This is a genomic window from Actinoplanes sp. NPDC049316 (assembly GCF_040677315.1).
In the GTDB taxonomy this organism is placed as follows: domain Bacteria; phylum Actinomycetota; class Actinomycetes; order Mycobacteriales; family Micromonosporaceae; genus Actinoplanes.
Window position 1 is genome coordinate 1 of the sequence record NZ_JBFAQM010000006.1, and the last position, 111,497, is coordinate 111,497.

Below are 111,497 nucleotides of genomic sequence, written 5' to 3' on the forward strand. Positions count from 1 at the left end.
GGCGGGCAGGTCCGACGGCGCGGCGGCCTGGCCGGCGGCCGGGTCGGCGGCCGGGTCGGCGGCCGGGTCGGCGGCCGGGTCGGCGGCCGGGTCGGCGAAGACCGGGACGTCCGCGGGTATCGGCGCCGGCGCCGGGTTGACGGGACCGGCCGGGTTGGGACCGTCGGGTTCCGGTTCCCGCAGGCCCGGGTCGTCCAGGTCGGGCTCCGGGGGGCCGGGGTCGTCGGGGCCCGGTTCCGTAGGACCTGGGCCTGGGTCTGGGCCCGGGTCGCCGGGGCCGGGCGGCGGGTCGTCTCCGCCGCGGCGGTCGGGCATGGCGAGTTCGGTCAGGAAGCGGCTGGGCTGTTCCTCGCCGTCCGCGCCGCCCACGCTGGCCGACGCCACCGCCGTCACGACGAGCCGCTGCCGCGCCCGGGTCGTGGCCACGTAGAAGAGGCGGCGTTCCTCGTCGAGCAGCGCCGACGTCTGCCCGGCGATCGCCGCGGAGCCCGGCGCGGCCCGCCCGGCGAGAACGTCGACGAGCCGTTCCGAGCCGAGCAGGCTGCCGCGCAGCCGCAGGTCGGGCCAGATGCCCTCCTGTACGCCGGCCAGCACGACCACGTCCCACTCGAGGCCCTTGGCGGCGTGCGCGGTGAGCAGGCGTACGGCCTCGCCGCGGTCGGCGCTCGGGGCGATCGAGTCGGCGGGCAGGTCCTGGCCCAGCACGTGGTCGAGGAAGACTTCGGTACGCGCACCCGGCAGCCGGTCGACGAACCGGGCGGCCGCGTCGAAGAGCACCACCATCGCGTCGAGGTCCCGGTCGGCTGCCTCGGCGCGCCACTGGCGGGCCCGGCTGCCTTCGCCGCCGGGGTCGGCGGGGGCGCCGCGGGTGCTGAGGGCGTACCACTTGTCGGCGAGACCACCGGCCCGCCAGACCGACCAGAGCACCTGCTCGGCGGTCGCGCCCGGCGCGGCCGCCGCCTCCCGCGCGGTGGTGAGCAGCCGGGCGATGTTCTGCGCGGGGGCCGCCCAGCGCCGCTCGACCATGTCGAGGCCGGCGGGGTCGCGTACGGCGTCGACGAGCAGCTCACCGGAGGGCCTGCGGTCGCCGGCCGCCATCGCCAGGGCCCGCAACCCCTGCCGCAGCCGCCGCTCGGCCAGCGGGTCCGCCCCGCCCAGCGGTGAGTGCAGCAGCGCTACCGCCGCCTCCTCGTCCAGCACCGTGGGGTCGAGCGCGCAACGCAGAAGCAGCAGGAAGGGAGCGACCGCGGGCTGCAGGTGCAGCGGCAGGTCCTCGGCGTGGGTGACGGTCGGTACGCCGGCGGCCGCGAGCCCGCGCTGCAGCGAGGGCAGTTGCAGGCTGGTGGACCGCAGGACGACGGCCATGCGCGACCATGGCACGCCGTGCAGGAGGTGGGCCTCGCGCAGGGCGTGCGCGACGAACGCGGTCTCGCTGGTCGGCGAGCGGAATGTCCGCACGACCGCCCCGGCCGCCGGCCCATCCGCCGGAGAAGGCGCCACGGCCGAAGAGGGCGCCACGGCCGGGGAAGGCGCCACGGCCGAGGAAGGCGCCGCGGCCGGAGAAGACTGCGGGGCCGGAGAAGACTGCGGGGCCGGAGAAGACGGCGGGGACGGAGAAGACGGCGGGGATGGGGGCGGCGGGTGCATGGGGCGGTGGCGTACCCGGCCGCGCATCCGGCGTGCGACCCGGCTCGTCGCCTCCAGCAGGGCCGGCCGGGCGCGGTAGTTGGTGTGCAGCGTGACGACCTCCGCCAGCGCGCCCGAGGCGGTGCGGAAGCGGGTCGGGAAGGTGTCGATGACCTCCGGGTCGGCGCCGCGGAAGCCGTAGATGGACGAATCCGGGTCGCCGAACGCCACCAGGGGTTTGCCGCCCCCGGCGACCAGGGAGAGCAGCTCGACCTGGGCCGGGTCGGTGTCGGCGAGTTCGTCGACGTAGACGTACTCGAGGCGGCGGCGTTCCGTTTCGAGCAGGGCCGGGTCGTCGGTGAGCAGGCCGGAGGCGGCCCGGATGAGCTCGGCCGGGTCGTAGGCCGTCGAGCCTCGGGTGGTGACGTCGCGCAGGGCGAGGACGGCGACGTACTCGCGGAGGAAGCGGGCCGCGGCCGGCCAGTCGTCGCGGCCGAGCTTCTCGCCGAGGCGGGCGAGCTCGGCCGGGCCGACGCCGCGCTCCGCGGCGCGTTGCATGAGGTCGCGCAGCTGCTGGGCGAACGCCCGGGTGGGCAGGGCCGGGCGCAGCGCCTCGGGCCAGCCGACCGTGTCCAGCGCCTCGTCGTCGCCGACGACCTCGAGAAGCTCACGGATGACGAGGTCCTGCTCCGGGCCGGTGAGCAGCCGGGGGGACGGCTCGCCGCGCTCGGCGGCCGCCCGTCGGAGCAGGCCGAAGGCGTACGCGTGGAAGGTGCGTACCAATGGCTCGTGGTAGGTCGCGCCGCCGATGCGGGCCTCGATGCGGTCGCGCAGCGCCGTCGCGCCGCGGCGGCCGAAGGTCAGCACCAGGATGCGTTCCGGGTCGACGCCCGCGGCGATGCGCTCGGCGACGGCCTCGACCAGCACGGTGGTCTTGCCCGTGCCGGGGCCGCCGACGACCAGCAGCGGGCCGTCGGTGTGCCCGGCGACATACCGCTGCAGCGGGTCGTCCAGCAGCGGGACCGCGGCGGGCGCGGGGCGGCGCACCAGCCGGTACGCGGGCCGGCGCACGGCCGCGGGGGTCGAGGTCACGGCACCAATGACACCACGCAGCTACGACAAAAACCGCTTCAGGGCTTCCCGATCGAGGCGCGCAGGCGTACGGGCATGGGCACGCGGTGCACCTCGGGTTTGCCCGGCGAGCCGAGCAGCAGCTCCACGGCCTTCCATCCGAGCTGGTAGTGCGGCAGGGAGATGCTGGTCAGCTGGGGTCGCAGCCACGCGGCGAGGTCGGAGTCGTCGAAGGAGAGCACCGACACGTCGTCGGGGACGGCCCGCCCGGATTCGCGGAGCGCCTGGTACGCCCCCAGCGCGATCCGGTCGTTCAGGCAGATCAGCGTGCGCGGGTTGAGCCCGTTCGCCAGCGCGGCGCGCACCGCCTCGTACGCGGGCTCCGGCCACCAGTCGCAGTCGATGGTGCCGGCGAGCTTGACCCCCGCGGCGCCGAAACCCTCGCGGATGCCGGCGAGGCGTTCGCGGCCGGCGAAGACGTGCTGGGCGGGGTTGCCGACGAGGTGGATGCCGTCCCGGTGACCCGCCTCGATGATCGTCTTGGCGGCGCTCCAGCCGGCGCCGACCTCGTCGGGGATCACCGCGTGGTACGCCGGCTTCGCCGCCCGCGTCAGGCAGTTGAGCAGGACGACGGGGTGGCCCTTGAGCACCTTGGGGATGCGGACGTACCGGGTGAACATGCTCGCGTACACGAAGGCGTCGACCTGCCGGTCGAGGAAGTCGGAGATGAGCTTGTCCTCGACGACCGCGTCCCCCTCGGTCTCGCCGATGAAGAGCAGGTGGCCGTGGGCGACCGCCGCGGCGAGCGCGCCGTGGATGGCGCGGCCGGCGTACGGGTCGGACGCCAGGGTGTCGGAGACCAGAGCGACGGTCTTGGTGACCTTCGTCCGCAGGCTCCGCGCCATGAGGTTGGGCCGGTAGTCCAGCTCCTGGGCCGCCCGGAGCACCCGTTGCCGGGCGTCCTCCGAGATCCGCATGTCGACGTGGCGGCCGGCGAGGACGAAGGACGCCGTACTGCGGGACACGCCGGCCCGCTGTGCGACCTGCAGCAGGGTCGCCCGTTGCTGGGGCATGACGCAGAGTCTTCCACGCGGCGTCCACGTCGCCGAGGTCGTCGGAGCACCTTTCGTGAAACTTCACGGGGGTCTGACGCATCGACGGCTCTTGACGCTCGGCCCGGAAGGGAGGAGCGTCACCGCTAAACCCATCTAGCAGACCCCCTGTCGGGCCGGCAGCCGCAGTCGCACCGGTTCGGCAGGGCTGGGGACGCCCTGCGGACTCCCTGACCTGTCCCCGCGGGCCAGGGCGGGCCGGCGTCTCCTCGCCGCCGCGGGCCGCCGTGGGCGCGCGGCGACGGAGCCCGGCCCGGCAGCGTCCAAGCCGCCGGCGCCGCGGGAGTGTCGCGCACCGGGCGCGCGTCCGGTGAGAGCGTGCCCCGGCGCGCCCACCGCGTCGCCCGGCGGGCTGCCGAGGCCCCTGGTCACGCCGGGGACGGATGACTACCGTCCCCGGCGTGACACCCGCGCCGCAAGCAGAGCGGGAAGGCGCCGGAAAGCGACGAGACGCCGCAGGCGAAGCGGGAAGGCGACTACGCCGCGAGCGCCTGCTCGACCGCGTCCAGCGCGGCGTCGATCGAGGTCACCAGGGTGACCTGCGCGAGCGCGGGCCGGCGGACGAACGCCGTCTCGGTGATCTCGCCCAGCCAGGTCCACAGTCCGCCGTAGAAGCCGTCCGGGTCGAGCACGACGATCGGCTTGCGGTGCAGGTCGAGGGTGGCCGTCGTCCACACCTCGAACAGTTCGTCCAGGGTGCCCAGACCGCCGGGCAGCGTCACGAAGGCGTCGGAACGCTCGATCATGATGTTCTTGCGGGCGCCCATGTCCGTGGTGACGACCAGCTCGTCCGCGGCGGCGTCGGCGACCTCGAGGTCCACCAGGGACTGCGGGATCACGCCGAGGGTGTGCGCGCCGCCGATCCGGGCGCCGTCGGCGACCGCGCCCATCATGCCGACGCAGCCGCCACCCGAGACGAGGGTGTGCCCGCGCGGGCCGAGGGCCTTGCCGAACGCGGTGGCGAGGTCGAGGTGCTTGCGGTCGATCACGGACGAGGAGGCACAGAAGACGCAGATGGCCGCCACGTCACCGCTTCCCGGAGCCGTTGGCGGCGCGGTCGGCGTCCACGATCATCTTGACCGCCTCCCCGACGTCGTCGGTCAGCGTGATGAGGTCCAGGTCGTCGGGGCCGACCTTGCCGTCGGCGAGCAGCCGCTGCTTGATCCAGTCGAACAGGCCGCCCCAGTATTCGGAGCCCATGAGGATGACCGGGAACCGGGTGACTTTGCGGGTCTGGACGAGCGTGACCGCCTCGAACAGCTCGTCGAGGGTGCCGAAGCCGCCCGGCAGCACCACGAACGCCTGCGCGTACTTGACGAACATGGTCTTGCGGACGAAGAAGTAGCGGAAGTCGATGCCGATGTCGACCCAGTCGTTGAGTCCCTGCTCGAACGGCAGTTCGATGCCGAGCCCGACCGACATGCCGCCCGCCTCGGTGGCACCGCGGTTGGCCGCCTCCATCACACCCGGGCCGCCGCCGGTGATCACCGCGTACCCGGCCTCGGCGAGGGCCGCGCCGAGGTCGGCGGCGAGCTCGCACTCGGGGCTGTCCGGCAGGCTGCGGGCGGAGCCGAAGACGCTGACCGCCGGGGGCAGATCGGCGAGGGTGTCGAAGCCCTCGACGAACTCCGAGAGGATCCGCAGCGCCCGCCAGGCGTCCTTCGTCTTCCACTCGCCCCGGTGGTGCGAGTCGAGCAGTTTCTCGTCGGCCGTGCTCGGTGGAATCGACTCACGCCGCAGCGTGACGGCGCCGCGATGACGCTCATGGGGTACGCGACCACGGCCGTTGGTGCTGTCCGTCATGGCACCCACGGTAGTGCGGACGGTCCGTAACCGGTGAATAACCGGTTGGGTTTCGGCAAGAGGATTGCGGCCCCGCGGCGTTTTGCCAGATTGAAGCAACGGACGGTAGCTCCGCGACGTCTGTACAGTTACCGACCCGCGCAGTTACCGACGCGCACGGCAGGCACGGCGACCGGCTCCGGCCGGGCATCTGGGCGAAGGAGCCACCGTGATGACCCGTTACGAGCGCATGAAGATGCAGCGCCGCATGCAGCGGCGGATCCGGCAGGTCGTCGAGGAGCGGCGCCTGGCGCTGGCCCTGCGGCCGCCGTCGGACCCGGCTTTCGACCCCGAGGCCACGGTGGAGATACCGCGGCCGCAACAGAGCTGACGATCAGTACGCCGCCAGCCAGCGGTGCAGCGTGGCCGCGCCGTCCCTGATCTTCCCGATCTCCACGTGCTCGTCCGGGGCGTGGGCCAGCATCGGGTCCCCCGGCCCGTAGTTCAGCGCGGGCACGCCCAGCGCCGCGAACCGGGACACGTCGGTCCAGCCCAGCTTCGCGGCCGGCTCGGCGCCCACCGCGGTCACGAAGTCGCGGGCCGGGGCCGCGTCCAGCCCGGGCAGCGCGCCGGGCGCCGAGTCGGTCACCTCGAGGTCGAAGCCGGCGAAGACCTCGTGCAGGTGGTCGAGCGCCTGCCGCTCCGTACGGTCCGGGGCGAAGCGCAGGTCGACCTCGACGGCGCACTCGTCCGGGATCACGTTGCCGGCCACCCCGCCGGAGATCCGTACGGCGTTGAGCCCTTCACGGTACGTACACCCGTCGATGGTCACCGTGCGCGGACGGTAGTCGTCGAGGCATCGCAGCACCTCCCCCGCGGCATGGATCGCGTTCACTCCCCGCCACGCCCGAGCGGGGTGTGCCCGGCGCCCGTGGGTGCGTACGGTCACCTTCAAAGTGCCCTGGCAGCCGGCCTCGACCACCCCGTACGTGGGCTCCAGCAGGACCGCGAAGTCGGCGGCCAGCCACTCCGGACGGTGTTGCGAGAGCAGGTGCAGTCCGTTGAACCGGCTCTCGATCTCCTCGGCCTCGTAGAACAGGAACGTCAGGTCGTAGCGCGGGTCCGGCAGGGTGGCCGCGAGGTGCAGAGCCAGGGCCACGCCCGACTTCATGTCCGCGGTGCCGCATCCGTAGATGAGGTCGTCCACGACGGTCGAGGGCAGGTTGCCGTTGACCGGCACGGTGTCGAGGTGCCCGGCGAGCACGACACGTCGCTCCCGGCCGAGGTCCGTCCGGGCCATCACCGTGTTCTGGTGGCGCTCGGTGCTCAGGTGCGGCGCCTGCCGCAGGACGTCCTCCACGCAGTCGGCGATGACCTTCTCGGCGCCCGAGACGGACTCGACGTCGACCAGGGTGCGGGTGAGCACCACCGGATCGACGAGAACGTCCGGGGTCAGGGGGTTTCCCATGAGCCGCACACTACCGGCCGGACATGCCCTAGTAGGGTTCCGCGGTGTGAGTAGTGCGATCTCGACCTCGGCAGCCTGGGGCATCGGCCTCGCCACCGTCACCGCCGACGGGACGGTCCTCGACACCTGGTATCCCACCGGCTATCTGGGCCTCGGCGCCCTCCCGGAGGAGCCGCCGACGCTGCCCGCCGGGCTGGTCGGCCCGAAGGCGCTCGCCGGCCTCTCCACCGTCGAGGTGCGCACCGAGGTCGGCTCGCTCGCCGACCCGGTCAAGGACTCCGCGGACGCGTACCTGCGGCTGCACCTGTTGTCGCACTGCCTGGTGCGGCCCAACGAGCAGAACCTCGACGGCATCTTCGGCAAGCTGGCCAACGTGGCGTGGACCTCGGCCGGCCCGTGCCCGCCGGACCGGGTGGACGAGCTGCGCCTGATCGAGCGCGCGGCCGGCCGGCACCTCTCGGTGTACGGCGTCGACAAGTTCCCGCGGATGACGGACTACGTGGTGCCGTCGGGCGTACGCATCGCCGACGCGGACCGGGTGCGGCTCGGTGCGCACCTGGCGAGCGGGACCACCGTCATGCACGAGGGGTTCTGCAACTTCAACGCCGGCACGCTGGGCACGTCGATGGTCGAGGGCCGCATCGTGCAGGGCGTCGTGGTGGGCGACAGCTCCGACGTCGGCGCGGGTTCGTCGATCATGGGCACGCTCTCCGGCGGCGGCAAGGACAAGGTGTCGATCGGCGAGCGCAGCCTGCTCGGCGCGAACGCGGGCATCGGCATCTCGCTCGGCGACGACTGCGTGGTCGAGGCGGGCTGCTACATCACCGCCGGCTCGAAGATCACCCTGCCGGACGGCCGCGTGGTCAAGGCGCGCGAGCTGTCGGGCGTCGACAACCTGCTGTTCTGGCGCAACTCCGTCACCGGCGCGCTCGAAGCCCGCCCCCGCAAGGGAACGGGCATCGAGCTCAACGCGGCGCTGCACGCCAACGACTGACCGGGCTCACGGCGCCTTGATGGTGACCGGCTTGTTGAAGTCGTAGAAGTCGATGGTGGCGAGCGGGTCCTGCCCCTCGATCGTGCCGCCGATGCGACGGACGAGGTTGTCGGCCACCCAGATGTCGACCGTCACCGGGGAGCTGTAGGAGGCGAGGCCGTCGAGGCCGAACCAGCCGAGCTCGGTGTCCGGCAACTTCGCCAGCGCGACATCCGGGTCGGCCGCGCTCGTGCGTTCCGCGATGCTGAGGCGGTAGTGCGTGGCCTCCACGCCGCGGACGCTCTCCGTGCCGATCCTCTGCACGTTCCCGTCGCTGACGGCGGCGCGGACGACGTCACCCGCCGCCTTGGTGAACGGCACCATCTTCTCCTCGGCGGAGAGCTTCTTGCGCGTGGTCTTGCCGCCGGCCGGCGTGGTGTACCGCACGTCGCCCACGACGATCGTGGTCTCGGAGGTCCCCTCGCCCTTCGTGACGATGCGCCAGTCGTCGCCGTTCACCTCGCCCTCCGCGCTGAAACCGCCACCGCCGTGCACGGCCTCGCTGAACTTCAGCGACTTGACGTTCTGCGTCTTCTCGGCGGCGGCCAGCAGGATCGACGGGCCGGAGGCGGTCGGCGACACGCTCGGCTGCGAATTGCCGGTGACCGCGACGGTCACCGCGACGGCCGCGGCCGCAACGCCCATGACCAGGGCGGCGATGACCGCGCGCCGCTTGCCCCGGCGCGGGGCGGCCGGCGTCCGGTCGACTCGGATCGGTGTGCTGGTCTGCGTCATGGACTTCTCCAGAATGGCTCGGTAGCGGGCTGATCCCGGCGCCGGAGGGGCGTCACGGAGAACGGGATCCAGCGCGCCGAGCCGCTCGATTCCACGGTCGTCGTCGGCGGTCATCAGCGATCACTCCCCTTTCCGCGGGATTCGGTCCGTACCTGTGCGGCATCGGGAGGATCTCGCCGCTCGAGTTCGCGGGAAAGGCGGGCACGTGCTTTGTAGAGGCGCGACGACACATTCGCCGCCGTAATGCCGAGAACGGTGGCCATGTCCGAGACGCTCAATCCGTCCCAGGCGCGCATGAGCAGCAGATCCCGGTCTTCCTCGGACAGCTCTGCCAGCGCCTCCCAGACGAGCCCGTCCTGCTGGTACGCGACCGGTTCCCCCTGCAGGGTCGCCAGCCGCAGGTGCAGGTTGCGTTGCCGCCGGGCCGACCGCCGGTGGTTCGCCAGGACGTTGCGGGCCACGCCGAAAAGCCATAACCGGCCGTCGGTGGCGGGTATCTGCGTACGCCTGCGCCAGGCGACGGAGAACGTCTCGGCGGTGACGTCGTCGGCGTCGGAGCCGGAATCCGTACGCCGGCGCGCGAATCCCCACACGTCCGTGAAGTTCGCCGCGAAGAACCCGTTGAATTCTTCCTCGGTCATGCAGCTCCTCCGCCCTAGGTTGCCACCCTTCCTGTCCGGCAGGATCCGGATCTCGCCGGTCAGCGGAGAACTTCTCCGGCGGCGGCGCGGACGGCCGCGGTCAGCGTCGTGAGGACGGTGGATTCCAGGCGCCAGTACTGCCAGTACAGCGGCACGTCGAGAGGGCGTCCCGGGGTGAGCTGCGTCAGGCGGCCGGCGGCCAGGTCGGGGCCGGCGAGCTGCTCCGGCACCATGCCCCAGCCGAGGCCCAGGCGGATCGCGTCGACGAAGGCGGCGGCGGCCGGGACGTAGTGGATCGGTGGGTCGAGGTGGCGGCGCGTCACCGACGCGAGGAAGCGGTGCTGCAGCCGGTCCTTGCGGTTCAGCACGATCATCGGCGTCGTCGCGAAGTCGTCGAACACCCCGGGCGCCGCCACGGCGAGGTAACGCATCGCGCCCAGCCGTTCGACCCGGCAGCCCTGCACGGCGGTGTGCTGCGCGGTCACCGCGGCCATGGCCGTACCGGCCCGGAGCAGGTCGGCGGTGTAGTCCTGGTCGTCCTGGTGCAGGTCGAAGCTGAGCGCCGGTTCGGCGGGCAGGGCGGCGAGCGCCGGCAGGAACCAGGTGTGCAGCGAGTCGGCGTTGACGACCACCGCGATCCGGGTACGCCCACCGCCGCCGAGTGCACCGCGGGCCGCGTCGAGGGCCTCGCGTTCCAGCAGCGCGACCTGGCCGGCGAGGCGTACCAGGGCCTGGCCCGCCTCGGTCGGCTCGGCCGGTTTCGTGCGCCGGACGAGCACCTGCCCCACGGCCTGCTCCAGCGCCTTGACCCGCTGGCTGACGGCCGAGGGCGTCACGTGCAGCGCCCGGGCGGCCGCGTCGAAGCTGCCCTCGCCGATCACCGCCTGGAACGTGGCCAGCTGCACCGCGTCCATCAGTTCTCCTTAAGTTCCTGAAGAATCTTTAGCTGGAGCACAGCATGGCACCGCCCTAGCGTGAACGTCGTGCTCACCTCCGCCCTCGCCGGCTTCGCGGCGTCCGTCGTGCTCATCGTCGCCATCGGCGCGCAGAACGCCTTCGTGCTGCGCCAGGGCCTGCGGCGGGAACACGTACTCCCGGTGGTGGTCGTCTGCGCCGTCTCCGACCTCGCGCTGATCACGGCCGGCATCGCCGGCCTGGGCGCCGTCGTGGCCGCGCGCCCGGTGGCCGTCACGGTGATCCGGTGGGCCGGGGCCGCCTTCCTTCTGGCGTACGCCGTGACGGCAGCGAAGCGGGCACTCAGGCCGGCCACCCTCTCGCCCACCGGCCGCGGCCCCGCCACCCTGCGCGCGACGCTGCTCACCTGCCTCGCGCTGACGTACTTGAACCCGCACGTCTACCTGGACACGGTCCTGCTGCTCGGCGCGGTCGCACAGCAGCACCCGCACCGGTGGTTCTTCGGGCTGGGAGCCGCCGCGGCCAGCGCGGTGTGGTTCACCGGTCTCGGCCTCGGCGCACGGCGGCTGGCACCGGTCCTCGCGCGGCCCGCGGCGTGGCGGGTCCTCGACGGCCTGATCGCGGCCGTCATGGCCGGGCTCGCCGTCGCCCTGCTTGCTTAGACACCCATCGACCGATTTGCACGTATCGAGTAGACACGGGCGCATGCGAAGACTCCTCGTGTCGGCCGCGCTCGCCGCGGCCCTCGTGATCGGATCCGGAGGGCAGGCCTGGGCCGCCCCGGATCCGGATCCCGTCGGCCTCCCCGCCGGCTGGTCCGTCCAGGACGGACATCTGACCTGGCACTCCGACAAGCGGGTGCCGATGGGCGACGCGGCCGTCGAGTTCTGGGCCGGCGACCGCCTTCTGGGCCGGCCGCTCGCCCAGCGCGACCAGCGGACGTTCCGCCTCGACCTGCACGAAGTGACCAGCCTCGACTCCCTGCAGGTCCGGGCGGGCGGCAAGCGCCTGGACGAGGCCGCCCCGCCCGCCGCCCGCCGCCGGTCCGCCGCGCCTGCCGTGAGCGCTCCCGCGCCGCTGGCCGAGAACCCCGTCGATCCCGGCGTCAAGGGTCCGTACCGGACGGTCCGCGGCGAGTACTCGCTGGCCGGCGTCAAGCTCCCCGACTTCCCGGCGAAGGTCGAGATGCAGGCCGTGGTCGTCGCGCCGAAGGGCGCGCCGGGCAAGCGGCCTCTCGCGCTGTTCCTGCACGGACGGCACTCCATCTGCTACAACGGCGCCGACGAGGACGCCCCGCAGGACTGGCCGTGCCCCGCGGGCACCAAGCCGATCCCGAGCTACCGCGGCTACCTGCAGGCGCAGGAGCTGCTGGCCTCGCAGGGCTACGTCACGGTCTCCATCTCGGCGAACGGCATCAACGGCCAGGACTTCGCGGCCGAGGACGGCGGCGCGCAGGCCCGCTCCTCGCTGGTCCGCCAGCACCTGGCGAAGTGGGCGGCCTGGGCCGGCAGCGGCCGCTCCGGCGCGCCCGCGATCGTCCGGTCCGCGCCCCGCGCCGACCTGTCCAAGGTGTTCCTGATGGGCCACTCCCGCGGCGGTGAGGGCGTCAGCCGCGCCGCGATGGACACGCTCACCCCGCCGCCCGCGGCGCAGGACGGCTACCACGGCAAGGTCCGCTGGACGATCCGCGGCCTGCTGCTCATCGGCCCGACCATCTTCGGGCACAACCCGGTGCCGGACGTGCCGTCGGCGACGATCCTGCCCGGCTGCGACGGCGACGTCTCCGACCTGCAGGGCCAGATCTTCATCGACGAGACCCGCGGCGTGAGCCGGGGCAAGGCGCTGCACAGCTCGCTCTACGTGATCGGCGCCAACCACAACTACTTCAACACCGAGTGGACGCCGGGACAGGCGGCCGCACCGGCGTGGGACGACTTCTGGAGCGAGGAGCCCGACCCGGTCTGCTCCCCCGGCACGCCCACCCGCCTCACCGCGCCGCAGGAGCAGCAGGTCGGCGCCACGTACATCGCGGCCGCCGCGCGGCTCTTCGTGGGCCGCGACGACCGCGTACGGCCGCTGCTCGACGGCAGCGGCGTCCGGGCCCCGTCGGCCGACCCGGCACGGGTGCTCAGCCACGCCATCGGCGCCCAGCGCACGGCCGCGCTGATCCCGTCGCCGTCCGTGGCGACCAGCGCCGGCGCCCGCATCTGCACCGAGGTCGCCGACGATGCCAGCGCCTGTCTGGACCCCGCGGACTACACGCAGCGCTCGGCGCACTTCGTCTCGTTCAACGGCGTCTCGCCCGAGCCCGGCCGGTACGCGGCCGACCTCACGTGGTCGTCCGCGGACAAGCCGATCACGCTGACCGCGGCGCGGCCGGTGTCGCTGGCGGGCCACCGCTCCCTCGCGCTGCGGCTCATGGTCGCGCCGAACACCACGGGCAACCGCTTCGGCGTCGCCGTGATCAGCCCGACCGGGCACCGTACGCAGCTGGGTGAGGTGCGCGCCGACGGGCTGCCCGGCACCGAATACACGACGTCGTACTGGGCGCAGGAACTGCGGGTGCCGCTCAAGGGGCTGCACGGCAAGGTCGCGAAGCTCGAGCTGACGCCGCGTACGGCGAGCGGCCGGGCGTTCCTGGTCGACGCCTGGGGCTGGAACCCGGGCACGCCCGACCCGCGCGAGGCCTCGCTGCCGCGCATCGACATCGGCACCCTGAAGGTCAAGGAGGGCGACTCGGGGACCAAGACGTACCAGGTGCCGGTCAAGATCACCGGCCGGGGCGGCGGCACGGTCCGGCTGTTCATGATCGACTCGGTCACGTACCAGAGCACGTCGTGGCTCGCGACCGTCCGCCCCGGCGCCCGCACCATCCCGGTGCCGGTCAAGGTCGAGGGCGACACCCTGTACGGCCAGGACGAGGGCAAGATGCTCGGCGCCAAGGCCGAACGCGGCTTCGTGATCGGCGACTACCAGGGCGGCATCGACGTCCGCAACGACGACCCGGCGCCGAAGCTGAGCCTGGGGACGGTGACGGACAAGGTGGCCGAGGGCGGCACGCTGCGCTGGCAGATCAAGCTGTCCGCGCCGGCCGAGACGCCGTTCGACATCTGGGCGTCGCCGCTGAAGCCGGCGAGCGGCACCGAGCTGTCCAGCACCGACGTCGACCCGGCCTGGTTCCAGGAGTACGCGTACGAGGACCCGGAGCCGTCCCGGCCGCTGTCGTCGACGTATCTGACCCCGTACACGACGATCGAGCCGGGCAAGACCAGCGCTGAGATCACCGTCCCGACGGTGACCGACAGCCTCGCCGAGTCCGACGAGGTCGTGCAGCTGCAGTTCTCGGAGGACTCCGGCCTGGGCACGGTCACCGGTACGGTCACGAACGGCTGACCTCGGACCGCGTCACCCCTCCGGGTACTGGGAGAACCGCACCATGTTCCCGGAGGGGTCGCGGAAGGCGCAGTCGCGGACGCCGTACGGCTGATCGATCGGTTCCTGGAGCACGTCGGCGCCGGCCGCCCGTACCCGGTCGAAGGTCTTGTCGCAGTCGTCGGTGCGGAAGATGACGCCCGGCAGCAGCCCCTTGGCCAGCAGGTCCGCGGTGGCCTGCCGGTCGGCCGCCGAGGTGTGCGGGAAGTAGCCCGGGATCTCGAGACCGATCTCGACGCCGGGCTGCTCCGGCGCTCCCAGCGTCAGCCAGCGGCTGTCCTCGAACATGGCGTCGGCACGCACCTCGAGGCCGAGCACGTCGCGATAGAAGGTCAGAGCCTCGTCGTAGTCGTGGACGACGAGGAAGCAGTGCGAGAGCGAGATCGTCATGCCCCTCACGCTAGGGCCGCGCGGGGCGCCGGCGCTTCTCCGGATCTGACCGGTTGGCCCAGGCCACGGGCGATGCACCCGGGTACGGCCGCGACACCGTCGTGGGCCGCGGCCCGGTAGGCGCTCGGCGTCTGCCCGACCAGTTCGGTGAAACGGGCGCTGAACGAGCCGAGCGACGTACAGCCCACCTGGACGCACGCCTCGGTCACGCTGACGTCGCCGCGGCGCAGCAGGGCCTTGGCCCGTTCGATGCGGCGGGTCATCAGGTACGAGTACGGGGTCTCGCCGTACTCGGCGCGGAAGCGGCGCGCGAAGTGGCCCGCGGACATGTGCGCCGTACGGGCGAGCGCCGGGACGTCGAGCGGCTGGGCGTACTCGCGGTCCATCCGGTCCCGGGCCCGGCGCAGCAGCGGAAGGTCGTCGGGGTTGCCCCGGCGCCGCCGGCCCGTCACCATCTCGACTCACGTGCCATGCCGAGCACGATGACACAGATCCGCGGCGGATTTGACCCTCGACCTGGTCGAGGCACCAGGGTTCGGCGGTGTGGAGAGCGAGATGCGCGGAATCGGCGAGGTGTCCCGGGCCAGCGGCCTCGGGGTGAGCGCCCTGCGGTTCTACGACCGGGCCGGCGTGCTCGTGCCGGCCGAGGTGGACCCGGTGACCGGCTACCGGCGGTACGGCGAGGAGCAGATCCTCGCCGCCCGCCTGGTGGCCGGGCTGCGCCGGGTCGGCATGCCGGTCGCGGACATCGGCCGGGCGGTCGCGGAGCTGGCCGATCCCCGGGCCGTCCGCAAGCTGCTCGACGAGCATCTGCGCCGGCTGGAGGACGGCCTCGCCGACGCCCGCCGTGAGCTCTCCCGGCTCCATCACCTGCTGGACGACGAGGAGAACACCATGACCCGCATCAGCCTGCCCGCCGCCGCGCTCGCCGCCGCCCTCGACGCGGTGCGCTTCGCCGCCTGCGCCGACCCGGCCCTGCCGATGATCAACAGCATCCTGCTGGAGACCGGCGCCGACGGCGTGCTGACCGTGGCGGCCACCGACCGGTTCCGGCTGGCCGTCGCCGAGGCCGCCGCCACGGTGGCCGGCCCGCCGGTCCGGGTGGCCGCCCCGCTGCCCTTCATCGACGAGCTGCGCCCGCTGCTCACCGGAGACGTCACCCTGATCCTGGACGACGCGTCGCTGGTCGCCGAGACGGCCGGGCGTCGCGTCGAGGGCCGCCCGATCGAGGCGGGGTGGCCGGATCACCGTCGTCTCGTGACCCTCGACTCCCCCGGCGCCCGGCGCGTCACCGTGGACGGGTCCGAGCTGCGCAGCGTCCTGCGGGCGGCCACCACGGTGACCCACGAGCACGAGGGCACCAGGTTCGAGGTGGCGATCCTCACCATCGACCCGGCCGGCGAGCTGCGTACCGCCGATCCGGACGCCTGGGCCGCCGACGCCGACGCGCACGTGGCGGTCAACCGGGAGTTCCTGCTGCAGGCGCTGGACGCGGGCGGCCCGGGGCAGCTGGTGCTGGAGCTGGACGGCCCGATCAAGCCGCTGGCCGTACGCGGCACCGCCGGGTTCTCCATTCTCATGCCGGTACGCCATTGAACCGGTAGCGTCGTCCCAGGCCGACTAGTACGATCCCGAATCCCCGAGTGCGATGCATTTGTCGTCTGGCGTTGACACTCAGTCCTGAATCTCCGAGGCCGATCAAGAGGTAGTGACGCCAGTTTTCACCGGCAGGCACACACACGGCCTGGGCAGGTTGCGTTGAGTGCAGACGAGCGCTACTCCGTCGAGGGTCGCCCGAGCGATGCACGCCGATGGCGTGCCGCCGGGCGACGCTCGGCCACCGCCGTCTCCGTCGCGGACCAGCCGAGTGTCCGTCCGGTGCCGGACCTGGAGGCGCTGCGGCGCCTGGAGGCGGCGGGGTCATCGGGACCGTCCGGGCGCGACGGCGCGGCCCGGGCCCGCCGGGACTCGCTGCTGAGCCGGGCGATGATGGCGCACATCGCCGTCAGCTTCTGCCTCGTCGGCGTCTACATGGTGTTGCCGGGGCCGATCGTGGCGGCGTGGGCCTTGATCGTCCTGTCGTCGCTGACCGCCTTCGTCGTCGGCGTCACGCTGAACGCGCCCCGGCGCCGGGGACCGTGGCTGCTGCTCGGCGGCGGCTACGCCGCCTTCGTGGCGGGCACGGTGGTGGCCCTGCTCACGCCCGGTCAGTTCCCCTCACCGGCGGATCTGGTGTTCCTCGGGGTCTCGTCGCCCCTCCTGGTGGCCGGGCTGGTCGGGCTGACCCGGTCGGGCGCGCGGCTGCCCGACCGCGCCGGCATGCTGGACGCGGTCATCCTCACCGTCGGCGTGGGATTCCTCGCCTGGACGTTCCTGATCAACCCGTTCCTGCAGGATCCGACGCTGAGCCCGCTGGAGAAGGCTGTCTCGATCGCGTACCCGCTGTCGGATCTGCTGATTCTGGCGATCCTGGCCCGGCTGGGCGTGAGTGCGACCCGCAACACCAGCCTGGTCTTCCTGCTGATCTCCGGTGCGGCGCTGCTGACCGCGGACACGCTGTACGGGCTCAGCCGGCTGGGCGGCTTCTGGCAGCTCGGCAGCCCGAGCGACGTGGGCTGGCTGCTCTTCTGCATCGCGGGTGGGGCGGCCGCTCTGCACCCGTCGATGATCCGCGCCACCGAGCCGCAGGTGCTCAGCAGCACGGAGATCTCACTGCGCCGCGGTGTGCTGATCGTGGCGTCGCTGCTGGCCCCCGCGGCCCTGCTGGTGCAGGCGCTGCGCGGCCCGGTCACCGACGGCATCCTCATCGCCGCCGCCTCCGCCGCGCTGATCCTGCTGTCGCTGGCACGCATGTCCGCCGTCGCCACGGGCCTGCGCCAGACGCTGGCCCGCGAGCGCGAGCTGCGGCTGGCGTGCGAGGCGTTGCTCGTCTCCACCGAGGTCGAGGAGGCCAACGACGTCGTACGCCGCGCGGTGGGGCACATGCTGCCGCCCGGCACGCAGCACCGGGTGGTCCTGGCGGTGCACGACGACCCCGTGGTCACCCCGGACGGCCCGGTCGCCGCCGGCGGTTCGCTGGGCGGCGCGCTGGAGCTGCGGTACGTGGTGACGCTGCCGCCCGAGGTCGCGGAGCCGCTGGCGACGTACGAGCTCGCCCTGTACTGCCGGCTGGCGGTCGGCCGGACGTGGATCGGCGACCTGTACGTCGGCGCGGACGAGCTCGCGCTCATCGACCTGCAGGAGGCGCTGCCGGTGCTGGCCGGCCAGGCCGCCACGATGATCGACCGCATCCGGCTGAACCGGGAGATCAGCCGGCGGGACAGCCAGGCGTACTTCCGGACGCTGGTGCTCAACGCCACCGAGGTGATCGCGATCCTCGGCGACGACAACCGGATCACGTACGTGAGCCCCGCGGCCGAGCCGGTGATCGGCACGGCCGACCTGGTCGGCACCGGCGTGCTGGACCTCATCGACCCGGAGCAGCGCGACGACGTGCGCCGGGAGCTGGACGCGGCCCGCACCGGCCCGTCCGTCGAAGCGCTCAACCTGTGGCGGGTACGCCGTACCGACGGCCGGCTGATCTACACCGAGGCGGCGATCGGCGACATGCGCTCGGAGCCGGGCGTCCAGGGCCTGGTCATCACGCTGCGCGACGTCACCGAGCGCCGCCGCCTCGAGCAGGAGCTGATCGCCCGCGCGTACGTGGACCCGCTGACCGGGCTGGGCAACCGGCTGCAGTTCCAGGACGACGTGGCCGCGGCCGCCGCGGGCCGGGAGAGCGGCACCTGCGGCGTCATGATCTGCAACGTCGACGGGTTCCGGACGGTCAACGACACGATGGGCCACGAGGTCGGCGACGAGTTGCTGATCGTCGTGGCGAAGCGGCTCTCCGCGGCGCTCGCCGGCCGGGGCAGCGTCGCCCGCCTGGGCGCCGACGAGTTCGGCATCGTGATCCGCGACGCGCCGGACGTGGCGTACCTCGAGAAGCTCGCGGACCAGGTCGTGGGCGTCTCCGCCGAGTGGTTCCACGTGGGCGGGAGCCTGGTGGCGGCGTACCTGCGCGCGGGCGTGTCCACCACCGCCGACGCCGGCACCGCCAAGGAGCTGCTGGGTCAGGCGGACGTCGCCCTGGACACGGTGACGGCGGGTGACGGGCCGCGGTGGCGGCGTTACGAGGCCTCGCTGCACGAGGAGGTCCTCGACCGGATGCAGCTGCGCAAGGACCTGGACCGCGCGTTCGCCGAGGACGCGTTCCGGCTCGCCTACCAGCCGATCGTCGAGCTGGGCAGCACGCGGACGGTCGGCTTCGAGGCGCTGCTGCGCTGGCAGCACCCGGAGCGCGGGATGGTCTCGCCGGCCGTCTTCATCCCGCTCGCCGAGGAGTCGGGACTGATCGTCGAGCTGGGCGCCTGGGTGCTGCGGACGGCCGTGGCCACCGCTGCCGCCTGGCGCCGGGAGCACCCGCGGGACACGCCGTACGTGAGCGTCAACGTCTCGGTGCGGCAGTTCCGTTCGCCGGACTTCGTGGACCAGGTCTTCGCGGAGCTCGCCCGCTCCGGGCTGCCCGCGCACCTGCTCACGCTGGAGATCACCGAGAGCCTGCTGCTGGGCGAGCACGAGCGGATCCACAGCGACATCGCGCGGCTGCGCCAGGCCGGGATCAAGATCTCCATCGACGACTTCGGTACGGGCTACTCCTCGCTGAGCTACCTGCACCGGGTCCCGGTGGACACGCTGAAGCTGGACAAGTCGTTCGTGGACACCATCACCGGCTCGCAGCAGCAGCTCGACCTGGTCCGCGGCATCATCCAGCTGGCCGGGACGCTGAACCTGGACGTGGTGGCCGAGGGCATCGAGACCGAGGAGGAGCACCGGCTGCTGGCCGAGGCGGGCTGCCGGCTGGGACAGGGCTTCCTCTTCGCGCGCCCGCTCACCGAGGAGGACGCTTATCGGCGAATCGCGCAGGCCGCGCCACCGGTGGAGTCCGAGTGAGCGCATCGTCACAATAAGCTTTACTTAATGGACGGTGCGTCACTACCTATGCCTAGCATCGCGCATGCTCCTCCCCGCCCCCAACGCATCGTCCCCCGCTGCCGAGTCCGCCTACCGCAGCATCGCCGAGCTGACCCGCGCCGGGCTGTGGGACCAGGTCATCGACGAGGTCGACGGCCGCAACATCCGGATCGGCGACCGCTGGCACGTCGACTACGCGTCCTGCAACTACCTGGGCCTCGACCTGGACGAGGAGATCCAGGCGGCGATCGGCGACCAGGTGCGGCGCTGGGGCACGCACCCGAGCTGGTCGCGCATGCTGGGCAGCCCGCGGCTCTACCCCATGATCGAGGAGCGGCTCACCGCTCTGCTCGGCGCGCCGGACACCCTGGTCCTGCCGACGATCAGCCAGATACACCTGTCCGTCATCCCCGCGCTGGCCGGCAAGGGTCACGTGCTGATGGACTCACGCGCCCACCGCACCATCTACGACGGCTGCGTGCACGCCCGGGCGCTCGGCGCCACCCTGCAGCGGTTCCGTTCCGAGGACGTGCAGCACCTCGCCGAGCTGCTGGCCGCCGTCCCCGCGGGCGAGCCGGTGCTGGTCTGCATGGACGGCGTCAACAGCATGACCGGCAACACTCCGGACGTGCCGGCGTTCGCGGAGCTGTGCCGCCGCCACGACGCCACGCTCTACATCGACGACGCGCACGGCTTCGGCATCATCGGCGAACGTACCGACGACGAGACGTCGCCGTACGGCAGCCGCGGCAACGCCGTGATCCGCCACTACGGGCTCGACTACGACAACGTCGTGCTGGTGGGCGGCTTCTCCAAGGCGTACTCCTCGATGCTGGCCTTCGTCGCCTGCACCACGCCGGTCAAGGAGCACCTCAAGATCGCGGCTCCGCCGTACCTCTACTCCGGGCCGGTGCCGACCGCGTCGCTCGCGACCGTCCTCGCCGGGCTCGAGGTCAACGACGTCCGCGGCGACGTGCTGCGCGGCGAGCTGTTCCGCAAGACCCGGCGGGTGCTCGACCACCTCGACGGCATGGGCGTGCAGACCCCCAACCTGACCGGCTACCCGCTCGTGCAGATCCCGCTCGTCGACGGCGAGAACCTGCCCGAGGTGGCGCGCACCCTGCTCGAGCGGGGCATCTACGTGACGCTCGCGCCGTACCCGGGCGTACCCAAGGACCAGGTCGGTTTCCGCATCCAGATGACCGCCGCGCACACCGACGAGCAGGTCGACGGCCTGCTGCACACGCTCACGGAGCTGGACGGGGCGCTGCGTCACCGCTGACCGGATCCGCGCGCAGGTCGCGTACCCAATGGGCGCAGCGCAGCGGGCGCCCCTCGTAGTCGAGGTCGCAGTCCTCGCCGCGGGTGAAGCCGAGCTTGCGCAGGATGGCGTTGGACGGGCCGTTCGTGACCGCGGGGAAGGCGTGCAACAGCCCCACCCCGCGGTCCAGCGCGTGCGGAAGGAGCTGCTGGAACGCCTCGAAGGCGACGCCGCGCGCCTGGTGGCCGGGGACGAGCATGGCGCCCAGCTCGTGGATCGGCTGCGACTCCCACTCGGACCGCCAGATCGCGATGACGCCGACCGGCGACGCCTCGTCCTCCGGCAGGATGGTGAAGATCAGATCACCGCCGGCGACCTCCTCGAGCCGCCGCCGGTGCACCCGGTCGGCGTGCTCCTCATCGCCGACGCCGCCGAGATGCCCCACGACCTGCGGATCGGTCTCCAGCCGCAGGGTCAGCCCACGGTCCTCATCGGCGTACGGACGAAGTCGCATGGCTTCTGCCTACCAGCTCGCCGGTGGGCGGCGCGACACCGCCGAGCAGCTGGACGAGCAGCTCGTCCCGGTCGGTGAGCACCGCGCCGAGCAGCCGCCGCCCCACCGCCAGCAACGCGACGACGTCCGGGGTGCTGAGGGCGTACACCACCAGGGAGCCCTCCCGCGTGGAGGTCACGATGCCGGCGCGGCGCAGCACGGACAACTGCTGCGACAGGTTCGACGCCTCGACGTCGATCTCGGCCAGCAGGTCGCGTACCGGCAGCGGACCGTCCTGCAGCAGCTCCAGCACCCGGATCCGGACGGGGTGCCCGAGCGTCCGGAACAGCTCCGCCTTCGCCTGGTAGAGGGGCTTGGACACGCCTGAACCCTCGCAGAACCCGGCCGGCGGCGACGTACGCCCGGTGCGACGGCCGGACTTTGCTGAATTGAGCAGTTGAAGAAGTTCGCACATCGGGTGCGATCCCGCCGCCGCCGTCCGGGCCATCCTCGGCATCGACACAAGTCATGACAGGAGGACCCCATGCCGGAGATGGACGTCGCTCTCAAGGACGCGATGCAGATCAGTGGCGCGCTCGGCGCCGCACTCGTCGATTCCGGGAGCGGGATGGCGCTGGGGCTCGTCGGCGGCAAGGCGGACTTCGACATGACCGTCGCCGCGGCCGCCACCACCGACGTGGTGCGCGCGAAGCTGCGCACGATGCAGATGCTCGGCCTCGACGACTCCATCGAGGACATCCTCACCACGATGAACAACCAGTACCACCTGATCCGGCCGCTCACCTCGCGCAGCGGCGCCGGACTCTTCCTCTACCTGGCGCTCGACAAGGGCAAGGCCAACCTGGCGATGGCCCGGCACCAGCTGCGCCGCATCGAGGCGACGATCGACCTGTGACCGAACCGGCCTGACAGGCGACTGCGGACCGGCGAGACTGGTGGCGTGGATGAGGCAACCCGGGCCCGGTGGGCCGCCTGCACCGACTCGTTCCTCGGCAACGGCCTCGTCCGTCCCCGGGACCTGATCGCCACCGTCGACCCGGACGCCGCGCCGGACGTGTACGGCGAGGGCGGCGCCGTCACCGAGCTGGAACGCTACGTTGCCGCCCTGCTCGGCAAGCCGGCCGCCGCCTTCCTGCCCAGCGGCACGATGGCCCAGGCGGCGACCCTGCGCGTGCACGCCGACGCCCGGGGGCCGCGGACCGTGGTGTGGCACCCGTACTGCCACCTCGAACGGCACGAGGGCCAGGGCTATCAGCGGCTGCACCAGCTCACCGGGCGGCACGCCGGCGAGCTGGACCGGGTGCTCACCCTCGACGACCTGCAGGCGGTCGCCGAGCCGGTCGCCGCGCTGCTGCTGGAGCTGCCACAGCGCGACCTCGGCGGCCGGCTCCCGCCCTGGGACGAGCTCGTCGCCCAGACCGGCTGGGCCCGCGACCGGGGCGCCGCCGTCCACCTCGACGGCGCCCGGCTCTGGGAGGCCACCGCCGGGTACGAGCGCTCCCCCGCGGAGATCGCCGCGCTCTTCGACACCGTGTACGTGTCGTTCTACAAGGGCGTCGGGGCGTTGCCGGGCTGCTGCGTGGCCGGCTCCGAGACCGACATCGCCCAGGTCCGCGAGTGGCGCGGCCGGCTCGGCGGAACGTTGTACGCGATGTGGCCGGCCGCCTCGTCCGCGCTCACCCTGCTCGACGCGGCGCTCGACGAGATGCCGGCCCGGATGCGGCACGCCCGGGCCATCGCGGAGGCGCTGGCCGGCGTACCGGAGATCCGCGTCGTGCCGGACCCGCCGCAGACGCCGATGATGCACCTGCTGTTCGCGACGTCCGCGGAGGCCTACCGGACGAACGCGAAGCGGCTGGCGGAGGAGACCGGCCTGTGGGTGTGGCCCAGCGCGGCGACGACGGGCGACCCCGGCGTGGTCCGCACCGAGCTGTCGGTGGGCCGGGCGACGCTGCGCCACAGCCCCGCGGCGATTGCGGAGATCGTCGCGGGGCTGTGCGTCTAGCGAGCCGGCTCGGGCGCGACCCTGATCAGCCGGTCGTGCAGACCGTGCCGTTCAAGGTGAACGCCGTGGGCAGCACGTTCGGTCCGCTGTAGGAGCCGACGAAGCCGACCGACGTCGTGCCCTGGGCGGCGATGGCCGCGTCGCTCGTCACGCGGACCGTTGTGCCGGTCTGCTGCCAGGTCGCGTTCCAGCCGCTGCTGACGGTCTGCCAGCCCGTCGGCCAGGTGAAGGCCAGCGTCCAGCCGGCCACCGGCGCGGCCGTGTTGTTGGTGATGTCGATCGAGCCGACGAAGCCGTTGCCCCAGTCGTTGGTGTCGGCGAAGCGGACGGTGCACGCCGACTGCGCCGGTGTCGCCGTCGTGAACGTGAGCGGGAGCGACGACCAGGAGGCCGTGCCGCCGGTGTCGCGGGCCACCACCGTGACGGTGTACCGGCGGCCCGGCTCGAGGTTGCGGGCCGTGAAGGACGTGCCGGTGGTCTCGCCGAGCTGCTCGCCGGCCCCGGCCGTCTGCCGGTACACCTCGTACTTCGCGATCGGGCGGGAACCGGCCCGCGCGGCCGGCCAGGAGATCGTCGCCGTGCGGTCGGTGACCGCGCCGACCACCGGCCGGCCCGGCTGCTGCGGCGGCGCGGCGTCCGGGCGGGCCGGGTGCAAGGTCAAGAGCGTCAGCGAGTACGCGGGGAGCACCTGGCCGGACACGTCGCCGGTGCCACCGGTCTGCACGGCGTCCCCGCCGTTGCGGTACGACGAGACGGCCGGCGCGGCGGCGGACGGCGTCCACCCGTGGAAGGTGAGGGCGGCGGTGTGCGCCCGGTCCGGGTCCTTGTTGACCAGCAGCACGGCGAGGTCACCGTTGGGCCGGCGCGACGCGTGCGCGGTCACCAGCGGATTCCCGGTGCCGGCCCGCACCAGCTGGTCGCCCGGCCGCGCGAAGTCGGCCGTCAGGTCCAGCCCGTGGTACGGCGCGAACGGCGTGTTCAGGGCCGGCTCGCACACCGACCCGTCGGCCAGGCAGCCGCCGCTGGACAGCAGCCCGAAGTCGCCGTAGTCGGTCTGCCCCGCGACGGTGGAGACGGTGCCGATGCCGTTGTGCACGTTCCACCACTGCACGGTGAACACGCCGTTCTCCAGCAGCCCGCTGTACGCGTCGGCCAGGAACAGGGCGCCGGGCTGCGTGTTCGGCCCCACGCCGACGTTGGTCTCGGTGAGGCTGATTCCGATGCGTCCGGCGCCGGGCCCCGCGTACCGGTCGATCTGCTCCCGGAGCAGGTGGGCGGCGTCGCTGATGTGCTCGGTCCGGCTCAGCGCCTCCGCCGCGGTGCCGCCACCGGGATACCAGTGCACGTCGGCGAAGTCGATCGCGGCGCCGGCCAGGCGCAGCACGGTCTGGTTCCACGTGCCGTCGTCGCCGGCGGCCACGATGCCGTCCGGCCAGTTGCCGGGCATCGTCAGGACGGCGCCGATCTTGATGTCCGGGTCGACGGCCTTCATCGCCCGCGAGTAGGCGACCACTTCGGACGCGTACTGGGCCGGGCTCTTGTCGGCGTGGTCGTCGGCCTCCCACCCGGAGCCGTAGTGCCCGTTGCCGTAGTTCTCGTTGCCGATCGTCCAGTACGTGGCGTCGTACCCCTTGGTGACGTTGGCGTACCGCACCCAGTCGGCGGCCTCCTGCGCCGACCCGGTCCCGTAGTTGGCGATGATCATCGGCTCGGCGCCGACGCGCTGGGCGGCGGTCATGAACGTGTCGAAGTCGGTGCCGGGAGCCACGTAGCCGCCGGGCGCGGTGTGGTCGCGCCAGTGGTAGATGTCGGCGTAGGAGCCGCCGGGGTAGCGCAGCATCCGGACGCCGGCGTTCTTGAGCAGGTCGGCGACGGCGGGCTTGCCGAGCTCGGCGTCCCAGATGGCGTGGTTGACGCCGATCGCGGTGTCCGGAACGGTGGCGAGGCCGGCCCGGACGTCGACATCGACGGCGATGTCCGCCGCGGCTGCCGGTGCGGCCGCGGGTGGTGCGCCGTGGGCGGGCGAGGTGGCGGAGGCGGTGGTGACCGTGGCGAGCAGGACGGCGCTCGTCAGGGCACGCCGCAGGGGCGAGGTGTGCACGGTGATCTCCCGGGGCTGAGGTCGGGTGTGGGAGCGCTCCCATACTCCGCCGCCCAGAGATCGCTGTCAATGAACCGAGTCAGTCGCACCGGCCTCAGAGATCGATCACCTCCACGGCCACCCTCGCGAGGTCACCCACGTCGAGAGACTCCGCCCGGCGGACCGCCCGCTTGACCGGCAGCACGTACGCCTTGCGCCCGCCGCCCGGGAAGATCGACGTGCGCCAGGTGCTGTCCCCGATCGTGACCCGCACCCGCAGCGACCCGAACCCGCGGCTCAGCCCGCCGGCCCGGTCCCGGATCTCGGCGGACACGTCGACCGGCAGGCTGACGAAGGTCCAGCTGTCCGCCCTGCGCGCCTCCCACAGCCACAGCTCGGCCTCGAATTCGACGTCCACGGCGGCAGCCTCCCACGTGGGTCCGACACTTTGCCGCAACCCGCTCCCGGAGCTCACGCCTCGGAGATGCCGAGAGCCAGGAGCCGCACCGAGCCCACCAGCCCCTCCCGCGGCGCGTTGCGCCAGTCGGTCGCGACCGGCTGGAGCGACGTCGACAGCGGATAGCGGGCGGCGAAGTCCGGGATCACGCTACGGGTGGCCGCCACCTGGGCGCCCCACTCCTCCACCCCGCCCCGGTCGAGCTTCGCGTACGCCGCGGCGGTTTCCGCCGTGGCCCGTACGGTCGCATAGAGGGTGGTCACCGCCAGGGCTTGCGCCTGCGGGCTCACGTCCCACCGGTTCAGGATCCGCAACAGCCGTTCGAGCCAGTCCTGTTCGTTGGGGCCCTGGCTCGCCTGCGACCACGGCCGTTCGGCGAGCCAGGGGTGCGCCACGTACGTGTCGAACAGCGCCTCCGCCCACGCGCGCAACGCCTCCGCCAGCCCGGTCTCCGGATCGGGCCACTCCGGCATCGCGGAGGCGTGGTCCTGCATCAGGGCGAGCAGGTTCTCCTTGGTCCCCACGTACGGATAAAGCGCCATCGCGGTCTTGCCGAACCCCGCCGCGACCGACCGGATGGACACCGCCGCCAGGCCCTCCCTGTCGGCGATCTCGATCGCCGTCTGCAGGATCTCGTCGAGGTCGAGCTGCCGCTGCGGGCCGCGCCGCGGGCCGGGCACGGTCGCCCCCCGGTGCCGCCAGAGCCGGCGTACGTGCGCCTCGGCATCAGGGTCGCCCATATTACTCCTTACGATGTATAGTGTTTTCATGACGACAGCCCGGCTCCATGACGACTCTGTCCTCGACGTGACCATCCTGGGTGATGGCCCGGCTCTCCTCCTCCCCGTCAGCATGCACGTTCCCGACGGCGACACCGCGGAGCAGATGCGTGCCTGGGGCGCCGACCCCGCGCTCGGCCGCACTCTCACCACCGCCCTCGCCGACGCCGGCCTGCGGGTCATCGCGGCCGACTACGAGGGCCATCGCGCCGCGCATCCCGCACAGCCCAGCCTCACCGCCGCGAACGTCGCGAAGGACTTGCTGGCCATCGCCGATGCCGCAGGGGCCGAGCGGTTCGCGTACTACGGCTACTCGTGGCTCGCCCTGGCCGGGCTTCAGCTCGCGCTGCGCACGGATCGGCTGGCCGCGCTGGCCATGGGCGGCTTCCCGCCGCTCGGCGGGCCGTACGAGCCGATGCTGACCGTCACCGCGGCCACCTACCGAATGGCCGTCGCCAACCGCGACAATCCCCCGCCGCCGGCCACCGACGTCCAGCCGGGTGACTGGGACGCCACCGAGGTGACCATGAGCCCCGAGCAGGCGGGGCAGTACCTCACCCTCTACGAGTCGCTGCGCGGTTTCGACGAGCGCGCGGCCCTGGACCGGATCGACGTCCCGCGGCTCGCCTTCGCCGGCGAGAACGACGACATCCAGTACGGCGAACGCTGGGACCGGGCGTACGTGGGCCTGGCCGACGGGCTGAAGCAGCACCGCGACGAGCTGACCGGCCGGGGCTGGACCGTGGAGATCGTCCCCGGCGCCGACCACATCGTGGCCATGCAGGCACGCACGGTCCTGCCGATCCTCACGCCCTGGCTCACCGCCCACGCCGCCTGACCCGGCAGGAGTACGCGGCCGCTTTCGGGGTACGACGCACTCGTCATCACGGCTGTTCAGTCGTGTCACGGCTGATCCTGGAGGAATCGTGACCACTAGTGAGACCGGCAGGGACGTGATCGATGTCCTCACCAGCGACCACCGCGACGTCACCGCGCTGATCGGCGAGATCTGGACGGTCCAGGACCCGATGATCCGGCGCGACCTCACCGACACCGCGATCAGCGAGCTGGTACGCCACGCCGTCGCCGAGGAGATGTACGTCTACCCGGCCATGAAGAAGTACCTGCCCGACGGCGACAAGGCCGTGGAGCACGACGTCGAGGAGCACAAAGAGCTCGAGGAGACCATGAAGGCGCTCGAGGACCTCGACGTGTCCGGCCCCGAGTTCGACACCGCGCTGCGCAAGCTGGAGACGGTGCTGGCCGACCACGTGCAGGACGAGGAGAGCGACCAGTTCCCCGAGCTGCGCCGGCTGATCCCCGCCGACGAGCTGGTCGAGCTGGCCGGCAAGGTGGAGACCGCCAAGAAGCTGGCCCCGACGCGGCCGCACCCGGGCGCGCCCAACAACGAGGTGTTCCACAAGCTCGTGGGGCCGGGCGTCGGCCTGGTGGACCGCCTCCGCGACAAGCTGACCGGCCGCGCCACCAAGTAGGGCCGCGCCGCCAACCGAGGCCGCGCCATCGGCCGCATCGACCCGGCCCGCGCGGGGAGGTGCGGCCGATCCCCGTCCGCGCACTGGAGAAGATCAGGCCACCAGCCACGTCCCGGCCATGAAGATCACCAGGAAGACCGCGTGCAGCGCCATCCCGGCGACCAGCACGGACCGGTCGACGGCCTCCCTGGCGCCCATGCGGGCCAGCACGAGGAAGACCGCCACGGCTTCCATCGCGTACCGGGCCGAGGATTGCATGGCGCGGCCGCCGACCTCCGTCGACATCAGCAGCAGGAGGGTGAGCCCGCCCTGCACGACCAGGTACATCTGGTCGCGGCGGAACTTGTACGGCCCGACGACGCACAGGACCAGCAGGACCGCGGCGACGAGGACCGTGCCGGCGTCCAGGATCGCGGCGAGCGTCGACCGGTGCAGCAGGCCGTGCCCCGCGCCCTGCTGGACGGCGATCAGCCACGCCTCGCCGGGGAACGTGTACCGCCGTCCCCATTGGTCCTGGGCGATGCTGAACGCCAGCGGACTGCCCAGCTCCACCAGGCAGTAGATGCTGTAGGCCACCACACCCAGCGGCACCAGCGCGATCCCGAGCACGTCGGCCCGGATCCGGCGGGGCTGCCAGCCGCGCTGACGCAGGTATTCGATCGCCAGTGGAGCCATGAGGAGCACGCCGAACAGCCGCGTGGCGGACGACAGTGCCCCCAGCGTGCCGGCCAGCCACCAGTGGCCTCGGCGCCCGGCGTACAGGGCACCGACCGCGAGCAGGAGGAACAGCGACTCGTTGTAGCCGATGAACAGGAAGAAGCCCATCGGGAACGCGGCCAGGTACCAGGCGGCGCGCCGGGCCACCCCCGGGCCGAACTCGTGGTCGGCGAGCCGGTACAGCACGGCCAGCGCGCCGTACCCGGCGGCGTTCGCCACGACCAGGGCGCTGACCAGCGCGCCGCCCGGCAGCACCACGTCGAAGATGTGGATCAGCAGCGGGTACAGCGGGAAGAAGGCCGGGAAGCCGGGGCCCAGGTGGTAACCGCTCTCGGCGATGCGGACGTAATGACCGGCGTCCCAGCTGTTCCACCGCAGGACGACCTGCCAGAGGTCCGGGGTGATCTTGCCGCCGCGCGGCACCCACGCCAGCGCGCTCACGGTCAGATGGACGACGACGGTGGCCGACCACACCGCGAGCGCCACCAGGAACGCCGATCGCCACGGGCTGCGGACCGGCTCGGCGACCTCCGGTGCGACGGTCCGGATGCCGGCCTGATCGTGGACGGGCTCCGCCGTGATGGTCACGGCGCTCACCGGCCGGTGGTCGCGTACGGGCGGCTGCGCTGCGGCACGGCCGAGTCGAAAGTGACCACGTACGCCGGCCGGCCCTGCATCGTGGTGAAGATCCGCGCCACGTACTCCCCGAGCAGCCCCAGGCAGAGCAGCTGCAGCGCGCCGAGGAAGACCAGTGCCACGAACATCGACGTCCAACCCGGAACCACATTCCCCCACAGGTACGCGGCGAGCACGGCCGCCCCCATCACGACGCACAGCGCCACCCCCGCACAGCCGAGCCAGGTCGCTACCCGCAGCGGCGCGGCCGAGAAGCCGGTGATGCTGTCCAGCGCCAGCCGGATCATCTTGGCGATCGGGTACTTGGACCGCCCGGCGGCGCGCCGCTCCCGCGCGTACGTCACCTCGCCGCTGGGCAGCCCCAGCCACGGCACGAGCAGGCGGTAGACCGGCCCCTGCTCCGGCAGCTCCGTCAGGGCGTCCACCGCCGTGCGGCTGAGCAGCCGGAAGTCGCCGGCGTTGTGCGGCACGGACGTACCGACCACCCGCCGCACGAGCCGGTAGTAGAGCCCGGCCGTCCAGCGCTTGAACGCGCTGTCGGTGCTGCGGTCGGTCCGTACGCCGTGCACCACGTCGAGGCCCGCGCTCTCGGCCAGGCTCAGCATCTCGGCGATGACCTCCGGCGGATCCTGCAGGTCGACGTCGATGCTGACCACGTACTGGCCGCGTACCCGGTGCAACCCCGCGGTGAGCGCGTTCTGGTGCCCGGCGTTGCGCCGCAGCCGGACGACCCGCAGCTGCGGCCACTCGCGGCGCATCTTCTCCAGCACGGCCGGGGTGGCGTCCCGGCTGCCGTCGTCGACGGTGAGCACCTCGTACGACACCTCGAGGCCGTCGAGCACGGGCCGCAACCGCTGCGCGAACAGCGGCAGCACGTCCTCCTCGTTGAACACCGGGACGACTACCGACAGCCGGGGCATGGGGCTCGTCTCGCTCCGATCGGCGCTGACGACGTTCATGCGTTCCCTCCCATTCGTGATCTTCGGTGGGAGAGGTTGCCCCGCGACCGCAGCGCCCCACAGGCCTCGCACAGGGAGGTGGCACATTCCCGGTAGTTGCAGTTCAGGGCACAAGAGATATAGATCTCTTCTGATCGGCAACTGCAACCCTCCACCCCACCGCGAGCGACAGAACATGAACATCGAGTGAACTGGTTACACCCACGCCGAACGGCGTCGAACGTTGCTGTAGCGGCTCCCGCCGCTTTCGACACGGCGATGACGGACGAGGTAATCGGTGGGTGCAGGGCGCTGGATGCGAAACCGTGGGGTCACCACGAAGATCCTGACTGTGGCGGGGGTGGCGGTCGCCGGCACGATCGTCACCGGGGTGCTGGGCCTGGCCGGCATCGCCAGCCTGCAGGACACCCGTGCCGACGAGGTACGGCGCGCAGTCCCGTACATCTCGAACCTGAACCAGGCCGCGGTGACCGCCAAGGCGGCGGCGAACGACGAACGCGGGTATCTGATCGCCGGCGACACGACGTTCCGGGACGAGGCCTTGGGCCGCAAAGAGACCGTGGACAAGTCGCTGGCCGCCGCCCGCGCCCTGGGGAACCCGGCCGAGCAGGCGGCCGTCGACCGGATCAAGGGCGGCACGGACGCCTGGTTCGCCGCCCTGGACGCCGAGTTCACGACGTTCGGCGCCGACCGCCAGGCCGCTGTCACGGCGGCCATGGGCGCCAACCGCGACCTGCGCAAGACGTACGAGGGTCTGCTGACCGAGGAGATCAGCCGGGCCGGTGACGCGCTCGTGGCCGGGCGCCAGTTCGACGCCACCGTGCACCGGACCCGGGCGATCGTCCTCTCGGCCTTCGTGGCCGCCGTCGTGCTGGCGGTGGTGCTGGCGCTGGTCGTGGCGCGGATGATCGTCGGGCCGTTGCGCCGGGTCTCCGCCGTGCTCGACCGGCTCGCCGAGGGCGACCTCACCCACGACGCCGACGTCGACCAGCGCGACGAGCTCGGCCGGATGGCCGCCGGCCTGCGGCGCGCCACGACGACGCTGCGGACCAGCGTCAGCGACCTGGCCGAACACTCCGCCGCGCTGGGCGTCGCAGCCGCCTCGCTGGCCGGCACCAGCCGCGACAGCGCGGCCGGTGCGGAGGCCGGCGCCCGGCAGGCCGCCAGCGTCGCCGAGTCCGCCGCCGTCATGTCGTCCACGATCCAGACCGTCTCGGCCGGCGCCGAGGAGATGGGCGCGTCGATCCGCGAGATCAGCGAGAGCGCCACCCAGGGTGCCGGCGTGGCCGCCCGCGCGGTGGAAGTGGCCTCGTCCACCACCGCGGTCATGGCCAAGCTCGGCGAGTCGTCGACCGAGATCGGCAACGTCATCAAGGTCATCACCGCGATCGCGGAGCAGACGAACCTGCTCGCCCTGAACGCCACCATCGAGGCGGCCCGCGCCGGCGAGATGGGCAAGGGCTTCGCCGTCGTCGCGAGCGAGGTCAAGGACCTGGCCCAGGAGACGGCGAAGGCCACCGAGGACATCGGCCGCCGGGTGGCGGCGATCCAGACCGACACCGCCGGCGCGGTCGGTGCCATCGAGGAGATCAGCGGGATCATCGCCCGGATCAGCGACTTCCAGACGACCATCGCCTCGGCCGTCGAGGAGCAGACCGTCACCACGAACGAGATGAGCCGCAACGTCGCGGAGGCCGCGACCGCGGGCGGCGAGGTCGCGTCCACCATCACCGAGGTGGCCGCGTCGGTGCAGCTGACCACCGTCGGCGTCGGCGAGGCCGACCGCGCCGCCGGGCAGCTCGCGCAGATGTCCACGGACCTCAACCGCATCGTGGACCGGTTCCGCGTCAGCGCAGAGTGATGACGTTCCCCGTGATCAGCGCCGCCGCGTCCGAGGCCAGGTACGCGATCACGCCGGCCACCTCGGCGGGCGTCGCGACGTGCACGTGGGCCGTGCTGTGGGCGACGAAGTCGCGGACCTCGCCGGTGACCCACCCGGTGTCGGTGACCGGCGGGTGGACCACGTTGGCCGTGACGCCCAGCGGGGCCAGCTCCACCGCGGCGGACATCGTGTAGTTGGTCTGGGCCGCCTTCGCCGCCCCGTACGAGACCTCCTGCGGGAAGCCCAGCTCGCCGCCGGAGGTGAGCCCGACGATCCGGCCCCACCGCCCGCCGCGGGCGGCGTGCCGGCGCGCGAACTCCGCGATGAGCAGGGCGGGCGCCATGGCGTCGACGGCGAACTGCCGCTGCCAGGTGGCCGCCGTGACCGGCCGCATGGTGCGGCCGTGCTGGTCGACGGTGGCCGGGCTGAACGTGTCCTGCACCCAGCCGGAGGCGTTGTTGACGAGGATGTCGACCGGCCCGAACGCCGCCTCGGCCTGCTCGAACAGGCGGTGCGGCGCGCCGGGGTCGGTGAGGTCCTCGGCGACCGCGACGGCGTCGCCGCCGCGCTCCCGGATCGCCGTCACCACCGCGTCGGCGGTCTGTGCCCGGTTCTCCCGGTACGCGTCGGGCACGGCCGGGTCAGCCGCCTCCTCGACCGTCCAGTACGCGCACACGACGGCCGCACCCTGGGCTGCCAGCGCCTCCGCGGTCGCCGCGCCGATGCCGTGGTTGGCGCCGGTGACCAGCGCTACGTGCCTCATGCGGGGCAGTCTGAGCCGCCCCGGCCCGGCTCGCAACGCGGTTTCCGCGGGGGCGCGTACCGTTTCTGCCATGCGCCTTCACGTGGGTTGTGCGATGTGGACACACAAGGCGTGGCAGGGCCGTTTCGTTGCCCATCCGCTGCCCACGAACGAGAAGCTGCGGGCGTACGCCGGCTGGTGCAACGCGGTCGAGGGCAACACGACGTTCTACGCGACGCCCGTGCCGGAGACGGTCGCGTCGTGGGCGCAGCAGACCGGCCCGGAGTTCCGGTTCGTGCTCAAGCTGCCGAAGGTGATCACCCACGAGCGGCGCCTGGCCGGGGTCGATGAGCCGCTGCGCGTCTTCCTCGACGCCATGGAACCCCTCGGGCCGCGCATCCACGCGTTCTGGATCCAGCTGCCCGGGTCGTTCGGGCCACCGGACGTGCCCGCGCTCGACGCGTTCCTGCGCCGGCTTCCCGCCTCACACCGGTACGCGGTGGAGGTCCGCCACCCCGCGTTCTTCGACGACCGGGGCTCGGCGGCGGAGCTGGAGACGGTGCTCGCCGCGGTCGGCGCGGAGTGGATTCCGTTCGACACGACGGCGTTCTTCCGTACGCCGCCGACCAGCGAAGGGGAGCGGGATGCGTGGACCAAGAAGCCCCGCGTGTCGTTGCGGACCCGGGCGCTGACCGACCGGCCGATCGTGCGCTACCTCGGGCGGGACGCGACCGAGGAGACGGTGGCGGGGTGGCAGCGGTGGGTCGCCGTCACGGCCGGCTGGCTGCGGGAGGGCCGCTCGCCCACCGTGTTCATCCACACGCCGGACAACGCGGACGCCCCGGCTCTGGCCCGCCGGTTCCACGAGGAGGTGCGGGCTCGCGTACCCGAATTGGAGCCGCTTCCGGAGCCCGCGCCGATCGAACCGATGACACTCTTCTGACATTCACGAGTTACTGAAAAGACGTTATCAACTGCTTCTTCTTGAGCTGCGGGAAACAAGCTGCCTATATTGGCATCTCTCAATGGGAGCGCTCCCACAAGCGTAGGGACGAGAGATGACCCAGAATCACGATGAGTCGGTGGCCGCCCGGCCCCGGCAGGTGAGCCGCAGATCCGTCCTGACGACACTGGGGGCCCTTCCGGTCGTGACGGTCGCCGCGTCGATGCTGGGGGCCACCGAGGCCTCGGCCGCGGCGGCGAGCATCAATCCGTCCGCACCGCGGCAGACGATCCGGGGCTTCGGCGCCATGTGCCACGCCGCCTGGATCGGCGACCTGACGGCCGCCCAGCGGGACACCGCGTTCGGCACCGGCGACGGCCGTCTGGGGTTTTCGGTACTGCGGATCCCGGTGAACGAGAACCAGTCGGACTGGGGCCGTGATCTGGCGACGGCGCAGCGCGCCGTGGCGCTCGGGGCGACCGTCTTCGCCTCGCCGTGGAACCCGCCCGCCGGCATGACCGAGACGTTCACCCGCGGGACCCAGACCAACGCGAAGCGCCTCAAGTACAGCTCGTACGCCGCCTACGCCCAGCACCTGAACGACTTCACGACCTACATGCGCAACAACGGGGTCGACCTGTACGCCATCTCGGTGCAGAACGAGCCCGACTATGCGGAGACCTGGACGTGGTGGACCGCCGCGGAAATCGTCCAGTTCCTGCGGGCGAATGCCGGCTCGATCAGCACCCGGGTCATCGCGCCCGAGTCCTTCCAATACGTCAAGTCGATGTCGGACCCGATCCTCAACGACTCCGCTGCCCTCGCCAACGTGGACATCATCGGCGCGCACCTCTACGGCACGCCGTACGCCAACTTCCCCTACCCGCTGTTCCAGCAGAAGGGAGCGGGCAAAGAACTGTGGATGACCGAGGTCTACTACCCCAACAGCAGCGATTCGGGTGATGCCTGGCCCGGAGCGCTCGACGTGGGGGAACACATGCACCACGCCATGGTGGACGCCGGTTTCCAGACGTACGTGTGGTGGTACCTGCGACGCAGTTACGGCCCCATGCGCGAGGACGGCCAGATCAGCAAGCGCGGCGCCGTCATGGCGCAGTTCTCCCGGTTCGTCCGGCCCGGATACGTGCGGATCGACGCGACGGCGAACCCGGCGTCGAACGTCTTCGTCTCGGCGTACCGGGGTGGCGACACCGTCGTCATCGTCGCGGTCAACAAGAACACCGCGTCGGTGAGCCAGCAATTCACCCTGGCCGGCACCACCGCGTCCGGCAGTGTCGCCAACTGGCTGACCGACGCGAGCAGGAACGTCGCGCAGCAGAGCCCGCTGAACATGGCGAACGGTTCGGTCACCCTCACGCTGCCCGCGCGCAGCGTGATGACGCTCGTCACCAGCGTGACGGGAACGACCTCACCCAGCCCGTCGGCCAGTTCGCCGCCCAGCTCCGGCGCCGGGCCGCGGGTCGCTTACACGATGAGCACCTGGAACTCCGGCTTCACCGCGACCGTCAGCATCACGAACACCGGCACTTCGACCATCAACGGCTGGACGCTGAGCTTCACCCTTCCCTCCGGCCAGTCCATCACCTCCGGCTGGAACGCGACCTACGCGCCCTCCAGCGGTCAGGTGAACGCCCGCAACGTCGACTACAACGGCGCGCTCGCTCCCGGCGCCACCGTCGACATCGGTTTCCAGGCCACGCATACGGGCAACACCGCCGAACCGACCGGCTTCACCCTCAACGGCGTTCCCTGCACGGTGGTCTGAACGCGACGACCTTACTCAGGCGTCATCGGATGCCGCGCTGACCAGACTCGCCAGCGCGGCGACCGCCGGGGAGCCGGGCTCGGGACGGTACGCGATGACCACCTGCCCATGCGTCCCGTCGACGTGCAGCACGTGCCGGCGCAGCGTGAGCCGGCCCGCGACCGGATGCGCGAACGCCTTCGTCTCGTCGCGCGTCGGGCGGACGTCGTGCCGGTCCCACAGCTCGCGGAAGCTCGCGCTGGACCCGCACAGCTCCTCCACGAGCGCGGGCAGCACCGGGTCGTCCGGGTCGGCGCCGATCGCCGCGCGCAGGGCCGCCACCGTCGAGCGGGCCACCGCGGGCCAGTCGGCGTACCGGACGCGGGTCTCCGGGTCGAGGAACACGTCGCGGACCAGATTGCGCCCCGGACGGTGGGCCGGCGCGAGAGCCTGCGCGAGCGCGTTGCTGGCGAGCACGTCGAAGTGCCGGCCGCGGACGTACGCCGGCACCCCCGACCAGGCGTCCAGCAGCTCCTGCATGCCGTCGGCGAGCTGTTCCGCGGTGGCCGGGGCGGGCTCGGGCGCGGCAAGGCGGCGCAGGTGCGCCAGGCCGTCGGCGTCGAGACGCAGCGCCCGGCCGAGCGCGGCGAGCACCTGCGGGGACGGGTTGCGGTCGCGGCCCTGCTCGAGGCGGACCAGGTACGGCTCGCTGACCCCGGCGAGGGCGGCGAGTTCGGCCCGGCGCAGGCCCGCGACCCGGCGGCGTCCGTTCGCCCGGACGCCGGCCTCCTCGGGTGTCACCCGCGAGCGGCGCGCCTTGAGGAACTCGCCGAACAGGTTGTCGCCCGTCACGACCGCACTGTAGCTCGGCCGGCCGCGCCGCCGAAGGCGCAATGGTGACCCTGACGCGGTACTGGCAACCATCCGGACCTGGGCAGACGATCGAGGCATGACACATCAGGACTCGAAGGTCTGGTTCATCACCGGCGCGTCCCGCGGCTTCGGCCGGGTGTGGGCCGAGGCGGCGCTGGAACGCGGCGACCGGGTCGTCGCCACCGCCCGTACCGTCGACAAGCTCGACGATCTCGTCGCCCGGCACCCGGACGCCGCGCTGGCTCTCCCCCTCGACGTCACCGACCGGGCGGCCGCGCAGGCCGCCGTCGAGGCCGGCCGCGAGCGCTTCGGCCGGCTCGACGTCGTCGTCAACAACGCCGGGTACGGCCTGTTCGGCGCGGCCGAGGAGGTCACGGAGGCCCAGGTCCGCGCGCAGATGGAAACCAACTTCCTCGGCGCGGTCTGGGTGACGCAGGCCGCCGTCCCGATCCTGCGCGGCCAGGGCGGCGGGCACATCATCCAGGTGTCGAGCATCGGCGGCGTCGCGGCGTTCCCGCTGCTGGGCATCTACAACGCGAGCAAGTGGGCGCTGGAGGGCTTCAGCGAGGCCCTGGCCCAGGAGGTGGCGCCGGCCGGCGTGCGGGTCACGGTCGTCGAACCCGGACCGTACGGGACCGACTGGGCGAGCAGCTCCGCGGTGCAGGCCGAGCCGCTTCCGGCGTACGACGCGGTCCGCGAGGCACGCCGGTCGGCGGCGTCAGGGCGGCAGCCGGTGGACCCCGGGCACACGGCGAAGGCGATGCTCGCGCTCGTGGACCTGCCCGAGCCGCCGCTGCGGTTGTTCCTGGGCACGTACCCGTACCCGGTGGCGGAGAAGGCGTACGCCCAGCGCCTCGACACCTGGCACCAGTGGCGCGACCTGGCCGCCTCCGCCGACGGCTGACCGGTTCTTTGTCCCCCGTGCGAGCTACCCGGAAGTGTCCACCGCACGGTGACGATTCCCGGGCCGAAAATCCATAACTTTCTTTGTGACCCGAGGCGCCCCGGCCGCGGGCCCACAAAGGAGACGTCATGAGATTCGTCAAGCAGCTCCTCGCGGTCGTCGCGATCGCCGCCGTGGGTGGTCAGGCGGTCAACGCGGTGTCCGGCAACCCGTGGCTCACGCTGGTGCTCGGCATCGTGGCCGCCGTGCTCGCGGTGCTCGTCTACCGCTGGGTGGTCGGGCGCACCGAACGACGGGAGGTGACGGAGCTGGCCCGGGCGGGCGCCGCCGCCCGGCTGACCCGCGGGGTGCTGATCGGGTTCGCGATGTTCGCCGCGGTCATCGTCAACATCGCGTTGATGGACGGCTACCACGTGAAGGGGCTCGGCTCGGTGAGCGGCGCGGTGGGGCTGCTCGGGTTCATGGCGGCCGCCGCGGTGACCGAGGAGCTGCTCTTCCGCGGGGTGCTGTTCCGCATCGTCGAGGAGCGTACGGGCACCTGGATCGCGCTGCTGCTGACCGGCCTGGTCTTCGGGGCCATGCACCTGGCGAACCCGGACGCCACGCTGTGGGGCGCGACGGCCATCGCGATCGAGGCCGGCTTCATGCTCGCCGCCTGCTACGCCGCCACCCGCAACCTGTGGGTGCCGATCGGCCTGCACTTCGGCTGGAACTTCGCCGCCGGCGGCATCTTCAGCGTCGTGGTCTCCGGCAACGGGGATTCGAAGGGCCTGCTGGAGGCGACCATGTCCGGCCCGGCCGTGCTGACCGGCGGCGACTTCGGCCCGGAGGGCAGCCTCTACACGCTGGGCGCGGGTGTGCTGTTGACGGTGGTGTTCCTGGTGCTGGCGCGCCGCCGCGGTCACATCGTCCCGCGCCGCGGCCGGGCCGCCCGCGAGACCTCGACCGCTATGGTTTCCCAGTGATCGACTTCCGGCGGCTCCCGGACCTGTGGCGGCGGTACGACGTCATGGTCCGGGATCTCCCGTTGGCGCTGGCGCTGGCCGTCGCCTCCTGGCTGCCCGCCACCGAGAACCACGGCACGCAGCTCGGCGACCTGCCCGCCCGCCCGTTCGACGCGCTCGCCGTCGGCGCCGTCGCGCTCGAGACCCTCCCGCTCGCCGTACGCCGCAAGTGGCCGACCGTCTGCCTCGCCCTGGTGTCGCTCGGTTTCGCCATCGACCAGCTCCGCGCCTACCACTCGGTCGCCGGCACCGGCCTCGCCTTCGCGCTGGTCACCGCCGGCGCCTACGTGGAGCGGCACCGCCGGGTCGTCATGGCCGTCGCCGCCGCGGCGTACGTGGCGCTGTCGATCGCACTGGACCGGCTCGGCTCGGGAGAGGGCTTCGCGGGTTTCGCCACGTTCTTCGTGCTGCTGGCCGGTGCGTGGGCCATGGGCGGATGGCTGCGGCAGACCCGCCTCGTGGAGGAGGAGCGCCGCCGCCACGTCGCCGAGGCGACCCGCGCCGCCGAACGCACCCGCATCGCCCGCGAACTGCACGACGTCGTCACCCACCACGTGACCGCGATGGTCGTGCAGGCCGAGGCGGCGCGCTACCTGACCACCGCACCGGAACGCCTCGACCAGACACTGACGGCGATCACCGACACCGGGCGGCGGGCCGTCGGCGACCTGCGGCACCTGCTCGACCTGCTCAACCCCGACCACGGCACCGAGCCGCGTACGCCGTCCGTCGGCGAGCTGCGCGACCTCGTCGAGCAGACCCGGCAGGCCGGACAACCGGTGGAGTTCACCGAGGAGGGGCAGCCGACGACGACGGCCGGCAGCGCGGAGGCCGCGGTCTACCGGGTGGTGCAGGAGGCGCTGACCAACGCCCTCAAGTACGCACACGGCCGCCCCACCACGGTCCACGTACGTCACGGTGAAAGGGAGATGACGGTGGAGGTCAGCACCGACGGGAGAGGATCGTCCTCGGCGTCCCCCGGCGGCAGCGGGCGGGGCCTCGCCGGGCTGCGCGAACGGGTCGGCGTGCTGGGCGGCGAGTTCAGCGCGGGCACGCGGGACGGCGGCGGCTTCGTCGTCCGGGCCCGCATCCCGGCCGGGAACCCGTCGTGACCGCGCCGGTGCGGGTCCTGGTCTGCGACGACCAGGAGCTGATCCGTACGGGCTTCACGACCATCATCGGCGCCCAGCCGGACATGGAGGTGGTCGGCGAGTGCGGCGACGGCCGCGCCGCGGTGGACCTCGCCGCCCGCCTGCACCCGGACGTGGTCGTGATGGACGTCCGCATGCCGGTGCTCGACGGCATCGAGGCGACCCGCCTGCTGGCCGGCGCGGGCGTCGCGAACCCGGTGAAGGTCCTCGTCGTGACGACCTTCAACCTCGACGAATACGTGTACGAGGCCCTGCGCGCGGGCGCGAGCGGCTTCCTGCTCAAGGACGCCCCACCGGCTCAACTGCTGCACGGCATCCGCACGGTCGCGACGGGCGCCGCACTGCTCGCCCCGGAGGTCACCCGCCAGCTCGTCGGCCGGTACGCGGCCCGCATCCGCCCGGCCGAGGGTGCGGCGGACGACGCGCTGACCCCGCGCGAGCTCGAGGTGCTGCGACTGATCGCGGACGGCCGGTCAAACAGCGAGATCGCCGCGGCGCTGGTGATCAGCCAGGAGACGGTGAAGACGTACGTGTCCCGCATCCTGACAAAGCTCGACCTGCGCGACCGGGTCCAGGCGGTGGTCTACGCCTACCGCCGCGGCATCGTCACCTGATCCGGTCAGCCCTCGCGAAGCCCTCGGGCGGAGACGAACTCCAGGAAGTCCACCGCTTCCTCCAAGAACTCGTTGTCATCGTGGGTCCAGAGGTACACCTCGCCCGACGCTCGATTGTGGTCGGCCACACGGAACCCCCACCAGTCGCCGGTGCCGACCGGCGCGACGGCGACGAAATCGTGGATCCTCAAGGGTCCGGTGTTCACGCTGATCAGGTCTTCCTCGAATTCCTCCGCAGCCACGGCCGGCAGGAGGTCGAGGAAGAGGAACAAGCCGCCACCTATCCGTACGAGGAACTCCTTGTAGAGGGCCGGCAACGTCACTGCCAGCTCGCGCTCCACGCGGTCCAGGTCGACCGGGGTCGCGGTCAGCTCGTCGAACAGCGCGAAGCCTTCAGGAAGATCCACACCGGACCGGGCAGCCCGGACCGAAGCCAGGTGGGCTTCAAATTCCTCGAAGTTCATGCTGTCGGCCTCGTGTTCCTAACGGTGTTCCCCAGGCACGGCGTCGTGGCTCAGGACAGTGTCGCTGCCCGCAGGCGGTCCAGTTCGTCGAGGGTGCCGTCGCGGCGCGCCTTGCGGATCAGGTACTTCGACAGCAGGCCGTTGCCGAGCAGGTGGAAGGTCTTGCCGGGTGGCGAGCTGAACCCGCCCGCCGTGTGCGGCGCCCACACCGCACCCCCGTCGGTGACCTCGAGCCGGCCGGTGCCGATCCGGTTGGACACTCCCGCCGTGACGGACATGGCACGACCTTCGACCGCCGGCCGTCCGAAGTAAACACTTCTGCCCTAACGGACGTGATTCCGGATCCTCACGGACCTGAGCAGTCCGTGAGGATCCGGCTACGCGCCTCAGCGCCGGGTGAGCGCCTGCGACAGCACGTCGTGCACGTACGTGTGGGGGTGCTTGCCGGTGAACCGGTCGGCGAGCGGACCGTACGCGGTGACCGGCACGTCGGCGCCCGTGTGCCCGCTGGTGGTATCTGTTACGCCGCCTCGGCGACCTCGCCCGACCGCAGGAAAGCCTCCAGCCCGGCCAGATCGTCGGTGTTGAGGTAGTCGACGCCGGCGTCCACGAGCTCCTGCCAGACCGCTTCCCGGGCTGCCCCCGGCTGGTCCGGTGTGGCCCAGAAGCGCACCTTCTGCCGGTCGGCGTGCGCGTCCTCGACGAACTGCCGCAGCCGCGCGCGTTCGGCGGCCGGCATCGGACCGACGCCCTGCCAGGTGAACAGGTTGTTCCAGTTGTCGCTGATCAGCGGGATGAACGACGCCGGCGCACCCGAGTTCAGGTCCGCGCTGCGCCCGTCGTAGAACGCGTACCGCACCCGCTGCGCCTGCATCAGCTCCCGCGGCCGGTCACCGCTGATCACCACGGTGACGGCGTCCGGCGACACCCGCCCGGACCGGTACGACGTCAGCATCCAGCGATAGCTGCGCAGCACCCGGTCCAGCTCGGTGTACGTCGCCGCGCCGAGGTTCTTGATGTCCACGAGCAACTGCAGCGACAGCGAGCTGCCACGGTAGACCCGCCCGTGGTTCGCGCGCACACGTTCGGCGAGCGGATCCAGGTAGAGGCTCTGCAGCGTACGGCCGGGCTCGAGGTCACCCGGGTCGTGGCCGACGAGCAGCCGGCCGCCCACCAGGTAGATGTCGGCCTCCACACTGGCGAAGCCGTGCGACAGCGCGTCGTACAGGGGACGGTCGTGCTCGTAGTCGTTGTGGGCGTGCGCCTGCGGCAGCGGGGTCACGCGGTGCCCGGTGCCGGCGTACGCGGCGGCCGGCTGGGCCAGCAGCGCGCACACCGCAACGAGTGCGGCCAGGGATCGACGGATCATCACGGTCCTCCCGTCAGGGGGTGTCTCGCCGGACCCCTGACGCTAGAGAGCCGTACGCGCGCAAGCCAGTGACCGTCGTCGAACTCTCGGTGTCCACCTTCCGAAGTCTCTTGCGCGCCCCCGCACCTGAAGTTCCGGGTACGGTCACCCGATGACCAGCAGCGACTTCTGGTGGGAACCGCCGTTCGCGGGCACGGAGGCCGAGCACCTCACCGGCGCCCTGGACCGGCTGCGCACGACGTTCCGGTGGAAGGCGGACGAGCTCGACGCGGCCGGCCTGCGGGCCCGCCTGGGTTCCTCCGCGCTGACCCTCGGCGGCCTGCTCAAGCACCTCGCGCTGGTCGAGGACTACACCTTCCGCACGAAGTTCCGGGGAGAGCCGCCCGGCGAGATCTGGCGGCCGGCGGCGACGGAGGAGGGCTGGGACTTCACGTCCGCCGCCGACGACTCCCCTGTGGAGCTGTACGCCCTCTGGGACGGCGCGGTGGAACGCGCCCGCGTCACGCTGACCGCCGCGCTGGCCGACGGCGGGCTCGACCAGCCGGTCCACGTGAGCGGCCCCGACGGCGAACGGGCCAGCCTGCGCCGGCTGGTCTGCGACCTCATCGAGGAGTACGGCCGGCACACCGGCCACGCCGACCTGCTGCGCGAGGCGGTCGACGGGCGGGTCGGCGAGGACCCGCCCGCCGGTTGGCAGCCCCGCGGCGCCCGGCAGGGCTGAGGTCTACTTCAGCGCGTCGACCAGCGCCGCGGCGAGGTCGGCGGACGAGCCCGGGTTCTGGCCCGTGTAGAGGTTGCGGTCCACGACGATGTTCGACGCCCACGGCGCGCCCTCGTCGAACTGCGCGCCCAGCTCGACCAGCCGGCTCTGCAGCAGCCACGGCACCGCGCCGGCCAGCCCGGCTGCGGTCTCCTCGGCGTCGGTGAAGCCGGTCATCCGGTAGCCGGCGAACGGCCAGGCGCCGTCGCTGTCGGCGGGAACCAGCGCGGCCAGGCCGTGGCACACCAGGGCGAGCGGCTTGCCGTCGGCGAGGGTGTCGCGGACGAGGGCGGCCGAGGCCTCGTCGCGGGCCAGGTCCTCCATCGGCCCGTGCCCGCCGGGGTAGAAGACGGCCGCGTAGTCGGCGAGCCGTACGTCCTCGAGCCGCACCGGGTCCTTCAGCTCGGCGACCGCGGCGAGCGCCTCGGCGACGCCCTCGTCACCGCCGTTGGCCTGCGGCGCGAGGCTGCCCTTGTCCACCGGCGGCACGACCCCGCCCGGGGTGGCGACGACGATCTCGTGCCCGGCGGCGACGAGCGCCCGGTACGGCGCCAGGAACTCCTCGGCCCAGAAGCCGGTCGGGTGGCGCGTGCCGTCCTTGAGCGTCAGGTGGTCGGCGCCGGTCATCACGAACAGAATCTTGGACATCTGCGTCATTCCTCTCTCGTTTCCCCGACGGTAGGCCCGCCGGACCCCGCCCAGCCAATAGCGTTGCCGGGGTGACCGATCGAAAACCTGATGGGCCGGACGGGCGCCCGCTCGACCTCATGTTGCTGCGGACCTTCCTCGCGGTGCACCGGGCCGGGTCGCTCACCGCGGGCGCACGCCTGCTCGGGCTGTCCCAGCCCACGGTGACCGGCCAGATCCGGGCCCTGGAGCAGCGCCTGGGCCGGCAACTGTTCGAGCGCCTGCCGCACGGCGTCGCCCCGACGTCGGTCGCGCTGACCCTCGCGGCCCAGGTCACCGAGCCCCTCGACCAGCTCGCCGCGGTGACCGAGCCGGCCAAGGCCGCCGGCCGCGCCGAGCAACCGGTCCACCTGGGTGGGCCGGCGGAGCTGCTGGCCGTACGCGTCCTGCCGGCGCTGGCGCCGCTCGTGGCCCGCGACGTGGCGCTGCGGGTCACCGGCGGGCTCGCCGACGACCTGCTGGACGGGTTGCGGGCCGGCCGCTTCGACCTGGTGCTGTCCGCCGTACGCCCCCGCGGCCGCGCGGTCACCGCCGTGCCGCTGATGGACGAGGAGTTCGTGCTGGTCGCGGGCACGGCCTGGGCGAAGGGCATCGGCGTGTTCGAGGCGGACGGGTCGGCGTTCCTCGACGACCTGCCCCTGGTGAGCTACGCCGAGGACCTTCCGATCGTCCGCCGCTACTGGCGGCACGTGTTCCACCGGCGCCCGCCGTCGCGACCGGCCCTGGTGGTGCCGGACCTGCGGGCGGTGCTGGCGGCGGTCGGTGCCGGCGCGGGCGTCTCCGTGCTGCCCCGCTACCTGTGCGCCGCCGAGGTGGAGTCCGGCGGCCTGCGGATCCTGCACGAGCCGGCCGACGCCCCGATCAACACCATCTACCTGGCGCATCGTGCGGGTGCGGCGCTGCGTGACCATCCGCTCCTGGTGCGGGAGGCGCTTCTTGCGGAGGCCCGCCACTGGTGAGCCTTGGTAGAGCGGTTGACGTGTCGGAGATTTCCGACGCATCATGAGCGGGTGACCGAGGACGTGTTCGGAGCGCTCGCCAACCCCGTACGCCGGCAGTTGCTCGTCGCCCTGCGCGACGGTCCGCGGCCCGCCGGCGACCTCGCCGGGCTCTTCGCCCTGAGCCGGCCCGCGGTTTCGGAGCACCTGGCCGTGCTGCGGCAGGCCGACCTGGTACGGGAGGAGCGGCGCGGCCGGCACCGCTACTACCACCTGGCGGCCGGGCCGCTGGCCGAGGTGCAGGACTGGCTGCTGCCCTTCGAGTGGTACTGGCGCGACCGGCTGACCGCCCTCAAAGACTTCGCCGAGCAGGAGGACACCCTGTGAGCAGGACAATCGAACTCGACCAGTTCATCGCCCGCGCGCCGGAAGCGGTCTGGCGGGCGCTCACCGAGCCGGAGCTGCTGGCGCGCTGGTGGGCGACCGGCGACATCAAGCCCATCGTCGGGCACCGCTTCACCATGGACATGGGCTCGTGGGGGCAGCAACCGTGCGAGGTGCTGGAGGTGGAGCCCGGCCGCCTGCTGAGATACACGTTCGCCGAGGGCACGCTCGACACCACGATCACCTGGCGGCTGGTTCCGGAGGGAGCCGGGACGCGGCTGTTCCTGGAGCACGCCGGCTTCACCGACGAGCGCGCCTTCCGCGGCATGGGCGGCGGCTGGCCCGCCATCCTGGACCGGATGGCGACGCAGCTCACATAACGGCTTCGCGTGCGGATGGCGGCGCAGCTTCCATAACGGCCAAGCTTCCGTAACGACGGCGTATCGGGCGGGCTACCGGCGTCAGCGCCCGGTTACGGTCGGGCCATGCGTTCCGGACGGCAGTTTGACCACCTCGTGGACGAGGCCGCCGGTGTGCCCATCACCGGCTGGGAGTTCGCGTGGCTGGACGGGCGTGCCGTCGGCTCCGATCCCTCCTGGTCGTTCCCCGGCCTGGCCCGGCCCCTGCTGCGCCGCGCCGGCAGCGTGCTGGACCTCGACACCGGCGGCGGTGAGCTGCTCGCCGAGCTGGCTCCGCTGCCCGCGCACACCGTCGCGGTGGAGAGCTGGGCGCCCAACGTCCCGGTGGCGCGGGACCGGCTCACCCCGTTCGGGGTGTCGGTGCTGACCGAGCTGCCGGGCGGCGAGGAGGAGTTCGACCTGGTGCTGAGCCGGCACGGGCGGCTGCCGGCGGCGGACATCGCCCGGCTGCTCCGGCGCGGCGGCACCGTGCTCACCCAGCAGGTGGGCAGCGACGACCTGGCCGATCTGAACGCCGAGCTGGGCGCGCCGCCGCCCTATCCGCACGCGTGGACGGCGCAGACCGCGGTGGCGGCCCTGCAGGCGGCCGGGCTCGAGGTGAGCGACGTCCGCGAGGAACGGCCGCCGCTGACGTTCCACGACATCGGCGCGCTGGTCTACCAGCTGCGCGCCGTGCCATGGCAGGTGCGCGGCTTCGACCCGGCGCGCTACGACCACGAGCTGCGCCGCATCGACGCGAAGATCCGCACGTACGGCCACTTCACCGTGACCGCCCACCGCTTCCTCGTCCAGGCCCACCGCCCCTGACACGGTCCAGGCCCACCGCCCCTGACGCGGTCCAGGCCCACCGCCCCTGACGCGGTCCAGGCCCACCGCCCCTGACGCGGTCCAGGCCCACCGCCCCTGACACCGTTCAGTCCAGCACCGCGCCGCAGGTCATGTTGATCGCCGCGCCGGTGATCGTGCGGGCCCAGTCCGAGGCCGCGAACACCGCCACGTCGCCCACGTCCTCGAGGGTCGCCGTACGGCCGAGCAGCGTCTGCCCGACCAGGTCCGCCTCGATCCGGTCCCGGCCCTCGACGCCGGGCGGAATGACCTCCGGCACCCCGCCGGTCCGCAGCGTGATCACGCGGATGCCGTGGCCGCCGAGTTCGGTGGCGAGCTGGCGGCGCATCGACTCGACCGCGTCGAAGGCGGTCAGCAGGCCGCCGAGCGCGTGGCGGCGCCCGGCCGTGTGGTCGCCCGAGCCGCCGAAGGTCACAATCACCCCCGAGCGCCGGGCGCGCATGTGCCGGGCCGCGGCGCGCGAGGTCAGGAATTTGGACCGTACGGCGGTGAGCACCGGGCTGAGGTAGTCCCCGGGTGACATGTCGGCCATCGGGGTGCCCTGCACGTCGCTGTCGGCGATGACGTTGACCGAGACGTCGATGCCGCCCGCCGCGGCTGCCACCTCGTCGGCGTGGGTGTCCACCGAGCGCTCGTCGAGGGCGTCCACGATCGCGGTGTCGGCGCGGCCGCCTGCGGCGCGGATGTCGCCGGCCACCTTCTCGAGGCTCGCGAGCGTGCGCCCGGCGAGGAAGACGTGGGCGCCGTTGCGGGCGTACGCGCGGGCGATCGCGCCGCCGATGTGTCCGCCTCCGCCGTAGATTATGGCGTTCTTACCGTCGAGCAGCATGGGCACTCCTGCCGTAGGGGTCGTCGTCCCCCTACAACCCCGGCGGCGTCCCGAACTCATCGGGCAGGCCGAAATCTGCCGGCGGCGCGAGCAGGAACGAGACCACCTCGGCGATGTGCTCGCCCTCGACGCGCAGCACGTCCAGACCGGCCCAGGTCCATCGCTCGCGCGCGTCGTCCCACAGGTAGGTGCCGAAGGCCGGCTGGCCGTTGGCCCGCGCGGCCAGGAACTGCCAGCGGTGGGTGAGCGGCTTCTCCAGCAGGAACGCACGGATCCGGGTACGGCCGGAGAACCACTGCGGCAGGGGCGGCATCGAGTACGTGGCGTCCTCGGCGAGCAGCGCCACGATCGCGTCGACGTCGCCGGCGTGCCACGCGGCCGCGTACCGGTCGGCGAGGTTCTTGACGGTGTCGTCGGGCGGGCGGCCGGCCGGGGTGGGGCGGCGCCGCGCCAGGGTCGCCCGGGCCCGTTGCAGTCCGCTCGTGACGGCGGCGACGGTGGTCCCGAGCTGGTCGGCGGTCTCGGCGGCGGTGAAGCCGAGTACGTCACGCAGCAGCAGTACGGCCCGCTGCGAGCCCGACAGGTGTTGCAGTGCGGCCACGAACGCCAGCTCGACGTTCTCCCGCTGCTCGGCGGCGGCCTCGGCGCTGAGGCTGCCGGGATCACGGTCGGGCCACGGCTCGAGCCATGCGACCTCGTTCAGCGGTGCGCCGGGGCTGAGGTCGGCGGGCAGCTCACGGCGGGCCCGGCGGGCGATGAACGTGAGGCACCGGTTGGTGGCGATGCGGTAGAGCCAGGCCCGTACCGAACCGTCGGTGAACGTGCCGAGCCCACGCCACGCGCGGACGAAGGACTCCTGCAGCGCGTCCTCGGCGTCGTGCACCGAGCCGAGCATCCGGTAGCAGTGCGCGAGCAGCTCAGCCCGGTACGCCCCGGTCAGGCGGCCGAAGGCGTCGGCGTCCCCGTCCCGGGCCGCGGCGAGCAGCCGGGTCTGGTCCATGCGCTCATCAGAGCACGCTCAGGCGTCGCCCTCACGCGCGCGGTGGAAGCTCTCGGCGAGCTCGTACGCGTCGACCTCGTCGTCGCCCTCCGCGTCGAGGAAGCAGACCCAGGCGCCGGTGGCCATGGCGAAGCCGACCTCCATGGCGGCGCCCTTGTCCTGCTGGTCCTCGGAGCGCACGACCCGGGTGTACGCGAGCCTCTCCAGCCCGCTCACGTCCCCGTCGACCGGGCCGGCCGGCACGGCGATGACCTCGAAGGAGATGCCCTGGGCGTGCAGGATGCGGCTGACGTCGCGCAGGACGGTCAGCAGCCGCTCGTTCGGGCGGCGGAACGGCGCGACGAGGCTGAGCTCGACGGCGGTGACCGCGTACGGGAACGGCTGGACGGTGAGGTGGCGTGCGGGCCCGGCGACGACCACGGGCGGCACGGCGAGGAGGTTCGAGTGGCTCATGCCCCGACTGATCGGGCGGCAACCTCAATGCAACCTCTCCGGTTGCTCAGCTCCCGGGCAAGAAGCCGAAATCCGCCCGCACCGGGGGCGTGTCGCAACGAGCCGAAGGGCCCTATAGTGGTCCGGTAAGAGGCTAAATCTTTTTGCTTCTTTCGCCGATCACAGCATGGGGGTTCCGTTGAAGACTGAGACCGTGCCCGATCAACAGCCTCGGTGGTACGACGAGGTCCCCCCGCAGGGCCGCTGGCGCGCCCGGCGGCGCGAGAAGCTCGAGTTTGCCATTGCCGCCCTGCTCCTCCTGGGACTCCTGGCCCTGCTGGCCTTCGGCGTGTCGCGCGAGTCGCCGGACCGCCCCGGGCCGTCGCCGGCGTCGTCCTCGGACGTCACGGTCTCCACCGGGGGCTGACCGGCCCGAAAGACATGTGGGCGGCTAGGCTCTTTCGTGTGCGGCGGATCACCCGAACGGATGAGTCGGGCCACGGACCCGGCGTCCACACTGTTCGGGTGACGAACCAGACATCGATGTGGTCGCGCCTGCGAACCTGGCACAAGATCGGCCTGATCGTTGCCGCGCTGGCCGTGGCCGGCGGCAGCGCCTTCGCCCTCACGGCCGCCTTCGGCGGGGACGACAAGACCGTCGTCGGACGCGTGGAACAGCCGGCCCCGCAACCCTCCGCCACCACGACGGCGGACCCGGAGACCGGGGCGGGCAAACAGACCCGCACGGTGACGGAGACCGAGCCGATCAAGTTCAAGACGCGGACGATCAAGGACAACTGGCTGCCCAAGGGCACCACTGAGAAGCGCACCGGCGGGGTCGACGGCGTCCGCACCCGGACGTACGAGGTCACCCTCGTCGACGGCAAGGAGACCTCCCGCAAACTCATCAAGAACGAGGTGACCCGCAAGCCGGTCAACGAGGTGATCGCGGTGGGCAGCTACTGACCGGGGTCCGGGCCGGCGTCCGGCTCGCCGCTGCGGCCCGGGTCGCCGCCGGGGCCGGGACCGCGCACGGCGGCGAGTGCCTCGATCTCGACCAGGAACGCCGGGTGCACCAGCCCGCTCACCTGCACCAGGGACGCGGCGGGCGGCCTAGCCGGGTCGACGAACTCGTCGCGTACGGCACGGAAGTCGGCGAGGTCGCCCATGGCGGTGAGGAAGACGGTCAGCTTGACCACGTCGGAGAGGTCGCAGCCCGCCGCGGCCAGCGCGGCCCGCAGGTTGTGGAAGACCTGCCGGGTCTGCGCGCGGACGTCGTCCGGCCCGACGAGGTGGCCGTCGGCGTCCAGCGGCACCTGACCCGAGACGACCACCATCGGCCCGGTGAACGAGACGGCCTGGCTGTAGCCGGTGACCGGCGGCGTGCCGTCCGGATGCACGTGATGACGCATCGAATGAGCGTAGTGACCCGGGTCGTCACCCGAAACGGTTAAGACGATGCGCCGAAAGAATGCAGCATGGAGTCTGCACGGAAGAGCCGCGCGGCGGGAGCGCTCCCGGCACGTGATCGGTTTGACTCGCAGCATGCACGCACCTCGAACCGGTTGGTGGCCGCTGCGCCTGCGCCGCTGCCGCTGCGGGCTGCCCTGGCCGTGCCAGGACGCCGGCCTGGAAGCCGTCCGGGACCACTACGGCCGCGGCGACAACATCGGCGCGTGGGAGGCCCAGCGCGACCCCGGAACCGGCGAGGCCGCCTCGCCGCCGACCTCCCGGCGGGCCAAGCGGGACAACGGCGGGCGCCGGTAAACCGGGGCGCCGCTCAAGTTTTCCGCACGGAATGCTCAAGGCAAGATCAAGGCGGCCGATCGTTCCGCCGTGGAAAACCAGTCGCGGTTCCCTCAGTCCGGCACCCGCCTCGTGCACATCGGGCGGCAGCCGATCTTCGACTCCTGCGGTGACATCGCCGGCTACGAGCTGCTGTTCCGGGGGAACACCAGCGCCGTGGAGGCGGGCCGGCGGGATGCGTACGCGACCAGCCAGGTGCTGGTCAACGCGTTCACCGAGTTCGGCCTCGACGAGGTCGTCGGCGACCGCATGTGCTTCATCAACCTCACCCGCGAGTTCCTCACCGGCGAGCTGATCCTGCCGTTCGGGCCGGAGAACGTGGTGCTGGAGGTCCTCGAGACGGTCGAGGTCGACGACGCGGTGGTCGCGGGCGTGTCGAACCTCGTCGCGGCCGGCTACCGCATCGCGCTGGACGACTTCGTGTGGAGGTCCGGCCACGAACGGCTGCTCCCGCTGGCCTCGTACGTCAAGCTCGACCTGCCCTCCGCCGACGAGGCGGACCTTCCCGACCAGCTTGCCTTCTTCCGCAGTTTCCCCGGCGTGCAGATCGTCGCCGAGGGCCTGGAGACGGTTGAGCACCTTGCCCTGTGCGACAAGTACGGCATCGAGCTGCGCCAGGGTTTCGTGCTGAGCCGCCCCCAGGTCATGACGGCCGCCTGCATCACACCGTTCAAGCTGCGCCGGCTCGAGCTGCTCGGCGCGCTGAACTCCCCGGACGCCGACATCGACTACGTCGTCTCGATCATCTCCAGCGACCCGGCCCTGACGATGCGCGTCCTGCGCGCCAGCAACAGCGCCGCGGTCGGCGCGATCCGCCGGGTGTCGTCGATCCGGCAGGCCGTGGTCATGCTCGGCCTTGCCCACATCCGCCGCTGGGCCATGCTGATGGTCGTCGACGACGTCGCCGAGGCGACCGAGGCACAACTGACGGACGCGCTCATGCGGGCCCGCCTCTGCCAGAACCTCGCCCCGCGCTTCGACGTCGACCCGGACGCCGCGTTCGTCGCCGGCCTGGTCACCGCGGTCGCGGAGCTGCTCGGCATCACGGCATCCTCGCTGGTCAACCACCTGCCGCTGACCGCCGACCTGACCGCCGCGCTGACCCGCGGCACCGGCAGCCTGGGACGGATGCTGCGGGTGGTCGACGCGTACGAGCACGGAGACCTCGCGCTGATGGGCGTCGCCCCGGCCGGCAACGACCTGACCGGAGCGGTCATGGACGCGATGCGCTGGTCCACCCAGGCGGTGTCGGCCGCCCACGCGGACGAGGACCGGCCCCGCCCGCGCCGCCGCGCCCTCGCCGTCTCCTGACGTTCCGTCTGCACGCGGTACTGCGTTTTATAGCGGATCCGCTATAAAACGCAGTAGTCAGCCGGCCGCGGTGTCGGTGGCGATCATGGCTTCGACCGGCATGATGGCCGCTCCCAGCGCCACCGCGTCGCCGCCGAACGTCGACGGCCGCAGATCGAACTGCGCGCCCGGCCGCGCCAGGCTGTGCATGCGGATGGCTTGTTCGAGCCGCTCCCCCAGGTGCTCCATCAGCCGCAGGCCGACCCAGCCGCCGACGATGATGCGCTGCGGGTTCATCAGGTTCACCATGTTGGCCAGGCCGACGCCGATGACGTCGACGACCTCGTCGCGCAGCCGGGCGGCCACCGCGTCGGTCTCCGCCGCCTCGAGGAAGGCGCCGATCGCGCGCCAGCCGGTGCCGTCGAAGACGCCGCCTTCGCGCTGCCAGGCGGCCAGGATGGCGTCGGAGCCCAGGTACGCCTCGACGCACCCGCGGCCGCCGCAGCGGCACAGTCGGCCGCCGCGCTGGATCTTCGTGTGGCCCCATTCGGCGGCGCTGGCGGCGTACCCGTGGGTCATCCGGCCGTCGCTGATCATGCCGAGGCCGACGCCGCGGCCGAGCAGGGCGACCAGGCAGTGGTCGACCTCCTGCGCCGCGCCGAACCAGAGTTCGGCCTTGGCCTGGGTCTTGGCGCCGTTGTCGGCGAAGACCGGCAGGGTGGTGGAGATCAGCCGGTCGACGGGTACGGGCGGCCAGCCCAGCGTCTGCGCGTACAGCATCTGTTCGCCGGCGGCGTCGGTCTCGACGAGGCCGGGCAGGCCGAGGCCGATGCCGAGCAGCCGGGTCCATGCCTCCGGGTTGCGCTCGCGCAGCGCGTCGAGCGCGTCGCGCAGATCGTGCGCGATGGTCTCGGCGGACTCCTCCTCACGGCCGCCGCGGAATTCCCGGTCGACCCGCTTCATGGTCAGGTCGAACAGCTCGACCGCGACGCCGCGTTCGCCGATGTCGGCGCCGATCGAGTACGCGGCCTCGGGACGCGGGCCGATCAGCGCGATGGGCCGGCCGCCGCGCGAGGACACCGAGCCGTTCTCCTGCACCAGCCCCTCGGCGATCAGCTCGCCGACCAGCTTGGTGACCGAGGCCGGGGACAGGTCGCACACCTGCCCCAGCTTCGCGCGCGTGGTCTCGCGGGCCAGGATGATGCGCCGCAGCACGAGGGAACGGTTGCGGTGCCTCAGCGACGTCACCGTGGATGCTTCGGGCACGACGAGGCGTTGCCGTCCCGAGGTGAAGCTGACGCTCATAGACCCCCGACCCTAGTCAGCAAGCTGCACGCTGTGCAGTACGCCGTCCGTCTCGGCCCGGACGACCAAGGCCCCGCCGGACCATTCCGCGTCGAAAGCCGCCGGGTCGGAGGCGTGCAGCGCCCAGGACCGGGGACGCTCGGCCAGCGGGAAACGGAATTCCCGCCCGGCGGTCGCCGGGATGACGAGCGGCTTCGCGTACGGCTGACCCGCGGTGTGGTGCCAGGTCGCCTCGAGTGTCGCCTCGTCGTAGCCGGCGAAGCGGCTGGGGGCGGCCGGGTCGGATTCGGCGTACCCCCAGGCGGGCACGTGCAGCGGCGCGCGGGCGAAGAGCGCGTTGAGCACGTCGTCACGCTGCACGCACCGGCTCAGGGCGACGTTGTCGAGCATGGCGTCGAGAATGCCCTGCGCCGTACGCGCGTCCACGTCGTCGGCGAGGTCGGCGATCCGGGACCAGCCGTCCGGCGCGACCGCGGACACCGGTGAGGTCAGCGTGTCGAGCTTCTTCCACGGCCAGAGATTCCAGCCGATGCCGTGCTGTTCGTACAGGCGGGTGGCGGCGTAGATCCATTCCGCGGTGTTCTCGCCACCCTCGCCCATGTAGATCGGGATGCCGAGCCGGTCGCGCGCCTCGAGGTAGTCGCTGATCGCGGCTCGCTCCGGCGCGCACCAGTAGCGGTGGAACTGCAGCACCGAGTTGGGGTCCAGCACCTCGGTGAAGATCGAGACGTCGGTGGACCACTGCGGGCCCTCGTACATGATCAGGTGGTCGGGGTCCACCTCCCGGATCGCCGCGGTGAGCTCGCGGTAGAGCGCGATGAGCTCGCGCGGGTAGACGTGCTGCCACTGCTCCGGGAGCGGCTCGTTGAGCAGGTCGTAGCCGAGCACCGCCGTCCGGTCGCGGTAGCGCCGGGCGATCTCGCGCCACAGGTCGACGGTCTGCTTCCGGTAGCGCTCGTCCATGAAGAGTTCGGGCTTGCCGTTGGGCGAGTCGTCGATGTTGGTCCCGGTCTGTCCGCCCGGCGCGCCGTGCAGATCGAGCAGGATCCACAGCCCGTGCCGCTCACACCATTCGACGGCCCGGTCGATCAGTGCGAAGCCGTCCGCCGCGGAGGAGCCGAGCACGACCCGGGAGTTGATCGGCAGCCGTACGTGATCGAACCCGAGCGCGGCGATCCGGGCGATGTCCTCCTCAGCGATGAACACGTCACGGAATCGCTTCCAGAAGTCGGTCGCGGCTTCGGGGCCGATCAGGCGCTCGACACGGGCCTCGATCTCGCGCGGCGAGGCGAGCCCGTCGCCGAACTTCCACATGTAGCCCTCGGGCAGCAGCCAGTTCCCCAGCCCGACGCCGCGCAGCAAGAGCGGCCGGCCGGCCGCGTCGACGATCTCGGTGCCTCGCACCCGCACGAAACCCATCGACGAACCCACTTTCGTTCCGCCTAAAAATTAGCCGCCAGTCTACTGCGCGCCAGAAAGAAGGCGCCGCCGGCTTGTGACGGGCGGCGCCGGGCTGTCGCACCGCTGTTTCAGACGCGGACGTAGAAGCGGAGGGTGAGCCAAGCGGCGCACCCGCTCACCCCGGCGCCGGCGGCCGCGAGCAAGGGCAGCGTCAACCACACCCGGTCGTTCGGTACGGGCGGCAGCGCACGCGTCCACTCCGCCGGAACGAGGAGGTCACCGGCGAGCAGCAGCGCAAACCCGGCCACGGCGCCGGCCAGACCCGCCACCATCGCCTCGACGACGAACGGCGCCTGCACGAACCAGTTCGACGCGCCGACCAGTTTCATCACCGCGACTTCTCGCCGCTTGCTGTATGCCGCCACCTGGATGGTGTTGCCCACGAGCAGCACCGCGGCGACGGCCATGAGGGAGGCGATCGCGAGGGCGATCCGCTGGGTGGCGGCGAAGATCCTGAACACCTGTTCCAACAGCCGGCGCTGGTCGACGATGGTCTCGATGCCTCGCTGATCGTGGAGGTGGCTCACGAAGGCCGCGTACCGGCTCGGGTCCTTCAGCTTGACCCGGAAGGAGGCCGGCAAGGTGCCCGGCCCGACCGTGCGCACCAGGTCCGGCGATTCGCGACAGGCCTCCTTGAACCGCGCGTAGGCCTCCTGCTTGTCTTCGTACCGCTTGTTCGCCACGAGGGGGTCATCGTCGATGGCAGTGCCGAGCGCGGCGCGCTGGGCGTCCGTGATGTCGTCTCGGAGGAAGATCGAGACCTCGATCCTGGCGTAGTAGTAGTCCTTCGCCTGTTCCACCTGCCAATACAGCAGGACGCCGGCACCGAGCATGGTCAGCGACACCGCCATCGTGATGATCAGAGCGATGGTCATGGTCGCGTTGCGCCACAGGCCTACCAATGCCTCGTTCAGGACGTATCTGAGACGCATCAGCCGGATCCTCCGTGACTGTGGCCGAGGGCTGCATGCAGGGCGTTCACTATGGCGTCGTCGCCGGCGCCGGCGAGCCGGGCGCGCGTCACGTACTCCTCTGCGGCGTACCGAAGAGCGGTGTCGACCTCGGTGGCGCGGGGCACGGCATCGGCGACGCGCGTACCGCCCCCGCGACGGGTGACGAGCAAGCCCGCGGCTTCGAGCTCTCGATAGGCCCGGGCGACGGTGCCGACCGCGAGACTCAGGTCGCCGGCGAGCTGGCGTACCGGTGGCAGGCGGGTGCCCACGGCCAGCGCGCCGCCGTGGATGAGGGTGGCCAGCTGGCGGCGCACCTGTTCGTAGGGAGGCGTCGGGTCCGCTGCCGACACCGTGAGGGTGGGCAGGTCGCTCATCCGAGCCGCCGTCCGTGTCCGCGACCCGGCACCAGCAGGCAGGCGCCGCACCATGCCGTGGCGGCGAAGGCGCCGATCGCGACACCGGTCAGTGCGTGCCCCGCGGCGGCCCATCCGGCTGGGCCGCATTGATGCGCGAGCGTGCTCAGCGCCAGGCCGGCGGTCAGGGCGAAGCCGGTGAGCGGTGCGAGCACCGAGATCCCGGCGGCTGCGACCACCACTTCGGCGGACCTGCGCCGCTCCGCGTCGTCGCCGGCCGCGTCGGCGGCGGACTGCGGCCGCCGAACGACGCGGCGCATCGCGACAGTCGCTGCGATCAACCCCAGCGCGACGAGGGCCATGGCGGGCACGGTGTAGTAACGCCCGGGCCAGGGAGTGAAGGAGCTGAACATCAGCTCCGAGTCGCCGCAGGTCAAGGCGCGACCCGGACGGCCGGTGTCGTCGGGTTCGGCCACCGCCGTGGTGACGCCTGCGAGGACGACCAGGATCATCGTCGCGAGGACGACCACAGCGCCCAGCCCGCGAGGAACGTAGTCGACCGCACGGCGGACCCTGAGCCCGGCGGACCGTACGGGACCGCCGGGAGCCGGACGCGCCAGCTCGCCGATGAGGGCGCCCACCAGGACGCCGGAGCCGAAAACCGGGGCTGCCAGCAGCAGGCCCCGGCCCAGCGTCCCAGCCGTGGCCATCAGGGCCCCCGCTGCCACCCCGGCGACGATGCCTGCCCACCGCCATCGCACCGCGGTCACCTCACCCGGACCCCGCCGCCCGGGTGAAGGGCCGCCGCCGGTCCCGACTGCGCGGACGATGAGGAGTGCGACGGCCGCCAGCATCAGCAGGACGGCCGACACCGCGGCCAGGACGACGAACACGAGCCCTCCTCTTGTACCAAGTGATTGATACAAGAACAGATTCCCGGCTTTGTGTCAACACAACCCTTGTCGTTCTCCTGATACCGGCTGGAGCCCGCGTTGAGGTAAGCGGCCGAACGAGCAGGGCATGACCATGGCGCACGTGACCACCCCCCAGCTGGGTGCCCTGCACGACGTTCTCCGGACGGAGGCCGTCGGGACGGCCTTTCAGCCGATCGTGCAGCTCGACGACGGCATGGTCCGCGGCTACGAGGCGCTCGCCCGTTTCGAGCGGGACCACTTCCCGAACCCGGCGGAGGCGTTCGCCGCGGCGATGACCGCCGGGCTCGGCGTGGAGCTGGAGCAGCTGGCGATCCGGCGGGCGCTGCTGCGGCTCGACGATCTGCCGGCCGGCGCATGGCTGAGCCTGAACGCCTCGGTCGAGGCGCTGCTCGCGCCGGCGACCATCGAGATGCTGCTGGCCCACGCGCATCGGGGGCTTGCGGTCGAGGTCACCGAGCACGTGCCGGTGCGCGACTACAGCGCGCTGGGTGAGGTGCTGGACCGGCTGCGCGCGGTGGGCATCCTCATCGCCGTCGACGATGCCGGGGCCGGCTTCGCCAGCCTGAGCCACATCCTGCAGCTGCGTCCGGACATCATCAAGCTGGACATCGGCCTGACCCGCGACATCGACACCGATCCGGTGCGCATCGCGCTGACGCGCGCGCTGGTGACCTTCGCCGACAGCGTCGGCGCGCTGCTGATCGCCGAGGGCATCGAGACGTACGCGGAGCACGAGCAGTTGCGGTCTCTGGGCGTACGGCACGGGCAGGGCTACTACATCGCCAAGCCGGGTCCGCTGCCCAGCCACCACATCGAGCCGCTGCTCTGACGGGCCCTTCCTACTCCTGGCCGGCCAGCCGCTCGAGGCCGGTCAGCACTTGACCCGCCGCGGTGGTGGCGGTCGACAGCTGGGTGGTCACCTGGCCCAGCACCGCCGCCTGTTCCTCCACGGATGCGGCGATGTCGGTCTGCAGCTCGGTGATCTCCCCGACCGCGCCGGCGGTCGAGGCGAACGTGCGCGCCACCTCGTCGGTCTCCGCGACGATGGCGGTGATGACCTTGTTGACCTTGTCGACGCTGGTGGCGGTCTCACTGGCCAGGTCCTTGACCTCGCTGGCCACGACCGCGAAGCCCTTGCCGGCCTCGCCCGCGCGGGCCGCCTCGATGGTGGCGTTGAGCGCGAGCAGGTTGGTCTGCTCCGCCAGCGAGGCGATCAGCGCGTTGACCTCGGCGATCTCGGCCACCGACCGTTCCAGGGCCTTGACCTTGTCGGCGGCCGACGCGGCCGCGTCCTTGCCCGTCGCCGCAGTCGTCGCCGCCTGCCCGGAGCGGGAGGCGATGTCCTGCACCGAAGCCGACAGGGCGGCCAGCTGACGGTCGACCTCGGCCACCGCGTCGATCGCCGCGCGGGCCTCCCCGCCGATCGCCGCGACGTCGGCGGTGATGCGGCGGGCCCGGTCGGCGGCCTCAGCGGTCCGCGCCTGCAGATCGTCGGCGGCCTGTTGCCGGGCCGACTGCTCGGTCTCCTCGGTGAGCTGCCGCTGCCGCTGCGCCTCCTCCGCGAGGCTTTCGTTGTCCCGCTCGGCCTGCTCGGCGAAGTGCCACAGGATGACGATGCCGGTCACCTCGACGGTGGCGAGCCCGGCGTGCAGCGCGACCATCCCGAGCCCTTCCAGGGCGCTCATGTCCGGCATGCCGAAGACGCGTCCAGGCGCAATCAGGCCCAGCGTGCCGTGGTGCAGCACGACGATCAGCACCGCCCACAGCAGCGGCTCCCACTGCTGGTACAGCGCGACGTACACGAGGATCGCGTACAGATGGATGTGCCACGTCATGGCGCCGCCGGACAGTTCGATCGCCACGAACGTGCACGCGATCAACCCGATGCTGGTCACCGAGGCCTTCGCCTTGGTGGATCGCGGGACGGCCGACAGGCCGGCGACGACCGCGATGCCGAGCGGCAGCGCCAGCGCCTCCCATGCCGGGCGCGGTCCGAGCAGGCCGAGCAGAACGAACGCCGGCACGTGGCCGTACAGCAGCCAGGTGTTGATCCGGTGCCGGGAAGCCCATGACTCCGGGGACAGACGTGCACCACGGGGCAGCCGCCCGGCGCGAGTAACCATGCTTGCATTCTGGGTCAATCACACACCGATGGATGTGAAAGCACTCGATTCGCCACGTACGCCGCCCGCCCGAGCCCATACTGGGCGCGATGGCTTTCATTGTGGTGGTCGACGACGACGCCGACGTCCGCGAGCTCATCGAGACGACGCTGCAGCTTGCCGGGCATGAGGTACGGACGGTGACGAGCGGGCCCGAGGCGCTGGCGGCCGTCGGCGAGGCGCGCCCGGACCTGGTCATCACCGATCACGTGATGCCCGGCATGACCGGCCTCGAGCTGGCCCAGGCGCTGCGCGCGGACGCCGGCACGGCCGACGTCCCGATCATTCTGCTGACGGGCACAGAGAAGTACCGGGACCTGTTCGCGGTGGACCGGTGGATCGAGAAGCCGTTCAGCCCGGCTCAGCTTCGCTCTCACGTCCAGCTGCTGCTGCGCCGCAGCGCTTCGACGCGCTGAGCCGCTGCCCGCACCCCCGCAGCTTCGTTGAATGGGCGGATTGCCCCCATTTCACCGGAGGTTCGGGTGACGTTGCTGGATGGTCCGGGCGGCGAGCCGCCTGTGTTCGTCGACCCGTCCGGGCGGCGCCGCCGGCGCCTGGTGCTGGCCGGCCGTACGGGACTGCTCGCGGTGACCGGCGCGGCGCTGGCCGCGTTGATCGGTTTCGCCGGCGACGGTTCGCTGCCGCTGCTGTCGCTCCCGGATGCACGCAAACCCGCCACCGCCCGCAGCGCCGAGCCTGTCGCCGCGCCGCCGCCGACCTCCGTGCCGGTCCGGGTTCCGCTGATCACGCGCCAGACGATCGTCCGGACGCCGGAGCACGCGCCGGCGTCCCCAGTGCCGACGAGCGCCCAGGTCCCGGCGAGCGCCCAGGTGACGGCGACGGTCCCCGCCATCACGATCCCGGCCACGACCGCCGCCCCGGCCGTGTCGTCCCCCGCCCCCACCCCGGCCGCTCCCTCGCCGGAGGCCACGCACGGCCGGCACGCCTGCAACCGTGGGCAGGCACGGGCGGCGCAGCGCCGGGCGAAACCGGCCAAGGCTCCGGTCGCCTGCCCGAGCACGTCGGGCCGGACCCGGTGACCCGCACGCCGCGTACGCACTGGGTCCTGCTCGGCGTCGTCCTGACCGTGCTGTTCGTGAGCCTCTGCGCCAACGGCTACGTCAACCACATCGGTGCCGAGGGGGTCCGTACGCCCGAACCGGCCGCACCCGCAGCGCGCGCCGGCGGTCCCGTGCAGGGCCTGACGGCCGGCCGCACCGCCCGTGACCTGCGGATGCCGCCGCGCACCCTGGCCCTGACGTTCGACGACGGGCCGGACCCGCGCTGGACCCCGCGGATCCTCGACGTCCTGCGCCGCCACCACGCCCGCGCGACGTTCTTCGTGATCGGCGCGAACGTCGCCCGCTACCCGGACCTGACCCGGCGGATCGTCGCCGAGGGGCACGAGCTGGGGGTGCACACGTACACCCACGCGGACCTCGCGGCGTTGCCGGTGTGGCGGCAGCGCGCGGAGATCGCGGCAACCCAGTCGGTGATCGCGTCGACGACCGGGGTGCGCACGCGGCTGCTGCGGCCGCCGTACTCGGCGACCCCGGACGCGGTGACCGCGCCGCAGGCGGCGGCGCTGGACCGGGCCGCCGCGGACGGCTATCTGACCGTGCTCACGGACCTGGACACCGAGGACTGGCGGCGGCCCGGCGCCGCGGCGATCGCCCGGGCCGGCACGCCGGCCGCCGGCCGCGGCGCAGTGGTGATGCTGCACGACAGCGGCGGCGACCGTACGCAGACCGTCGCAGCCGTCGACCGCCTGCTCGCCGGCCTGCCCGGCTACCGCTTCGAGACGGTGTCCACGGCCCTGCACCTGCCGCGGTTCACGGGTACGCCGCTCGCCCTGACCGTGCGCGGCCACGTGATCGCGGGGCTGCAGTGGCTCGGCTCGGTCGCGGCCGCGGCGATGGGGGTGCTGCTGATCGTCGCGGTGGCGCTCGGCGTCGCCCGGCTGCTGCTGCAGGTGTACTACTCGCGGCGGCACGTCCGGCGTACGCGCACCCGCCTGCACCGCGACGCCCACTTCGGCACGGTCTCGGTGGTGGTGCCCGCGTACAACGAGGCGGCGAACATCGCGAACACCGTACGGTCGCTGCGCGCGAGCACGTACCAGCCCGTCGAGATCATCGTGGTGGACGACGGGTCGAGCGACGACACCGCCGGCATCGTGGAACGGCTCGGCCTGCCCGGCGTACGCGTGATCCGGCAGGCCAACGCCGGCAAGCCCGCCGCCCTCAACACCGGCATCCGCGCGGCGAGCGGTGATCTGCTCGTGCTCGTCGACGGTGACACGGTCTTCGCCCCCGACGCGATCCGACGGCTCGTGCAGCCGTTCGCGGACCTCTCCGTCGGCGCGGTGTCCGGCAACACGAAGGTCGCGAACCGCGGCGGCGTGCTGGGCCGCTGGCAGCACCTCGAGTACGTGATCGGCTTCAACCTGGACCGCCGCATGTTCGACCTGGCCCGCTGCATGCCCACGGTGCCGGGCGCGATCGGCGCGTTCCGCCGCGAGACCCTCGCCGACGTGGGCGGGGTGTCCGACGCGACGCTGGCCGAAGACACCGACCTGACCATGGCGGTGATCCGGGCCGGCTGGCGGGTCGTGTACGAGCCCGGCGCGGTCGCCTGGACCGAGGTGCCGGCCACGATCGGTCAGCTGTGGCGCCAGCGCTACCGCTGGTGCTACGGCACTATGCAGGCGATGTGGAAGCACCGCCGCTGCCTGCTGGAACGCGGCGACGGTGGCCGCCTGGGCCGGCGCGGCCTGACGTACCTGCTCGCCTTCCAGGTGCTGCTCCCGCTCACCGCGCCGGCGGTCGACGTCGCCGCCGCGTACGGAATGATCTTCCTGCCCTGGCCGCAGCTCCTCGCGACCTGGGCGGGCTTCCAGGCCCTGCAGATCCTGACGGCCGCGTACGCCCTGCGCCTCGACGGCGAACGCTACGGACCACTGTGGAGCCTGCCGCTACAGCAGATCGTCTACCGCCAGCTGATGTACCTGGTGGTGGTGCACGCGACGGTGGCGGCCCTGCTCGGCGACCGCCAGCGCTGGCACCGTATGCACCGCACCGGCCAGGCGGACCTGGCCCTGGTCGGCGGCGCGTCCCGCTGATCAGGAGGCCGGGTACGGCGTGCCGGCCGGCAACCGGGCCAGGTGCGCGGCGTTCGCGGCGAGGATCTTCGCGGCCGCGCCCCGATCAGCGCCTGCGGTGATCACCGGACAGGGTGGTCGTGCCCGCTCCGGCGTCCGCGAAACCGCCCGGCTGTTCGGGCACGGCCCTCTTCTCCGGTACGGCCCAGAGCCGCACCCGGGCCAGCCGCCCGCCGAACACGAACACGTAGAAAACGACGTCCGCGGCCAGCTTCCCGGCCACGACCCCGAGCGTCGCGTCACCCACGACCAGCGGCCCGGCGTACATCAGCGCCGGGCGCACGACCAGCGTGTCGAGCAGCTCGGCCGTACCGAACTCGACCAGCGTGCCCGGCACCTGCGCGACCACCGCCCGCAGCCGGCCCACGCCGCGATGCCCGCGGGTGTCGCGCCACAGCAGCGTGCCGTAATACCCGATCCCCTCGGCGAGGCTGCCCGCCCAGGCCGCCGCGTACGGCGAGGTGCGGTGCAGCGCCGACGCGGCGGCAACGGCGAGGACGGTACCCACGATCTCGGGCAGCACGTAACGGCGGAGCATGACGTGCTGACGCTAGGTGATCTCCCGCAGATACCGCCCCGGCACGCAGCATCCGGTCGGGTTACTTACCGCCCGCCGCGAACGCCTCTTGCTCGCAGGCAGCAGCTGCACGTCCGCGCCGGAAAGACGACCGCCTGGAGCGCCGGGATCGTCGACGGCCTGGCGTAGCGGCTCGTCGTTCATCCAGCAAACTCACCCGAGGTGACTAACTCGAAGCGGTGAGCGAGCGGGTGTCGGTTGCGTCCGCTTTGATTACCGTCGAAGCCGTGGAGCTTTCCCTGACGACAATCCTGACCGTCCTCTGGTCAACCTTCGGCGCGCTGACCGTCCTGGTCGCCGTCCTGTTCTGGCGCAGCCACCGGACCGCACGCCCGCCGGCGCCCGTACAGCCCGCGGAGAACCCCGACACGGAAGCTCTGGAAGAGGCGCACCGCCTGTGGCTCGACGGCCTCTCCGGCTCGACCGGCTCGGCCGACTGGGACGACCTGTCCGACACCGGCCGCCACCACCTGCCCGCCGAGCTGCTCAATCTCAGCACCTACCAGCTGGGCCCGGACCGGCTCGCCCGGGCGAAGGTCCCGGAGCAGAACTGAGCGTGCCGACCTCCTTCCCGCCCTATGGTGCATAGCGTGATGGTTATGCGACTGAGGGCACCGTTCGAGCGATGACGACCCAGAGTCTGCTCACCTTCATCAGCAATCCCGTCCCCCAGATCGTCTTCGCGGTCTTCCTCGCCTGCGCGTGGCCGTTGAGCCGGTTCGCCGGCCGGGACACCCGCAGGCGGCTCATCGCGGCCCTGTTCGTCGCATCGGTCGGCGTGATCGTCGCGCTCACCGCGACGCCGAGCTACGCGGATCCGGCGTCGTTCGCGGCGATCCCACCGCACTTCCTCACGCAGCTCGACCAGCCGCGGCTGATCCTGGGCAAGCTGGTCGCCGCGCCGTCCGACGCGGAGCAGGTCGCGAACGTCGCGCTCTACGTCCCGCTCGGCATCTTCGGCCGCCTGCTGCTGCGCAGCTCGGCGCGGGCCACGATCGTCGGCTTCCTGCTGGTCCTCACCATCGAGACGATCCAGTACGTGATCCCGGGCCGGGCCGGCTCGATCACGGACATCCGCAACAACGTGCTCGGGACGTTCCTCGGCGCGATCGTCACCGCGGCGATCGTGCAGCTTGGACGGGACGACGCAGAACGGCGGTCACCGGTGAAGGGCATCCGGTGACCGCCGCCAGCGCGTACGGCCTCAGAGCACCGCGCGGTGCGCGACCTCGGTCAGCCGGTACGTCGCGTCGAGCACGACCGGCGCCTCCGCCAGCCAGGCGTGATCCACGCCGGGGTGCAGCGTGTGCACCAGCACGGCGTCCCACTCGGACGGGTCGGCGGCCCGTACGGATGACATGCGCCCGCCGCGCACCAGGATCGAGCCGACCAGGTCGTCGGTGAACGACACCGACGCGCCGGCGTCCCGCATCCGGTCGATGATCTCCAGTGCCGGGGATTCGCGGACGTCCGCGACGCCCGGCTTGTACGCGACCCCGACCACCAGGATCCTGGCCTTGCCGAGCGCCTTGCCGTCGGCGGCCAGGACCTCGACGAGCCGCTGCACCACCTTGCTCGGGCGCGAGGCCACCTGAGTCATCGCCGTCTCGATGAGCGGCGAGCTGATCCGGTCGCCGCGCAGCTGCCACAGCAGGTAGTGCGGGTCGCAGGGGATGCAGTGCCCGCCGACGCCGGGGCCCGGGTAGAACGGCATGAAGCCGTACGGCTTGGTCGCCGCCGCGTCGATGACCTCGGTGATGTCCAATCCCATCCCCCGGCTGATGTCGGCGAACTCGTTCGCCATCGAGATGTTGACGGCCCGGAACGTGTTCTCGTAGAGCTTGGTCATCTCGGCCGCCTCGACGCTGCTGACCGGGTGCACGTAGCTGGCGCACCCTTCGAGCAGCTCGGTGGTGCGCCGCACGCATTCCGGCGTCACCCCGCCGACGACCCGCGGCACCTGCTTCTGCACGTGCCGCTCGTTGCCCGGGTCGATGCGCTCGGGCGCGAACGACACGTAGACGTCCTCGCCGGCTTCGAGGCCGCGCTCGCGCAGCGGCTCGACCAGGAAGTCGCGGGTGCAGCCGACGTACGTGGTGGAGGTCAGCACGAGCGTCTGGCCGGGGACCGCGTGCGCCACCACGCTGCGGCAGGCCGCGCGCAGCGCCCCGAGGTCCGGCGCCAGGTGATGGTCGATCGGCGTCGGTACGCACACCAGCACGACCCGCGCGCTCGCGCTCTCCGCCGGCTCGGTGGTCATGCGGAACCCGTCGCCGTCCTCGAGCGCGTCGAGCAGCCGGGTCCGGTCGGAGTCCAGGAGGTCGGCCGAGCCCGCGCGGATCTCGGCGATCCGTTCCGGGCTGATCTCCAGGCCGACGACGCGCTGCCCGGCCGCCCGCAGGGCCAGGGCGGTGGGCAGGCCCACGTACCCGAGTCCGACGACGGCCACGTCGTACCGGAAGGGGTTGGTCCGGGCGGGCCGCTGGATCGGCATCTCGAGACGCGACAACCTCGGCGGCGCTGCTTCGACCTTCACTGTCACTTCTCCGAATCAGGAAACGGGCTCAGACGGCGTGCGGGGCACGCAGGTCGGCGGGTCCGGGCTGGCGTCCGATGTGGGCCGGCGCCGCTGCCGCGGCGACGGTCTCGCGGGCCTCGCACAGGCTCGCCAGCTCCTTGGTGATCTGCTCCGGCTCGGCGTACGGGGCCAGGATCTTCACCTCGTACGGGCTGAGCGCCGGAACCTCGACGTGCGAGATGAGCGGGTGCAGGGGCCGTACGTCCGTCTCCCCCTCGCCGAACAGGTCCTCGTGCAGCTTCTCGCCGGGCCGCAGACCGGTGTAGACGATCTCGACGGGCCGGTCGGACTGCTCGGCGAGCTGCTTCGCGACCTGCGCGATCTTCACCGGCCGGCCCATCTCCAGCACCAGCGCCTCACCGTCGCGCCCGATCGCGGCCGCCTGGATGACGAGCTGCACCGCCTCCTGGACGGTCATGAAGTACCGCGTCACCTCGGGGTCGGTGACGGTGACCGGCTCACCGGCGGCGATCTGCGCGGCGAACGCCGTCAGCACGGAACCGCGGCTGCCCAGCACGTTGCCGAACCGCACGCTGAGGTACGTGCCCGAGCCGGTGGTGGCGGCGTGCGCGGTCAGCCGCTCGGTGATCCGCTTCGAGAAGCCGAGCACGCTCGTCGGGTTCGCGGCCTTGTCGGTCGAGATGTTCACGAACCGCTCGACCCCGGCCGCGGCGGCCGCCTCCAGCACGGTCTGCGTACCCCAGACGTTGCTCTTGACCGCCTCACCCGGGTGGTTCTCCAGCAGCGACAGGTGCTTGAGCGCCGCCGCGTGGAACACCACCTGCGGGCGGCGCTCGGCGAAGATCGCCGCGATCCCCTCGGCGTCGCGCAGGTCGGCCAGGACCAGCTCCGGGCTGTCGAGCAGCGCCCGCCCGTGAATGGACAGCTGTACGGCGTGCAGCGCGGACTCGTCGCGGTCCAGCATCATCAGCTCGGCCGGCCCGAACCGGTGCAGCTGCCGGCACAGCTCGGACCCGATCGACCCGCCGGCCCCGGTGACCAGCACCCGCTTGCCTTTGAGGTACCCGGCGATCGCGTCCAGGTCGGTGTCGACCTGGTGCCGGCCGAGCAGGTCGGCGATGTTCACATCGCGCACGTCGGACGCGCTGACCTTGCCGTCGAGCAGCTCGCTGAACGAGGGCACGACCTTGAACGCGGCGCCCACATCCAGCGTCCGCCGCCGCACGTCGCGGATCACGGCGGCGTCCACGTTCGCGACCGCGAAGATAACGGTCTTGGCGCCGGTGTCGGCCAAGACCGTACCGATCTTGTCGCGCCCACCCTTGACCGCGATGCCGTTCACTCGCAGGTGCTGCTTGCGCGGGTCGTCGTCGATCAAACCAACGGGCACGTACTGGCTGTTGGGGTCCTGGATCAGAGAGCGCAGAAGGCGCTGGCCGGCGGTGCCGGCACCGAAGAGCAGGACGGGCGTGGCCTGCTGGGAGTTCGGGCGCAGGCGCCGCTCGTGTTGCAGGCGGCGTACGTAACGCATAGCGAACATGACGACCAACGCCACCGGGCCACCTACTAGGGCGGCGCTAAGCGGTAGCGGCCGCTGCGGGAAGGCCAGGTCGATCGCGAACAGCATTGCCACGACCACGAGGACCGTGGTGAAAACAGCTCGCACCTCCTCGAACGTGCCGAAGTTATAACGACCGCGATAGAGGAACTGCTGATGCCCGATGGCCGTGTGCAGTACTACGGCGACGGCTACGGCGACACCAGTGGCTGCGAACGGCGCGGCGGCAGGGTTCTCGTCATAACGCACGAAGACCGCTACTACTAGACCGAGCGCCCACGCACCAGCGTCCACCAGCCAAGGACCCACGACGCTGGTGCGCCGAGCTGGGGTGCCAGACTGCCGAATCCGCGCTGAGAATGACATACGGCCTCTTCAGAGTGAATTGATATTGGCTTCCCCGCACCACTGAATACAACGAGCGCCGGGTCAATAGACACAACGCTCGTGGGCGCGACGCATACATGCGCAGTTCGGCCGACACTCCCTGTCCATACGGGGGACGCCATCCGCATGAAGGGACGAGTTGAACGCGAACAAGAAACTGCCTCACCACCTAGCGGTGGCGAGGCAGCCCAATTTCACGCCGAGTTCTTCAGCCGCAGGCCGGCCCAGGCTGCACGGATGACTGCCACGGCCGAACACCAGGAGTGGTCCATAGCTGAGGGCGAATGGCCCCGTCTTTGTCCGGCAGCACCCCGGGCTGGATGGTCACGTCGTACGTCTTGCTGCTGCCGGGTGGCAGTTCCACCGTGAGTACGGCGACCGCCCTATCCCGCTCAAGACCCGTCCCGAACGGCACTTCCTTGCCGTCCGACGTAGCCTCGACCACTCCGCCGCCGGTCGGGCTGAAAATCATGACGTTCGTTCGTGAGGTGTATTTGTCGCCGGCAAGAGCAAGCCCGGTTACGTAGGCCGGCAGGTTTGCTGTCGGCGCGGTCGATCCCAACGTCAACCTAAGGTGAAAGTCGCGGCCGCCTTCCTCATCACAATCTCCGACCGTCAGCTCGGCTGCATGGGTGAGGTAGTAGTCGAGCTTCGCGCCGGTGCCGTCGTTAAGGAACACACCCACCGTGGGGCGGCTCGCATCATCAGTGGGCATGCGGCCTTCGAGTACCGTTCCCGCCAGCGTTGCTTCCTCGGCCTCACCAGATGTCCACATCAGTAGGCGGCGCTCTCCAGCTGCTCGAGCCAACTGTGCGACCATGCCTTCAGGGTCGCCCTGTCCCTTGATCAACGACTCAAAAGTGGCCCTCGCCGCCTTCGCGAAGTAGGCGTCTTGATCTGCGGGGTCCGGGTACTTCGCGTAGGCCTCAGACAGGAGCAGGCGCACGGCGTTATCTGAGGTAAGTGGCTCACCCCCAGGCACCGTCACTGCACCGGTCGCCTTCAACAGGTACGACAAGGCCACCGGGTCGGTCGCCAGCACGCCGTCAACCGTGACACCGGACCGCTCTCGGTACATAGCCTGCATGAGGGCCGCCGCGGTCGGGAAGTCTGGCGTCAGGTTGACGTCCGCTGGGAAGACCGCGGGCCGGTCGGTATAGAGCGCCAACTGGTCGGTATCGAGCTTCCGCACTGGCGGGTCGAAGGTCTTGATATCACTCGCGGCGGTGCCCTGATCGGTAATCGTTACCGCACCGGCATCGGCATGAACGACGATGTATGCGCCTGGCATGCCGCCGGTAGCCCGGATCTCGGCATTGTTCTGGAACAGCACGAGGTAGTTGCGTGGCCCCTGTGCGCCTAGCATCCGCGGCAGCAACCGAGCTGCTCGGTCGGCAGTGGAAACCAATCGGTCGGCGTTACCAAGTCCATCGGACAGCTGCGACACCGCCGCGCTGACCCGCTGCGTCAGGCCTCCAGTATCGATGTCGTCGACTTCAGCCCGCGCTCGCCTGATCGCTGCTAGACCAGCAACGATGCGTGGCGCAGCTTCGGTGAGCGGCCCAAGGTCGACACGTCCGGCCTGCGGCGCCAACGTCTTGGGGTCCAATCCAGCCGCTACATCAAGCAGCGCAGGCAAGCCGTCGACAGCAAGGTCGTCTAAGACTTTTGCCATGGTTCGGACGGCGCTGAGATCGTCCCCGAGAAACGGCCCGTTGCTTGCGATCGACCATCCGGCACCATTGGTCTCATCGCGCGCTGCGGCCGTCTCCAGCTGCAAGGCTGACAACGTGCCCCTTGCAGCGCCCACCTCGCCCACTCGGATCTGCTGCTGCAGCTGCGCGAAGAGGCCAGCTGCAGTTTGCAGATGCCCCTTGGCGCGCCACCCCCGTACACCCACCCATGCCGCCCCCAGAGCCAGAACTACAACGAGGCCTGCAGCAGTCAGGGCAACCGCCTTGCGAGAGCCCACGCGTCGTCGCTTGGATTTGGGCGCGGCGGGACTCTCCGACGCTCGACGCACCTTCTTGAATTCGATGCTCGGCGGGGTGTCGGCCGGCGGGGTGAAGGAATAGCGATCCGAACCGCTCGTTGGCGAAGATTGATCTTCGTGGGGCACGCTGAGAGATCCCTAAGACGAATGTGACGCGCCGGAAGGCGTCCGCACACTCCTCAACGACCCAGAGCCGCAGAGGCAAGGCATCTCGTCGCACAGTGTCCGAAACTCGGCCATCACTAACTAACGGAACCGGCCCGCAGGGGATGTTCGGACTACCCCCTTATGGTGATTTTCCGCGTACTGCGCCCAGAGGCCGCATCCTTGCACTTCCGTCCGACACCCCACAGTTGAGCCGTCGTTGAGTGGATGGATCGATCGTCTCCCAACGATGCTCGGAGGTACCCCTGCGGAGCCATCCGAAGGCTGCGCCTAGCACCTCCACCGCAAGGGATCCCTGCTATCGCGCAGGGAAGAGAGCCAGCACGCAGTCCGACCGGCTTCCAGACGGTCCCGTGTTCGGCCTATCAACAGAATTCGCAAGGCCATCCGATGCGCATCGTAGGCACACCAGCAGACGCTTTACCCTTAGACCGAAAAACATCCACAAAATCGTAGAGCAGCGTTGAGGCTGTTGCGATAAAGGTGAGATGTGCATATTGACCGTCGACGGCCTCTGCAAGGGCCGATGGCAACCATTTAGGAGCGGTATATGAGAGTTGTTGTTACGGGCGGAGCTGGCTTTATCGGGGCGAACCTCTGTCGCGAATTGATCATGCGGCCGGCCATTAATGAGGTTGTCGTCCTGGACAACCTCAGCACCGGCTACAAAGAGAATCTCTCGGGAGTCGATGTCGAGTTCGTCAACGGCAGCATGCTTGACCGGCCGACACTCAGAGAGGTCATAAGCGGCGCTGACACAGTCATCCACCTGGCGGCTCGCCCGTCGGTCCCAAGGTCGATCGCAGACCCGATCGCGAGTCACGACGCCAATGCCACTGGCACGCTGTACGTGCTCGAGGAATGTCGCCGTGCCGGTGCGTCGATCGTGGTCGCATCGTCCTCGTCGGTGTACGGCTCCGTTCCGGAGTTGCCACGCCGCGAAGACCTCCCCACGCGGCCCCAGAGCCCGTACGCGGCCAGCAAGCTGGCCGGCGAGTCCTACGCACTGGCATATGGCAACTCCTTCGGCCTCGATGCACTTGTATTCCGCTTCTTCAACGTCTATGGTCCCCTGCAATCGTCCGGCCACGCATACGCCGCTGTGATTCCGGCCTTCATCCATGCTGCTCTCAGCGGAGAGCCTCTGCACATCCACGGCGACGGGACACAAACTCGTGACTTCACCTACGTGGGGTCGGTGGTCAAGGTTCTCGCCGATGCGGCAACGCGGAGAGTGGCCGCGACTACTCCTGTCAACCTCGCCTTCGGGAGCCGGATCTCCCTGCTTGACATCAAGGATCGCTTGGAGGCTCTGCTAGATCGCCCGCTCGACGCCCATTTTGCGCCATCTCGCCAAGGCGACGTCAAGGATTCCCAGGCCGCAAGCCGTGCACTGCTCGAGCTATTCCCTGACTGCGAACCGGTCCCCTTCGAGGATGGTCTGGAACTGACGCTCAAGTGGTACCAAGAGCACCTCAATCTCGACGGAGAAGCGGCACAAGGTACTAACGACAGGCACACCGGCGGTGTGCATGTCTGACGGGTACCGAATCGACATCTTGATCAAGACCAGCACCGGAGGCAAGTGGATCGTCGAGCAGGCCGAAGAACTAGCTCGACGCGGCAACAGCGTCCGCGTCATCCTGCCTCTAGGCCGCCACGGTGAGCTTGGCGCAAGACTCGAAGAGCACGGCATCAAGACGGTCGAGTCTCCGACTGACTTTCGGTACCGCTTAGCTCTTCGCACGATTCGCGGTCTGTACCGCCTCCGTAGGGAGATCCGCAACAACAGCACCCACGTTGTCCTGTCACACCTGTACGCATCGACCCTTGCCGCACGAGCAAGCACCCTAGGTCTGAGGCTTCGCCGAGTTCAGATGGTGGCCGGCCCGTTATTCCTGGAGTCAGCCTTAGTACGAGCCGTCGAGCGGTCGGCCAGCCGCGCGGATCACGTCATCATCAACGGGTGCGCCAACGCTCGTGACAGGTACGTCGCCCTAGGTTACCCAGCCACACGCTCCCCTGTTATCAGCTATGGAGTCGACACACGTCACTTTTCGGTGGACGGCATCACCGCAAGGACGAATCCGCTGGCGAGTGAAAGCAACACGCCCGACATGCCCGCCGCTGTACGTGCCGACATCAGGCAACGCCTGGGGATCGCACCTGACGCCTTCGTCGCGATCATGGTCGCCTTCGTGTACGGGCCTAAAGGCCTGGTCCACAAAGGCGTCGGCATCAAGGGGCATCACCTCATCCTCAGAGCCTGGAACGAGTTTATTTCCACCCATCCCCATTCCCACCTGCTACTCGTCGGCGGAGGACATGGCGACGCGGGCGAACACTACCGTCAGGATCTAATCCGAGAGTTCCAGGTAAATTCCTCGCCTGCCGTCACCTGGCTAGAATCAGTAGACGACGTTCGTAAGTACTACGTGGCCGCAGATGTCAGCGTCAGTCCATCCTTGTCCGAAGGGCACGGAGCTGCGCTGGAGGCCAGTTCCATGGGCGTCCCGAGCATCGTCTCGGATGCAGGCGGGCTCCCTGAGACGGTGACGCCAGAATCAGGGTGGGTGGTACCACGCGGGCATCACGAACCTCTACTGAAGGCACTCGACACTGCTCACACAGAATTTGAGCTGAACCTCCTTGGCCGACGCGGCGAACACGCTAGGCGGCTTGCCGAGACCAAGTTCGATCGCACGAGGAACGCTGCCGCGGTGGCTGACGTAGTCGAAGAGCAGGCTTCTCGGGTACACCCTCGCCGGACCACGGGCACAACCGACCACGCCAACCCCACTCGAACGCCCATCGAGAAATCGGGCTGAAGTGGGTGCCATGCCAGCTACTCTCCCGCCGGGGGACACCAGCCTGAGCGAAAAAGTCGCTCGCACGCGAGGGTTAAGAAATAATCTGGCGTGGAGTCTCACTGGGAATGCAACTTATGCCGCGATGCAATGGATAACCGTTGTTGGCATCGCTTGGTTCGGCAACGCGGAGATGGTCGGTCAGTTCTCATTGGCGCTTGCCGTCACAGCTCCCCTTACGTTGCTTGCCGCAATGTCACTAAGGACTGTCTTCGTTACAGATGTGAGCCTTCGATTCACGTTTGCCGACTACTTCCTCGTACGACTGGTAGCCATGCTGCTCGCATTCATTGCGATTGCCGTAATCAGCATGCGCTTCCAAGGCCAAACTCGCGCAGTGATCGCCATCGTGGGGATCGCGAAGGTTGTCGACGGCATCGGCGACATTCTTGTCGCGATCTTCCACAAGGCGAACGATATGCGCCGAATGGCGATCTCGTCGATTCTCAACGGCATCCTGACGGCGACGTTTGTGACGACGATCCTTCTGATTAGCTCGAACATGGTGTTGGCGTGTTGGGGTTCGGTCCTCGCCTCGGTCGCTAGCTCAATTCTCTACTGCACGGCAGCTCTACGTCGTACAGCGAACCCGCCCCCATCGGCAAGCCTACTCGGCCGGCCAGCGCAGGCTAGCGTCCTTCGCCGACTCACTCACTCGCGCGCACTCGTTCTTACAGCACTCCCTCTAGGTTTTGCCGCATTCCTGAGCTCCGTGACATGGAACATTCCTAGATACGTGCTCAGCGAGCGGGCCAGCATTGCAACCCTGGGGATCTTTAGCGCGATCAGCTACATACCGACAACTATCAATGTGGGCGCGGCGGCACTGGCGCAGAACCTTCTGCCTAAATTCACTGCCATGAGACACAACGCCGAAAATGCACGCGTGCGACAACTCGTCTACCGATTCCTTCTCCTCTCAGCAGCGTGCGCAATGGCATTGTCCGCGGCCTGCTACTTCGGCGGAGAGACTTTGCTTGCGTTGGCATATGGTCCAGAATATGGCGAACAGACCGGACTATTGACATTACTGACGGCGACCACGGCCCTCGGGGTGGGCGGCTTCATCCTTGACGCAGCCCTGTCCTCCCACAGGCAGTTCGCCGGTCAACTGGCTGCAAACACGATGGCACTCGTGGCATGCGTGGTTCTATCCCTGCTCCTCATACCTCAACTCGGCATTGTGGGCGCCGGCATGGCGTCGGCAGGAGTGACACTCGTGTTGCTCGCTGCCAAGACCGTTCTCTTTGTGCTCAGTATGCGGACGCCAGTCGAGTCATAGACCTTGAATAGGGCTGACGAATGAAGCTTGTCATCGTGACAGAACAGCGGCTACTCGGCGCAGCCGACGGCTCCTACTGGGTAGACGAGGGCATGGGTCACGATTTCTGGACCCGCTACCTGGTGGCGTTTAGTCATGTGCGTGTGGTGGCACGGGTGCAGTCCTGTCCAACTCCACCCAGTCGCGCCCGCAGGGTTGACGGTCCCGGCGTAAGTGTGTGGAATCTGCCTTTCTACTCTGGGCCAAAGGGATACCTCCGGAACCTGCGCTCCGTGGAGCGCAGTATTCGGAAGGCAGCCAGCCCTGAGGACGCCGTACTTCTGCGCGTGCCCTCTCGTCTCGGGTCTGTCCTCGCCTCGGCGCGCACAGGCAAAGGCCTACCCTTCGCCCTAGAAGTGGTCGGTGACCCATACGATGTGTTCTCCGGAGAATCCACGAGGACACCGCTTCAGCCTCTTCTACGTCGATGGTTCACCGCATCTCTACGACAACAAGCGAGAACTGCGCTCGGCGTAGCGTACGTGACGGAAAGGACGCTTCAAAAGCGGTATCCGCACAGCCCGAAGGCCATCTCAACACACTATTCAAGTATCGAGCTTCCAGACAATGCGTTCGCCGCTAGGCCCCGTGACGAGGCATCTTTTATTGGAGCGAGTCGTCTTATTTCAGTGGGCTCTCTCCAACAGCCTTACAAAGGGATTGATGTCCTAATTAGATCCGTAGCCTTGTTGAACCGACGAGGGATATTGGTCTCCTTGACCCACATCGGAGATGGTGCCTACCGGCCGCCTCTGATGGATTTAGCCAAGGAACTCGGGATTAGCGACAAGGTGAGCTTCGCAGGGAGAATACCCCCTGGGGATCAGGTGCGAGAACACCTGCGCAATGCCGATCTATTTGTGCTGCCGTCCAGGACAGAAGGCCTGCCGCGTGCGTTGATTGAAGCTATGGCGCTCGGCTTGCCGGCTGTCGCGTCTCAGGTAGGCGGAGTACCCGAGCTACTGGAACCGCAATATACGGTTCCGGCCGGCGACGAGCGCGCGCTAGCGGACCGCATCGAGTGGATGATTGGCGACGAAGTGAATCTTTGTCGCGCCTCGGGGCAGAACCTCGCCCGGGCTCAAGACTTCAGTGACGCCGTTTTGGCGCCCCGCCGGAAGGCCTTCTATGAGGCCCTTCTCTCTGCATTCGCCAGGTCCGCTGCTGCAGGTCAGACGCCCGCCTAGTCATCGTGACCTACCCAAGTAGAACTCTTATCCGTCCAGGTCACCTGCTTCCGTTTACAGACCAACCACCCTCGGTCTGAGACTGCGTCTGCTGGAAGGACGTGCCGCAATTGTCTTCGTCGAACGGGCTGAGCGCCGCCGGCATTTTTCTCATCGTCTTGCTCAGCGTCGCCGTCGTTGCCTTTATGGCCGCCCGCTCCGGCGGCAAGGGCATCACTACTTTTGTCGCCGGGTACTTCCTATTCTTTGCATTCGGTCCAGTCATCAATTATCTGACAGGAAACGAGATCTATTTCGGGATTAGGATCTCATCAATTCCGGCGGCCGCAGCGGGTATGGGCGTAGCGTTGATTGGCATGTGCGCCGCTATATTTGTTGTTCCGCAGCGCCAACGGTTCTGTCGACTCAAGCTCGTGGCCGACGATCGCATCTACCCAACGGCCACCTTTCTCCACGTCACGTTGAGCGCATATGCGATCTTTACCATTGCGAAGATAGGAGGCAGCGTTGCCAACCTAAACAAGACTGAAAAGATTCTTGCCGCAGGGCCGTATCACTACGACTACCTGCTATGCGCAATGCTCGCTTCAGCGTTCTTCTTCACAGCTGTTCGCACGCGATACGGGCGCGGCCTCTTCTATCTACATTTAGCGACCTACATTTCCTACTGTTTACTTATGGATGAACGGGACTTCATCTTCGTCATAGTTAGTCTACTTCTACACTCGCGATTGTTCCGAGAAAAAGTTACGATATGGGCTCCCCTGCTGACCGGATCGGCCCTCTTCGCTTTGGCCACCTATCTATTTGCCGCCAGGTCTGGCGAGAAAGCCGACACCGCACAAGCCCTGAATCAGGGGTCATTGTTATTCGTCGATAGCTACATCATCGAAAGGTACCCAGATTTCTTCCCGTACCGTCTGGGCGATACGTACATTGATGCTGTTGCAGGGCTCGCGCCAAGCTGGATCGTCGCACCAAAGCCGACGCTTGCCGACGAACTACTGCAGAGCTATGCATCAGGCTCAAGCAGCGGTTACGGATTTTCATTGACCGCTGAGGCATACATGAACTTTGGTTATTTGGGTATTCTAGCCATCTTTTTTGCGCTCGCCGCCTGCCAGCAGAAGTTGATCAATCGATCTGACCACTCTCTATTCTGGGCCTACTTCAGCGTCATCTTCGCCGTGGCGTGGATGTACGCAATGAGGGGCGAGAGCTCCCAGCTCCTAAAGGTTCTGTTAGACGGAGTGCTGCTGTACGGCTTTGTGAATGTCACGTCGTGGCGCCGAGCTCGATCGGCCCAACCACGAGTCTCCCTTCTGGAGGCGGGCAGGTCGCGACAACCTAAGAGCCACGCGGATGCAACCTAGACGTTCGCGAATCAAATGCCAGAGTGGATCAACCGGCCGTAGCCGCCAGGGCGAGCAGGCTCGCTTGGACGCTCGCAGCCGGGCGACGGGTCGCAGCTCTATCCGAGATAGGGCGTGGCTCGGTGTTCGACGTGGTGGCGAAGCCGCAGTCGAACGGTATCGTGGATTGGGATGCCGCCGAATTCGGCTGGGTCGATGAACTTGACATCGGTGGACTCGTCGCTGACAGCGAGGGTGCCGCCGACGGGCCGGCCATAGTATGTGACGTTGAATTCCTGGCGGACTTCGCCGTCGGCGTAGGCGATCACATGCTGTGGATCGGTATAGATACCAAGGATGCCGGTGATCTCGATGTCCAGGCCGGTCTCTTCCTTGACCTCGCGCACGACGCAGTCGCTGAGGGTCTCGCCGATGTCCATGGTGCCGCCGGGTAGCGCCCAGTTGCCGGAGTCGGCACGACGCTGCAGCAGCACTCGGCCTTGGTCGTCGACGACCAGAGCCGAGCCGCCGGGCACGAGGCTGTTGGCCCGCGGCGCGGCAGGGTCGTGGTAGTAGTCGCGCCGGCCGCTCACAATGCCACCTCCGGCGGGTAGGCGGTGGTGGTCTGCCAGACCTGTTCGAACTGGTCGGCGAACGAGGCGAAGATGCCGTACGGCGATAACTCGCGCAAGTGCAGGGCGGGGTGCTGGTAGCCGCGGGCGCGATACAGGTGCGGGGTGACGATCATCTGGTTGTCAAAGCGGAATACCGAGTTGTACAGGTGCACCGTATGCAGCCCGATCGCGATGCCGTCCACCTGATGCAGGGGCTCGCAGAAGTTTAGGGCGTTGCGGATCCGGCCGGGCAGGGTGCCGCCGATCTGTTCAAGGGCATCGCGTTCGATCACGTGTGCGCTGTCGGGGTCGGCGAAGGCGAGGCGGATGCGGGCTCCGGCGGCGGCTTTGTCGGTCAGCCGCTGCATGGTGTCGGGCAGCAGTTCCAACACGAACGGGTAGGCGTAGCCGAGGATGTCGATCCGTTCGGTCGCGCCGGACAGCAGCGCGGTCCACAGGCTTTGCGGAATGTCGGCGCGGTGTCCCCAGGCGCCAACGACCTCGGCTGTGGCATCGGCACCGGGGGCCTGGTCGGGTCGGGTTTGCGGCCAGAGGTCGGTTTCGGATTCGCCGAGCAGGTCGGCGACGGCCAGGCGGGTGCGCTGGCGTGGGATGCGGCCGGCCAGCCATCGGGTGACGGTCTTGGTGTCGACGCCGACAGCAGCAGCGAGCCCGGCGGGGTCGAGGTTCTTGCGGAGCAGGGCGCTGCGTAGTCGCTGGCTCATACGAGGCACGGTAGTGGACCTTTGAGGGACGCTAAAAGGTCATTGAAGTGTCCGTGCAGACGGAATCCGGGACGTTCCTGTGCCAGCGTGCTCTTCGTAGGTTGGTGAACAGATGCCCTGCCGGTGGGTGCCACCGAGGGTGAGGGGCGCGCTGTTGCAGACCGCACCGGAGATGCTCCGGCTGCATGGTTGGCTCGGTGTCCCTCACCCTCACATGATTCGAGCGGAATTGCCTCAGCGAGCCGGTACGCCCTTCACGATCGTGTCGCTCGGCACCGGCCTGACCACGCACGCACCGGCGCCGACCGTCGCCCCGGCTCCCACGCTCAGGCCCTGAAGCACCGCCGCTGTCGTACCGATCAGGACGCGCTCCCCCAGCCGGCAATCCCCGGACACCGCCGCCAGCGGATTGACCTGGACGAAGTCGCTCAGCGCGCTGTCATGCCCCACCGTCGCGTTCTGGTTGAGGTGTACGTGGCGCCCCAGCGTCACGTTGGTCGTCACACGGGCGCCCGCAAAGAGGACCACGCCCTCGGCGAAGTCATTTCCGAGCCCGACGGTCGCGTCGGGGTGAATCAACGGCGCGACCGCCCGGCGCGAAGGACCAATCTTCGCGGCGACCTTCGCCCGGACCCGAGGATCCCCGATCCCGATGACGTACCGGACGTCATCGTTCATCCCGGCGAGCTGCCCGACATCCCCCAGGAACGGAGCCCCCAGCCGCTCAAGCCGGCCAAGGTTGACCTCACTCGGCGAGTCATCCACGAACCCCAGGACCTTCCACGGATCCCCGGAAGCCTGGTTGATCGCCTGCACGACCCCGTAGATCTCCCGGCCGTGACCGCCACACCCCACGATGACCAAGGGCTCAGACACGAGCCACCCCCCGGAACCGCCCCCGGCTCCCCGTGAACTCCGGCATGGTGACCTCACCCTCCGCCGCAATCCCATCCCGGCGAAGAACGGTCGTGAACGTCTCCACCATGATCTGCAGATTCAACCGCAGCGTCCGGTGGTCGACATACCAGACGTCCAGCTCGAACTTGTCCTCCCAGGACAGTGAGTTCCGCCCCCGCACCTGAGCCAACCCGGTAAGCCCAGGCCGTACCTCATGCCGCCGAGCCTGCGTAGGCGTGTACAGATGCAGATAACGCACCAGCAACGGCCGCGGCCCCACCAAGCTCATGTCGCCCTTCAAGATGTTGATGAAGGTAGGCAGCTCATCCACGCTCGTAGCCCGCAGGATCCGCCCGAGCCGCGTCATCCGGTCCGCATCCGTGATCAGCCCGCGCGCCGGGTCGACGTCCTTCATGGTCCGGAACTTGACCATCGTGAAGACCCGGCCGTGCAGCCCGGGCCGCTCCTGGCGGAAGAAGACCGGCGTGCCCAGCCGCCAGGCGACCAGGACCGCAACGGCCAGGATCAGCGGCGCCGTCAGCGTCAGCATGGTCAGCGAGACCAGGATGTCGACCGTTCGCTGGATCCGGTCGTGCAGGCGTACGCGGTCGATCATCAGTTCCTCCCCAGGAACTCCGTGATGGTCTCGAGGATTCGCTGCCGGTCCTGTTCGGTGAGGACCGAGCCGCTGGGCAGCGTGAGGCCCTGGTCGAACAGCCGCTCGGCCGTTCCGGTGAGGACGGCGCGGGCGTCGGTGAAGACCGGCTGGAGGTGCATGGGTTTGAAGAGCGGGCGGGTTTCGATGTTCTGGGCGGCCAGGTGCTGCGCGAGGTCCGCGGCCCGCCAGCCGGCCCGGGCCGGGTCGACGGTGATGCTGGTGAGCCAGCAGTTGGCCTCGTCGTCGGCGCCGAGCAGGTCGACGCCGTCGATGCTGGCGAAGGTTTTCGCGTACGCGTCGCGCAGGGTGCGGCGGCGTGCGATCATCTCGTCCAGGCGGCTCAGCTGGGCCCGGCCGAGGGCGGCCAGGAGGTTGCTGAGCCGGTAGTTGTAGCCGATCTCCTCGTGCTGGTAGTGCGGGACCGGCTGCCTGGCCTGGGTGGACAGGTGCCGGCAACGCTCGGCCAGCGCGCGGTCGTCCGACAGCAGCATTCCGCCGCCGGATGTTGTCATTATCTTGTTGCCGTTGAAGGAAATCACGCCGGCGACGCCGAATGAGCCGGCCGGTCGACCCCGATGGAAGGAGCCGAGGGATTCGGCGGCGTCTTCGATCAGGGGTACGCCGAATCGGTCACACAATGGGATTAGTTCGTTGTAGTCGGCGCAGGTGCCGAACAGGTCGACCGGCATGACCGCACCGACGGGCCGGCCTTCGGCGCGGAGCTCTTCGAGGGTCCGCGCGACCAGGGCGGGGTCGATGTTGCCGGTCTGCGGGTCGCAGTCCACGAAGACCGGTTCCGCTCCGGTGTACGCGACCGCGTTGGCCGTGGCGGCGAAGGTCAGGGTGGGCACGATGACCGCTTGACCTGCCGTGACGCCGCTGGCGAGGAGCGCGAGGTGCAGGCCGGCCGTGCCGGAGCTGACCGCGACGGCGTGGGCGACCCCGGCGCGGGAGGCGACCTCGCGTTCGAAGGCGTCGACCGCGGGACCGGCCGGTGCGACCCATCCGGACCGGAGCGCCTCGACGACGTAGGCCTCCTCGAGGTCACCGACGTCGGGGGCGGACAGCAGGATTCGTCCGGTCATCGTGGTGCATCCTTTCCGGAGCGCTCAGAGAAGGGGAAGCCGTTGACGGCCGATCGATTCGGAATGCTTTTCGTGTGCCATGCGAACCTGTGCCGCTCGCCATTGGCGGAGCGGTTGGCGCGGCGTGCATTCGACGACGCGTTCGGTCCTGCGGCGGCGAAAGTCGTCACGGCGAGCGCGGGCACGCGGGCGTACGACGGGTCGCCCATGCACGAGGGCAGCGCCACGGTGCTGGCTGAATGTGGCGTGGACGCGGGCGGCTTCGTCAGCCGTACCGTCAGCTCTTCGATCTTGCGCGACGCCGACCTGGTGTTGACCGCCACGCGGGACCAGCGGTCGGCCTGTCTGACGCTCGAGCCGAGCGCGGTCCGACGGACCTTCACGCTGCGGCAGTTCGCGCGCTTCGCCGCAGCGGTCGCGCCCATCGCCGACGGCCCGGTGGCCGACCGGATGCGTCGGCTGGTCGCCGGGGTCAACGAGAGCCGGCATCTTGTGCCGGCCGTGCCCGGGGAGCAGGACGATCTTCCCGACCCGGTGAACCAGCCGATCGACGCGTTCCGCGTCTGCGCGGAGGACGTCTGGGGGTCGCTGCGCACGATCGTCGGGGTCATCGGTGCCGCTTGATCGGGGGTACGGCGGCCGTGCCCTCGTAGTGGCCGTCCTCGACCTTGCGGTAGATGCTGAGGTCGGTCGTGGGGGTGTCCACGAGTTCCGCGGGGCGGTGGTGGCGGGCGGGCCGGGCCTCTGTGCGTACCGGAATCGGGTTGTAGTCGCGGCGGAAGGGTGACGCCGGCAGCGGGCGGTTGGTCGCGGGGGCCGGCACCCGCGGTGCCGGGGTGACGGTGCCTTCGGGCGTCTCCTGCGGGCCGTTCGCGTAGCTGTAGTAGGCGTACGAGCCGGCGCTCTTGGCCGGGGTCATGGTCAGGACGCAGCCGTGCAGCTTGGCGTTGACCTTCGCCAGCGCGGCCGCGGCGGTCGAGGCCTGCGAGACCGTCGTCTTGGCGTGCCGGGACACCAGGAGGCAGCCGTCCGCGAGGGTCGACATGACCGCGGCGTCGGTGACCGGGAGCAGCGGCGGCGTGTCGATGAGGATGACGTCGAAGGCCGTGCCCAGCGCGGTCAGCAGGTCGGCCATGTTGCCCGAGCCGAGCAGCTCGCTGGGGTTCGGCGGGACGTAGCCGCTGGGCAGCACCCACAGGCCGCTCTTGCCCCAGGACTGCACGACGTCACGGACCTTCGCCTGGCCGGCGAGGACGTTGGTGAGGCCGACGGCGCCTTCCAGGCCGAGGTACTCGGCGATGCGCGGGCGGCGCAGGTCGGCGTCGATGATGATGACCCGCTTGCCGGCCTCGGCGAACGCGATGCCCAGGTTGCAGACGGTCGTGGACTTGCCTTCGCCCGGCAGCGCGCTGCTGACGACGAGGCTGCGCAGCGGCCGGTCCACGTTGACGAACTGCAGGTTGGTGCGCAGCTGGCGCATCGCCTCCGCGCGGGTGGACTGCGCGCTGCCCTCGGTGATCAGCGGCGCCTTCTCCGCCTTGCGGTCGAACGGGATGGCGCTGAGCACCGGCGCCGACGCCGCGTCGTGCAGCGCCTCCGGCGAGCGGATCGTGCTGTCCAGCGATTCGCGCAGGGCCGCCGCGCCCACACCGATGATCAAACCCAGGGCAACGGCAAGACCCACATTGCGTACGGGCTGAGGCGACACGGGCGCATCGGCGAGCTTCGGCTCCGCGATGATCTGTACGCCCACCGTCGGCGACTTCGAGCCGGGCGGGGTCTCGAGCTTGCTGATCAGCTCGGGGAACTGGGTCGACAGCCGCTGGGCCAGGCGCAGCGCGCGGGCCCGGTCGGTGTCGGTCACGGTGGCCTGGACCAGCACGGTGTCGGGTACGACCTGCGCGGTGATCTCGCCCTGGATCTCCTCGGCGGTCAGGCCGGCCGGCTCCTGCACGGCGATCGACTGCGCCAGCCGGTTGCTGGTGAGCACGTCCACGTACGACTTCACCCGCTGCTGCGCGAACTGGCCGCCCTGGAAGGCCTGCGTCACCTCGGTGCCGCGGGTACTCACGAAGAACGTGACCGACGCGGCGTACTTCGGTGGGGTGAGGAGGGTGACGGTGACCGCCACGCCGACCGACACCGCGATTGCCCCCGCGACCAGCCACCATCTCTTCCGTACGGCGCGCAGGTAATCGCGCAGGTCCATCGAGTTGCCTCCTCTATTCGTGTCCCGGTATCCGCCGTCCGGTCAGCCGCAACCGGCCGAACTGCGCATGTATTCGGTCATCGGTCGCGCGTTGTCCCGTACGAACCCGCGTGCGCAACCGAGGCTCCTCACGGTTAACGCCCCATAGCGCGTCCGATGATGGTTTGCCGCGCAGAAACTCCGACGGATTCCGGGATTCACCCTTAAGAGGCAGCATGAATTTGCCAGCGCCGTGGACGCCGGGCAAAACCGCTGGTCAAGGCAGCGAAGCACGCACGCAGACGATCGACCCTCGTGTGTGACCTGCGCTTTGCCGAAGAGCCGATCACCGACGACGGTGATCGGCTCCCTGTCGTGATGGTCCCGGCAGAATCGGTGCGCACGTCAGATCGATTGTCGGCAATCCGGATATTTCTCGTGCCGGCTTTCGGGATGACCGGAAATCCACGGTCCAGCTTCGGCCCCGCCGGTGACGGCTCGGCGCGGTCCGCCCTCTACCGGAAGGGGGGTGAAGCCTCCCACCCGAACGGCTGACATCACGACGAGTACGGGCCGGAGCCCGTTGAACGTTGAGCGTTACCTACATCATTTCGGAAGAGGCAGCTATGAGCCGCAATCGGGCTATCGCTTTTCTCACCTCGGTCTTCGCCACCCTGGCGCTGACCATGGGGCTCACAGCCTTCACCGCCACGGCGGCGTCGGCCACGCCCCCGGGCTACTACCCCCCGCCGCCGCCGTCCCTGGTGGTCAACAAGGGTGTGGTCAAGTACGGCGTCACCGTCAAGGCCACCGGCCGCAAGTACAAGGCCAAGGAGAAGGTGTACATCACCATCTCCTTCCGGGCCAAGAACACCCAGCGCTACAAGACCGTGAAGACGACCAAGGTCTACGCCGACAAGAACGGCAAGTTCACCTACAACCTCAAGATGTGGGCGCCGGGCATGGTCATCATCACGGCCCGCGGCAAGAGCTCCAACAAGAGCGCCTCGGCGGCCGTCTACGTCATCGACAAGAAGAAGGGCGGCGGCTGGCACATCCGCCGCGCCTCCTTCACGACCGGCGCGACCACGGGCCTGCAGACCACGCCCGTATCGGCCAACCCGGCTGACGCGCAGCCCAACGGCGCGTGGCTCGCGGTCGCGGGCCTGGGCGTACTCGCCCTGGCCGGCAGCACGGTCATCACCCGCCGCACCATCCGTCGGCGCAAGGTCAGCTGACGAGATCGGTTGAGCAGCAAGCCGGCCCGCACCCATCCAGGGTGCGGGCCGGCGTCATTCCGCGGTCTCCTGCCTCCGTCAGTACTCCGGTTCCGGAGCCGGGGTGGGCAGGACCCAGTCGGCCATGTCGTAGACGACCGAGCAATAGCCGTCCACGGTGGTGACTTTCGTTTGATGGCTCAGCTCATCGTCTCGGACAAGAGAAGGCAGCTCCACCGGGAAAGATCCCCCTTGACCCGGCCAGATCGTCCCGTCGGACTGTGTCAGGGGCAGATCGATGCCGACGACGGCTCCGGTTCGGCTGTTCGTGATGTAGAGCCGATGGCGGCCAGGACCGGTCAGCAGGAAACCGCTGAGGGTGAAAATGTCCTCGAACCACAGCGCGCCGCCGCCGTACAGCATCTGCCGGAGCATCGAGAAGTAGTTGATGTCGTACTCGGTGGCTCGATGATCCGGGGAGAAGCCCATCGCGTCGGCCGCGACGACGACATTGCCGTGGCTGTCACGCTCGGCTGCCGCAGCGTCGAGATCTGCGAACCCGAGTGTGCGGATCCAGTCGACTGCCGCGTGAACGTCGAGTTCGGCGCCGTCCTCGGCGACGAGACGAAACTCGATGGCGACCCCGGCCGACGCCTGCGCGCCGGCAAGCAGGACGATGCGAGTCTCGTTGACACCGGCGCGAACGACTCCACCAAGACGAACGACGTCTGCAGGCTGCGGTCCGCACGGTGCCATGACCAGCGGGGCCACAATCCCCACCAACTGGTCATGAAGATGGTTCTCACGATCCACGGCCGCCACCTCGCCCATCTCGCGTCACTCGGTACTACTTCCTGAGCTTATTGACGAACTCCGGGCACTTGGTCTTGCCCTTGCAGTACGCGGTGATCACACCGATATAGCCCCCGTCTGGAGTCTTCCATTTGTTGTCGTCGGTCCTCGTCGACTGCTGCGAGACGATGAAGATCCTCTCGGAGATGTTCCGTTCAAGGGGTCCGCAACGTAGATGGTGTATTCGAGCCTCGCCCCGCTCGCGCTCGAAGGCTTCGTAGCCATGAGGTGCTCGAAGACGACCGTGTTCCGGAGGTTGTGCTTCGCAGCGAAGTGGTGGTACCCAGCTGGAGCTCCCCGCGTGGGCGTAGGCCCACACCCTTGCGTCGGCGCGTGGCTCGCGGTCGCCGGCCTGCGCGTTTCTCGCCCTGGCCGGCAGCACGGGTCATCACCCGCCGCACGATGCGTCGGCGCAAGGCCAGCTGACGACATCAGCTGAGCAGCAAGCCGGCCCGCACCCTGGACGGGTGCGGGCCGGCGTCGTCTCCGCAGGTGGCTGCCGGGCGGCTCGCGGTCTCAGCCGAGCGTGACGTCGAAGACCGGGTTGGCGGCCAGCGTGCGGAACGCCGCCAGGTTGGCCTTGGTGCTGTCGATGCTGATGTCGCGGTCGCCCTCGTCGTCGTGCGAGGTGTCGAAGTACACGATCGCCTTGATGTTCGGACGCTTGCGCAGCTCCGGGAGCACGCTCTTGAACCCGGCGGTCTTGTCCGTCGTCCTGCCGACCCGGTGGTACACGCCCCACTCAGCAACCATCAGCGGCTTGGCCGGGTGCTGGATCGTCGCCCAGTCGTAGAAGCTCAGGCCGCCGGCCGGCTTGCGCTCGAGCAGGTCGGCGAACATGCCGTAGTGGTAGTAGCCCTTCTCGGCGCTGACGTACGAGTCGAGACCCATCCAGTCGACGACGTCGTCACCGGGGTACAGGTCCTTCCACCAGGACTGCGCCATCCACTTCTCGTTACCCATGTACGCCATCACGTTGATCGCATTGCTCACGCCCTTGGCCCGCAGACGCTCGATCGTGTGGCGGTACATCGCCGCGAAGTCCTTGGCCTCCCAGCCCGAACCCGAACGCGCGACCACGTCGTTCTCCGGCTCGTGGTTGAGCACCAGGAAGAACTTCTCCGGGAACGTCGCCTTCACCCGGGCCGCGAAACGGTCGATCCGCGCGTCCTGCTCACCCCGGGCCACCTTCGCCCAGGTCGAACCGTACGCGATCTTCCAGTTGATCAGCAGCACCCGCGGCCGCGCGGCGTCACGCGCCATCGCCATCTCCGACTTGGTCGGGAACGGCTCGTCACCCTTGTGGTACGTGTGGAAAATGCTCGCCGTACGCCCGCTGAGCTTCTCCCAGTCCTTCAACGCGGCGTCACGCGGCGCGCTCGTGAAACCACCCGCAGCCGCACCCCACAGCACGCCGCACGAGGGCACCAGGCGGGCGTCGGTGACGCACCCGGCGGGAGCGGCAGCCGGCGCAGCCTGCGCGGCGGTCGCGCCGGTGAGGGCGGCGCCCGCCCCGGCGAGCAGAGCGGTCAGCGACAGGACGGTCTTTGTGATGGCCGAGCGACGCAAGATCTGATCTCCCCCGAGTCTGTCCGGCCGCGTTGCCGGCCGGGCACACGAAGAAGATTCGCGGAGGCGCAGAGCACCACGGTGCGCGCACGGGTGCTACAGGGTTGCGGTCGAATCCGCCCGAGACCGGTGCGCCTGAAATCGGCCACGAGCCGACTGACTTGAGAAGTGTTACGACTTCCGGAGATGGCTCATGAAGTGACGTGACGGAGGAGTTCCACCACCCGCTCCCAGCGGAAGGGCTGTCCTGGACCAGTCGGCTGCAGTACCTCCGGCGCAGTGAAGTGGACGCCCGCCCTCTCGAGAAGCCTCAGGCTTCCTGGGAAAGCAGGGTGCCTGGTCAACGCCGATTTGGCGTACAGGGAGGCGACGATCGGCACGCCGTTGCCCAGCGATTCGTTCAGCGTCCCCAAGGCGAGGTTGTCGTTGACGCCGGCCGCCCACTTGTTGATGGTGTTGAAGGTCGCCGGTGCCACTAGAACGGCGTCAGGCTGCGGAAGGTCGCGAGGCTCGTTCGGAAGCCGTTGACGATGTCGCACCGGGTTCCCAGTGCAGCGGGCAACATCCTCGACTGGAAGCCATGAGTAAGCGATCGGGGTGGCAATGACGTGCACGGTCCATCCATCAGGCTGAAGCGCGCTCACAAGGTCAGCTAGCTCTAGGCATGGCGGCGCGGCACAGGCGACGAGGTGGAGTGTTCTTGACCCTCGGCTCACTGGTCAGACCGCCACCCCGACGCGAACGGCGAGTTCGCGGAGGCCGGGCGTGGCGACGCGTCGCTCTCGGCTCAGGAGCCTCGCGATGAGCGCCCGGGCCGGCGGGTGCAGTCGAAGCATTTGTGGGGCGAGCCGCTCGGCTTGCAGAAGATGCAAGAGGGCGGAGGCGTCTCCGTCGGATAGCTCGAGGAACGCATGCGCCATGTCGAGATGGATTTGGCTGCGCCGGCTGACCAGCGCCACCGGCATGTGAGAAGTGTTGATTCGCGTGGCCAAGGCAATCGCCCGGCGAGGGTCGGACGGGGTGGCGATCTGGACCGCATGAATCAACACATTGGTCGGGCCGAACGCCGTCCAGAGATCATTGCGATCCCCGCCGAGCCGCGAGGCAAGGTCCCCAGCCGACGCCAAGTGTTCCTCGGCATCTTGACGACGACCTTGGCGGCTTGCGATGACGGCTGCAAGCAAGGTCAACGCTCCATACGCCGAGATCTCCGACGCGCGAGACAACGTACGCGCTGCCGAGGACGGCAGTCCGCTCTCGACCACCCTGGCGGCATCATCCACACGTCCCGGCAGGGCGAGCAGGGCGCAGCCGATGGAGGTCAGCGTGGCGGAAACAAGAGCGTTGTCCTTGGTCTCACGCGCCATCGCCAAAGCACGGTCACCTGTTACCCATGCCAATTCCGCATCACCCAACTTGAGGGCGAGCTTGGAGACTGCCAGGTGGGCCGCCGTGGCGCAGGCTTGCAGCCGTCGGCGCTCCCGATGATCGGCGACTTGGTCCATTGCTGCGGGCAGAGCCGCCATGAGGGCGGGCACCATCTCCGCAGCAGCGAGGTACTCGGCCCGTTGATATCTCGTATGTATCTGCTCTACCGCCATCACGAGCTGCATTGAGTTCAAGGGAGGCCGCGATCGCTCGGCTGGTGCTTCACTCATCACGGCTCGTCGGAAGGCGTTCGGGATCGTTGCGACGGCATCGGCGTCAGCAGCCTTCGACATGCGGTTGACAACATGTGTCTGCTCCTCCTCAGAACACGCCGGCCGCACACCCTCACGGTCGGCGGCGCCCCGCATCCCGCGCGTGATGTAGAAGCCAACGTCGGAGTCCTTCACGACACCGAGGACATGACGCAGGGCTTCCCGGCGGCGAGCACCGGGCCAGCGGTACCGCCCCTGCTCCAAGTGACCGATGTAGGTGGCATCCAGCCTGTCGACGACCTTGTAGCGGGACCACAGGTAGGCGTTGGCGGCATCGGCGAGCTCTTGCCGTGACATCGTCCGCCCGGAACCGCTCGGCGACAGCAGTCGACGTCGAGCCCGAGTCAACCGGCCGTTCGCTCCGTCCGCCGCGTCCGTCACCACCCGTCGTGCTCCTCTCCCGGGTATCCCCCACGATTCAAGGGTGCCCGGATGCCAGCATGTCAGCGCTTTCGGATGTTGAACAGCCTGCCGACATCGGTGGAGTGAAGCGCCGGCCGTATACCGCCACCGATTGCGTTTCCGAGCCCAATTCACCGAACTAAACGCCGACGCAGGCCGCCTTCTCGCCTTCCCTGCCTTACGTGATCGTGGACCAGCGAGAGCGGACATGACCGAGAAAGTGCCACTCACTCGGAATGTCTCGGCGTAGCGGACTGGCGAAGGGTGGCCATGCACTCATGAGGCACGAGCGCAGACGGCGAATCGTTGTCTTCCCGGGAAGGCGCTGCGTCTGCGGCCTGCGCTGGCCCTGCCCGGACCGCTACCTCTGGCCGCCCGACACCCCCATTCCGGACGGCTCTCCCGCCCCGACCCCCGCCTGGAACGCCCCCACCACCCAGCTCGCCCAACCAGGCCGAGCCGGCGCCCTCACCCCAGCCCAGGCCTGGCGAGCTGCTCGACGAAGCTCCCCCATCTCTCAGCGATGCCGGATCGACGCCGACGCGGTCGTTTCCCCGGCCCGGCCCGATCGGTGACGGACGAGTGAGCGCTCACGAGCCCGTACGCCCCAAGTGGTTTTGCGGTGCCTGCGGCTTCCCCTGGCCGTGCCCGACCGCCAAGGCCGAGCTCTCCCAGGATTTTGAACGGTTTCCCACCTCGTTCGCCGCCTACATGGCGCAGTTCTACGCCCTGGCCTTCGCAGACGCGGCATCCCAGCTGGACGGCGCCCCGGCCGATCTCTGGCACCGCTTCATGGGCTGGCTCCCCCGCGCGCACGTCGGCGCCGACGGGGTCCGGGAGTGAGGTGCTGAACGGGCGGAAGAAGGGCGTTCGGTCAGAGTGGCTGGGAATGGACGACGTCGCCGGATGCCAGGTAGACGCGGTCGCCGGAGACCGTGAGCAGGTCGCCGCTCACCTGCGGCCACAGCGTCGGCAGCTCTGTTCCGTCGGCCAGCCGCCAGCGCAGGACCCCGCCGCCGAGCTGCTGGTTGGCCGGGACGTACACGACGTCGCGGTGGATGGTCGGTGGTCTCATCAGCGTCACGCCGGCTGCGGTTTCGGCCGTCCACCGCTGTGTGCCGGTACGGCGGTCCAGCACGGTGATCATTCCGGGCGCGTACAGGATCAGGTCCTGGTCGTGGAGGTACGCCGCTGGGTCGACCCGGCTCGTAAGGTCGCCGGCGGCGATCTTGTGTTGCCACAGCGACGAACCGTCGCGGGCGCTGAGTGCGGCGATCGTGAAACCGCCCGGTTTTCCGTCGGTCGTGGCGACGTAGGCCGCTTCCGCGGCCGCCGCGAGACCGGTGAAGTGTCCCGGCGTCTCGCGGTGCCACGCTTCCCGGCCCGTTGTCGTGTCGTACGCGGTCAGCCGGGCGGGCGGGGGGCGTTCGTCGGCGCTCAACACCGTCGGACCTGTCACGGTGTAGACCCGCGTGCCCGCGGCCGACAGGTTCGGGATCCCGCGTCGCCCGCCCGCCGGATGTCCGCAACGCGACACACATCAGCCGCGGCGTCCGACCAGTCGTCGGCCTGCCGCAGCCGGCCCGCGCCCGTGCTCCCGTGACCTCCGCCGGCCTATCCGCACGCTCAGCGCCAGATCCATCCACCTGCGCATACCATCCCGTGATGATTCCCAAGACCTTGCTGGCTCGCGGTGGACTCACGTACGTCGATCGCCGTGACTTCACTCGCGGCGATTCACCGCGCGTCGTGAAGCGGATGCGCTGGCCGTCGGTATGCCTCTGGGTCGAGGACAGCGAGTTGACTTTCTCGTCGCGGGCGGGCTGCGACGTGCTGCACCATGCTGAGGTAACCGCGTTGCCACACGGACCGATCGTGGGCAGGCATTGGGCCCTTGCACTCGCGGTGTCCTTCAGCACGCCAGAACGTGATCAGGTGCTGCTTTTCTGGACTCCTCGTGCGCGAGCGGTCCTTCGAGAACTGGCTCGGCTCGGGTGGGATGCCGATCCCCGCGCAGACGACTTCGTCGCGTAGTCGAACATCCTCGACCCGGCCCTACGGTCCCACCGGGACGCGTCTTGCCGCCAGGTCTTGAGACGGCTGCTGCCGGCACCGCTCGTTCGATCGCCTTTCAGCTATGCAGGCAAGTCGAATTCGCCCTGCTTCGCGCCTCCTACGAAGGCTGCCCACTCCGAGCGGGTGAACAGCAGCGTTCCGCCATCACGGTCCTTGGTGTCTCGAACGGCAACCGCTTCGGCGAGGAACGCAACTTCGACACAGCTGCCGTTGGCTCCGCTCCGGCTGCTCTTGAACCACTTGGCGTCAGCGAGATCCATCGCTCCACGTTCCTTCCTTCATGCGACCTCGGCCGCCTGCTTGATCAGCTCCAGTGTGTCCTTCGGGCTGAGCGCCTGCGCCGCGAGGCGTTGGAAGCCCGCGCGGTACCGCTGTACGTCCGCGTCCGCCTCCAGGAACAATCCTCCGCCTGCGTTTTCTGTGTAGATGAGCGGCGGGTCCGGATCAGGGAACTCCATCACGATGAAGGAGCCGGGCATCCCGACGTGCGCACCGGCGCTGAAAGGGATGACCTGCACCGTGACGGCCGGCGACCGTGCGGCGGCGATCAGGTGCTGCAGCTGCTCGCGCATCACAGCGGGACCGCCGACCTGCCTCCGGATGACAGCCTCGTCGACAATGGTCCACAGCGACAGGCTCTTGGCCTGCGTGAGCACCTGTTGCCGACGCTTCCGAACCTCGACCCGGCGCTCGACGTCCTCTTCGGCCTCTTCCGGCATCAGGCCTTGGATGACCGCACGCGCGTAAGCCTCGGTCTGCAGCAGGCCGGGCATCATGTCGCCTTCGTAGTCCGAGAGGCGCGACGCCTCCGCCTCGAAGCTGATGAAGGTCTGGTAGCTCTGCGGAAGGTTGTCCTCGAACAGCTGAAGCCAGCTGAGCTGCTGTGACTGCCGCAGAAGATCGAACAGCTCGTTTCGCTTCGGGGAGTCCGTGACCTTGTAGAGGTCGAGCAGCAGGATCAGCGTCCGCTTCTGCGGGCGGGTCAGCGCCTTCTCGATGCGGAAGAGCGCGCCCGTAGACAAGCCCGTGGTCTCAGCGACTTGCTCTCGGGTGAGTCCGGCAGCCGTCCGCAGCCCGAGGAGCTCAGCGGCGAGCCTTCGCCGTCGAACAGTCGGTGGTTGCCGGCGTGCTGGCATTTCGTCCATCCCTCTCGCTCCGTCCATCGAGTCTGCCGGTCTGGGGAGTCACGTAGCCGTCGGGGTGACACTAGAGCTACTAGCCAAAGTATCAATGATACTTATATCGTTCGCTCTAGTGCCTGGAGCACTACAGCACGTGATCTTGCTCCGAATGGCTGTAGGACCGGCCGCCACCGCGGTCGCGGACTCTCTACGCGAGGGGGTAGCGATGAAACACGAGCGCAGACGACGATTGATCGCCTTCACAGCGGGCAGGTGCGTGTGCGGCCTTCGCTGGCCCTGTCCCGACCGCTACGCCTGGCCGCCCAACACCCCAGTCCCGGACGGCTCCCCCACCGCAACCCCCGCCTGGAACGCCCCCACCGCCCAGCTGGACCAACTCGGCAGAGCCGGCGCCCTGACCCCCGCCCAGGCCTGGCGCGCCTCCCGAGGAAGCCGCCGCTGATGCCCGACCCCACCCCCGCACCGCAACCCGGAGCAGCCGGCTACCGGCCCGAGATCCCAGCGATGCAAGATCGAGGCCCGGCCGACCGTTTCCTCGGCGCGGTTCGGTCGGTGACGTCCGCGTGAGCGTTCACGAGGCCGTACGTCCGAAGTGGTTTTGTGGTGTCTGCGGTTTTCCGTGGCCCTGCCCGACCGCCCGGGCCGAGCTTGCGCGGGATTTCGAGCGGTTTCCCACGTCGTTCGCCGCGTACATGGCGCAGTTTTACGCTCTGGCGTTCGCGGACTTCGCGACCCAACTGGATGGGGCTCCGGCCGATCTCTGGGAGCGTTTCATGGGGTGGCTTCCGCGGCCGCGGGCCGGCGCCGACGGCGTCCGCCGGAGGTGAGTGCCGAGGCGGCAGAGGGCGGTGCAGCCGCGACATCCCGCCGCGGCTGTGTCGGCGGCCAACGGGTGGTCCAGCCATTAAGCTCGGTTGTGCGCCGGCAAGCCTGACCCGCTCGTCACCGATGGCAGAACAGGGGGAAAGCAGGAAGCATGGCCATCGCTTACCCCGACGAAGCTCGGTCGGCCTGCCCGCCGAACGTCGAGAGCCGGAACGGTGCCGCGCCAGTCGTGGCCACATGATGGGCCAGCCACCGCTGCACGCCGGCCTCGCTGCAATTCCTTCCCAGGTGCCGTCTGTCGACGTCTATGTCACCTACCGCTGCGACATGCGCTGCCGGCATTGCTTCGTCGGCGATGCGCTGAACATGGGTACGGACCTGCCGGCCGAGTCGCTTGCCGCCTTCCTGCGAACGGCGGTCGGGTCCTGGGGCACGGAAGAGGTCTCGTTCCTCGGTGGCGAGCCGACGTTGTACCGCGATATCGACACGGCGATCGGCATGGCGCGGTCGCTGGGCTGCCGGGTCCGGATCGTGTCCAACGGGGGCCCCGGTCTCGCGCGACTGCTGCAACGGGAGTCGCAAGGCCCGATGCATATCGCGCTCAGCTTCGACGGGTCCACGTCACAACAGCACGACCGCATCCGCAAGCCTGGATCACATGGGTCGACCCTCGCCTCCATAACGGCAGCGCGGCGGCTCGGCCACAGTGTCTCGGCCATCCTTTCAGTCGGACAGCACAACATCGACGACGCCCTCGGCACGCTGCGCCTGCTGGCCGAGACCGACATCGACTACGTGAACGTGCATTACGTCACGAACAGGGGTTTCGCCACGGCCGACATGGTGGCGCCCATGACCGATTGGCTCGGTCTGCGGGAGCGGGTCGCTCGGCTGGAGAGCCGGCCCGCGGTGCGGTTCGAGCGGACCTATCAGCCGGCCGCCCAGCGGTTGCACTGCCTGGCGGACTCGAAGTCGATGCTGATGCTGTTTCCCGACTCGCGTGTGTTCACCTGCTCGATGTACCTCGGCCTTCCGGATGGAAACGCGTTCTGGTGGAACGGTGCGGAGCTCGTCCCGCACGAGCCCTTCGGCCGCCGCTACGAAACGCGCCGCCGGACGACGGGGCACTGCCCGGCGGCGCGTTTCGTGAATGCGAACCTCGTCGCGGAGGCAGAGACGGGCGGCCGGCGAATCGGGTGCATCTTCGACAAAGAACTGTTCCTGCCGGCCGGACCGCCGGTTCGAAGCTTCGTACCAGGAAGGAACACGCAGTGAACCCCGAGGCTCCCATCGAATACTTCCGGAAGCACTCGGCTCTGGCGGACTGGCTCAAAGCCGTCCAACCGGTCGAACGCGACGCCATCCTTGCCGAGGACTCCACCCGCTCGTCGCGTCTGGAGCTCCTGTCGAGCATGATGGGGCTGCCCATCGTGGGGGTGACGGCGTTCTCCGGCAACGAGGTCGAGAACCATGCGGAGTCCTTCGACCATTTTGTCGCGACGGCGAGCGGGCGCTACGCCGTTCGCGCCTTCCCGCCCTCGGAGTCCGGCAAGGTTCTGCGGAATCGGAACCTGCCGGTGACCCAACTGGTGGACTGGTTGGAGCATCAGGGAGTCGATCTCGACGGATACTCCATCGAGTTCAGTGAACACCTGCCGAACCACTGGGCCTCGATCTTCGCCGTACGGCCGACCGGCGTCCTCGGCGAGATGGTCCGCGGAAGTCTCCGGCAGTTGACCCAGGGCGGTCCCGCGGCCGCGTCCGCGGTGAGTTTCAACTACGACTTCCACAACTGGTCCTTCGACGATGCCGCGCCGGAATGGCGGCGCATCGCCGAACACGCGCTCGAGTACACCAAGGTGACGGATCCGGGCGTTCGCACGGCGCTGTCCGAACGGCTGGATTGCGAGTTCACGGAAGACGGCCACCTCTGCGGCTACTTCGAAACCATCGTCACGCCGCAACAGGAGATTCGCTTCATCGACTACAACGTCGCCCTGGGGAACCAGATCGGGGACTCGTACATCGAGCTGACGAAGAAGAACAGCGAATCGACACCGGTGCGCAACGAGATCCGAGGTCGCACGGCGAGCCGGGGCTCTGCGACCGGGCGGTCCCGGTTACTGATCTTCGATGCCAGCGAGGCCATGGACATCGATGACGGCGACATCATCGTCTGCGTCGAGCCGACCCCGGACATGGTGCCCCTGCTGTCCAGAGCCGGTGCGCTCGTCGCGGATCGCGGAGGAGTCCTCAGCCATGCGTCGATCGTCTGCAGAGAACTCGGCATACCGTGCGTGGTGGGAACCGCAACCGCAACCGAGATGATTGCGGACCGGAGTGTGATCACTGTGGACGCCGATAATGCTACAGTCAGGCTGGCCGCCGCATAGGCGAATGTCGAGCAGCTGACGCTTTTCCGTGTCGGAGGTATCCCCTGTGCGCATGTGCAGCCGCGACGAGATCCTGACGCTCATATCGACAGGCAAGTTGGTGGCACAGGCGCCGGAGAATGACGAACTGGTGTTCCTCGACGAACATCGGATCGGCCTCCACATGGACCGGCTGTACGAAGTCAGCGGCACGGTGCATCTCGACCGCCCCGACAGTGCCGATCTTCGTGAGGTCTCGATGGAGACGGAAGAACTCACGCCGCAGGTTCTGTATCTGGGTGTCACTCGGGAGTCGTTCCTGTTGCACGGCGACCTGGCCGCGACACTTCACACCCGATCCACTTATGCGAGGCTCGGGCTCGAACTGCTGGGCTCGTCCAACGTGGTGGTGCCGGGTTTCGGCTCCACTCGGGCGGCTCCCTTGATCTTCGAGATCTCGGTCAAGCAGCCCACGAGCGGCTTCCGTCCCGACAAGGCCTACTGCTTCATGCTGCTGTACCAACTGCACGCCCCGCGGAGATCCCCGAACCGGGCGCCGTACTGGCGCAGGTTCCCCCTCCAGACGGATGTCACGAACGGGAGCCCGGCCGGTGAGCACAAAACCCTATGACGGAACGTGGGACCCGCAGGCCTTCGTCGGTAAAGAACTGATCGGAATCGACTTCTCGCACCGCAGCCTCGTGGGCGCGCGGTTCGCCGGATCCGTACTGAAGGACTGCGACTTCAGCGACAGCGACCTGAGCAATGCCGACTTCACCGGCGCGGATCTCTATCGTTGCGACTTCTCCCGATCGATTCTCTATGCGGCCGGCTTCGACAACGCCAACCTGACCCGCGCGGACTTCACCGGTAGTCACATCTACGGGTGGCTGCTGAATGCTTCCGCGAACGTCACCTACACGAAACTGCTGAGCTTCTCCATCGAGTCCAGGCGGCGGTCGGTGGCCGTCGACACCGTTCGGCCGGCCCACGTTCGCGAGATCGAGTTCGGCGGCCAGATCGACCGCGCCGCTGAACTCTGTGCGAGCAACTACCAGGTCGGCAAGTACCGCTACACCTTCGTGGACCTCGAGCCGCAGGAAGCGGCCCTGCAGCGGTCACAGATCTACAACCGCCTGAAACGCCTCTACCGTGAGAATCACAACGGCGAGGCCGCGCTCCACTGCCTTTTCTACGAGCGCTACTACCTCACTCGCTCGTACTACCGGAACAGCCCGCTCACCGGTGGCAAGTTCCGCGAGAATCTGTTCAAGACCCTCGGCAAGACGGCCGGCGGATACCTGGTCGAGTTCGTCAGCGGTTACGGCGTACGGCCCCTGCGCATCCTGCGTAACCTTGGCGCCCTGTGGTTGATCTTCTTCCTGGCCACCCTGGCGATCACTAGTTCCGCACCGGACAGCGGTGTCCTGTACTCCGCCCCGGCCCGGCCCGCCTCGACAGCTCCGCCGGCTCAGGGGCAGCCGTCCCAGCCGGCACAGCTCGACCTGGGAAAACCTGATCAAGACATCGCCGCGGTCCTGCACTACTCGTTGCTGTCCACCGTGACGCCCGATCCCCAGCGCTACACCTCGTACGGGTGGATGTCGTTCCTCTCGCTGGCGTACTTCGCGATGGCGGCGACCTTGCTGGCTTTGCTGTTCTCATCGGTGTTTCTGCGGCTGCTCAGCGAATGACCTACGGCGTCGTTATGGTGCGGCTCTGGAGCACCCAGACCCGCCCACCGTCCCACACCCACTCGATGTCCTGAGGATTCCCGAAAAGCTGTTCGCATCGCCTGGAGATGGCCACGAGGTCGTCGACGAACGCCCGGACGGCGGAGAAACCGGGAGAGCTGCTGCCGGGAACGACGGATCCGGCACGATCCACTGCCGCGTACTCCGGAGAAGGCTGCGCGGACGAGCCGGCCGCAACAGCGCCGCTCGTCGCCTCGATGAGGATGTGGTCGTTCGACGCAACGGGGTCCGAGGTGAACATGACGCCGCTCCAGAGCGGCTCGATCATCTCCTGCACGACGGCCGCCATCGACGGGTTGGTCGACTCGACCGCCCGTTCGTAGGCCCGCACGACAGGTCCATCGGCGGATTCCCGTACGCCCTCGAGCGCGGCGATGACCGCATCGGTGCGCTTGTCGACGTTCAGAAAAGACTTGAAGATCCCCGCGTACGAATGGGTCGAACTGTCCTCCGATCCGGCCGAGGACCGGACTGCCACAGTGGCGGCCCTCAGGCGTCGGAGCTCCTCAGTGAGCTCCGCCTCGAGGTCTGCGCTGGAGAGATCACGCAGTCCGGCGTCCGTCACGCACAGGCCATCCGGAACCGGCAAGCCGCTGCGCATCATGCGGCCGATGGATCGCGCCTTCCCCCCGACGGAGCGAGGATCAGCGTCGGGAACAGCGGAGAGCGGGACGACGTACACATGGCTCCTCTGCGGTTCCGGACGTAGCCCAGAAACTACACGCTTCCCCAGCAGCTCCGGCCACCCTCGACGGGTAATCAGGCCGTACCGCTGTCGCGGGTTTCCGAAGCGTGGGCGGCGCAGAGCGACGACCGCATCGTTTTCGTGCCGGAGAAAGGGCAGAGGTGAGGGCCGGGCATTGACTGACGGACGTCGATGAGCCTTGACTGGCGAGTGACCCCGACAACGTTGTCACCCGCCAGTCGAGAGGATGCGCCCATGCGTCGAGCCCTGACCACCGCCCTCGCCCTCCTGCTGACCGCCGCCGCGGCCCTCGCCCCGGGCTCCCCCGCGCAGGCGGCCGAGTCCAACGGCGGCGTACGCATCATGCCGCTCGGCGCGTCCATCACCGACGGCTTCAACGTGCCCGGCGGTTACCGGATCAAGCTGTGGGAGTTGCTGACCGACGCCGGCTACCGGATCGACTTCGTCGGGTCGGGCTCGAACGGGCCGGCGAGCCTCGGCGACCACGATCACGAGGGACACAGCGGCTGGCGGATCGACCAGATCGACGCGAACATCGAGGGCTGGCTGCGGACGTACGCTCCGAGGTCGATCCTCGTGCACGTCGGCACCAACGACATCAACCAGAACTACGACGTCGCCAACGCCCCCGCCCGCATGGGCGCGCTGATCGACAAGATCAGGGCGGCCGCGCCCACGGTGGAGCTGTTCATCTCGAACCTCATCCCGGAATCGGACCCCACGCTGAACGCGCGGATCGACGCGTTCAACGCGCAACTGCCCGGCATCGTCGCCCGGAAAGGCCCGCTCACCCACCTGGTCGACATGCACGCGGTGGTCGGCACCGCCGACCTCGCCGACGGTACGCACCCCAATGCCGCCGGGTACGACAAGATGGGCACCCGCTGGTACGAGGCCCTGCGCGCCACGCCGTCGAGCCTGAACGCGACCGTGCTGCCCCCGGTCGGCGCCGCGGTCATGGTGGCGAACCCGCAATCCGGCAAGTGCCTGGACGTCCCGGGTACGGCCACCGCGGACGGTACGCAACTGCACATCTACGACTGCCTGGGCAGCACGATCCAGAAGTGGACGCGTACGGCGGCAGGCGAGCTGCGCGTCTACGGCGACCGGTGCCTGGACGTGGACCACAGCGGCACGGCCGACGGGACGAAGGTGCAGATCTGGACGTGCAACGGGACCGCGGCGCAGAGGTTCACGTTCAACGGTGACGGGACGATCGTGGGTGCGGGGTCGGGCAAGTGCGTGGACGTGACCGCTGGCGCGAGTGCCAACGGCACGCTGGTGCAGCTGTACACCTGCAACAACACGGGGGCGCAGAGGTGGTCGGTCCGCTGAACCCGAGCCGGTCGATGGCCACGCGGGTGGAATGTCCCGTCCTTCCGCGAGATCGAACGCGTCCAAACGTCATGCGCGCTCTCGATCCGCGTGGCTTCCGGTGCATTGCGGCGTGAAGTCAGACTGTTCGCGTGAGCGCAAGCAGGGTCGGGGTTGCGGCTGGTGGAGCCGCCGCCGGGGTGGCGGTCGCCGCGGTGTGGGGCACTGCCTTCGCTGTGGCGGAGGCAGTGGTGCCGCCCGGGTTCGAGGGCGAGCATCTCGGAAGGTCGCTTGCGGCGTCGATGGTGCTTGCGGCGGCGGCTTGCCTGGTTACCGGGGCGTTGCTGGCCCGCGGGCTGCGGTTGCGGCATCCTTGGCCGTTCGCCGCGTCGGGGCTGGTCCTCACCGTGATCGTCGCCCTCTGCGGGTACGCGATCGCCCGAGAGGCGCGCGGCGGGGTCGGCATCTTGTTCTTCGTGGCCTGTCTCGCCGTGATCTATGCGGTGCTGGCGGCTTGCGTCGGCCGAACCACCTATCCGGACTAGCGCCACCGTTCATTCACTGGTCGTACGACCGCAGCAGCTGATGGATTCCGTGAATCGGGCGATAGCCGAACGCTTCCGCGTCGGCGCGGGAGTCGTAGACGCGGTCGAGCGTGCGAGCAGCAGGACATCGATGGTCAGGTTGTCTCTCCGATTCGCCGGCGCAGTTCGGCCCTCAGGTCGTGTGAACGGCCACAGGCCTCGACCTAGATCTCTAGCTCGGCGCCTGAAGGCTCTTGATGTACAACGCCTGGTACCGGTCGAGGCTGGGCTCGATGTTGGTGGCGTGCTCTGCCAGCGTGTCGAATACCCGGCGATAGCTTCCTACGTCCTTGGGACTGCGGGAGATAAGGCCGGTGTTGTAGAGATCGACGACGACGAGTTTGTCGTCGAAGATGGTGAATCCGTGCAGCAGGGGCAGGCCGGTCGGTGCGCCGTCAGGCACGATCGCGATGCTTACGTTGGCGTTCCGCGCTGCAACCTCACGGATGTGGTTGATCTGGGCCAATATCTCGACTTGAGGGTAAGTTCGGCGCTTGAGAACGGCCTCCCCCAGGATGAACTGGAAGGACTTGGACGAGTCGGCTAGCACTTCTTGCCGCTTGAGCCGCGCCGAAACGGCGGCCAGCAGGGCCGGCTCTGTTTGCTCTTCAGCGGTGAGGGGGGCTACGCGCTGGAACGCCTGGAGAACTGCCCTCGCATAGCCACTCGTCTGTAGTGGACCCGGCACTAGAACCGGCTCGAATACACGTACGGCCGTGGCTGAGGACTCCCAGTCGGCCACAGTCCTCTGCTGACCGGCGTAGCCCATCAGGGTCGACCGCCAGTCGGTCATCCTGTCGTGCAAGCGTTCCGCGCGCCCCATCAGCGCCTGGGCCTGATCCTCATCCGCACCAAGCGCGCGAGCGAGAATGCCGATGTCCTGCGGCTCAGGAAGTCCCCTGCCGCGCTCGATCCGGGAGATCTTGGGCTGACTCATGCCGACCCTCGCGGCGAGCTCCGCGCCGGTGAGCCGCTGAGCGCGGCGCATCCGAGCCAAGACAGCGCCTACAGGCTCTTCTTCTTCATCCGGGGTACCGAGATCGCTTGGCATCGAGGCCCCCTCCAGGCATGGGGCTCTTCAGGTCAGGTGAGGTTGCGAACGGCGTCGGCCAGCAGCTCCAAGGGGATCTCGACCAGCGTCTCGCCTTCCGGGACGGCAAGACCCGCCCGCTCGGCTGACACGGTATAGCCCTGCACCACCAGAGTGCCCGTTCCACTTAGGTAGACCGTCGGGCAATTGCCGGCGGTGCAGCTGCTGGCCACTGGCCGCAGCGAGGCGGAGTGCGGCCCTTCGTGCGCAGGACCGGCGTCGCTCGTGTGTGGAAGATCTGTATGCACCGGAGAACCATATTCGCTAGAAGAGCTCCGTCAAGGGCAACGCGCTAGCAACCACCCTCAAGCTGGAGCGTCACGGCACCTACTCTATAGCTAACCGCCGCCTGGATGCGGTCACAACAGGGCTTCTGTGCCAAAGTCGTGAATGAGGGTGGAAATTCAGAACCAGTGAATACACACTGTGGGTAGTCGCCTCGACGCTTTGGTGGTAATCATGATCGACAGGGCGCCGCGTAGTACCCCCCGCCGTACCAGGCCACCTGCATCCCCGGACCGATCAGAAGTACCTCGCTGGACCTCGGTGTTGCTCATGCTGCTCATCGCAGCGAACATCAGCGGCATCGCGGGACTCCTGTCTCATGCTGCAGGTAACAACATTCCCGCAGCCATCCTCACTGGCGGTGGCGCGTTCGCCGGCACTGTCGGGCTCCTCCTGGCCATCGCTCACTATGCCGGTGCGAAGTAACGCTCGGTCAGCACACGAGCCGCCGCTCAGGAGAACCGCTCAGCTCACTGACGGTTCCCCTGACCTTTGCCGAAGCGGTGAAGATCCTGTCTCGCACGGATCGCGGGGCTTGGTGCAGTCGGCGTCGCCTTGAGCTCGTACCAGCGCCGCCTCGGTGGCGTGGCGCGGAGCGCGCCGGGAGCAATTCGACAGCGAAGACTTCCGCCGAGATTTCTCGCGATCTCTGAAATCGGCAGCCTGCGGCAAGCGTGTACCCATCGTGCCGGCGCTGAGGACCGGTGCTCGACCCCTCGAGAGGAAGCACGCACATGTCGAAGCTGAAGTGGGCCGCTGGTGCGGCCGTGCTCGCCTGCACCAGTGCCGCCATGGCGTACGCCGCAACCGGAACAGCCGGCGCCGCGACGACCGGCGCGGGCACCGCAGCCCCAGCCGCGCACAGCAAGGTCGTCGCCCAGCCGAAGGCCGCCGCTCAGCCCAAGCCCGCAGTGAAGACCAAGGCCGCGGTCAAGACCAAGGCCGCGGCGAAGGCGAAGCGGCCCGCGGTGCTGTCCGGCAAGCGGCAGGTCACGATCGTCCGGGCGCAGGCCTTCGAGTCGGCCGTCTCGATGGTCAGCGGGGAGCTGACCGAGGTCGACGACGACAGCGGCCGTCAGCTGTTCGTGCCCACCCCGGTGAGCAAGACCGAGTACATCATCAAGGCGTACGGCAAGCCCACCAACGACCCGGCCAGCCTGGAGCCGTCCTGCTGGCAGGTCAGCCGGCCGGGAGGCTCGGAGCCGCTGCGGGTCGAGGCCGGGGCGTGCGACAAGACCAACCCGCGGCAGCGGTTCCACATCACCGCGCGGGCCGACAAGACGTACGCGATCGACAGCGCGTCGGCGTACCTGCAGTACTTCCCCAACCGGGGGCTGATCCTCGAGGAGCTGGGCGACGCCCCGCTGCTGAGCACGTTCCGGCTCGTGGACAACGGCCCGGCGCCGACCGGCAACCGCTGAGAACCGGGGACGGGGGCGGCCGGCGGGAGTGATCCCGCCGGTCACCGGTTGTGCTGGTCGATGTGGTCCTGGATCTGCCGCGCGAATCCCTCCGCGGTCGCAAGTTGCTCGCGGAGAGCTTGGACGCGGTTCTGGGCGGCGGTGTGGAACATGGCCAGCCGGTCCTGCAACGCGGCGCGTTCGTCGCCTTGGGCGACGGCGAGGGCGTCCAGGATCTGCAACAGGTCGCGCATCTCCTCGAGGGTGAAACCGAGCGGCTTCATGCGTTTGACGACGCGCAGACGGTCGAGGTCGGGTTCGGTGTAGAGGCGGAATCCGCCTTCGCTGCGCGCCGAGGGGATGACCAGGCCCGCCTCCTCGTAGTGGCGGATGGTCCGGATGCTCAAGCCCACCCGTTCGGCGGCCTCGCCGATCTGCATGCGCCCTGCGGTCATGGCATCAGTGTGCCCGTCGCCCATCAGTGGCCGACCTTGAGCTTGCCGGCGAGGTTCTCGTGGAAGGCCGCGCTGGCGGTGTTGAGGCCGACGATGTCGACCCGCTTGCCTTTGGCCTCGTACTTCGTGGTGATGGCATCGAGGGCCGCGACTGAGGACGCGTCCCAGATGTGCGCGGCGCCCATGTCGATGACCACGTGGTCCGGGTCGCCGGCGTAGTCGAACTGGTAGACCAGGTCGTTGCTGGAGGCGAAGAACAGCTCCCCGTGCACGTGGTAGATGCGGGTGGTGCCCTCGGGATCCAGAACGCTGGTGACCTCGGCGAAGTGGGCCACCCGGCGAGCGAAGATGACCATGGCCGCGAGCACGCCGAGAACGACGCCGATGGCCAGGTTGTGGGTGAGCAGCGTGGCCGCGACGGTGACCAGCATGACGACGATCTCGCCGGCCGGCATCCGCTTGAGGGTGGCCGGGGCGATGCTGTGCCAGTCGAAGGTGCCCACCGACACGATGATCATGACGGCGACGAGGGCGGCCATCGGGATCAGCGCGACCACGTCGCCGAGGGCGACGACGAGGATCAGCAGGAACACCCCGGCGAGGAACGTGGAGAGGCGGGTCCGGGCGCCCGACGCCTTCACGTTGATCATCGTCTGGCCGATCATCGCGCAGCCACCCATGCCGCCGAAGAACCCCGTGACGATGTTGGCGACGCCCTGACCCCACGACTCCCGGGTCTTGTTCGAGTGGGTGTCGGTGATGTCGTCGACAAGCTTGGCGGTCATCAGCGACTCCATGAGCCCGACCACGGCGACAGCGAGGGCGTACGGCGCGATCGTGGTGAGCGTGTCCACGGTGAACGGGACGTCGGGCAGGCCCAGCACGGGCAGACTGTCGGGCAGCGTGCCCTCGTCGCCGACGTTGGGGACGCTCAGGTGCGCGACGACGACGAACGCCGTCAGCAGGACGATGGCGATCAGCGGCGCCGGCACGGCGGTGGTCAGCTTGGGCAGGAACACCATGACCGCCAGTGCCACAGCGACCAGGGGATACACCAGCCACGGCACACCGATGAGGTGGGGCAGCTGGGCGGTGAAGATCAGGATGGCCAGGGCGTTGACGAAGCCCACCATGACGCTGCGCGGGATGAACCGCATCAGCCTCGCCACCCCGGCCAGCGCCAGGAGCACTTGGAAGATCCCACCCAGGATGACGGCGGCGACCAGGAAGCCGAGGCCGTGCTCGCGCGCCAGGGGTGCCACGACCAGGGCGACCGCACCGGTCGCGGCGGAGATCATGGCCGGCCGGCCGCCGGTGAAGGCGATGGTGACCGCCATCGTGAAGGAGGCGAACAGCCCGATCTTCGGATCGACGCCGGCGAGGATCGAGAACGAGATCGCCTCGGGGATCAGGGCGAGCGCCACGACCAGGCCGGCCAGCACCTCCGTACGCAGCACCCGGGGCGATGTCAGCCACTCGGGCCGGGACCATCGCGGCGGGCGCACGGCGGAGGAATGCGAAGACATAGTGCTCATTTCCCTGGGCGGTTCGATGGACCGAAGCCTGCCAAACCTACCCTCCGGTGAGAGGAGAGTTGCCCCGAACCGGCCGTGTCGATCATCACCTCGCCACCGGCGTACCGTTGACTTTCCGTCTTGGAATGTGATTGCCTTTCCGTCATGGAAAGTAATGCTGCGGAGCAGCTCGCCGCCATCGCCGACGCCCGTGCCGCAGTCGCCGACCGGCTCGTCACCCCGTGGTGGTATCACCCCGTTCTGGGTCTGCTGGTCGCCGCATACGTCGTCGCCTTCGGCCTGGGCGGCAGCGTCCTCAGGCTCGCCGCCGGGGTGTGCTTCGCCGGGGGTTGCGTTCTGCTCGTCAAGGCCTATCGGCGCCGGACCGGGGTGTGGGTGTCCGGCCTCGACGCGGGCCGGGCGAGCCGGTGGGCGATCGCGATGGGCGTCATGCTCGGCGTCATCGCCCTCTCCGCCGTGGCGATCGGCCGTTACACCGATCTGCAGTGGCCGGTGTGGGTGCTCGCCGCCGCCGGGTTCGCCGGCACGGTGCTGCTGGGCCGCCGCTTCGACACCGCGCTGCGCGCGCAGCTGCGAGCCGCCGCGTGAGCGAGCCCTTCGACGAGGTCATCCACGCCCCGAACCGGCTGCGGATCTGCGCCTTCCTGGACGCCTCGACCAGCGCCGAGTTCAGCGCGCTGCGCGAGCTGCTCGGCGTGGCCGATTCCGTACTCAGCAAGCATCTCAAGGTGCTGCAGGACGCCGGCTACGTCAACATGACGAAACCCACCGGCCGCGGCCGGGTGAAGACCTGGGTCAGCCTCACCGCCGACGGCAAGCAGGCGTACGCCCGGCATGTGCGCGCGCTACGCGCGCTCTTCGAGGCGCCTCAGTTGCCGACGCCGAGCGACGACATGAAGGCGGCCGGATAGCGGTCACCGCGCGCCGCGCCGGCCGGGACGGCCTTCTCGATCTCTGCGAGATCGTCGGCCGTGAGGGTCACGTCCAGCGCCGGGAGGGCTTCCGCCAGGCGTTCCCGGGTACGGGCACCGACAAGCGGGACGATGAACGGCTCCTGCACGGCCACCCACGCGATCGCCAACTGCGCAACGGTGCAGCCCTTCGTGGCGGCGACCCGGCGCAACGCCTCCACCAGGGCGAGATTGTGTTCCACATTGCCACCGGCGAACCGAGGACTGGCGGCGCGGGCGTCTCCCGGCCCGGCAACCCGGTCGGCGGTCCAGTGCCCGGAGATGAGCCCACGGCTGAGCACCCCGTACGCGGTCATGCCGATGCCGAGCTCCCGCAGCGTGGGCAGCACCTCGGCCTCCACCGCGCGGGACAGCAGCGAATACTCGATCTGCAGGTCGGCGACCGGGTGCACGGCGTGGGCCCGGCGGATCGTGGCGGCGTCGACCTCGGAGAGGCCGAGGTGGCGGACGTACCCGGCGTCGATCATCTCCTTGATCGCTCCGACCGTCTCCTCGATCGGCACGGCCGGGTCGAGCCGCGCGGGACGGTAGATGTCGATGTGGTCGACGCCGAGCCGGGTCAGCGAATACGCGAGGAAGGTCTTCACCGCCTCCGGACGGCCGTCCATGCCGTTGAACGAGCCGTCGGGGCCGCGCAGCATGCCGAACTTGACGCTCAGCTCGTAGCTGTCCCGGTCCCGCCCCCGCAGCGCCTCGGCGAGCAGCAGCTCGTTGTCGCCCATGCCGTAGAAGTCGCCCGTGTCGATCAGGGTGACGCCGGCCCCCAGCGCGGCGTGCACGGTCGCGATGCTCTCGGTGCGGTCGGCAGCGCCGTACGCGCCGGACATGCCCATCGCCCCGAGGCCCAGCGCGGAAACGGCCGGACCGGTCCTGCCCAGGGTTCGTGTCTGAATCATGTCCCCCACCCTGCGCCCCGGACGGACGAAGCGGGAGCGGAGCGCTGATCGTAGGAGCGAGACTCTCTGGATGGGCCCGGCGTACCCGAGGCAGCATGAACGCATGCAGCGTGACCAGCTCGCCGGCTTCCTCCGCCGCCGCCGCGAAGCCATCCGCCCGGCGGAGGTCGGCATCGCCGACGGCCCGCGCCGGCGCACCGCCGGTCTGCGGCGCGAGGAGGTGGCCCGGCTCGCGGGTATGTCCGTGGACTACGTCGTACGCCTCGAGCAGGGCCGCAGCAGCCAGCCGTCGCCGCAGCTGCTGACCGCGCTGGCCCGGGCGTTGCGCCTGACCGACGACGAACGGGTCCACCTGTTCCACCTGGCCGGTCACCAGCCGCCACCCACCGACGGGATCGCCCGCATGGCCCGCTCCGGCCTGCTGCACATGCTCTACCTGCTCGGCGACACCCCGGCGCTGGTGCTGTCCGACCTCGGAGAGGTGCTCGCCCAGAACCGGGCCTCCATGCTGGTGTCCGGCGACCACAGCGGCTTCACCGGGGACCGGCGCTACCTCGCGTACCGGTGGTTCACCGAACCCGAGTCCCAGGCGATGTGCCCGGCCGAGAACCGAGCCGACCGGTCTCGCAAGCTCGTCGCCGACCTGCGCGCGGCCGCGGGCCGCCGGGCCGGTGATCCGGAGGTCGCCCGCCTCGTGGCCCGGCTGCAGGCCGAGAGCGCCGATTTCGCACGCCTCTGGGCCGAGCACGAGGTGGCAGTGCGGCGCTTCGATGAGAAGACCTTCCTCAACCCGCGCGTCGGTCCGCTGGTGATGGAATGCGAAACCCTGGTCACTCCGGACCTGGGGCAGGAGCTGGTGGTGCTCACCCCGGCGGACGCCCGGACCCGGGAACGGCTGGAGCTGCTCCTCGTACTCGGCACAGAGGAGTTCCCCGCCGGAGTCACGGCCGAGTAGGCATACCCAGGTGCGGCCCGGCCGGGGTTGGAAAGACTGACCCGCATGACCGTACGCCCGGCCGCCGACCGCCGCCGCGAACCCGCCGTCCTGCTCACCGTGGGCCTGGTCGCCCTGGCCGTCTCCGCGATCGGTGCCAAGTCGATCGGCACCTGGCTTCTCGAGGTGTCCGCGGCCGTCGTCGCGGCGGTGATCCTCGTGGCCACGTACCGCCGGTTTCCGCTCAGCCCGCTCGCGTACCGGCTGATCCTGGCCCATGCCCTGATCCTGATGGTCGGCGGCCATTGGACGTACGCCGAGGTCCCGGCCGGCGACTGGGTCCGCGACACGCTCGGGCTGGCGCGCAACCCGTACGACCGCCTCGGCCACTTCGCGCAGGGTTTCGTGCCGGCGATCGTGGCCCGCGAGGTGCTGCTGCGCCGGACGCCGCTGCGGCCGGGCGGGTGGCTCGCCGCGCTGGTGATGTGTGTGGTGATGGCGTTCAGTGCCACGTGGGAGCTGTTCGAGTGGCTGGCGGCCATGGTCGGCGGGTCGTCGGCGGACGACTTCCTCGGGACGCAGGGCGACGTCTGGGACACCCAGTGGGACATGTTCTGCGCGGGCCTCGGCGCGGCGACCAGCTTGCTGCTGCTCACCCGCGTACACGACCGCCAGCTGCGTGGCCTCGGCGTACGAAACACCGCGCGGGTCACGGAGCGGCAACCGGATGACAACCTCCGGTAGGTATCCATGGGATGTGAGCCGCCTTCATCGCTGGTACCTCGGCATCGGCGCCGTTGCGCTCGTGGGCGGGGCGGCGCTGCCTCCGGCCGTGCGGGTCTGGGTGTACATGGCGGTGGCCGCCTCGGTCATCGTCGCGGTGGCCGTGGGGGTGCGCCGGCACCGGCCGGTCTGGCCGGCGCCCTGGTGGCTGCTCGCCGCCGCCGTGGCCATGTCGCTGCTGGCGAACGTGGGCTGGGCGCTCGCGATGGATGCGGCCGGCATACCGCGGTTCCCCTCGTTCGGGGACGCCTGCTACCTGGTCACCCTGATCCTGATCGCCTCGAGCGTGTACCGGTGGGTGCGGCCCGCCGAGCAGCGCAGCGGCGCGGTCGACGCCGGGATCGTCGCGCTCGGCGGCGGCGCGGTGCTGTGGACCCTGGTGGCGGCGCCGCTGCTCTTCGACGGCCGGTTCGCCGGGCTGCGTCTGGCCAGCTTCTTGTCCTACGTGTGCCTCGACCTGGTCATTCTCGTGCTGACCGTACGCGTGGTGGTGATCTCGCGGGTCCGTACGCCCGCCTACCGGCTCATGGTCGGCGCGGCCGGGATGCTCGTGGCCACCGACACCACCAACTACGCCCTGCTGCTGGCCGGTACGAGCTGGGACACGATCACCGCGCTCGGCTGGCTGGGGACGTACCTGCTCATCGGCAGCGCGGCGCTGCACCCCTCGATGGCGCGCAGCACCGGCAGCATGCCCGGCAACCCGTCACCGGCCTCCCGCCGCCGCCTGGCGACGTACGTCTCGCTGACCGTCGGTGTCAGCACGCTCAGCATCGTCAGCACCGCCGCGCTGCACGGCGAGCAGTCGCCGCGGTTGATCGTGCTGGAGGTTCTCGGCGCCGCGATGTCCGTCCTGCTGATCGTCCGGTTGTCCCAGCTCGCCACGCTGCTCAACCGCCGTACCCATCTCGACGGGCTGACCGGGCTGGGCAGCCGCGTCGTGCTGCAGGACCGCCTCGACGACGCCGGTTGCGACCACCGGGTGCTCCTGCTGGTGGACCTGGACGGCTTCCGGGACTTCAACGACGCCTTCGGCCACCAGGCCGGCGACGCCATCCTGATCGAGACCGGGGCCCGGATCCGGGCGGAGGTGCCCAGCAGCGCCACCGTGGTCCGCTTGGGCGCGGACGAGTTCGCCGTCTGCGCGGCCGCCGGCGGCGACCGCGACGGCACGAAGCTGGCCGAGCGCATCCTCAGCGCGGTGCACCGCCCGTACCGGGTGCGCGGGCTGACCGCGCGCCGCTTCGCCGCGAGCATCGGCGCGGTGGCGCTGCCGCCCGGGCAAGCGGGCTCGTCGGCGCTGCGCGACGCCGACCTGGCGCTGCGCGTCGCCCGCGGTCGCGGCGGCGACCAGGTCGCCGTCTTCGATCCCGCGGTGCACGCCGAACGGCTCGCCAACGCCGAACTCGTGGAACAGATGCACCACGCGGTCGAGGCCGGCGAGTTCGAGGTGCACTACCAACCGATCGTCGACCTGGCCACCGGCGAGGTCGCGGCCGCCGAGGCGCTGCTGCGCTGGACCCGCCCCGACGGCACCCGCATCCCGCCGGGCCACTTCATCCCGCTGGCCGAGCAGGGCGGCGCGATCACCGCGATCGGGGACTGGGTGCTCCGCCAGGTCTGCACTGATCTGCGCCGGCTCTGGCCTGAGCACCAGGTCCCGGTCACGGTGAACGTCTCCGCACACCAGCTGCGCGACCCGCTGTTCGCCGGCCATCTGCTGGAGCGGTTGGAGAGCTGCGGCGTACCGGGGCAGGCCCTGATCGTCGAGATCACGGAGACCGTGCTGGTCACGTCCGTCACCGACGCCGCCACGGTCACCGGCCATCTGCAGAAATTGCGCGAGCACGGCGTACGCATCGCGATCGACGATTTCGGCACCGGCTATTCGTCGCTGGCGTACCTGCGCGAACTGCCCGTCGACATCCTCAAGATGGACGGCTCCTTCACCGCCCAGCAGATCGACAACGGCGGCGCACGGGAGATCGCGTTCATCCGCGCCATCGTGGAGCTCAGCCGCAGCTTGGGCCTGGTCACGATCGCTGAGGCGGTGGAGACCGCCACCCAGGCCGAACGCCTGCGCGCGCTCGACTGCACCCTCGCCCAGGGCTACCACTTCGCCAGGCCGGGACCCGTCGCGGACCTCTGCGCATTCCTGCGCGCGCGCAGCCGACCCGCCCTGGTCAGTGGCGCTTCGATCAAGAGTCCGTGACACCCCACGCATGGCCTGCGGCGGCACGTAACGCGATCGTCCTTGCGCACCGGCAACGTAGACTGCTGTCGGCGAACAGCCCTCGCTGCCAGCTGCGAACCCGCGACAAGTGGAGGACGTGTCGGTGTACTTGCAGCGCCTGCGCATCCGGGGAGTCCGAGGCTTTCACAGCTCTCGCGAAGTCGACCTGAGGTTCGAGCGAGACCCGGAGGCAGAGAGCGCCTTCGACCGCTACCCGGGGTTGTATGTCATCGCGGGACGCAACGGATCGGGGAAGACGAGTCTGCTGCGGGCCGCCGCAATAGCGCTGGCCGGTCCCGAGGTGGCGAACAGCCTGACCGAGGGTGACCGCGATTGGGTCAGCCACGGACACGCGCTGGCAACGGTCAGAGCCGACATCGTGCGGGACTCCTACGAGGTCAACCTCGGCACGGGCCGCCCAGCCGACTTCTTCTCGGCCATGATCAAGTGGGAACAGACCGAAGGAGCACGGGCACGACCCCAAGCCGATACCCGCGGCGGCGTCGGCGGGAGGATGGCCGAGCGATCGCTGTGGTCCCCGAAGCCGACGGGGTGGTTCGCCGCAGGATACGGCCCCTTCCGGCGCCTGGCCGGCACGAGCGGCGAGGTCGCCCGGCTCATGGCGGGGGACTGGACACTGGCCCGCTTCGCCACCCTGTTCCGCGAAGAGGCGTCACTTGCCGAAACGGTGCAATGGCTGCAACAGGTCAACTATCGCGCTCGCTCCGGCCGTGTCGGCTACGCCGAGCTGGAAGAGAACGTGATCGCACTTCTCAATGACGGCCTCTTCCCCGACGGCTATTCCGTGGATCGAGTGGATCCCGACGGCCTCTGGATCACCAGGGAATCCGGTTCACCCGTCCGGATCGACGAGATGAGCGATGGCTACCGCACGGTCACCGCGCTGGTCACTGACATCGTCCGCCAGATCCACGAATGCTTCGACGGCACCATGTACTGGGCCGAGGACGATCAACCGGCAGTACAGGCCTCCGGGGTCGTGCTCATCGACGAGATCGACGTACACCTGCACGTGTCGTGGCAGAAGCGCATCGGTCCGTGGCTGTTGGAGCACTTTCCCTTCATTCAATTCATCGTCACCAGCCACAGCCCGTACATCTGCCAGAGCGCATCGCCCGGTGGCCTGATTCAGCTTCCCGGACCCGAGGACGACTTCCCGCCCCGCATCGCCGACGACGATCTGTTCCGGCGCGTCGTCAACGGAAGCGGCGACGACGCAGTGCTCACGGAGCTCTTCGGATTGGACTCGCCCTATTCCGAGCGTGTCGACGAACTGCGGGAGGACCTGACGCGACTGGAACGGCTCGCCATCCAGGGCCGGGCCGGCCCGAAGGATCTCAACCTGCTGGCAGCACTGTCCGAGGCCCTCTCCCCGTCGCCGGGCAGCCGGGTGCGCGATGTGCTGGGGGATGACACTTGATCCCGATCGTCCGCCAGCCCCTGCCTGCTTCCCTTTCTGCGCACCTGGCCGGCAAGACCGCGAAGATTGCGGCCAGCGCGACCCGGCAGAAGACAGCCCGCAAGAGCTGGAGCAGCGCAACCGCCACACGCCGGCAGCTCAAGTTGGAGCTTCTCAGCATGTGCGCCCGGCCGTCGTTCTGCATGTACTGCTACGAAAGCCGCGGCACAGACGTCGACCACTTCGTGCCGATCGCCCGGGATCCGCTGCTGACTTTCGTGTGGGACAACCACATTCTCGCCTGCGGCTACTGCAACCAGCAGGCCAAAAAGGAGAGGTTCCCGGTCGACCCGGACGGACATCCCCTCCTGCTGGATCCCGGCATGGACGACTCCGCCGAGCACATGACATTGGCCAGCACCGGGCTGTTCATCGAACTCACACCGCGAGGCCGGGAAACCATCGACGTGCTGGGACTGAACGCCCGTAGCGAGCTGGTCGAGGCCCGGTACCGATCATGGCGAGGCGTCATACGCGTGTTCGGACAGGCAGCTCGAGACCGCCGGCCGGTTGACGCCGATGACGTGGAGGACCTGCGCTTCCTGCCGGTGGTCGACGCACTCCATCACTTCGCGCACGACGTCGCCGCGGATCGGCTCGCACGCAAGGCCGTTCCTCCCAGCCTCGCCCGTTTCGCGGCACACAATCTTCCCGCGCTGAGGTCGATCTTTCCGAGCTGTCGGCTGTAGCCGGCTTATGAAGGCAGAGAGTTGAACTCCTTGCCAATGTCAACATATACCGCACCCCCGGGCTTGCCGGAAGCCCTCGGTCGTGGCGCAGAATCGGCGGCTGACCGCAGGAATGCGCACACCACGGGGGATTTCATGGTTGATGTGATCGTCGTCGGCGGTGGGCCGACCGGCATGATGCTGGCGAGCGAGTTGCGGCTGCAAGGCGTCGGCGTGCTCGTGCTGGAGAAGGAGCCGGAGCTGCCGCCGTACGTGCGGTCGCTGGGCCTGCACGTGCGCAGCATCGAGGTGATGGATCAGCGCGGGCTGCTCGAGCGGTTTCTCGAGAACGGCAGGCAGCACCCGCTGCGGGGCTATTTCGCGGGCATCGACAAGCCCGCTCCCACCGATCTGGACACCGCCCACGGGTACGTGCTGGGCATTCCGCAGACGCTCACCGACCGCCTGCTCGCCGAGCACGCCGCCGACATGGGAGCCGAGATCCGGCGCGGGTGTGCCGTGGCCGGGCTGGAGCAGGACGACGACGGCGTGACCGTCCATCTGGCCGATGGTGCTGCGCCGGTGCGGGCG

The 111,497-nt window shown here is 69.8% G+C and carries 114 protein-coding genes (1 of these 114 running past the window's edge); 59 read left to right on the forward strand and 55 right to left on the reverse strand.

Translation table 11 applies throughout. The annotated features are described in order from the left end of the window. From AB0K03_RS11075 to AB0K03_RS11090, 4 genes are all read right to left on the reverse strand, one after another. Positions 1-2,697 (reverse strand): ATP-dependent helicase (locus tag AB0K03_RS11075; RefSeq protein ID WP_364683714.1); only part of this gene is annotated, 2,697 nt, incomplete at its 3' end. Between the two features lie 59 nt (positions 2,698-2,756). Next, positions 2,757-3,770, reverse strand: coding sequence for a LacI family DNA-binding transcriptional regulator (locus AB0K03_RS11080; RefSeq protein WP_364683084.1), 1,014 nt, complete (start codon positions 3,768-3,770; stop codon positions 2,757-2,759). Between the two features lie 515 nt (positions 3,771-4,285). Then, entirely contained in the window at positions 4,286-4,834 is a 549-nt protein-coding gene (locus AB0K03_RS11085) for a TIGR00730 family Rossman fold protein (protein WP_364683086.1), read from the reverse strand. A 1-nt stretch (position 4,835) separates the two neighbouring features. Next, positions 4,836-5,612, reverse strand: coding sequence for a TIGR00730 family Rossman fold protein (locus tag AB0K03_RS11090; protein ID WP_364683088.1), 777 nt, complete (start codon positions 5,610-5,612; stop codon positions 4,836-4,838). 211 nt (positions 5,613-5,823) lie between these two features. Between AB0K03_RS11090 and AB0K03_RS11095 the strand changes: the two genes are divergently transcribed. Beyond that, positions 5,824-5,982 carry a hypothetical protein gene (locus AB0K03_RS11095; RefSeq protein ID WP_364683090.1) on the forward strand — a complete coding sequence of 53 codons (159 nt, stop codon included), beginning with the start codon at positions 5,824-5,826 and terminating at the stop codon, positions 5,980-5,982. A gap of 3 nt (positions 5,983-5,985) precedes the next feature. On the opposite strand, the gene dapE is transcribed toward AB0K03_RS11095, so the two are convergent. Then, positions 5,986-7,059: a succinyl-diaminopimelate desuccinylase gene (gene dapE / locus AB0K03_RS11100; RefSeq protein ID WP_364683092.1), complete on the reverse strand. Its 1,074-nt coding sequence runs from the start codon at positions 7,057-7,059 to the stop codon at positions 5,986-5,988. Positions 7,060-7,105: 46 nt separating this feature from the next. On the opposite strand from dapE, the gene dapD reads away from it, so the two are divergent. Beyond that, positions 7,106-8,053, forward strand: a complete 948-nt coding sequence (gene dapD / locus AB0K03_RS11105; RefSeq protein WP_364683094.1) for a 2,3,4,5-tetrahydropyridine-2,6-dicarboxylate N-succinyltransferase — start codon at positions 7,106-7,108, stop codon at positions 8,051-8,053. 6 nt (positions 8,054-8,059) lie between these two features. Here the strand turns inward: dapD and AB0K03_RS11110 are convergent, their stop codons facing one another. The 3 genes from AB0K03_RS11110 to AB0K03_RS11120 are packed head-to-tail and all read right to left on the reverse strand — an operon-like array spanning position 8,060 to position 10,385. After that, positions 8,060-8,941, reverse strand: a complete 882-nt coding sequence (locus AB0K03_RS11110; RefSeq protein WP_364683096.1) for a hypothetical protein — start codon at positions 8,939-8,941, stop codon at positions 8,060-8,062. Further along, a complete protein-coding gene (locus AB0K03_RS11115) occupies positions 8,941-9,468 on the reverse strand; it encodes a sigma-70 family RNA polymerase sigma factor (RefSeq protein ID WP_364683098.1) in 528 nt (175 codons plus the stop codon). Before AB0K03_RS11115 ends, AB0K03_RS11110 begins: the two co-directional genes overlap by 1 nt. A gap of 59 nt (positions 9,469-9,527) precedes the next feature. Then, the gene (locus tag AB0K03_RS11120; RefSeq protein WP_364683716.1) at positions 9,528-10,385 is read right to left on the reverse strand and encodes a LysR family transcriptional regulator ArgP; all 858 of its coding nucleotides are present in this window, start codon (positions 10,383-10,385) and stop codon (positions 9,528-9,530) included. 66 nt (positions 10,386-10,451) lie between these two features. Here AB0K03_RS11120 and AB0K03_RS11125 point away from each other — a divergent pair, with 66 nt between their 5' ends. Further along, complete coding sequence (locus AB0K03_RS11125) at positions 10,452-11,045, forward strand: LysE/ArgO family amino acid transporter (RefSeq protein ID WP_364683100.1); 594 nt, start codon at positions 10,452-10,454, stop codon at positions 11,043-11,045. Between the two features lie 43 nt (positions 11,046-11,088). Continuing rightward, on the forward strand, positions 11,089-13,776 hold the full coding sequence (locus AB0K03_RS11130) for a hypothetical protein (protein ID WP_364683102.1): 2,688 nt from the start codon (positions 11,089-11,091) through the stop codon (positions 13,774-13,776). A gap of 12 nt (positions 13,777-13,788) precedes the next feature. Here the strand turns inward: AB0K03_RS11130 and AB0K03_RS11135 are convergent, their stop codons facing one another. Both AB0K03_RS11135 and AB0K03_RS11140 read right to left on the reverse strand, forming a co-directional pair. Beyond that, positions 13,789-14,205: a VOC family protein gene (locus AB0K03_RS11135; RefSeq protein ID WP_364683104.1), complete on the reverse strand. Its 417-nt coding sequence runs from the start codon at positions 14,203-14,205 to the stop codon at positions 13,789-13,791. Positions 14,206-14,210: 5 nt separating this feature from the next. Continuing rightward, a complete protein-coding gene (locus AB0K03_RS11140) occupies positions 14,211-14,660 on the reverse strand; it encodes a helix-turn-helix transcriptional regulator (protein ID WP_364683106.1) in 450 nt (149 codons plus the stop codon). Between the two features lie 100 nt (positions 14,661-14,760). On the opposite strand from AB0K03_RS11140, the gene AB0K03_RS11145 reads away from it, so the two are divergent. The 3 genes from AB0K03_RS11145 to AB0K03_RS11155 all read left to right on the forward strand — a co-directional run bounded on the left by AB0K03_RS11145 (position 14,761) and on the right by AB0K03_RS11155 (position 20,500). Beyond that, positions 14,761-15,801, forward strand: a complete 1,041-nt coding sequence (locus tag AB0K03_RS11145; RefSeq protein WP_364683718.1) for a MerR family transcriptional regulator — start codon at positions 14,761-14,763, stop codon at positions 15,799-15,801. 282 nt (positions 15,802-16,083) lie between these two features. Then, positions 16,084-19,197, forward strand: coding sequence for a bifunctional diguanylate cyclase/phosphodiesterase (locus tag AB0K03_RS11150; RefSeq protein WP_364683108.1), 3,114 nt, complete (start codon positions 16,084-16,086; stop codon positions 19,195-19,197). Positions 19,198-19,261: 64 nt separating this feature from the next. Next, positions 19,262-20,500 carry a pyridoxal phosphate-dependent aminotransferase family protein gene (locus AB0K03_RS11155; protein ID WP_364683110.1) on the forward strand — a complete coding sequence of 413 codons (1,239 nt, stop codon included), beginning with the start codon at positions 19,262-19,264 and terminating at the stop codon, positions 20,498-20,500. Here the strand turns inward: AB0K03_RS11155 and AB0K03_RS11160 are convergent. Beyond that, on the reverse strand, positions 20,466-20,993 hold the full coding sequence (locus tag AB0K03_RS11160; protein WP_364683112.1) for a GNAT family N-acetyltransferase: 528 nt from the start codon (positions 20,991-20,993) through the stop codon (positions 20,466-20,468). The genes AB0K03_RS11155 and AB0K03_RS11160 overlap by 35 nt on opposite strands. Then, the gene (locus tag AB0K03_RS11165) at positions 20,968-21,354 is read right to left on the reverse strand and encodes a metalloregulator ArsR/SmtB family transcription factor (protein ID WP_364683114.1); all 387 of its coding nucleotides are present in this window, start codon (positions 21,352-21,354) and stop codon (positions 20,968-20,970) included. The genes AB0K03_RS11160 and AB0K03_RS11165 overlap by 26 nt, the downstream gene beginning before the upstream one ends. A gap of 162 nt (positions 21,355-21,516) precedes the next feature. Between AB0K03_RS11165 and AB0K03_RS11170 the strand changes: the two genes are divergently transcribed. Beyond that, a complete protein-coding gene (locus tag AB0K03_RS11170) occupies positions 21,517-21,888 on the forward strand; it encodes a hypothetical protein (RefSeq protein ID WP_364683116.1) in 372 nt (123 codons plus the stop codon). Between the two features lie 45 nt (positions 21,889-21,933). After that, positions 21,934-22,998, forward strand: a complete 1,065-nt coding sequence (locus AB0K03_RS11175) for a beta-eliminating lyase-related protein (protein ID WP_364683118.1) — start codon at positions 21,934-21,936, stop codon at positions 22,996-22,998. 25 nt (positions 22,999-23,023) lie between these two features. On the opposite strand, the gene AB0K03_RS11180 is transcribed toward AB0K03_RS11175, so the two are convergent. The 3 genes from AB0K03_RS11180 to AB0K03_RS11190 all read right to left on the reverse strand — a co-directional run bounded on the left by AB0K03_RS11180 (position 23,024) and on the right by AB0K03_RS11190 (position 26,275). Continuing rightward, positions 23,024-24,973, reverse strand: a complete 1,950-nt coding sequence (locus AB0K03_RS11180; protein ID WP_364683720.1) for a cellulose binding domain-containing protein — start codon at positions 24,971-24,973, stop codon at positions 23,024-23,026. A 220-nt stretch (positions 24,974-25,193) separates the two neighbouring features. Further along, positions 25,194-25,496: a DUF1905 domain-containing protein gene (locus tag AB0K03_RS11185; RefSeq protein ID WP_364683120.1), complete on the reverse strand. Its 303-nt coding sequence runs from the start codon at positions 25,494-25,496 to the stop codon at positions 25,194-25,196. A 53-nt stretch (positions 25,497-25,549) separates the two neighbouring features. Then, positions 25,550-26,275: a TetR/AcrR family transcriptional regulator gene (locus AB0K03_RS11190; RefSeq protein WP_364683122.1), complete on the reverse strand. Its 726-nt coding sequence runs from the start codon at positions 26,273-26,275 to the stop codon at positions 25,550-25,552. 28 nt (positions 26,276-26,303) lie between these two features. On the opposite strand from AB0K03_RS11190, the gene AB0K03_RS11195 reads away from it, so the two are divergent. Both AB0K03_RS11195 and AB0K03_RS11200 read left to right on the forward strand, forming a co-directional pair. Continuing rightward, positions 26,304-27,152: an alpha/beta hydrolase gene (locus tag AB0K03_RS11195; RefSeq protein WP_364683124.1), complete on the forward strand. Its 849-nt coding sequence runs from the start codon at positions 26,304-26,306 to the stop codon at positions 27,150-27,152. 88 nt (positions 27,153-27,240) lie between these two features. After that, complete coding sequence (locus AB0K03_RS11200; RefSeq protein ID WP_364683126.1) at positions 27,241-27,807, forward strand: hemerythrin domain-containing protein; 567 nt, start codon at positions 27,241-27,243, stop codon at positions 27,805-27,807. A gap of 93 nt (positions 27,808-27,900) precedes the next feature. Here the strand turns inward: AB0K03_RS11200 and AB0K03_RS11205 are convergent, their stop codons facing one another. Both AB0K03_RS11205 and AB0K03_RS11210 read right to left on the reverse strand, forming a co-directional pair. After that, positions 27,901-29,112, reverse strand: a complete 1,212-nt coding sequence (locus AB0K03_RS11205) for a mannosyltransferase family protein (protein WP_364683128.1) — start codon at positions 29,110-29,112, stop codon at positions 27,901-27,903. 5 nt (positions 29,113-29,117) lie between these two features. Further along, positions 29,118-30,119: a glycosyltransferase family 2 protein gene (locus AB0K03_RS11210; RefSeq protein WP_364683130.1), complete on the reverse strand. Its 1,002-nt coding sequence runs from the start codon at positions 30,117-30,119 to the stop codon at positions 29,118-29,120. A gap of 295 nt (positions 30,120-30,414) precedes the next feature. Here AB0K03_RS11210 and AB0K03_RS11215 point away from each other — a divergent pair, with 295 nt between their 5' ends. Continuing rightward, positions 30,415-31,980: a methyl-accepting chemotaxis protein gene (locus AB0K03_RS11215; protein ID WP_364683132.1), complete on the forward strand. Its 1,566-nt coding sequence runs from the start codon at positions 30,415-30,417 to the stop codon at positions 31,978-31,980. Here AB0K03_RS11215 and AB0K03_RS11220 read toward each other — a convergent pair. Further along, positions 31,967-32,764, reverse strand: coding sequence for an SDR family oxidoreductase (locus tag AB0K03_RS11220; RefSeq protein WP_364683134.1), 798 nt, complete (start codon positions 32,762-32,764; stop codon positions 31,967-31,969). The genes AB0K03_RS11215 and AB0K03_RS11220 overlap by 14 nt on opposite strands. 94 nt (positions 32,765-32,858) lie before the next feature. On the opposite strand from AB0K03_RS11220, the gene AB0K03_RS11225 reads away from it, so the two are divergent. Then, positions 32,859-33,686 carry a DUF72 domain-containing protein gene (locus AB0K03_RS11225; protein ID WP_364683722.1) on the forward strand — a complete coding sequence of 276 codons (828 nt, stop codon included), beginning with the start codon at positions 32,859-32,861 and terminating at the stop codon, positions 33,684-33,686. Positions 33,687-33,801: 115 nt separating this feature from the next. Beyond that, entirely contained in the window at positions 33,802-35,472 is a 1,671-nt protein-coding gene (locus AB0K03_RS11230) for a cellulose binding domain-containing protein (RefSeq protein ID WP_364683136.1), read from the forward strand. Between the two features lie 15 nt (positions 35,473-35,487). Here AB0K03_RS11230 and AB0K03_RS11235 read toward each other — a convergent pair whose 3' ends face one another. Continuing rightward, positions 35,488-36,303, reverse strand: a complete 816-nt coding sequence (locus AB0K03_RS11235) for a helix-turn-helix transcriptional regulator (protein WP_364683138.1) — start codon at positions 36,301-36,303, stop codon at positions 35,488-35,490. Between the two features lie 97 nt (positions 36,304-36,400). On the opposite strand from AB0K03_RS11235, the gene AB0K03_RS11240 reads away from it, so the two are divergent. The 4 genes from AB0K03_RS11240 to AB0K03_RS11255 all read left to right on the forward strand — a co-directional run bounded on the left by AB0K03_RS11240 (position 36,401) and on the right by AB0K03_RS11255 (position 39,997). Next, on the forward strand, positions 36,401-37,228 hold the full coding sequence (locus AB0K03_RS11240) for an SDR family oxidoreductase (protein WP_364683140.1): 828 nt from the start codon (positions 36,401-36,403) through the stop codon (positions 37,226-37,228). A 128-nt stretch (positions 37,229-37,356) separates the two neighbouring features. Then, positions 37,357-38,193, forward strand: a complete 837-nt coding sequence (locus AB0K03_RS11245; protein WP_364683142.1) for a type II CAAX endopeptidase family protein — start codon at positions 37,357-37,359, stop codon at positions 38,191-38,193. Continuing rightward, positions 38,190-39,344 (forward strand): histidine kinase, encoded by a 1,155-nt coding sequence (locus AB0K03_RS11250; protein ID WP_364683144.1) that lies wholly within the window; start codon positions 38,190-38,192, stop codon positions 39,342-39,344. The genes AB0K03_RS11245 and AB0K03_RS11250 overlap by 4 nt, the downstream gene beginning before the upstream one ends. Then, entirely contained in the window at positions 39,341-39,997 is a 657-nt protein-coding gene (locus AB0K03_RS11255; protein ID WP_364683146.1) for a response regulator transcription factor, read from the forward strand. The genes AB0K03_RS11250 and AB0K03_RS11255 overlap by 4 nt, the downstream gene beginning before the upstream one ends. A 5-nt stretch (positions 39,998-40,002) precedes the next feature. Here AB0K03_RS11255 and AB0K03_RS11260 read toward each other — a convergent pair whose 3' ends face one another. From AB0K03_RS11260 to AB0K03_RS11270, 3 genes are all read right to left on the reverse strand, one after another. Further along, complete coding sequence (locus AB0K03_RS11260) at positions 40,003-40,404, reverse strand: SMI1/KNR4 family protein (protein WP_364683148.1); 402 nt, start codon at positions 40,402-40,404, stop codon at positions 40,003-40,005. 107 nt (positions 40,405-40,511) lie between these two features. Further along, complete coding sequence (locus tag AB0K03_RS11265) at positions 40,512-40,739, reverse strand: hypothetical protein (RefSeq protein WP_364683150.1); 228 nt, start codon at positions 40,737-40,739, stop codon at positions 40,512-40,514. Between the two features lie 242 nt (positions 40,740-40,981). Next, positions 40,982-41,830 (reverse strand): phosphatidylinositol-specific phospholipase C/glycerophosphodiester phosphodiesterase family protein, encoded by an 849-nt coding sequence (locus tag AB0K03_RS11270; RefSeq protein ID WP_364683152.1) that lies wholly within the window; start codon positions 41,828-41,830, stop codon positions 40,982-40,984. 151 nt (positions 41,831-41,981) lie between these two features. On the opposite strand from AB0K03_RS11270, the gene AB0K03_RS11275 reads away from it, so the two are divergent. Next, on the forward strand, positions 41,982-42,551 hold the full coding sequence (locus AB0K03_RS11275) for a DinB family protein (RefSeq protein WP_364683154.1): 570 nt from the start codon (positions 41,982-41,984) through the stop codon (positions 42,549-42,551). A gap of 3 nt (positions 42,552-42,554) precedes the next feature. Here AB0K03_RS11275 and AB0K03_RS11280 read toward each other — a convergent pair whose 3' ends face one another. After that, positions 42,555-43,238 carry a type 1 glutamine amidotransferase domain-containing protein gene (locus tag AB0K03_RS11280; protein ID WP_364683155.1) on the reverse strand — a complete coding sequence of 228 codons (684 nt, stop codon included), beginning with the start codon at positions 43,236-43,238 and terminating at the stop codon, positions 42,555-42,557. 71 nt (positions 43,239-43,309) lie between these two features. Here AB0K03_RS11280 and AB0K03_RS11285 point away from each other — a divergent pair, with 71 nt between their 5' ends. The 4 genes from AB0K03_RS11285 (at position 43,310) to AB0K03_RS11300 (ending at position 45,825) form a co-directional block, all read left to right on the forward strand. After that, positions 43,310-44,236: a LysR family transcriptional regulator gene (locus AB0K03_RS11285; RefSeq protein ID WP_364683157.1), complete on the forward strand. Its 927-nt coding sequence runs from the start codon at positions 43,310-43,312 to the stop codon at positions 44,234-44,236. A gap of 51 nt (positions 44,237-44,287) precedes the next feature. After that, on the forward strand, positions 44,288-44,602 hold the full coding sequence (locus AB0K03_RS11290) for a metalloregulator ArsR/SmtB family transcription factor (protein WP_364683159.1): 315 nt from the start codon (positions 44,288-44,290) through the stop codon (positions 44,600-44,602). Further along, positions 44,599-44,979 (forward strand): SRPBCC domain-containing protein, encoded by a 381-nt coding sequence (locus AB0K03_RS11295; RefSeq protein WP_364683161.1) that lies wholly within the window; start codon positions 44,599-44,601, stop codon positions 44,977-44,979. Before AB0K03_RS11290 ends, AB0K03_RS11295 begins: the two co-directional genes overlap by 4 nt. A gap of 105 nt (positions 44,980-45,084) precedes the next feature. Beyond that, entirely contained in the window at positions 45,085-45,825 is a 741-nt protein-coding gene (locus AB0K03_RS11300; RefSeq protein WP_364683163.1) for a methyltransferase, read from the forward strand. A gap of 106 nt (positions 45,826-45,931) precedes the next feature. Here the strand turns inward: AB0K03_RS11300 and AB0K03_RS11305 are convergent, their stop codons facing one another. Genes AB0K03_RS11305 through AB0K03_RS11315 form a run of 3 tightly spaced genes read right to left on the reverse strand, consistent with a single transcriptional unit; the run spans position 45,932 to position 48,146 of the window. Further along, complete coding sequence (locus tag AB0K03_RS11305) at positions 45,932-46,693, reverse strand: SDR family oxidoreductase (protein ID WP_364683165.1); 762 nt, start codon at positions 46,691-46,693, stop codon at positions 45,932-45,934. 31 nt (positions 46,694-46,724) lie between these two features. Then, positions 46,725-47,693, reverse strand: a complete 969-nt coding sequence (locus AB0K03_RS11310) for an RNA polymerase subunit sigma-70 (RefSeq protein ID WP_364683167.1) — start codon at positions 47,691-47,693, stop codon at positions 46,725-46,727. Between the two features lie 18 nt (positions 47,694-47,711). Next, the gene (locus tag AB0K03_RS11315; RefSeq protein ID WP_364683168.1) at positions 47,712-48,146 is read right to left on the reverse strand and encodes a glycosyltransferase; all 435 of its coding nucleotides are present in this window, start codon (positions 48,144-48,146) and stop codon (positions 47,712-47,714) included. Positions 48,147-48,339: 193 nt separating this feature from the next. Between AB0K03_RS11315 and AB0K03_RS11320 the strand changes: the two genes are divergently transcribed. Continuing rightward, positions 48,340-48,552, forward strand: coding sequence for a hypothetical protein (locus AB0K03_RS11320; protein ID WP_364683170.1), 213 nt, complete (start codon positions 48,340-48,342; stop codon positions 48,550-48,552). Between the two features lie 98 nt (positions 48,553-48,650). Beyond that, the gene (locus AB0K03_RS11325; protein ID WP_364683172.1) at positions 48,651-49,091 is read left to right on the forward strand and encodes a G5 domain-containing protein; all 441 of its coding nucleotides are present in this window, start codon (positions 48,651-48,653) and stop codon (positions 49,089-49,091) included. On the opposite strand, the gene AB0K03_RS11330 is transcribed toward AB0K03_RS11325, so the two are convergent. Beyond that, positions 49,085-49,537, reverse strand: coding sequence for a RidA family protein (locus tag AB0K03_RS11330; protein ID WP_364683174.1), 453 nt, complete (start codon positions 49,535-49,537; stop codon positions 49,085-49,087). The two genes, AB0K03_RS11325 and AB0K03_RS11330, sit on opposite strands and share 7 nt — an antisense overlap. Positions 49,538-49,670: 133 nt before the next feature. Between AB0K03_RS11330 and AB0K03_RS11335 the strand changes: the two genes are divergently transcribed. Both AB0K03_RS11335 and AB0K03_RS11340 read left to right on the forward strand, forming a co-directional pair. Then, positions 49,671-49,892: a hypothetical protein gene (locus AB0K03_RS11335; RefSeq protein ID WP_364683176.1), complete on the forward strand. Its 222-nt coding sequence runs from the start codon at positions 49,671-49,673 to the stop codon at positions 49,890-49,892. Positions 49,893-49,961: 69 nt separating this feature from the next. After that, on the forward strand, positions 49,962-51,242 hold the full coding sequence (locus AB0K03_RS11340; protein ID WP_364683178.1) for an HDOD domain-containing protein: 1,281 nt from the start codon (positions 49,962-49,964) through the stop codon (positions 51,240-51,242). A 57-nt stretch (positions 51,243-51,299) separates the two neighbouring features. Here AB0K03_RS11340 and AB0K03_RS11345 read toward each other — a convergent pair whose 3' ends face one another. The 5 genes from AB0K03_RS11345 to AB0K03_RS11365 all read right to left on the reverse strand — a co-directional run bounded on the left by AB0K03_RS11345 (position 51,300) and on the right by AB0K03_RS11365 (position 56,186). Next, positions 51,300-52,526 (reverse strand): ROK family protein, encoded by a 1,227-nt coding sequence (locus AB0K03_RS11345; RefSeq protein WP_364683180.1) that lies wholly within the window; start codon positions 52,524-52,526, stop codon positions 51,300-51,302. A gap of 12 nt (positions 52,527-52,538) precedes the next feature. After that, positions 52,539-53,945 (reverse strand): cellulase family glycosylhydrolase, encoded by a 1,407-nt coding sequence (locus AB0K03_RS11350; RefSeq protein ID WP_364683182.1) that lies wholly within the window; start codon positions 53,943-53,945, stop codon positions 52,539-52,541. 110 nt (positions 53,946-54,055) lie between these two features. Further along, the gene (gene ftsX, locus AB0K03_RS11355) at positions 54,056-54,919 is read right to left on the reverse strand and encodes a permease-like cell division protein FtsX (protein ID WP_364683184.1); all 864 of its coding nucleotides are present in this window, start codon (positions 54,917-54,919) and stop codon (positions 54,056-54,058) included. After that, positions 54,919-55,314: a GntR family transcriptional regulator gene (locus AB0K03_RS11360; protein WP_364683186.1), complete on the reverse strand. Its 396-nt coding sequence runs from the start codon at positions 55,312-55,314 to the stop codon at positions 54,919-54,921. The genes ftsX and AB0K03_RS11360 overlap by 1 nt, the downstream gene beginning before the upstream one ends. After that, complete coding sequence (locus AB0K03_RS11365) at positions 55,311-56,186, reverse strand: hypothetical protein (RefSeq protein WP_364683188.1); 876 nt, start codon at positions 56,184-56,186, stop codon at positions 55,311-55,313. Before AB0K03_RS11365 ends, AB0K03_RS11360 begins: the two co-directional genes overlap by 4 nt. A gap of 127 nt (positions 56,187-56,313) precedes the next feature. Between AB0K03_RS11365 and AB0K03_RS11370 the strand changes: the two genes are divergently transcribed. After that, the gene (locus AB0K03_RS11370) at positions 56,314-57,057 is read left to right on the forward strand and encodes an EAL domain-containing protein (protein ID WP_364683190.1); all 744 of its coding nucleotides are present in this window, start codon (positions 56,314-56,316) and stop codon (positions 57,055-57,057) included. Positions 57,058-57,067: 10 nt separating this feature from the next. On the opposite strand, the gene AB0K03_RS11375 is transcribed toward AB0K03_RS11370, so the two are convergent. Continuing rightward, positions 57,068-58,351 carry a methyl-accepting chemotaxis protein gene (locus AB0K03_RS11375; RefSeq protein WP_364683192.1) on the reverse strand — a complete coding sequence of 428 codons (1,284 nt, stop codon included), beginning with the start codon at positions 58,349-58,351 and terminating at the stop codon, positions 57,068-57,070. Positions 58,352-58,440: 89 nt separating this feature from the next. On the opposite strand from AB0K03_RS11375, the gene AB0K03_RS11380 reads away from it, so the two are divergent. From AB0K03_RS11380 to AB0K03_RS11390, 3 genes are all read left to right on the forward strand, one after another. Beyond that, entirely contained in the window at positions 58,441-58,806 is a 366-nt protein-coding gene (locus AB0K03_RS11380) for a response regulator (RefSeq protein WP_364683193.1), read from the forward strand. 66 nt (positions 58,807-58,872) lie between these two features. Then, the gene (locus AB0K03_RS11385) at positions 58,873-59,430 is read left to right on the forward strand and encodes a hypothetical protein (protein ID WP_364683194.1); all 558 of its coding nucleotides are present in this window, start codon (positions 58,873-58,875) and stop codon (positions 59,428-59,430) included. Next, complete coding sequence (locus AB0K03_RS11390; protein WP_364683195.1) at positions 59,427-61,511, forward strand: bifunctional polysaccharide deacetylase/glycosyltransferase family 2 protein; 2,085 nt, start codon at positions 59,427-59,429, stop codon at positions 61,509-61,511. The genes AB0K03_RS11385 and AB0K03_RS11390 overlap by 4 nt, the downstream gene beginning before the upstream one ends. Before the next feature lie 85 nt (positions 61,512-61,596). Here AB0K03_RS11390 and AB0K03_RS11395 read toward each other — a convergent pair whose 3' ends face one another. Next, positions 61,597-62,088 carry a hypothetical protein gene (locus tag AB0K03_RS11395; RefSeq protein WP_364683197.1) on the reverse strand — a complete coding sequence of 164 codons (492 nt, stop codon included), beginning with the start codon at positions 62,086-62,088 and terminating at the stop codon, positions 61,597-61,599. 266 nt (positions 62,089-62,354) lie between these two features. Between AB0K03_RS11395 and AB0K03_RS11400 the strand changes: the two genes are divergently transcribed. Together AB0K03_RS11400 and AB0K03_RS11405 are read left to right on the forward strand one after the other, a co-directional pair. Further along, entirely contained in the window at positions 62,355-62,681 is a 327-nt protein-coding gene (locus AB0K03_RS11400; protein WP_364683199.1) for a hypothetical protein, read from the forward strand. Between the two features lie 71 nt (positions 62,682-62,752). Next, positions 62,753-63,310, forward strand: coding sequence for a VanZ family protein (locus AB0K03_RS11405; RefSeq protein WP_364683201.1), 558 nt, complete (start codon positions 62,753-62,755; stop codon positions 63,308-63,310). Between the two features lie 21 nt (positions 63,311-63,331). On the opposite strand, the gene AB0K03_RS11410 is transcribed toward AB0K03_RS11405, so the two are convergent. The 3 genes from AB0K03_RS11410 to AB0K03_RS11420 form a co-directional block, all read right to left on the reverse strand. Beyond that, the gene (locus AB0K03_RS11410; RefSeq protein ID WP_364683203.1) at positions 63,332-64,663 is read right to left on the reverse strand and encodes a nucleotide sugar dehydrogenase; all 1,332 of its coding nucleotides are present in this window, start codon (positions 64,661-64,663) and stop codon (positions 63,332-63,334) included. Between the two features lie 28 nt (positions 64,664-64,691). Beyond that, entirely contained in the window at positions 64,692-66,518 is a 1,827-nt protein-coding gene (locus tag AB0K03_RS11415) for a nucleoside-diphosphate sugar epimerase/dehydratase (RefSeq protein WP_364683205.1), read from the reverse strand. A 301-nt stretch (positions 66,519-66,819) separates the two neighbouring features. After that, a complete protein-coding gene (locus tag AB0K03_RS11420) occupies positions 66,820-68,730 on the reverse strand; it encodes a DUF4012 domain-containing protein (protein ID WP_364683207.1) in 1,911 nt (636 codons plus the stop codon). 589 nt (positions 68,731-69,319) lie between these two features. Between AB0K03_RS11420 and AB0K03_RS11425 the strand changes: the two genes are divergently transcribed. From AB0K03_RS11425 to AB0K03_RS11445, 5 genes are all read left to right on the forward strand, one after another. After that, complete coding sequence (locus tag AB0K03_RS11425) at positions 69,320-70,309, forward strand: NAD-dependent epimerase/dehydratase family protein (RefSeq protein ID WP_364683208.1); 990 nt, start codon at positions 69,320-69,322, stop codon at positions 70,307-70,309. A 19-nt stretch (positions 70,310-70,328) separates the two neighbouring features. Beyond that, positions 70,329-71,597: a glycosyltransferase gene (locus AB0K03_RS11430; protein ID WP_364683209.1), complete on the forward strand. Its 1,269-nt coding sequence runs from the start codon at positions 70,329-70,331 to the stop codon at positions 71,595-71,597. Positions 71,598-71,607: 10 nt separating this feature from the next. Beyond that, positions 71,608-72,918: an oligosaccharide flippase family protein gene (locus tag AB0K03_RS11435; RefSeq protein WP_364683211.1), complete on the forward strand. Its 1,311-nt coding sequence runs from the start codon at positions 71,608-71,610 to the stop codon at positions 72,916-72,918. A 92-nt stretch (positions 72,919-73,010) separates the two neighbouring features. Then, a complete protein-coding gene (locus AB0K03_RS11440; protein WP_364683724.1) occupies positions 73,011-74,144 on the forward strand; it encodes a glycosyltransferase in 1,134 nt (377 codons plus the stop codon). 101 nt (positions 74,145-74,245) lie between these two features. Next, complete coding sequence (locus AB0K03_RS11445; RefSeq protein ID WP_364683213.1) at positions 74,246-75,517, forward strand: O-antigen polysaccharide polymerase Wzy; 1,272 nt, start codon at positions 74,246-74,248, stop codon at positions 75,515-75,517. Positions 75,518-75,615: 98 nt separating this feature from the next. Here the strand turns inward: AB0K03_RS11445 and AB0K03_RS11450 are convergent, their stop codons facing one another. The 5 genes from AB0K03_RS11450 to AB0K03_RS11470 all read right to left on the reverse strand — a co-directional run bounded on the left by AB0K03_RS11450 (position 75,616) and on the right by AB0K03_RS11470 (position 79,475). Beyond that, positions 75,616-76,089 (reverse strand): NUDIX domain-containing protein, encoded by a 474-nt coding sequence (locus tag AB0K03_RS11450; protein WP_364683215.1) that lies wholly within the window; start codon positions 76,087-76,089, stop codon positions 75,616-75,618. Then, entirely contained in the window at positions 76,086-76,835 is a 750-nt protein-coding gene (locus AB0K03_RS11455) for an XRE family transcriptional regulator (protein ID WP_364683216.1), read from the reverse strand. Before AB0K03_RS11455 ends, AB0K03_RS11450 begins: the two co-directional genes overlap by 4 nt. 234 nt (positions 76,836-77,069) lie before the next feature. Further along, positions 77,070-77,711, reverse strand: a complete 642-nt coding sequence (locus AB0K03_RS11460; RefSeq protein WP_364683218.1) for a NeuD/PglB/VioB family sugar acetyltransferase — start codon at positions 77,709-77,711, stop codon at positions 77,070-77,072. Further along, the gene (locus tag AB0K03_RS11465; RefSeq protein WP_364683220.1) at positions 77,704-78,348 is read right to left on the reverse strand and encodes a sugar transferase; all 645 of its coding nucleotides are present in this window, start codon (positions 78,346-78,348) and stop codon (positions 77,704-77,706) included. The genes AB0K03_RS11460 and AB0K03_RS11465 overlap by 8 nt, the downstream gene beginning before the upstream one ends. Continuing rightward, on the reverse strand, positions 78,348-79,475 hold the full coding sequence (locus AB0K03_RS11470) for an aminotransferase class I/II-fold pyridoxal phosphate-dependent enzyme (protein WP_364683222.1): 1,128 nt from the start codon (positions 79,473-79,475) through the stop codon (positions 78,348-78,350). Before AB0K03_RS11470 ends, AB0K03_RS11465 begins: the two co-directional genes overlap by 1 nt. Positions 79,476-79,538: 63 nt before the next feature. Here AB0K03_RS11470 and AB0K03_RS11475 point away from each other — a divergent pair, with 63 nt between their 5' ends. Next, complete coding sequence (locus AB0K03_RS11475; RefSeq protein ID WP_364683224.1) at positions 79,539-80,099, forward strand: low molecular weight phosphatase family protein; 561 nt, start codon at positions 79,539-79,541, stop codon at positions 80,097-80,099. Here the strand turns inward: AB0K03_RS11475 and AB0K03_RS11480 are convergent. Next, the gene (locus tag AB0K03_RS11480; RefSeq protein WP_364683226.1) at positions 80,083-81,684 is read right to left on the reverse strand and encodes a polysaccharide biosynthesis tyrosine autokinase; all 1,602 of its coding nucleotides are present in this window, start codon (positions 81,682-81,684) and stop codon (positions 80,083-80,085) included. The two genes, AB0K03_RS11475 and AB0K03_RS11480, sit on opposite strands and share 17 nt — an antisense overlap. A gap of 294 nt (positions 81,685-81,978) precedes the next feature. On the opposite strand from AB0K03_RS11480, the gene AB0K03_RS11485 reads away from it, so the two are divergent. Further along, on the forward strand, positions 81,979-82,218 hold the full coding sequence (locus tag AB0K03_RS11485) for a hypothetical protein (protein WP_364683228.1): 240 nt from the start codon (positions 81,979-81,981) through the stop codon (positions 82,216-82,218). A gap of 71 nt (positions 82,219-82,289) precedes the next feature. Further along, positions 82,290-82,901 (forward strand): hypothetical protein, encoded by a 612-nt coding sequence (locus AB0K03_RS11490; protein WP_364683230.1) that lies wholly within the window; start codon positions 82,290-82,292, stop codon positions 82,899-82,901. A 78-nt stretch (positions 82,902-82,979) separates the two neighbouring features. Here AB0K03_RS11490 and AB0K03_RS11495 read toward each other — a convergent pair whose 3' ends face one another. The 4 genes from AB0K03_RS11495 to AB0K03_RS11510 form a co-directional block, all read right to left on the reverse strand. Further along, positions 82,980-83,693, reverse strand: coding sequence for a hypothetical protein (locus AB0K03_RS11495; protein ID WP_364683231.1), 714 nt, complete (start codon positions 83,691-83,693; stop codon positions 82,980-82,982). A 555-nt stretch (positions 83,694-84,248) separates the two neighbouring features. Next, positions 84,249-85,301 (reverse strand): glycosyl hydrolase, encoded by a 1,053-nt coding sequence (locus AB0K03_RS11500; RefSeq protein ID WP_364683233.1) that lies wholly within the window; start codon positions 85,299-85,301, stop codon positions 84,249-84,251. A 191-nt stretch (positions 85,302-85,492) separates the two neighbouring features. After that, the gene (locus AB0K03_RS11505; RefSeq protein ID WP_364683235.1) at positions 85,493-86,017 is read right to left on the reverse strand and encodes a flavoprotein; all 525 of its coding nucleotides are present in this window, start codon (positions 86,015-86,017) and stop codon (positions 85,493-85,495) included. 3 nt (positions 86,018-86,020) lie between these two features. Continuing rightward, a complete protein-coding gene (locus AB0K03_RS11510; protein ID WP_364683237.1) occupies positions 86,021-87,385 on the reverse strand; it encodes a hypothetical protein in 1,365 nt (454 codons plus the stop codon). A 600-nt stretch (positions 87,386-87,985) separates the two neighbouring features. Here AB0K03_RS11510 and AB0K03_RS11515 point away from each other — a divergent pair. After that, positions 87,986-88,246: a hypothetical protein gene (locus tag AB0K03_RS11515; RefSeq protein WP_364683239.1), complete on the forward strand. Its 261-nt coding sequence runs from the start codon at positions 87,986-87,988 to the stop codon at positions 88,244-88,246. Positions 88,247-88,277: 31 nt separating this feature from the next. Here the strand turns inward: AB0K03_RS11515 and AB0K03_RS11520 are convergent, their stop codons facing one another. Further along, on the reverse strand, positions 88,278-88,940 hold the full coding sequence (locus AB0K03_RS11520) for a PQQ-binding-like beta-propeller repeat protein (protein WP_364683241.1): 663 nt from the start codon (positions 88,938-88,940) through the stop codon (positions 88,278-88,280). Positions 88,941-89,068: 128 nt separating this feature from the next. On the opposite strand from AB0K03_RS11520, the gene AB0K03_RS11525 reads away from it, so the two are divergent. Then, complete coding sequence (locus AB0K03_RS11525; RefSeq protein ID WP_364683242.1) at positions 89,069-89,437, forward strand: hypothetical protein; 369 nt, start codon at positions 89,069-89,071, stop codon at positions 89,435-89,437. A 101-nt stretch (positions 89,438-89,538) separates the two neighbouring features. On the opposite strand, the gene AB0K03_RS11530 is transcribed toward AB0K03_RS11525, so the two are convergent. Then, a complete protein-coding gene (locus tag AB0K03_RS11530; RefSeq protein WP_364683244.1) occupies positions 89,539-89,739 on the reverse strand; it encodes a DUF397 domain-containing protein in 201 nt (66 codons plus the stop codon). Positions 89,740-89,757: 18 nt separating this feature from the next. Further along, on the reverse strand, positions 89,758-90,615 hold the full coding sequence (locus tag AB0K03_RS11535; protein WP_364683726.1) for a helix-turn-helix transcriptional regulator: 858 nt from the start codon (positions 90,613-90,615) through the stop codon (positions 89,758-89,760). Between the two features lie 1,068 nt (positions 90,616-91,683). On the opposite strand from AB0K03_RS11535, the gene AB0K03_RS11540 reads away from it, so the two are divergent. From AB0K03_RS11540 to AB0K03_RS11555, 4 genes are read left to right on the forward strand one after another with little or no spacing between them, the layout of a single operon-like run. Next, positions 91,684-92,721, forward strand: coding sequence for a radical SAM protein (locus AB0K03_RS11540; RefSeq protein ID WP_364683246.1), 1,038 nt, complete (start codon positions 91,684-91,686; stop codon positions 92,719-92,721). Continuing rightward, positions 92,718-93,839, forward strand: coding sequence for a PEP-utilizing enzyme (locus AB0K03_RS11545; protein ID WP_364683248.1), 1,122 nt, complete (start codon positions 92,718-92,720; stop codon positions 93,837-93,839). Before AB0K03_RS11540 ends, AB0K03_RS11545 begins: the two co-directional genes overlap by 4 nt. Before the next feature lie 46 nt (positions 93,840-93,885). Further along, entirely contained in the window at positions 93,886-94,449 is a 564-nt protein-coding gene (locus AB0K03_RS11550) for a dCTP deaminase domain-containing protein (RefSeq protein WP_364683250.1), read from the forward strand. Beyond that, positions 94,430-95,512, forward strand: a complete 1,083-nt coding sequence (locus AB0K03_RS11555; protein ID WP_364683251.1) for a pentapeptide repeat-containing protein — start codon at positions 94,430-94,432, stop codon at positions 95,510-95,512. Before AB0K03_RS11550 ends, AB0K03_RS11555 begins: the two co-directional genes overlap by 20 nt. Before the next feature lies 1 nt (position 95,513). On the opposite strand, the gene AB0K03_RS11560 is transcribed toward AB0K03_RS11555, so the two are convergent. Next, positions 95,514-96,254, reverse strand: coding sequence for a PEP/pyruvate-binding domain-containing protein (locus AB0K03_RS11560; protein WP_364683253.1), 741 nt, complete (start codon positions 96,252-96,254; stop codon positions 95,514-95,516). Positions 96,255-96,512: 258 nt separating this feature from the next. Between AB0K03_RS11560 and AB0K03_RS11565 the strand changes: the two genes are divergently transcribed. Further along, positions 96,513-97,613, forward strand: a complete 1,101-nt coding sequence (locus tag AB0K03_RS11565) for an RICIN domain-containing protein (RefSeq protein ID WP_364683255.1) — start codon at positions 96,513-96,515, stop codon at positions 97,611-97,613. A gap of 179 nt (positions 97,614-97,792) precedes the next feature. Further along, on the forward strand, positions 97,793-98,137 hold the full coding sequence (locus tag AB0K03_RS11570) for a hypothetical protein (RefSeq protein WP_364683257.1): 345 nt from the start codon (positions 97,793-97,795) through the stop codon (positions 98,135-98,137). A gap of 211 nt (positions 98,138-98,348) precedes the next feature. Here the strand turns inward: AB0K03_RS11570 and AB0K03_RS11575 are convergent, their stop codons facing one another. Beyond that, entirely contained in the window at positions 98,349-99,227 is an 879-nt protein-coding gene (locus AB0K03_RS11575; RefSeq protein ID WP_364683259.1) for a helix-turn-helix transcriptional regulator, read from the reverse strand. A 594-nt stretch (positions 99,228-99,821) separates the two neighbouring features. Between AB0K03_RS11575 and AB0K03_RS11580 the strand changes: the two genes are divergently transcribed. Both AB0K03_RS11580 and AB0K03_RS11585 read left to right on the forward strand, forming a co-directional pair. Further along, entirely contained in the window at positions 99,822-99,977 is a 156-nt protein-coding gene (locus AB0K03_RS11580) for a hypothetical protein (RefSeq protein ID WP_364683261.1), read from the forward strand. Positions 99,978-100,285: 308 nt separating this feature from the next. Further along, positions 100,286-100,972, forward strand: a complete 687-nt coding sequence (locus tag AB0K03_RS11585) for a hypothetical protein (RefSeq protein WP_364683263.1) — start codon at positions 100,286-100,288, stop codon at positions 100,970-100,972. Between the two features lie 41 nt (positions 100,973-101,013). On the opposite strand, the gene AB0K03_RS11590 is transcribed toward AB0K03_RS11585, so the two are convergent. Together AB0K03_RS11590 and AB0K03_RS11595 are read right to left on the reverse strand one after the other, a co-directional pair. After that, a complete protein-coding gene (locus tag AB0K03_RS11590) occupies positions 101,014-101,406 on the reverse strand; it encodes a MerR family transcriptional regulator (RefSeq protein ID WP_364683264.1) in 393 nt (130 codons plus the stop codon). Between the two features lie 23 nt (positions 101,407-101,429). Beyond that, positions 101,430-102,932, reverse strand: a complete 1,503-nt coding sequence (locus AB0K03_RS11595) for a SulP family inorganic anion transporter (RefSeq protein WP_364683266.1) — start codon at positions 102,930-102,932, stop codon at positions 101,430-101,432. 153 nt (positions 102,933-103,085) lie between these two features. On the opposite strand from AB0K03_RS11595, the gene AB0K03_RS11600 reads away from it, so the two are divergent. Continuing rightward, entirely contained in the window at positions 103,086-103,529 is a 444-nt protein-coding gene (locus tag AB0K03_RS11600; RefSeq protein ID WP_364683268.1) for a hypothetical protein, read from the forward strand. Then, positions 103,526-103,852, forward strand: coding sequence for a transcriptional regulator (locus AB0K03_RS11605; protein ID WP_364683270.1), 327 nt, complete (start codon positions 103,526-103,528; stop codon positions 103,850-103,852). The genes AB0K03_RS11600 and AB0K03_RS11605 overlap by 4 nt, the downstream gene beginning before the upstream one ends. On the opposite strand, the gene AB0K03_RS11610 is transcribed toward AB0K03_RS11605, so the two are convergent. Then, the gene (locus AB0K03_RS11610) at positions 103,810-104,808 is read right to left on the reverse strand and encodes an aldo/keto reductase (protein ID WP_364683272.1); all 999 of its coding nucleotides are present in this window, start codon (positions 104,806-104,808) and stop codon (positions 103,810-103,812) included. The two genes, AB0K03_RS11605 and AB0K03_RS11610, sit on opposite strands and share 43 nt — an antisense overlap. Before the next feature lie 103 nt (positions 104,809-104,911). Here AB0K03_RS11610 and AB0K03_RS11615 point away from each other — a divergent pair, with 103 nt between their 5' ends. The 6 genes from AB0K03_RS11615 to rox all read left to right on the forward strand — a co-directional run. Next, positions 104,912-105,763, forward strand: a complete 852-nt coding sequence (locus tag AB0K03_RS11615; RefSeq protein ID WP_364683274.1) for a helix-turn-helix transcriptional regulator — start codon at positions 104,912-104,914, stop codon at positions 105,761-105,763. 45 nt (positions 105,764-105,808) lie between these two features. Beyond that, on the forward strand, positions 105,809-106,486 hold the full coding sequence (locus AB0K03_RS11620) for a DUF2238 domain-containing protein (RefSeq protein ID WP_364683276.1): 678 nt from the start codon (positions 105,809-105,811) through the stop codon (positions 106,484-106,486). Between the two features lie 13 nt (positions 106,487-106,499). Further along, positions 106,500-108,737 (forward strand): bifunctional diguanylate cyclase/phosphodiesterase, encoded by a 2,238-nt coding sequence (locus AB0K03_RS11625; protein WP_364683277.1) that lies wholly within the window; start codon positions 106,500-106,502, stop codon positions 108,735-108,737. A 109-nt stretch (positions 108,738-108,846) separates the two neighbouring features. Then, positions 108,847-110,199: an AAA family ATPase gene (locus AB0K03_RS11630; protein WP_364683279.1), complete on the forward strand. Its 1,353-nt coding sequence runs from the start codon at positions 108,847-108,849 to the stop codon at positions 110,197-110,199. Next, on the forward strand, positions 110,196-110,927 hold the full coding sequence (locus AB0K03_RS11635) for an HNH endonuclease (RefSeq protein ID WP_364683281.1): 732 nt from the start codon (positions 110,196-110,198) through the stop codon (positions 110,925-110,927). Before AB0K03_RS11630 ends, AB0K03_RS11635 begins: the two co-directional genes overlap by 4 nt. Before the next feature lie 135 nt (positions 110,928-111,062). After that, a protein-coding gene (gene rox / locus AB0K03_RS11640) for a rifampin monooxygenase (protein ID WP_364683283.1) crosses the window boundary here: on the forward strand, positions 111,063-111,497 show its 5' portion. The gene runs 993 nt beyond the window's last position; the window shows 435 of its 1,428 coding nt (coding positions 1-435); it begins with the start codon at positions 111,063-111,065; its stop codon lies beyond the right edge, outside the window.

What these genes read in the sequence shown, in the direction of transcription:
- AB0K03_RS11170 (WP_364683116.1), top strand. Translation starts at nt 21,517, where the DNA reads ATGCCGGAGATGGACGTCGCTCTCAAGGACGCGATGCAGATCAGTGGC.
- AB0K03_RS11440 (WP_364683724.1), top strand. Translation starts at nt 73,011, where the DNA reads ATGGGTCACGATTTCTGGACCCGCTACCTGGTGGCGTTTAGTCATGTG.
- AB0K03_RS11275 (WP_364683154.1), top strand. Translation starts at nt 41,982, where the DNA reads ATGACCAGCAGCGACTTCTGGTGGGAACCGCCGTTCGCGGGCACGGAG.
- AB0K03_RS11590 (WP_364683264.1), bottom strand. Translation starts at nt 101,406, where the DNA reads ATGACCGCAGGGCGCATGCAGATCGGCGAGGCCGCCGAACGGGTGGGC.
- AB0K03_RS11300 (WP_364683163.1), top strand. Translation starts at nt 45,085, where the DNA reads ATGCGTTCCGGACGGCAGTTTGACCACCTCGTGGACGAGGCCGCCGGT.
- AB0K03_RS11425 (WP_364683208.1), top strand. Translation starts at nt 69,320, where the DNA reads ATGAGAGTTGTTGTTACGGGCGGAGCTGGCTTTATCGGGGCGAACCTC.
- AB0K03_RS11530 (WP_364683244.1), bottom strand. Translation starts at nt 89,739, where the DNA reads ATGGATCTCGCTGACGCCAAGTGGTTCAAGAGCAGCCGGAGCGGAGCC.
- AB0K03_RS11210 (WP_364683130.1), bottom strand. Translation starts at nt 30,119, where the DNA reads ATGAACGTCGTCAGCGCCGATCGGAGCGAGACGAGCCCCATGCCCCGG.
- AB0K03_RS11265 (WP_364683150.1), bottom strand. Translation starts at nt 40,739, where the DNA reads ATGTCCGTCACGGCGGGAGTGTCCAACCGGATCGGCACCGGCCGGCTC.
- AB0K03_RS11375 (WP_364683192.1), bottom strand. Translation starts at nt 58,351, where the DNA reads ATGGTTACTCGCGCCGGGCGGCTGCCCCGTGGTGCACGTCTGTCCCCG.
- AB0K03_RS11475 (WP_364683224.1), top strand. Translation starts at nt 79,539, where the DNA reads ATGCTTTTCGTGTGCCATGCGAACCTGTGCCGCTCGCCATTGGCGGAG.
- AB0K03_RS11595 (WP_364683266.1), bottom strand. Translation starts at nt 102,932, where the DNA reads ATGTCTTCGCATTCCTCCGCCGTGCGCCCGCCGCGATGGTCCCGGCCC.
- AB0K03_RS11540 (WP_364683246.1), top strand. Translation starts at nt 91,684, where the DNA reads ATGATGGGCCAGCCACCGCTGCACGCCGGCCTCGCTGCAATTCCTTCC.
- AB0K03_RS11160 (WP_364683112.1), bottom strand. Translation starts at nt 20,993, where the DNA reads ATGCGACTTCGTCCGTACGCCGATGAGGACCGTGGGCTGACCCTGCGG.
- AB0K03_RS11580 (WP_364683261.1), top strand. Translation starts at nt 99,822, where the DNA reads ATGCTGCTCATCGCAGCGAACATCAGCGGCATCGCGGGACTCCTGTCT.
- AB0K03_RS11535 (WP_364683726.1), bottom strand. Translation starts at nt 90,615, where the DNA reads ATGCCAGCACGCCGGCAACCACCGACTGTTCGACGGCGAAGGCTCGCC.
- AB0K03_RS11190 (WP_364683122.1), bottom strand. Translation starts at nt 26,275, where the DNA reads ATGGGCGACCCTGATGCCGAGGCGCACGTACGCCGGCTCTGGCGGCAC.
- AB0K03_RS11305 (WP_364683165.1), bottom strand. Translation starts at nt 46,693, where the DNA reads ATGCTGCTCGACGGTAAGAACGCCATAATCTACGGCGGAGGCGGACAC.
- AB0K03_RS11335 (WP_364683176.1), top strand. Translation starts at nt 49,671, where the DNA reads ATGCACGCACCTCGAACCGGTTGGTGGCCGCTGCGCCTGCGCCGCTGC.
- AB0K03_RS11095 (WP_364683090.1), top strand. Translation starts at nt 5,824, where the DNA reads ATGACCCGTTACGAGCGCATGAAGATGCAGCGCCGCATGCAGCGGCGG.
- AB0K03_RS11315 (WP_364683168.1), bottom strand. Translation starts at nt 48,146, where the DNA reads ATGAGCCACTCGAACCTCCTCGCCGTGCCGCCCGTGGTCGTCGCCGGG.
- AB0K03_RS11435 (WP_364683211.1), top strand. Translation starts at nt 71,608, where the DNA reads ATGCCAGCTACTCTCCCGCCGGGGGACACCAGCCTGAGCGAAAAAGTC.
- AB0K03_RS11080 (WP_364683084.1), bottom strand. Translation starts at nt 3,770, where the DNA reads ATGCCCCAGCAACGGGCGACCCTGCTGCAGGTCGCACAGCGGGCCGGC.
- AB0K03_RS11350 (WP_364683182.1), bottom strand. Translation starts at nt 53,945, where the DNA reads ATGGGTTTCGTGCGGGTGCGAGGCACCGAGATCGTCGACGCGGCCGGC.
- AB0K03_RS11480 (WP_364683226.1), bottom strand. Translation starts at nt 81,684, where the DNA reads ATGGACCTGCGCGATTACCTGCGCGCCGTACGGAAGAGATGGTGGCTG.
- AB0K03_RS11455 (WP_364683216.1), bottom strand. Translation starts at nt 76,835, where the DNA reads ATGAGCCAGCGACTACGCAGCGCCCTGCTCCGCAAGAACCTCGACCCC.
- dapE (WP_364683092.1), bottom strand. Translation starts at nt 7,059, where the DNA reads ATGGGAAACCCCCTGACCCCGGACGTTCTCGTCGATCCGGTGGTGCTC.
- AB0K03_RS11360 (WP_364683186.1), bottom strand. Translation starts at nt 55,314, where the DNA reads ATGAGCGACCTGCCCACCCTCACGGTGTCGGCAGCGGACCCGACGCCT.
- AB0K03_RS11585 (WP_364683263.1), top strand. Translation starts at nt 100,286, where the DNA reads ATGTCGAAGCTGAAGTGGGCCGCTGGTGCGGCCGTGCTCGCCTGCACC.
- AB0K03_RS11135 (WP_364683104.1), bottom strand. Translation starts at nt 14,205, where the DNA reads ATGACGATCTCGCTCTCGCACTGCTTCCTCGTCGTCCACGACTACGAC.
- AB0K03_RS11090 (WP_364683088.1), bottom strand. Translation starts at nt 5,612, where the DNA reads ATGACGGACAGCACCAACGGCCGTGGTCGCGTACCCCATGAGCGTCAT.
- AB0K03_RS11230 (WP_364683136.1), top strand. Translation starts at nt 33,802, where the DNA reads ATGACCCAGAATCACGATGAGTCGGTGGCCGCCCGGCCCCGGCAGGTG.
- AB0K03_RS11280 (WP_364683155.1), bottom strand. Translation starts at nt 43,238, where the DNA reads ATGTCCAAGATTCTGTTCGTGATGACCGGCGCCGACCACCTGACGCTC.
- AB0K03_RS11490 (WP_364683230.1), top strand. Translation starts at nt 82,290, where the DNA reads ATGAGCCGCAATCGGGCTATCGCTTTTCTCACCTCGGTCTTCGCCACC.
- AB0K03_RS11395 (WP_364683197.1), bottom strand. Translation starts at nt 62,088, where the DNA reads ATGCTCCGCCGTTACGTGCTGCCCGAGATCGTGGGTACCGTCCTCGCC.
- AB0K03_RS11370 (WP_364683190.1), top strand. Translation starts at nt 56,314, where the DNA reads ATGACCATGGCGCACGTGACCACCCCCCAGCTGGGTGCCCTGCACGAC.
- AB0K03_RS11145 (WP_364683718.1), top strand. Translation starts at nt 14,761, where the DNA reads ATGCGCGGAATCGGCGAGGTGTCCCGGGCCAGCGGCCTCGGGGTGAGC.
- AB0K03_RS11470 (WP_364683222.1), bottom strand. Translation starts at nt 79,475, where the DNA reads ATGACCGGACGAATCCTGCTGTCCGCCCCCGACGTCGGTGACCTCGAG.
- AB0K03_RS11140 (WP_364683106.1), bottom strand. Translation starts at nt 14,660, where the DNA reads ATGGTGACGGGCCGGCGGCGCCGGGGCAACCCCGACGACCTTCCGCTG.
- AB0K03_RS11600 (WP_364683268.1), top strand. Translation starts at nt 103,086, where the DNA reads ATGGAAAGTAATGCTGCGGAGCAGCTCGCCGCCATCGCCGACGCCCGT.
- ftsX (WP_364683184.1), bottom strand. Translation starts at nt 54,919, where the DNA reads ATGCGTCTCAGATACGTCCTGAACGAGGCATTGGTAGGCCTGTGGCGC.
- AB0K03_RS11330 (WP_364683174.1), bottom strand. Translation starts at nt 49,537, where the DNA reads ATGCGTCATCACGTGCATCCGGACGGCACGCCGCCGGTCACCGGCTAC.
- AB0K03_RS11525 (WP_364683242.1), top strand. Translation starts at nt 89,069, where the DNA reads ATGATTCCCAAGACCTTGCTGGCTCGCGGTGGACTCACGTACGTCGAT.
- AB0K03_RS11130 (WP_364683102.1), top strand. Translation starts at nt 11,089, where the DNA reads ATGCGAAGACTCCTCGTGTCGGCCGCGCTCGCCGCGGCCCTCGTGATC.
- AB0K03_RS11155 (WP_364683110.1), top strand. Translation starts at nt 19,262, where the DNA reads ATGCTCCTCCCCGCCCCCAACGCATCGTCCCCCGCTGCCGAGTCCGCC.
- AB0K03_RS11225 (WP_364683722.1), top strand. Translation starts at nt 32,859, where the DNA reads ATGTGGACACACAAGGCGTGGCAGGGCCGTTTCGTTGCCCATCCGCTG.
- AB0K03_RS11465 (WP_364683220.1), bottom strand. Translation starts at nt 78,348, where the DNA reads ATGATCGACCGCGTACGCCTGCACGACCGGATCCAGCGAACGGTCGAC.
- AB0K03_RS11220 (WP_364683134.1), bottom strand. Translation starts at nt 32,764, where the DNA reads ATGAGGCACGTAGCGCTGGTCACCGGCGCCAACCACGGCATCGGCGCG.
- AB0K03_RS11565 (WP_364683255.1), top strand. Translation starts at nt 96,513, where the DNA reads ATGCGTCGAGCCCTGACCACCGCCCTCGCCCTCCTGCTGACCGCCGCC.
- AB0K03_RS11575 (WP_364683259.1), bottom strand. Translation starts at nt 99,227, where the DNA reads ATGCCAAGCGATCTCGGTACCCCGGATGAAGAAGAAGAGCCTGTAGGC.
- AB0K03_RS11240 (WP_364683140.1), top strand. Translation starts at nt 36,401, where the DNA reads ATGACACATCAGGACTCGAAGGTCTGGTTCATCACCGGCGCGTCCCGC.
- AB0K03_RS11195 (WP_364683124.1), top strand. Translation starts at nt 26,304, where the DNA reads ATGACGACAGCCCGGCTCCATGACGACTCTGTCCTCGACGTGACCATC.
- AB0K03_RS11620 (WP_364683276.1), top strand. Translation starts at nt 105,809, where the DNA reads ATGACCGTACGCCCGGCCGCCGACCGCCGCCGCGAACCCGCCGTCCTG.
- AB0K03_RS11215 (WP_364683132.1), top strand. Translation starts at nt 30,415, where the DNA reads ATGCGAAACCGTGGGGTCACCACGAAGATCCTGACTGTGGCGGGGGTG.
- AB0K03_RS11380 (WP_364683193.1), top strand. Translation starts at nt 58,441, where the DNA reads ATGGCTTTCATTGTGGTGGTCGACGACGACGCCGACGTCCGCGAGCTC.
- AB0K03_RS11310 (WP_364683167.1), bottom strand. Translation starts at nt 47,693, where the DNA reads ATGGACCAGACCCGGCTGCTCGCCGCGGCCCGGGACGGGGACGCCGAC.
- AB0K03_RS11270 (WP_364683152.1), bottom strand. Translation starts at nt 41,830, where the DNA reads ATGATCCGTCGATCCCTGGCCGCACTCGTTGCGGTGTGCGCGCTGCTG.
- AB0K03_RS11110 (WP_364683096.1), bottom strand. Translation starts at nt 8,941, where the DNA reads ATGACCGCCGACGACGACCGTGGAATCGAGCGGCTCGGCGCGCTGGAT.
- AB0K03_RS11345 (WP_364683180.1), bottom strand. Translation starts at nt 52,526, where the DNA reads ATGAGCGTCAGCTTCACCTCGGGACGGCAACGCCTCGTCGTGCCCGAA.
- AB0K03_RS11615 (WP_364683274.1), top strand. Translation starts at nt 104,912, where the DNA reads ATGCAGCGTGACCAGCTCGCCGGCTTCCTCCGCCGCCGCCGCGAAGCC.
- AB0K03_RS11610 (WP_364683272.1), bottom strand. Translation starts at nt 104,808, where the DNA reads ATGATTCAGACACGAACCCTGGGCAGGACCGGTCCGGCCGTTTCCGCG.
- AB0K03_RS11245 (WP_364683142.1), top strand. Translation starts at nt 37,357, where the DNA reads ATGAGATTCGTCAAGCAGCTCCTCGCGGTCGTCGCGATCGCCGCCGTG.
- AB0K03_RS11405 (WP_364683201.1), top strand. Translation starts at nt 62,753, where the DNA reads ATGACGACCCAGAGTCTGCTCACCTTCATCAGCAATCCCGTCCCCCAG.
- AB0K03_RS11115 (WP_364683098.1), bottom strand. Translation starts at nt 9,468, where the DNA reads ATGACCGAGGAAGAATTCAACGGGTTCTTCGCGGCGAACTTCACGGAC.